Genomic DNA, 112,693 nt, shown 5'->3' with positions numbered 1-112,693 from the left:
TGACCCGAAAGCGATTGTGGATCAGGGCATGGATCAGGTGAACGAAAGCCTGAAAAATGATGGTTTTCTTCTTACAAGTGTTGAAAGTGTTGTGAACTGGGCCCGTGCGGGCAGTCTTTGGCCAATGTCATTTGGTCTTGCGTGCTGTGCGGTAGAGATGATGCAGGCTGGTGCCTCGCGTTATGACCTTGACCGTTATGGCGCACTTTTCCGTCCGAGTCCGCGTCAGTCTGACCTGATGATTGTGGCTGGAACTCTCACAAACAAAATGGCGCCTGCGCTGCGTAAGCTTTACGAGCAAATGCCTGAGCCTCGTTACGTGATTAGCATGGGCTCTTGCGCCAACGGTGGTGGTTACTATCACCATTCTTATGCGGTTGTGCGTGGCTGTGACCGTATTATTCCAGTCGATATTTACGTGCCGGGTTGCCCGCCAACAGCGGAAGCGCTTGTGTATGGTATTCTTCAACTGAAGAAAAAAATTAAAGGCGAGCGTGTGTTTGATTACTCTGAGCGTGATGCGATGAAAGCGCAGTACGCGTACAAACACGGCGATAAGCAGCCTTATACAAAACTAGAAATGCATAAAGGTTAATCCATGACAGAAGCAACACAGTTTGCCCCGCATTTGGAGAAGCACTTGCAGCTTGAGACTTTGCACGAGTTGAAAGCGCATATTGAAGAAGAGCTTGATAATGAAATTTACAACGTTGAGATTTCTCAGCGTGAACTTACGGTTTGCTGTAAGAAGAGTGAAATTCTGAAGGTTCTTAAGTTCCTCCGTGATGATAAAAAATGCCAATTCCGCATGCTACTTGATGTATGTGGTGTGGATTACCCAGAGCGTGAAGCTCGTTTTGACGTTGTGTATCACATGCTTTCAGTTCAGCTGAACCACCGTATCCGTGTGAAGTTGAAATGTGCAGAAGGGGACGCTGTTCTTTCAAGTACAGACCTTTTCCCAAGTGCAGGCTGGTACGAGCGTGAGGCATACGACATGTTTGGTGTGAAGTTTGAGAATCACCCAGACCTGCGCCGTATCCTGACAGATTACGACTTTGACGGTCACCCACTACGTAAAGACTTCCCTGTAGAAGGAAACGTAGAAGTGTACTACGACGAAGAAGAAAAACGTGTGGCTTACAAGCCTGTGGATATGCCGCAAGAGTACCGTCATTTTGACCAGCAGAGCTCTTGGAAAGGTATGACAGGTAACGCCTACCTTGGTGAGGAAGCGACTGTTGATCGTAACACATTTAGCGAAGAAGAATTTAATGAAGAAGAGTCTGAGGAGAAAGCAAGCGCATGAGTGAGCTCAGAAACCAACCTCCAAAGAACCTGCCAAAAGGCAAACACACGCAAGAAGTAAGCGTGGGTGAAGGCTTTACATTTAACTTTGGTCCACAGCACCCTGCGGCGCACGGTGTACTTCGCCTTGTGATGGAGCTTGATGGTGAGGTGATTACACGTAGTGACCCACATATTGGTCTGCTTCACCGTGGAACTGAAAAATTGATTGAAAACCGTACATACATTCAGGCTTTGCCTTACTTTGATCGTTTAGATTACGTATCAATGATGGCGCAAGAGCACGTATGGTGTTTGGCTGTTGAGAAACTGCTCCGTGTAGAAGTGCCAAAGCGGGGGCAATACATTCGTGTACTTTACCTAGAGCTTACACGTCTACTGAACCACCTTCTATGGATTGGCTGTCATGGTCTTGATGTCGGTGCGATGAGTGTCTTCCTTTACGCGTTCCGTGACCGTGAGAGAATTCTAGATTTCTATGAAGAAGTTTCTGGTGCACGTATGCACGCTAACTACTTCCGTCCTGGTGGTGTTGCTAAAGATTTGCCAGAAGGTCTTACAGATAAGATTAAAGAATTTGTAGACGGCATGTGGGCGAACATTGATGAATTCGAAAACCTGCTTTCTGAAAACCGTATTTGGAAACAACGCCTTGTGGACGTAGGTGTGGTCACAGCTGATGAAGCGCAGGCTTGGGGCTTTACGGGCCCAATGCTACGCGGTAGTGGCGTGCCATATGATTTACGTAAAGCGCAGCCTTACGAAGTTTACGATGAACTTGATTTTGATATTCCTGTTGGAAAGAACGGCGACAGTTACGACCGTTACCTCATTCGCGTAGAAGAAATGCGTCAAAGTCTGCACCTGATTGAACAGTGCCTCAGAAAAATGCCTGAAGGCCCTGTAAAAGCGCAGAACTTTAAAGTATCTCCACCAAAGCGTGATGATATGAAGACAAGCATGGAAGCGCTGATTCACCACTTTAAGTACTACACAGAAGGTATCCACGTGCCAGAAGGCGAAGTGTACGTTGCTGTGGAAGCACCAAAAGGTGAAATGGGTGTTTATCTTGTATCAGATGGTGGTTCTAAACCGTATCGTTGTAAGATCCGTGCACCAGGGTTTGCGCACCTGCAAGGCTTTGACTTTATGGCCAAAGGGCACATGCTCGCAGACGCCGTAACAATTATTGGAACACAAGACGTTGTGTTCGGAGAGATTGACCGCTAATGAGATTTATTTTGGGGCTTGGTATTGTTATAGGAACGATGGGCGCAGCACATGCGCTCACGCTCGATTTTGGCGAGTCTTGCCCTGGTCTTACGCCTGAGGAATGCTCTGATGTGATTGCTGAAATTGAAATTGATGGTGTGTACTGCCAAGGCCTATTTATTGCTAAGGGTAAGCCTCTTTATGATCTTTGCCGTACACGTGAAGAGTGGATCATCCAACTTAAAAAGATGGAAGCTAAACACTGTGGAAAAAAAGATCCTTATGATAGGGACCTGTGTGCTTCTTTACGCAAAGATATTATTAGCGAAGCTGTGCGTCGCTTAAACTATTTAACTGATGACAATATGGAAAACTAAGCCTATGGCAAAATCTTCTGCACAAAAAATCGAAGTTCATGAGGGGAAAGACCTCAAATGGACGGCGTCAGCGAAGAAAAAAGTTGAGAAAATTCTCTCAAAATATCCAGCGGAACAAAGCCGCAGTGCAACAATTCCTCTGCTGCACCTTGCTCAAAAAGAGTTTGGGGGCTGGGTAAGTGTTGATGCAATGCAGTTGGTGGCAGATACGTTGAACTTGCCGTACATTCGCGTGTATGAGGTGGCAACATTCTACACAATGTTCAACTTGAAGCCTGTGGGCAAGTACCATGTTCAGGTGTGCACAAACTGCGCTTGCATGATCCGCGGCTCTAGCAAAATTGTTGAAACCGTTAAAGATGTTACAGGCCTTAAAGGGCAGGGTGGCATGAGTGATGATGGTCTATTCACACTCACAGAAGTGGAGTGCCTTGGTGCCTGTGTTGAAGCGCCAATGATGCAAATTAACGATGGTTACCACGTAAAGCTTACGCCTGAGAGTACAAAAGAAATTCTTGAGGAACTGAAGAGCGGTAAGGCTGTAGAAAGCACGACGCCAAGCAAAGGATTGGAGATTTTTGATGGCAAATAAATCAACAAAAACAAACCTAATCCGTGCGGATAAAGTTTTCCAAAACCTAGATGGTGCTGAAGATTGGGGCCTAAAAGGCTACGAAAAGCGTGGCGGTTACGGTAAAGAGTTGAAAAAGATTCTTAAGGCAGACCCTAAAGAGATTATTGAACTTGTGAAAGCTTCTGGCCAGCGTGGCCGTGGTGGTGCAGGTTTCCCAACGGGCCTGAAGTGGAGCTTTATGCCACGTCCAGATGGTAAGCGCCCAAACTACCTTGTGTGTAATGCCGATGAAGGTGAGCCGGGTACATGTAAAGATAGAGACATCCTCCGTTTTGACCCTCACACACTTGTAGAGGGTATGATTGTGGGCTGTCACGCCCTTGGTGCAGAAACAGGTTACATTTACGTACGTGGTGAATATTACGACGAAACCTCTCGTCTACAACAAGCGATTGATGAAGCATATGAAGCTGGCCTTCTTGGTAAAAACATTATGGGTACAGGTGTCAATGTAGATGTTTACACACACCTTGGTGCAGGTGCTTATATTTGTGGCGAAGAAACAGCCCTTCTTGAAAGTTTAGAAGGTAAAAAAGGCCAACCACGCCTTAAGCCGCCATTCCCAGCGCAGTTTGGTCTGTATGGTTGCCCAACGACAATTAACAACGTTGAAACCATTGCACAAATCCCAACAATCCTTAAACGTGGAGTTGATTGGTGGACGCAGTTTGGTCGTCCAAACAACCACGGTACAAAAATTTTCTGTATCTCTGGTGCGGTGAATAAACCTTGCAACATTGAAGCGCCAATGAGTATTCCACTTAAAGACCTCATTGAAGAACACTGTGATGGTGTGATGGGTGGCTGGGATAGCCTCCAAGCAATCATTCCTGGTGGATCTTCAACACCAATGCTGAACCCAGCAGAATCAAATGAAGTACTTATGGACTTTGATGCATTGCGTGAGCTCGGCACAGGTCTTGGTACAGCAGGTGTGATTGTGATGAACAAAGATGTTGATGTGCTTGACGTGATGACGCGCATTAGCGGTTTCTACAAGCACGAAAGCTGTGGCCAATGTACGCCATGCCGTGAAGGTGTGGGTTGGGTTTACCGCATGATGGAGCGTCTGCGTGATGGTGAAGGAACAGTAGAAGAACTCGACCAACTGTTTAACGTAACCAAGCGTATTGAAGGCCGTACAATTTGCGCCTTTGCAGATGGTGCAATGTGGCCAGTACAAGGCACACTTAAACACTTTAGAGAAGAATTTGAAAAACGCATTGAAGCGAATGGCAAAAGAGGGGCTGCGTAATGAGCGATAACCTAATTAACCTCACCATTGATGGCTTTGACGTTGCTGTACCTGCGGGCAGCACAATCATGCAAGCAGCAAAGCAACTTTCAATTGAGATTCCACACTTTTGCTACCATGAGCGCCTGAGTGTTGCAGGGAACTGCCGCATGTGCCTTGTGGAAATTGAAGGTGCACCAAAGCCTGTAGCAAGCTGTGCATGGCCTGTTTCTGAAGGCATGGTGGTGAACACCGCATGTGACACAACAAAGGAAGCCCGTAAAGGGGTGATGGAGCTGATGCTCATTAACCACCCACTGGACTGCCCAATTTGTGACCAAGCTGGTGAATGCGACCTTCAAGATGTTGCCGTATCTTATGGGTCTGACCGTACACGCTTTAGCGAAGATAAACGTAGTACAGATGACCTAGAAATTGGTGCGAAAATTAAAACTGTGATGACACGTTGCATCCACTGTACACGTTGTATCCGTTTTGCGACTGAAATTGCAGGCGTTGAAGAAATGGGCGCCACATTCCGTGGTGAAAACATGCAGGTTGGGACTTACGTTGAGCAAGCTCTACAGAGTGAACTTGCTGGTAACATGATTGACCTTTGTCCTGTTGGCGCACTGACAAGTAAACCTTACGCATTTACAGCGCGCCCTTGGGAGCTGACTCATACAGCTTCAATTGATGTGATGGACGCTGTGGGAACAAACATTCGAATTGATAGCCGTGCTGGTGAAGTGATGCGTATTGTACCGCGTGAAAACGCAGCAGTGAACGAAGAGTGGATGACGGATGCGGCGCGCTTTAGCTATGATGGCCTGTCTCGTAACCGCCTCACAACACCAATGCATAAGGTGAGCGGTAAGTGGAAGAGCATTACATGGCCAAAAGCTTTTGAAGTAATTCAGAAAGCGCATAAAGGTGTAGATGTAGACCGCGTTGCAGGCCTTGCAGGTGATATCCACAGTCTAGAAGACCTTTACGCCTTTAACGACTTTATGAAAGATGTGATTGGGACTGATAACGTAGATGGTCGAATGGATGGTTACGCACTGACACGCGCTGATGGTCTTGGTGCAAGCCTTATGAACTCTGGGATTGAAGGCCTTGAAGATGCAGACGCATTTGTACTCATTGGCACAAACCCACGCCTAGAAGCACCACTTGTGAATACACGCATTCGTAAGCAAGCGATGAAGGGCGCACCGGTTCTTGTGGTTGGCGAAGAGGCTGATCTTACTTACGCAAGCACACACGCAGGAACTGATATTTCAGCTCTTGAAGCGCTATCTAAACCAACAACTAAGCTTGGTAAGCTCCTTAAGGGTAAAGAGAACATCGCTGTTATTATTGGTGCCAAAGGCGTTCTTACGCGCGTAGATGCACGTGCGCAAATGCGTGAGATTCTTTCTTTCTGTGAAAAACTAAATGTAGCGCGTAAAGACTGGAATGGTCTCAACGTTCTGCATCAGCATGCTGGTCGTGCAGGTGTACTTGCGCTAGACGTGACACCTGAAGATAAAGGAATGGACGCTTCAGCAATCTACAAAGCGCTTAAGAAGGGTGATGTAGATGTGCTTTGGCAGTTTGGAGAAGGGGACACACGTGGTGAGTCAGTTTCTGGTGCGAAGTTCAGTATTTACATGGGCACGCACAAAACAGACGCGGCAAAAGATGCTGACCTGATGCTTCCAACAGCTGCTTACACTGAGAAAGATGGCCTGTGGATGAACACAGAAGGCCGTGTGCAAGAAGCTAAAGCTGCTGCACAGCCTCCACTGAACGCAAAAGAAGATTGGAAGATCTTTAGAGCGCTGAGTGATGTGTTTGGTAGTACGCTACCGTTTAACACGCTTGCTGGTCTGCGTGAGTGCATGGCTGAAGATTGGCCTGTACTTGCAGATAGTCACTGGGGTGAGAAGCAAAGCTTTGAGATTTCTTTCAAGCCGGGTAAGTCTGCTGCAAAAGAAACAGCTTACAAAGCGCCAGTTGAGTCTTACTACCTCAGCAATGAAATTCTAAGAGCAAGCCCAGTGATGGCAGAATGTGCTGCTGAGAATGGTGCTGCCAAGTTCAAACCTAACATGAAGAAAGTTTCTTAACATGTTTGATTATTTAGAGCTTTTAACGATTGAAAATGTAAAGTACATCGCTCTTTTGGTGGCGCAAATCCTTGCGATTATGTTGCCTCTATTTGGTGCGGTTGCTTACCTAACCCTTGCTGAGCGTAAGGTGATTGGTTGGATGCAGCTCCGTGTTGGTCCATCGACTGTGGGCCCTTGGGGACTTGGTCAGCCGATTGCTGATGCGGTGAAGCTGATGTTTAAAGAGGTTGTGATGCCTGGTGTTGCCAACAAAGCAACATACCTGATTGCACCGATTATGGTGTTTGTACCAGCACTTATGGCATGGGCTGTGATTCCTTTCGATAAGGGCATTGTGATGAGTGACATCAACCTTGGTGTGATGTACCTGCTAGCTGTGAGCTCTCTTGGTATCTACGGGATTCTCCTTGCTGGTTGGGCCAGTAACTCAAAGTACCCATTCCTTGGCGCAGTCCGCTCTGGTGCGCAAATGGTTTCGTATGAAGTATCTATGGGGCTTGTTGTGCTGAGTGTAATTCTCCTTTCTGGTTCTATGAACCTAACAGAAGTGGTAGAGAACCAGCGTGGCATGTGGCATATGATTCCACTGTTCCCTATGTTTATCGTGTTTATTATTTCTATTTTGGCGGAAACAAACCGTGCGCCGTTTGACCTTCCTGAAGCGGAAGCTGAGCTAGTTGCCGGTTACAACGTTGAGTACGGTGCAATGGGCTTTGCGCTGTTCTTTCTTGGTGAGTACGCCAATATGATTCTTATGAGCGCTATGACAGCTGTGCTGTTTATGGGTGGTTGGTTGCCGCCAATTGATATTGCGCCATTTAATATGATTCCAGGCTTCCTGTGGTTCTTTGCAAAGATTGCCTTCGTGCTGTTTGTGTTCCTCTGGACACGTGCAACGTTCCCACGTTACCGCTATGACCAACTGATGCGTCTGGGTTGGAAAATCTTCCTACCGTTTACGCTGATTTGGCTAGTCGGGCAGGCAAGCTTTATGAAATTTGTGATGGGAGTTTAAGAGTAAGATGATCAAACTTTTGAGACAGTTCCTTCTTCTTGATGTTGCGAAGGGTATGAGCATTACCTTCCGTAATATGTTCAAAAAGAAGCTAACCATTAAGTACCCACAAGAGAAGACACCAATCTCACCGCGTTTTAGAGGGGAGCACGCACTGCGCCGTTACCCAAATGGTGAAGAGCGTTGTATTGCCTGCAAACTGTGTGAAGCGGTTTGCCCAGCGCAAGCGATTACAATTGAAGCAGAGCCACGAGGGGATGGTTCGCGCCGTACGACACGTTACGACATTGACATGGTGAAGTGCATTTACTGTGGCTTATGTGAAGAAGCATGCCCAGTTGATGCGATTGTTGAAGGTCCACACTTTGACCTTGCACACCATGATCGCTCTCAGTTGGTTTACGACAAAAACAAACTATTAGAAAACGGCGATATTTGGGAAGAAAGTATCGCAGAACGCCTAAGAAAGGATGCACCGTACCGATGAGTAATTACAAAAAAGTATCAGAATTCCACGATGTATTTGGCGGTATTCCAGACGATAGACAAGACATGCTTAACCTGCGTAAAAAGCTGATTACAGAGGAATGCGCTGAGGTTATTGAAGCGATTGAGATTCTAGAAAAAACAGGTGTTACAGGCCGTAAAAAAGCTGAAGCTGATGTACTCAAAGAGTGTATTGATCTGCTTTATGTGACTTACGGAACCATTAAAAGCATGGGCTGGGATGCGGACGCAGCTTTTCAGGAAGTGCACCGCTCTAACATGAGCAAAGTGGGTGAAGATGGTAAACCTGTTTACCGTGAAGACGGTAAAATTCTTAAAGGGCCAAACTACAGTCCTGCAAACATGGAAGAGTATGTATCATGATTGCAGACCTTGTCTTTTACATGTGCGCAACGCTTCTGCTGATTGGCGGGCTCGGCGTTGTGACAGCAAGAAACCCGATGGTGGCGATTCTGTTTATGGTGCTATCATTCTTTAATGCGGCAGGTATTTTCCTCCTGCTTGGAGCTGAGTTTATCGCGCTTCTCACCATTATGGTTTATGTGGGTGCGGTTGCAGTGATGTTCCTATTTGTTCTTATGACAATTGATATCGACTTTGAAATGCTTAAAGACGGCAGCAAAAAGCATCTGCCACTTGGTATTGTTGTGATTGGTATTATGCTGGCACAGATTCTATTTGGTGTATTTAGCGGCGTGTTTACAGAGGAAGCTGCTGTAACAGGTATGCCGATGCCAACTGAGGGCGAAAACGTGGTTCACATTGGTAACATTCTGTTTACAGATTACCTGCTGCCATTCCAAGTGTCTGGCTTCGTGCTACTGACTGCGATGATTGGTGCCATTGTACTGACTCACCGCAAGCGCCCAGATTCTAAACGACAAGTTATTTCTAAGCAGGTTGCTCGTACACGTGAAGAAAGTATGGCGATTCTTGATGTGCCAAGCGCGCGTGGTACTGCTGATATGAAACCAGAGGAGGTGAAGTAATGCACGCAGCATTTCATCATGTAGGTCTCACTGAATTCCTAACGCTTTCATCAATCCTATTTATGATTGGTGTTTGCGGTATTGTTCTGAACCGTAAAAACATCATTATTATTTTGATGAGCATTGAGCTGATGCTTCTGAGCATCAACATCAACATGGTGGCCTTTTCAAGCTACCTGAATGATATGGGCGGTCAGGTCTTTACGTTCTTTATTCTCACCATTGCGGCTGCTGAGCTGGCAATTGGTCTTGCAATTGTAACTGTATTCTATAGAAACCGCGGCAACATTGATGTTGATGATGCGGATATGATGAAGGGTTAACCGATGACAGAAACACATATTTTTGCGATTGTTCTTCTGCCGCTCCTTGCTGCTTTTATTGGTGGTGTATTTGGCCGCCAGCTTGGGCATAAAGGTGTGATGACACTGACATGTGCTGCTGTTACGGTGAGTGCCGTTCTGTCTTTCATTACGTTTATTCAAGTGGCTATGCAAGATGCGCCAACGATTGAGGGCACACTTTATACGTGGATTCAAACTGCGAATCTCAGCGTAGACTTTGGTGTGTTTGTGGACAAGCTTACAGCAACAATGCTGCTTGTGGTGACATCTGTGTCTATGTGTGTGCATTACTACTCAATTGGCTACATGAGCCATGATCCACACCGTGCCCGTTTCTTTAGTTACTTGAGCCTGTTTACCTTTGCTATGCTTGTACTCGTGACTGCGCCAAACCTTCTACAAATGTTTGTTGGTTGGGAAGGGGTAGGTCTTGCTTCATACCTGCTGATTGGTTTTTGGTTTAAGAAAGAGAGCGCAAACGCAGCCTCTATGAAGGCCTTTATTGTAAACCGTGTGGCAGATGCTTGCATGCTGATTGGCCTGTTCACGATTGTGGGCGTATTTGGCACAATGAACTACAGTGAAATCTTTGAAGCACTTCCAAGTGTATCAGGGCACACGTTCAGCCTACTTGGCTTTGAATGGCCTGTGATAAATTGGATTGCGCTGCTTCTTTTCCTTGGTGCGATGGGTAAGTCTGCACAGTTTGGGTTCCACACATGGCTCCCAGATGCGATGGAAGGCCCAACACCAGTTTCAGCGCTTATTCACGCGGCAACAATGGTCACAGCTGGTGTGTTCCTTGTGAGTCGTATGTCTCCATTGTTTGAGCTTGCTGATACCGTGCTTCTATTTGTGGCTGCTATTGGTGCGTTTACAGCGCTCTTTGCAGCAACCATTGGCCTTGTGCAAACAGATATTAAACGTGTGATTGCGTACTCAACATGTTCTCAGCTGGGTTATATGTTTTTTGCATGTGGAGTAGGGGCATACCACGCCGCTATGTTCCACCTGACAACGCACGCTTTCTTTAAAGCGTTATTGTTCCTCGGGGCAGGTAGTGTGATTCACGCGATGCACGACGAGCAAGACATGATGCGTATGGGCGCGTTGAAAAAGATGATCCCGATTACGTATGGACTGATGTGGATTGGTTCTCTGGCGCTTGCAGGTATTCCTCCATTTGCTGGGTTCTTCAGTAAGGACCTTGTTCTTGAAGCAGCCTTTATGAGTGGCGGTAGCTTTGGCCAGATCATTTACGCGATTGGTACGTTTGCAGCCTTCCTAACTGCTTTCTACAGCTTCCGTGTGATTTACCTCTCATTCCACGGTGAAGCACATGATAAGAAAGCCCTTAAAGCAGCACACGAGTCTCCGTTTGTGATGCTTGCGCCAATGTACCTGCTTGCAGTGGGTGCCATTGTTGGTGGTTACCTGCTTAAGGATATGACACATCTGCACTGGTGGCATGGTGCTATTGTTGGTTTTGATGTGCACGCACTACACATTCCAAAGGTTGTGAAGTTTACGCCGCTTGTATTTGCTGCCCTTGGTATTCTGTTGGCAACTGTCATCTATCTGAAGAAGAAGGGGGTAACGAAAACTGTTTCTGAGAAGTTTGCTCTTCTTTACCGCTTCTTCATGAAGAAATGGTACATCGATGAGCTGTACAACACACTATTTGTACAGCCGACTAAATGCCTAGCGCAGATCCTTTGGAAACAAGGTGACGTGAACGGTATTGATGCGATGGGCCCGAACGGTGCTGCAGGTATCAGTAAGCTTTCAGCTCAGCTCATGAGCAAACTACAAACAGGTTACGTATATCACTACGCCTTTGTGATTCTTGTGGGCGTGGTGGCACTGGTTACGTTTTGGACACTTTAAGAGAAAGATAATAAAAATATGGACTATCCAATTCTCTCATTCCTTACATTTATGCCGATTATTGGCGCACTGCTTGTGATGCTGGTAAAAGACGGTGATGAGGAAACAGAAAACCGTAATGCACGCATGCTTGCGCTGTGGGTTTCAGGGATTACATTCCTGCTTTCAATCGTGATGCTTGGCGGCTTTGACCCTGATGCGGGTATGCAGTTTGTTGAAGATCATCCTTGGATGACGAACTTTGGCATTCGCTACACAATGGGTGTGGACGGTATTAGTGTCCTCTTTGTACTGCTTACAACGCTTCTTACGCCAATTTGCGTACTTGTAAGCTGGGAAAGCATTACCAAAAACGTACGCGCCTTTATGGCTTGCTTCCTTCTACTTGAAGGTGCTGTAATTGGGGTGTTCTGTGCGATGGACTTCCTCCTGTTTTACGTATTCTGGGAAGCCATGCTGATTCCTATGTTCCTCATTATTGGGGTATGGGGTGGTGAAAACCGTATTTACGCTTCTGTGAAGTTCTTCCTCTACACATTTGTAGGTTCAGTGCTGATGCTGATTGCAATGATGTACCTATACTTTGCAAACGGCAGTAGCTTTGACATTCTAACCATGCAAACACTCAACCTATCTGAGACAGCTCAGTACTGGTTGTTCCTGGCTATGTTTGCAGCCTTTGCGGTGAAGGTGCCAATGTGGCCATTCCATACATGGCTACCAGATGCACACGTACAAGCGCCAACAGCAGGTTCTGTCATTCTAGCGGGTGTGCTTCTTAAAATGGGTGCTTATGGTTTCCTACGCTTTAGCCTTCCGATGTTCCCAGAGGCAGTGGAACTGTTCCGTCCGCTGATGTACGCACTTAGCGCGATTGCGATTGTTTACGCAGCACTTGTGGCCTTTGCACAAACAGATATTAAAAAGATGATTGCTTACTCGTCTGTGTCTCACATGGGCTTTGTCACACTTGGTATTTTTGCGGCAACGCCTGAAAGTATCCAAGGTGCACTCATGCAGATGCTGAACCACGGTGTTGTGAGTGCAGCGCTCTTCATGCTGATTGGTGTGATTTACGACCGCATGCATACACGTGACCTTGAGCGCTTTGGTGGACTGGTCAACAGTATGCCTGTGTACGCTGCCGTATTTATGGTGTTTACAATGGCTTCTGTGGCGCTACCTGGTACAAACAGCTTTGTGGGTGAGTTCCTAATTCTGACAGGTGCATACCCTGTGGCACAAGGGGCTACGGTTATTGCTGCCAGTGGTGTAGTACTGGGTGCTGTGTACATGCTATGGCTATACCGCCGTATGGTATTTGGTGAAATTAAATCTGATGAAGTGAAGAACCAAAAAGATATGACAGAGCGTGAAAAGCTGATGTTTGTTCCGCTTATCCTTCTTGTGTTCTACATGGGCCTTATGCCAAACCGAACGCTCGAAATTCTTGAAGCGCCATCACAGGAGCTTGCTCAGGTGAACACGCTAGAGCCTGTGGCAAGCCTAACGCTTGGCGAGCCAACTTTTATTAAAGAAGAGTATGACTCTCATGATAAAGCGCACGATGCGCATGGAGGACATCACTAATGGATTACCTACTTTCAATTGCTCCAGCACTGCCTGAGTTGATGCTTGCACTTAGCGTGCTTGTGCTTCTTATTGTTGGTGCTTGTATGAAAACGGAAACAGCAGGGGTGGTGATTCCTGTGTTTACACGCTACATCCTTCTTGGTGCTCTCATTGTATTGATGCTTGTGGCAACGAACTCTTACACAGGCGTTGCCTTTATGCGTGGTAACGGTGTACCTATGTTTGAACTCAATACGTTCGGCGTATTTGTTAAGGCATCACTTTTAGTATTTACAGTATTTGCGCTTATTGGCTCTACGCCATACCTTGCGCGTCATAAGCTGCTCAGCTTTGAATATCCTGTTCTGCATATCCTTGCGGTACTGGGTATGATGATTATGCTGAGTGCACGTGACCTTATTGTGCTTTACGTTGGTATGGAAATGATGAGCTTCCCGCTTTACATTCTTGCGGCTTACGCACGTGATAAATCTAAGTCATCTGAAGCAGGCCTTAAGTACTTTGTGCTTGGCTCTCTGGCATCTTGCCTGATGATTTACGGTATGAGCCTTTTCTACGGCCTTGCAGGTGACACATCTTACGTTGCCCTTGCTGGCGTTGTGGATCAGTTCTCAAGTCTTGAGCAACCATCACTGATGCTGTCTCTTGCACTTGTGTTTACGCTGACAGGTCTTGTGTTTAAAATTTCAGCTGTGCCATTCCACATGTGGACTCCTGATGTTTACGAAGGTGCACCTTCAACAGTCACAGCATTTATGGCTGTTCTGCCAAAGGTTGCAGCTATTGCACTTCTTATGTCTCTACTCAACGGCCCACTTGTTGGTGCGTTTGAGCAGTGGCAAATTATGTTTATTGGTCTTGCGATCCTGACTATGGTTGTCGGTAGCCTTGCGGCAACTGTACAAAACAACCTCAAGCGTATGCTGGCGTACTCATCTATTGCAAACGTTGGCTTTATGCTGGTTGGCCTTGCAACAGGAACAACAAATGGTATGGAAGCTGTGCTTGTTTACCTTGTAATCTACGGTGTCATGACATTTGGTATCTTTGCAATCATTAACGGTCTGCATAAGCGCGGCGGTAAAAACGTTGCAACGTTTGATGATATTTCTGGCCTTGGTTACACACATCCTAAACTTGCTATTTGCCTCATGCTGCTTGTGTTCTCACTTGCAGGAGTGCCGCCACTGGCTGGTTTCTTCGCGAAGTTCTTTGTCTTTACAGCAGCTGTACAAGCCGGACTTATTCCGCTTGCTGTTATTGGTGTGCTTGCAAGTGTGATTGCAGCGTACTACTGCCTGCGTGTTGTAAAAGCAATGTACTTTGAAGAAGCAAAGGTAGAAGTGATTGCACCAACATTTGGTGTCACAGCGCTTGTTTACATTCTGACAGCACTTGTGCTGTTCTACTTTGTAGATGTAGATAGCCTGTTAAACCTAGCCAACAATGCGGCGATTGCCCTTGTACTATAAGGTCAGCTCTGAATGACTTGGCTCACCCACTTACAGACAGTCGGTTCTACAAATGATGTAGTGCTAGATGGCCTGAAAGTGGGTGAGTTTTTTCATGGAAGTGTGGTGCTTGCAGATGAACAAACCGCAGGCCGTGGCCGTAGAGGGAAAGCTTGGAAAACATTCTCTGGGGAAGCTGGCATAGCCATGACCGTTCTTCTTACTGAAAATCTGACTGAACATACACCACTGCTAGTCAGTCTTGCTGTACATGATGTGCTCTCATCTGTAGGTGAGGGACTTGGTATCAAATGGCCGAATGATCTGCTTTATAATGGCAGCAAAGTGTGCGGTATTTTGGTTGAGGCAGGTGTGATCTCTGGAAAGCCTTACCAGCTTGTTGGTTGCGGTATGAATCTGCTAGGTACAGAAGATGACTGGCAAAGCCTAGAAAGCCTAACGGGGTTCCGTTTTGATAGGCTGGAGACGGTTGGGCGTATTCGTGAGCGTATCTTGAAGCTTCTCTCTGAGGGGTGGGCAGCCCATAAAGATCGTTATATTCGTGGATGTATTACCATTGGTGAAGCGGTAACATGGCGCCAAGTGGGTCTGGACGATATTCAAGGCATAGCCAAGTCACTCACAGATGACGGCGCTATTATTCTGGAAGATGAGTCAGGTGCTTCCCATACCATTCATAGCGGAGAAATTATTAAACAAGGGAGCGTGTCATGACGCAGCCTATCCTTGTTGTGAATGTGGGTTCAGTCAATACGGTGTTTGGTCTGTTTACTGATGGTGCGTTGAGCCATACGTGGCGTATTGAAACACGCCCTATGCGTAGCGCAGATGAATACCTGATTTGGCTAGAGCGTGTATTAAAGCGAGAAGGGCTAGATGCTGAATCAATCGAGCATACCATTGTCTCTTGCGCGCATGCTGAAATGCTCCGCTCTTTGCAGCATGCTATTGTACGTTTCTTTGGGCATGAGCCACTTGTGATGAAGGCCGGCCTTAAGACGGGCGTGCAAATTCAAACCTCTCGTCATGATGACTTTAATGCAGACCGCGTGGCAAACATGGTCGCCGCTTGCGAGCGCAGCTTTACACCTTGCCTTATTGTAGATCTTGGTGCCGTAACGCGTATTGATGTGCTGGGCGAAAATAAAAAGCACTTTGGAAGTGTGGTGACACTTGGGGTGCAAAAGTCTCTCGATACTTTAACAAGCTTTAGCCATGCATACCCAGATGTAGCCATTGATAAACCTGCAAATGTAGTTGGTAGATATGCTGCTGACGCTGTACAAAGTGGGGCCTATTACGGCACACTCAGTATGCTCGAAGGTTTGACAGATAAGATATTATGTGAGATTAAGGCACATGAAAAGTTAAGTGCAGAGCCCAAAATTATTGCAACGGGCGGTTATGCAAAAGCACTTGGCGCACATACAGATTTGTTTGATGAGGTGATACCGAGCCTCACTCTAGAAGGGCTTTATGCCATTGCTAGGAGAAATATAAAGTGAACCGGATCAACGTTCACAAGAAACAAGTTTCCGCTCAAGAAGCCTGGCGAGAAAAAGGCTTCGCAAATGAAATGAAGAAAGGCCAGATATGGCGAAAAAGACCGGGGGGCTAAGTGCCCTGCCACTTGGTGGCGTTGGTGAAATTGGTATGAACATGATGGTGTACGAGTGTGATGGAAGCATGATTCTCGTAGATGTTGGGGTAAGCTTCCCAGACAGTTACGCACCGGGTACTGATCTTATCCTTCCAGATATTTCTTACGTACGTGAGAACATGGACAAACTTAAAGCAATCTTTATTACACACGCACACGAAGACCACGTAGGTGCACTTCCATACCTATGGGAAGAAATGCCTGTGCCTGTGTACGCAACACCGTTTACATCAAGCGTGATTGCACATAAAAAACGTGACCTTGGACTTGGTGACGAGTTCAAACTGAAAACAGTTGAAGCTGGTGACACAATTGAAGTGGGGCCGTTCACTGTTGAGTATGTTTCAGTGACACACTCTATTCCTGAAGCCAACAGCCTGTTTATTAAAACACCACACGGTAACATTGTTCATACAGGTGACTACCGCTTTGATGACCGTCCTGTGCTTGGTCCTAAGTCAGCTGAAGCACGCTTTAAGGAAATTGGTGAAGAAGGTGTACTGGCGATGTTTGGTGACTCTACAAACATCTTTAGTGACAGAGACCTTAAAACAGAAGGCGACGTGGCAGATAGCCTAGATAGCCTGCTTGGTGGCATGAAGAACCGTGTATTCTTCTGTACGTTTGCAAGTAACCTTGGCCGTGTACTGAAAATGGCTGATATTGCCATGAACCATGGCCGCAAAGTATGCCTAATGGGACGCTCTATGCACCGTATGCTTGAGTGTGGGCGCGAAAGTGGACTTGTAGACCAGAAAACAATGAACGCATTTGTTTCATCTGAAGATGCTGCAGGTATGCCAGATCATAAAGTGCTTGTGATTCTAACAGGTACACAAGGTGAGGGGCGTGCAGCGCTCAACCGTATGTCTGGTGGCCAGACTGTTGGCGGTATGGTGATGAAGCCAAAAGATGTAGTGATTATGTCTTCTAAGATGATTCCTGGTAATGAGCGCCCAATTCTCAACATGATCAACCGCCTCACTAAAATTGGCGCGCGTGTGATCCATGAACACAGTGAGTTTGTCCACTGTAGTGGTCATGGTTCTCAAAAGGATATTGCTAAGATGTACAACCTTGTACGTCCACAAGTGGCAGTGCCTGTGCATGGTGAATACCAGCACCTTAAAGCGCACGCTGACTTTGCGAAGAAGTGTGGTGTGTTTGAGCAATTTATTATTGAGAATGGTCAAAAGATTATTCTTGGCCCTGACCATGCAGCGCTTGACCCAACACCGTACAGAACAGGCCGTAACTACGTAGATGGCATGAACATTCTGGATGATGATGTGTTTGTGATTGCTGAGCGCCGTCGTATGGCACAAGAAGGTATCCTTTCTATCAACATCGTTGTTGATAAAGAGGACGGAAAAATCATCTCTGGCCCGCATCTAAAAAGTAAAGGCCTGATTGATGAGCGTCTGCAAGATGACCTGATAAAGCTTGCTGAAGATGAAGTACTGGATGTACTGACTCAACGTTTAGAGCGCAGTGATATGTGTCATGCCAAGCAAGTGGAAGATGTGATGAGCGCAGCGGTACGCCGCACATTTGTAAAAGAACGCGGCAAAAAGCCAACTGTAATTTCACAAGCTATTATGGTTTAAATTCTACTAGGAGAAGGCTGCAAATAACAGTGATCTGCGCTTCCGTTGCTCAAGTACCTTTAAGTACATTGAGCTACGGTTCTCATTAACAGTTATTTTCGCGCAACCCTAGCGAATTTATACTCATAATAGAGTGATTCACATCTAATTGAGACAAAACAAAAAGGGCAGGAGTAATCCTGCCCTTTTTACGTTTTAGCTCTTATTTTTCTAGAGCTTCAATCAGAGGACGTAAGTGTTTCTCAATACGTTTCCAGCTTTGCTTAGAGCCTGCATGGATTGGTGCACGGGCTTGTACAAAGCTTGCAGTGAGAACTTTCCCTTTGTTTTCATGCGGGTTAAGGCAAGCATCATCCCATGGTAGGCCGGCAGCTTCAACAAGGCTGCGTGTGCATTCTTCTGGAGACTCAACAAGCTTGTCATATGAACTTTCATACATATCAGGCAGCTTAGCAGACATATCAGCCATATAACGAGAGTAAGCTTTATAGTATGTACCAAGAGCTTCCATGTTGTAGCTGTAGTGGTGCTTTTGCGAAAACATTTGTCTAAAGCATGAGAAACACGTAGCCACAGCATCACGTGAGCAATGGATGATTCTTGCTTCAGGGAAAGCACGCTTAATCAGGCCTAGCAGCATAAAGTTGTGCGGCATCTTATCCACCACAAATGGAAGGTCTGTTAATTTTTCAAGGTGCTCAAGGTAGTAAGTACGCAGTGCTTTAATTTTTTCTTCATCTTTAAAGAAATCAATCAGCTTGCTGAGGTCTGCAACCCCACCAAGGTCTTTTTCAACAAACTCAAGAAGGTGAGGGAGTTCACCTGCTGGATATACATCCGGGTGCGCCCCTAGAATTTGCTCTGTTAATGTTGTACCACTACGCGGCATACCCACTAGGAAAACAGGTGTTTGCTTTGCAGGCGTTACATCAATAGGCGTGTTCATAAGTGCGGCATCATAAAGTGGCGCAAGGCTATCCATAACTTGAATATCTTTTTCAACATCATAGCCTTTTTCATCAAACATCATGGCATTGGCACGAGCAAGGTGCACAAATGATTTCTCATCCTCTTTAATGTCCCAGTACATTTTGGAAAGTGCGAAGGAGAGACGAATAGCATCGTCCAGCATAGTGTGAGGGTTCCAAACTATACTTTCATAAAGCTCGGTGTTTTTGTGAGGTTCTGTAAACTTATGCACAGATGAGTACGTATAAAATGGCACAGAGTCGTGTGGCGCCAGTTTAATGGCTTTTTCTGTGTATTCTTTTGCTTTCTCAATATCTCCAATAATGGCTTGGTATGTGCCGTAGTGTGCGTAAGCAAGCGCACCTTCAGGGTATTTTTGAATGGCTTTTTCATACCACTCTTCTGCAAGAGGGAGGTCATCTAATAGCTGGTAGCAGTAACCGATGTTTGCATGGGCAAAGCCGTCGTTATCTGCATCTAGGTCTACCACCTTTTTAAGTGCAGGAATCGTATTTTTGTAATCACGAGATCTAAGAAGAAAGGCACCAAAGGCTTTCCAGCACTTTTCAGGCTCAATATCTAGAGCAATGGCCTTACTGAGAAGAGCTTGTGCACGAGGTTTGTCACCAGTTTTTTCAAAGAGGCGTGCTGACTCCACAAATAGATCAACTTGAGGCACTTCCAAAGCCAGACCCTTCATGAAAATATTTTGTGCGTCTTCATATTTCTTTTGCTCTCTAAGAGCTGCCCCAAGGTATGCAAAGACTTTAGGATTTTTGCTGATAGGAACAAGGCCTTCTAGGCATTCTACAGCACTCTCAAAATCTTCAATATTATAACAAGCGTAGCCTTTGTTCTCTTGTGCGCCTAGGTTCATTGGGTCAAGCAACAGGGCTTTGTCATAGAGATCAATTGCCTCTTTGTGGCGCCCTTCGTTTGAATAGAGGTTTGCAAGGTTATTGAGGATTTGGCTATTGTTTGGCGCAAGCTTAAAGGCCTTCTTCATGCGCGCGGTGCCTTTATCAAAATTTTCATGCTGCGCTTCAAGTAAACCAAGGAGGTGCAGGGCATCTGGGTTCTTCGGCTGAGCTTTAAGAACATCTTTATAAAGAGACATCGCTTGTTGCCAGCGGCCTTGCTGGTGGAGGTGGACGGCTTGTTGAAGTGCTTGCATGTTGTATCCTGCTTACTCTTAAATTCTTTTTTCAAAAATATAGCACATTTGTTATAGCAAAGAGCAATTTAGGATAAATTTTAATGTGCTTTAAGATCGTGGAAGCGGCGTATACTTGCGGGTATATAAGAACCGCGAAAGCTTAAAGCGTATTAAAAGTTGCCTAAAGGGCCTTTGCCTTAGGCTTTTTTGCGTGCAAGTGTCATGCCATCACTAAATGGCAAAATAGAGATATCTACGCGTGAATCTTCATGGAGCTGTTTATTGAAAAGTCTCAGCTTACGGATCATGGTTTTAGATATGTTCGGGTTTACTACTTCACCCCACATGAGCGTGTTATCCAGAATGATAAGCCCACCAGGCTTGCAGAGCTTGTAAGCTTGCTCGTAGTGTGTGCCTGTTTCTTCTTTGTTAGCATCTACAAAAATCAGGTCATAAGCTTCTTCTTCCAGAGTATCTAGAACGTCTGTGGCATCGCCGTGATGTTGGGTGATTTTATGATCCATGTCTGCTTTTTGCCAGAAAGGCAGGGCGGTATCATGCCATTGTGGGTTAATGTCAATCGTATCGATATGGGCGTCTTCATCACTATTGAGCGCAAAGCAGAGGGCGCCGTAGCCCGTATAAGTGCCAACTTCCAAAATACGCTTTGGACCAAGCAGGCCGCACAGAAGTTTAAAGAACTGACCTTGTTCTGGGGTAAGGATCATAGATTTACCACGCAGCTTTTGTGTCGCTTGACGAAGTTCCCAAAGAATATGCGGCTCGTGCACACTATGCGCCACAAGGTATTTGTACACCTCTGGCGTAATAAAGAACTTCAGCTTTTGTTTGATCATTGGTTCGCTCATGGGCGCTTTATAGCTGATTTTACGGCAAAAAGAAAGCCCCCGAGATGGGGGCTTTCCTTAAAGGAGTGTTAAATCCTTTGGTCGATTCGGCTTCCGCCTTCTTGGGTTCCTATGCGTTTGCCTGCTCTGTATAGAGCTTTTGCAAAGAAACTTTTGGGCTCAGGCGATGGCGGGCGGCCCCATGTATCCAACATCTTTTGTGTAATGCCAAAACTTTCGGGCGTTCTGCTGAGTGTTTGAAGGTGGCCTTCAACCTCAGCAACAAGCACGAAGCGGCGACCATAATCTTCAACGCCATTTTGCAGGACTTGGATTTTTTTGGATACATATTCTGCCGCAATACGCTGAAGAGCCGCATAGTTTTTGGGCTCAACTACTTTGATCTTTACTTCAGGCTTGGGCTGAGTGACAGCTTGATGTAGTTGCGGTTCAACAACCTCATGAAGTTTTCCCGTCAAAATTTTATCAAGCTCCTCTGGGAATTTTTTAGCAAGAAGCCTCTGGGTGTTACGGCGCGTTGCGCTGTCAGTTCTTGGGTCGCATGCTTGTTCAAGCAGGGACCGCAGTGTATCGTCATCCATTTGGGATTTCCTTGTGTTACGGGACATTAAGATCAGTTGTGCTTTGCACATGGGGATGATTGAGCAATTTTTCAAGGGGAAAAGTTCTCACGCAAGAGTTTCCAAAAATATCTCAGCCTCTGATAGACAAATATTTTCAATCCGAGTATCTTGTAAGACGTCTAAATAAGAACAAGAGAGAATACTCATGGAACCGACACTTACACAGGCTGCACTTCACACTGATATGAGCCTTCTAGGCCTTTTTGCACAAGCTGGTCTTTTTGTAAAAATCATTATGTTTACACTGATTGGTATGTCTGTAATGACATGGGCAATCCTCATTGGAAAATGGACAATTCTTAAACATTTACATAGCAAAGCGTCTCGTTTTGAAGATGCATTTTGGAATGGTGAAGGCCTTGAAGACCTTTACAAAGATTCTAACCCTGATGATACCGACCACGTAATGGCGAAGCTGTTTGTGATTGGCCTGAAAGAGTGGGAACGCAGCAAGGATAAAGACGGTGACATTACTGGCATTGTACAGGTTGGTGCTATTGAGCGCGTACGCCAGATTCTCTTTGCTAAAATGGGCCGTGAGCTAGATAACCTTGAGCGTGGCCTTGGTTTCCTTGCAACAACAGGTTCAACAGCGCCGTTTATTGGTCTTCTTGGTACTGTTTGGGGGATTATGACAGCCTTCCAAGGTATTGGTGCTTCAGGAAATGCCTCTCTTGCTGTTGTAGCGCCTGGTATTGCGGAAGCTCTACTGGCAACAGCAATTGGTCTATTTGCTGCGATTCCTGCGGTTATGGCTTACAACAAGTTAACTCTTGAACTTGCACGTTACAGTGCACGTCTAGAAAGTTTCCTCACTGAGTTTACAACGCTCCTTGAACGCCAACAGGCTGAAAAAGTTGTGAAGTCTCGTAAAGTGAACAAAAAACGCCGCGCATCTGACGCAGCTTGAAGAGCGAGGGGAGAATAACCTATGGCTGGATCACTGATGCCAAAGGCGCAACGCGGAACAGGTCGCTCTTACCGTCGCCCGCCAATGCAAGAAATTAACGTAACACCATTTGTTGACGTTATGCTTGTGCTTCTGATTATCTTTATGGTGACAGCACCACTGATTACGCAGGGTGTGGATATCTCACTTCCTGAAGTGGTAAGTAAGCCAATTAGCGAAAACAATGAACCTATTCAGGTGGGGATTGCAAAGTCAGGCAAAATCTACATGCAGGACAGCGAAATTACAGTCCGTGAAATTGCTGGCAAGCTTGAAGCGATTAAAGCTACGCGTCCTGAAATTGCGGTGCTTCTACGTGCAGATAAGCAAGTAGACTACGGTAATGTGATGAAAGTGATGTCTGCTCTGCAAAGTGCTGGCATTGTTAACATCAGCCTTCAAACACAGACCCCGTAAGGATTTCTCTTTAAATGAAACGTGCTCAACAATCAGACCAAATGCGCTTCGGCATTGTTTGGTCTATTCTTGTGCATATTATCCTGTTTGGAATTGTGGCGATTCAATGGCCTTCTATGCTGGACTTTAACCAGCAGCAACAAGCTGTGCAGGTGAAAATTGTTTCTGCGAAAAGCAATAAGCCTATTGAACCAAAGCAAGTAAAGAAGGCTGAACCTGTGTTTACGCAGCAATCAGCAGCGCCTGCAAAGCCGCCTAAACCTCAACCGTTGAAAAAGAATGATGCACCTAAAGTTGCTAAGGTTGAGAAAAAGCAAGTAGTGAAGGAAAAGCCAAAGCCACAACCAAAGAAACAGGCCAACCAAGAAAAGCAACAAAAGCGCCCTGAAAAATTGGATAAATCAAAAGATAAAAAGCAGGTTGTGAAGGATGAAAAGGCGAAACCTAAGCCGAAAACAAATGATGATTTCCTAAAAGCACTGAGCTTTATTGAGAACTTGAAAGAAGATTCTAAAGAGGAAGAGACACCTGCTGAACAAGATGGTGATGAGGATTCAAAACTTTTACTTGCTGATATGGAAGAAATTAACCGTATCAAAAAACATATTTCTAACAACTGGTTAAAGCCTTCAGGCATGGTTGACGAACCTGCGATTGCGATTGAAGTGCGTATTAACCGAGACGGCAGCCTGAAGAGTGTTCGCGTAATTAAAAGTAGTGGATTACCATTTTTCGATAACTCTCTTCTACGTGCTGTGAGAAAATCAGAACCGATTCCGTACCCTGCGGATAAATATAAGACCTTTAAAGTAATGGAGATTATTTGGAATGGCTAAAGTTTACAGCTTGATTCTTGCGACTTTCATGACTGTTTTTGTAGCGCTGAGCGCAGAAGCACGTGTGAAGATTTACCTAGATGAGGGAAACACGGCACCGCTTCCAATTGCTCTGATTCCATTTGATGGCCCTGATGCAGCTATGGATGAAATGGGTGACAAAATGCGCAAGGTAATTGCCAACAACCTACAAAACTCAGGTCTATTTGAAGTGATCAAAGAGAAAGCGTACCTGCAGGATAACGCTTCACTTGTACGTGAAGGGCCTAAGTTTGCTGAGTGGAAGCTTATTAAGGCTGAGGGGCTCGTTATGGGTTCTGTGATTGAAGAGAATGATAAAATTACGGTTGAGTTTCGCTTGATGGACGTATTTGGCGAGAAGCAGTTGAGTGGCCGTCGTTATAGTGCTGATAAACAGTTTTGGCGCCACCTTGCACACCGTGTATCAGATGATATCTACAGTACAATGACAGGTGAGAAAGGTTACTTTGCAACGCGCGTGGTGCATATTTCTGAAGAGAAGCGCGGTAACCAAATTCTTAAAAAACTCTGTGTGATGGATCAAGACGGTGCGAATTACCAGTGCCTCACTGATGGCGGCCACCTTGTGCTGACGCCACGTTTTTCACCAGAAGCACAGCAGTTGATTTACATGTCTTATGAGAATGGACGTCCGCGTCTGTACTTCCTAGACCTACCTACAGGTAAACAAACCATTGTGGGTGATTTTGAAGGATTGAACAGTTCGCCTCGTTTTTCACCTGATGGTAAAAACATCGTGATGACCCTTACAAAGGGGCACGCAGGTAACGCTGAAATTTACAGCATGAACCTTCGTAGCAAAAAGCTGAAACGCCTAACAAACCAACGCGGAATTGACACGTCTCCAGACTTTAGCCCTGATGGGAAGCATATTGTCTTTAACAGTGATCGTGGTGGTAAAGCGGCGCTCTACATTATGAAGAAAAACGGTAAGGACGTACGCAGGCTTACATTTGGAGAAGGGCGCTACTACGCACCTGTTTGGTCTCCGCGTGGTGATTTGATTGCTTTTGTTAAAGAATACAAAGGCCGCTTTGGTATTGGTGTGATTGACGTAGAAGGTAAAGAAGAGCGTATGCTGACAGATAGTTTCCTGGATGAGTCACCAACATGGTCACCTAACGGCCGTGTGATTGCCTTTGCGCGTCAAAAAGGTGACAACACAAAGATGTACACAATTGACCTTACTGGATACAACGAGCGCCTCATGCCGACACCGAAGAATGCGAGTGACCCGGCCTGGAGCCCACTACTACACTAAGAGTTTTACTGCGATAAGCAGAACCGGCGAAAGCCAACAAATAAATAGGAGAGAAGAACAATGACATATAATAAGATCCAAGTTCCGACAGATGGCCAGAAGATTACAATGGAAAATGGTACACTCAACGTACCAAACAACCCAATTGTTGCCTTTATTGAAGGTGACGGTATTGGCCCAGATATTTGGAAAGCGTCTCAACATGTTCTTGATAGCGCTGTAGAAAAAGCATACGGCAGTGAACGTAAAATTTCATGGATGGAAGTTTTTGCCGGTGAAAAGGCAAACGAAGTTTACGGTGAAGAGCTATGGCTACCAGAAGAAACTCTTGAAGCGTTTAGAGAGTACCTTGTTGGGATTAAAGGCCCTCTCACAACACCAGTTGGTGGCGGTTTCCGTTCTCTTAACGTGGCGCTTCGTCAAGAGCTAGACCTTTACACGTGCCTGCGTCCAGTACGCTACTTTGAAGGTGTACCAAGCCCAGTGAAACAGCCAGAGCTTACAAACATGGTTGTGTTCCGTGAGAACAGTGAAGATATCTATGCAGGTGTAGAGTTTGAAGCTGAGAGCGAAGGTGCTGGTAAGCTAATTAACTTCCTACAAACTGAAATGGGTGTGAACAAAATCCGTTTCCCTGATACATCTGGTATTGGGATTAAGCCAATTTCTCGTGAAGGGACTGAGCGTATTGTACGTGCAGCCATTGAACACGCAATTGAGCATAACCTACCAAGTGTCACCGTTGTTCATAAAGGGAACATCATGAAGTACACAGAAGGTGCCTTTAAAAATTGGGCATATGAAGTGGCTCGTAAAGAATACAGCGATAAGGTTGTTGTTGCTGAAGATGTAAACTGGAACATTCCAGCAGGTAAGATTGTTATGAAGGACTCTATTGCTGATGCCTTCCTTCAGCAGATTCTAACGCGTCCAGCTGAGTACAGCGTGATTGTAACAATGAACCTAAACGGTGACTACGTATCAGACGCCCTTGCTGCAACAGTGGGTGGTATTGGTATTGCGCCAGGTGCGAACATTAACTACATGTCTGGCCATGCAATCTTTGAAGCAACACACGGTACAGCGCCTAAGTACGCAGGCCAGGATAAGGTAAACCCAAGTAGTGTCATCCTTTCTGGTGAAATGATGCTCCGCCACATGGGCTGGAACGAAGCTGCTGATCTGATTGTTTCTGGTATTGAAGGTGCCATTACAAGCAAGACAGTAACTTACGACTTCGCTCGCATGATGGACGGCGCAACTGAAGTGAAATGTAGCGCCTTTGGTGAAGCGATTGTTGCTAACATGGGCAAAGGTGCTGCGCATCAAGCCGCTTAAACAAGAAGAATCTCATCTGTTAGGTGAGGAGTGGAGCCGCCTGTTTGAAAGACCTTCTTACAGACGGTTCTCTCTTGCGGCTGCTTTTTTAGGGCCGTTCTGGTTTTTATATTACCGTATGCCTATTATTGGCCTGTTGGTTGTTCTTCCAGCTTTTTTAGGCCTCAGCCTTTTTTTTGAGTTTTACCGTTCAGAGATTTTGCAGGTTCTAAATTTAAACCTTCCATTTATTGGAGGCAAGTTGCTAACAGAAGGCTTCTTGCTTGCTGTGAATATCTTTGCTGTGGGTTATGGGGCCCCTTTGGCTTTGCGCTATAAAGTGGCAAAGATTGTCAGACAGGGAAGATCAGAGGGGTATGTGCTAACATCTCGAGCAATGCTTATTTACCCGTTGACGTTCCTCATGCTTTTGCTGGTTACGGCTTGTGTTGGTATCTACCTACAAAATCCTGAATTTTTCTTGGAAAACTTGCGTAAACAAATACTTGGCCTGTAAAGTAGTGCTAGAAAGAAAAGGACTTTGATATGAACCAGTTTTCAACACCATTTCAAAAAGCGCTCGCGCATCCCATTTGGGTTTTAGAGGATAGTGAGAGTGATCAAGAAATTTTGAAGCGTGCTTTTGAAAAGGCAGAGGTTCAAAATGAAGTGACTTTCTTTAAGAGTGTAAAGGCTATGAAAGACACTATTGAAGCCTTTGAGGGTGAATTGCCTGCACTGGCGCTTCTAGATATTCATTTGCCAAATGAAAGTGGGATGGATGCGATGAAAGCGCTCGCGCAACATGACAAGTTCAAGACTGTACCTTCTATTGCTTTTAGCCATACTGGTCACCCTGAAGATGTGGCTGAGATGTATGCGCTTGGTGTAAGTAGCTTTATTAAAAAGTCACTTTCGTTTGAAGAGACGTTGGATATGGTGAAGTCGCTTAAGTCTTATTGGCTGGAGTCTGTTATCTTGCCAGTGGCTGTGTAAACTTACTTATAAAAAAATAGCCCCATCAGGGGCTATTTTTTATGTCAATTTAAAGTGTGTTTGGTAGCCACTCGTGACGTGGGCCAACACGGCAAAGTGTGTAATCCCCAACCATCACTGGAAGTGTGGCACGGCTTACCATGTAAAGGGCACCTTCACGGCATGGGATCGCTTTATATGGGTGCGAGAACATCGCGCTACGCATTACCCAGTGGTAGTCTTGGCCATCTACATTAAAACGGTAAAGCGCTTTTTTAGGAGCGCTTAGCATTGCTTCATCAATATTGTGCTGGAACTGGCGGCTCCAGAAGAGAGGTGGCAAGTTGCGCGCTTGGTCGTAAGCGTATGCATTTGGCACATCCTGGAAAGGCCTGTATGTATGACGAGGAAGGTGTGGCATGCTGCCGCGCTCATGTGGATTTTCTAGGCCCACGTATGGCGGTGTGTATGTTGTGTCTGTAAAGTAAAGTGCTTTATCAGTTGGGAGTACGCGTTGGTTGTTATGTCTGTAACGGTAGTTGTTGTGATGTCCGTAATGGTAGCTGCTTAGATACTTGGCGTCTTTGATATCCTCTTCAAGAAGGGGAGCGCTTTGGTAGTGTCCAGTTCCGTGGCAAGCACTTACTGCCACTGTTGCTGCTAGCATCAAAACAATCTTTTTCATGTGTACTCTCTTTTTCCTCGTTTATCCCTATTATTCTCCCAAAAAAGTATGCAGACAGAAAGAAATAGTGGTACATTGAAACACTCAGAAATAAACGTTCAATAAGCGGTGATTGCAAAATGGCAACAAAACCAAAAATTATCATTGAAGATTCTCCTGTAACAGACGTTGCGCCAAGTGTGGAACAGCTTGAAAAAGAAGGTGTTGACCCTTCTGCTGTTGCTCGTCTCACTTATGCCACAACAGCTGATGCACAGCGCCCTGTACGCAGTGGTGTTGGTCGTATGAAAAAGCCTGAAGGCGGTCTTGATATTCGTTCACCTAAGCCTGAATGGCTGCGTGTGCGTGCACCGCAATCTGAGACATATTTTGACCTGAAAAAGCGTGTGAAAGATAAGAGTCTCTTTACAGTGTGTGAAGAAGCAGCTTGCCCAAACATTGGCGACTGCTGGGCGAGTGGGCACCTAACGATGATGATTCTGGGTGATATTTGTACGCGTGGTTGTGCATTTTGTAACATTAAAACAGGTAAGCCGCGCGCCATTGATACGGAGGAGCCTGCAAAGCTTGCAGATATGGCAAAAGACCTTGAGCTTAAGCATATGGTGCTCACGAGTGTTGACCGTGATGACTTGAAAGACGGTGGAGCCAACCACTGGGCTGAGTGTATTACTGAAATCCGTAAGGCAGCGCCAAACACAACAATTGAAATTCTAACGCCGGACTTCCGCCGTAAGGAAGAGAACATTGACCTTGTAGCGGATGCACTTCCTGATGTGTTTAACCATAATATGGAAACTGTGCCGCGCCTGTACCGTGAAGTGCGTCCTGGTGCGCGTTACTTTGGTTCACTTCGCTTGCTGCAACGTGTGAAGGAAAGGCACCCACGTATGTTCACAAAGAGTGGCCTAATGGTTGGTCTTGGTGAAAGTCGTGATGAAGTTCTGCAAGTGATGGATGATATGCGCAGTGCAGGTATTGATTTTCTAACAATTGGCCAGTACTTGCGCCCAACACCAAACCATTACCCTGTCATGGAATGGGTAACGCCTGAGCAGTTTGCAGACTACGAGCGTCAAGCGAAACTTAAAGGGTTCCTAATGGTTTCATCTACACCGCTGACACGCTCAAGCTACCATGCTGATAAGTACTTCGCCGAGCTTGTTGCTAAGCGTGACGCAGGTGAGCTTTAAAAAAGCTAGCAAAACAGCGCTGTAGGGATTATATTAAAAATATGACAGTTATGGATCACCCAGATATGGACACAATTGAACTTCAGCAAGTGCTTTACGCTCTTGGTGATTTGTCACGTCTTCATATTGTGAAAAATCTGCATCTGAATGGCCCTCTACCATGTAAGGAAGCAAGCTGCCCTAACATGTCTAAATCTACAATTTCTCACCACTTTAAGATTCTGCGTGAAGCAGGGCTTTTGCACTGTGAAAAGGTGGGCGTAACACATATGAACAGTATTCGCTCAGATGAGCTAAATGCAAAGTTTCCAAACCTACTTGAGACTGTGATTGGTCTAATTCCTGATATTCCTAAATAGCGCTTAAAGCGCCTTTTTCCTTATCATGCCTATTTAAGTACGCCCTGTACTCAGCATATTCATAATAATCAAAAACCCATCTTTAATCGCTTATTTATAGGAGCGTTAATTGAGTTCTAGCGGATTTAATGCTTCATACATATGAGTAAGTGCAGCTTCAACGGCTTGCATGCGTACGGCTGTACGGTCGCCTCTAAAGTTGTGGATAAATGCTTTTTGCTCACCGCTATAATGTAGACCAATCCAAACAAGACCAACAGGTTTGGTGGCAGTGCCGCCAGTGGGGCCTGCTACGCCACTTAGGCTCACAGTAATGTCTGCACGGTAAGCTTTTGCAGCACCTTTGGCCATTTGAAGAACCGTTTCATCACTTACAGCGCCTGCTGTTTCTAAAGTGAGTGGGTTGACGTTAAGTAGATCCATCTTTGCTTGGTTACTATAAGTGACAGCGCCACCCATAACCACATCGCTACTTCCAGGAATGTCTGTAAGGAGGCTTGCAACGAGTCCACCCGTGCAACTTTCTGCTGTGGCAATTGTAAGGCCTTTACCGCGTGCGTCGTTGAGTACGCGTTCTGCTAGGATTACTAAGCTCTCATCAAACATTTTTTTTAATTTATCCCATTTTCATTTTTATAATTTGAGGGCATTTCTGTTTCCTTTACCACTCGAAGGTTTAGAAAATAAGCCAGAGGGCAATGATGCTGTAGATAGCAGCAAGGCCATCATCAAACATAACGCCAAATGGGCCATCTAGTTTTTGATCAATTTGGCTGATTGGCGGTGGTTTTAGCATATCAAAAATACGAAACAGAATAAAAGCAGCAAGCCAGTGCACCCAAGATGAGCCAAGGCTGAGGTGAGGCATAAAGCTTGCGACAAGAGCCATACCAAACACTTCATCAATCACGACACTTTTATGGTCATGTTCGCCTGTGTGTTCTTCAACTTTGCGGCAAGCCCACCATCCGATCAAGAAACTGAGAATGGTGAATATGTATAGAATACCGAGCTCTGTGTACTCTGTAATTGCAATAATAAAAGGAAGACTTGCGACTGTGCCCCATGTACCAGCCATTGGCAGGTGGCCCACTTTGCCCCAAGTGGCGATCCAAAATGCTGGATGCGGATAAGGGAAGGGCAAAGCCTTCGCTTTTTGTTTTTCTTTACGGGCGCTAATTTCAAAAAGTTTGTCGAGTGTTGCCTTCATGCAGGAAGTGTTGCTTTTCCCGTTGTGAATGTCAACATCTTGTGCCATTCTCATACGCATGAGCTTACTTCAAACACACATCATTCTTGCAGCTATTGCTTATGGCTTTTACACGTTGAGTGTATTGTCTTCTATTGGTGTGCTTGCTAAGGATCTTCTCCTGCGTAGAAAGAAAGCTCTGTCAGGCTTTTTACCATCTCTGGTGAGGCTTGAGCGCTTCCAGTTTATTACTCTTCTAGCAGGTACGTTTATTCTCTATATTGCGCTACTGATGGGGTGGATGAGTGCGTACTCAATTGCTGATACAAGTGTGGCACTTGAAAAAGCTGCTTTAAGTATGCTGACTGTTGTTCTTGCAACATTTTTACTCTGGGCACATTTTAAGCTGGGTTTGAGAGGTCGCTTTGCAGCGCGCGTCACTCTTGGCGTGTACGCTCTTATTCTGTTGGCGTACTTTGCAAGCCGTAACTGGATCTAAACTCTACTCATACTTGCTGCAAATTCTTATTTCAGTGCTGTACTCAGCTCATGTATGTTTAATACATATCGCTTCCGTGCATCCTTCATTAAAAATTTTCACTGAGTATGAGCGAGTTTAGTGGGACAGGCTATTTATGTGAGCAGTTCTCGCTGCTACAGCAGTCATGATGTTCATGATTGTGTGAAAGAAGATGTTTGAGTCTTTCTAAGCAGGCATCCTTACTTGGGTACTTTTCAACGGCCCACCATGATTTTACTTGTGCGAGTCTAAGTCCGATTTCTGGTCCTGTGAGACCGCTTTCAATCATGTCATGCCCTGTAAGTGGGAACTCTGGAATATGCAGATCATCCATGCCCGCAATAAAATCTTCAATAAAGGTAGATTGTTCGGCTGTGGTTTCCCATGCACCGAAGCGCAGTGCGAGCCACTTTTTAACAATGTCCTTACCAATAAGTGCTGTGAGAATTTCTGATTCACTAATGCGGAAGAAGTCCACCTCTGAGCGCGGGCATGTGCCCACAAGCTTTTTAAAGTTATTAGAGAGGTTAAAGTGCTCGTTCTCTAAAATGGCGTCTGGTAAATCAAAGGTCAGTGCAAAGAAGCGCTCTTCTGCAGGCGCATCTGGGCAAAAAGATAGATACCAGTTCAGGCGGTTATGGCTTTCTATACCAAACGGAAGGTCAAGGGCTTTTGCAAGGCCTGTATCTTCCAGTAGAGTCAGTCCGTCTTCCCATGTGTCTTGCATAAGAAGCTTGAAGACCTCTTCTGTTTTGCGTTCACGAGAGAGTTTATCCATAGAGTCTGCTGCAAAGGTGAGGGCAGCAGTTGTTTCTGCGTCTACTTCTTCTCTGGCAAAACGTGCATAAAAACGGATAAACCTGAGGGCGCGGAGCCAATCTTCTTTCAGGCGCTCTTTCGCATCACCAATAAAACGAACTTTCCCTGCTTCTAAATCTGCTAGGCCGTCTGTGTAATCCCAAATGTTACCTTCAAGGTCAGCGCTGAGCGCATTGAAGGTTAAATCACGGCGCATGGCGTCATCTCTATATGACTCACTGAACTCAACCGTTGCACGGCGACCATCAGTAGACACATCTTTTCTGAGTGTTGTGATCTCTGCTTTAAAGTCAGAATCTGCATGAACAGCTGTTACGGTGCCGTGTTCTAGGCCTGTGGGTACCACGCCAAAGCCTGCCGCTTTAAGTTTGCTGGTTGTTTCTTCTGGCAGGTAAGGGGTGCAGATATCAATATCTGTTGCCACTTCACCAAGGATAGCATCACGCACTGGGCCACCGACCAAGCGGCAATTATTATCTAGAGCTTTAAAGATATCTTGAAGAGGCGCTGTAATCAGGCCTTCTGGAAATTGAAACTGTTTGGCTGGTGTATCACTCATGGGCGCTATGATGCCCTAAGTCTATATCAAAAGCAAACCCCCGCACCAAAATGGTACGGGAGCTTGTAATCGATTTAGTGAACGTGGCGATCAGGACGGCCACCTGCATTCGCAGCACAGCTGTGAGGCAGGCGATCAGCCAGAACCTTGTCGGCCAAGAAGCACACGTTGCCGCGAGCAGCATTCTCGTCGCGGATATATTTGCACAGCATCAGGAAAGTTGCCTCTCCGTCGACTGTGTTGTGGCGCATGATGATTGCGCCCGCAGCTGCTTTGACAGCTTCGGCGTCATCTTCACGAGTGTCTTCCCCTGCAATGTAAGCAGCAACGAAGCGGCGTGCACGCAGAAAGTCGTTCTCGGTTGCGAAGATGGCGGTGTTTTGAAGATCGAAGCACATGTTATTTTCCTCCGTACATGTGTGTAGAAACAAAGATAACCAAGATCGTGCGAATCCCAGAATGGGAGTCGATGAAAAGGTAAACACGATATCAAGAACCGAAGTTCTCTTGGTATGAACTCTTATAGGGGGAATGCTAAGCAGTGCCTGACTTTTCCTGACAGTTTATAAACAAAACCCTCCCCGCATTTCTGCGGGAAGGGAGGTGGTATCGATTAAGGTTTTGATTTAGCTGAACTGTTGAACGCGCGGACGGCATTCAACGGTGTCTTCTGACACCTGCTTTCCAGCTTGGGCAACTTGGGTGTTGCCGTGGGCTTGGCGTTTGCGGGTTTCGTCGTTGATGATCTGTTCCAGCTTTTCTTCGGCGTCGGATTCGGAAATCTTTTCCTGCTTCATGACCCGTTGCAAAACGGTGTCATAGGCAGTTTGTGCCTGTTTGCTCGGCTCCTGGTCAGCGTTCATTGCATTTTGGCAAGCGCGAGCATTCAAAAACTCGTCGTTGTCAGCAAAGGTTTTGTCGTTGAACAGGGGGTACCGCTGTGCACTCATGGTGCAGTCTCCTCAGTATAGTGTGTTGATATTTTAGTGAATACCAAGATGTACGTCCCTTACGGGCGCTTGGAAAACGGAATACGCAGTATCTTGATGCCCGAAATATAGGCAGGTTTATGCTAAACTGCAAGGGGCAAAATAAAGAAAATTTCACAAAAAATTCTCCCCACAATCAGTAGGGAGAATTTCTTATTCGATTTGGGAGGGTTAGTCCCGGTTGGAAGAGTTGTAAGGGACGCCTTCTTTGATGATCTGTCCAACTTGTTGTGCGTTGTTTTTCAGCTCTCCTCTAGCTTCCATATCACGCAGGCGTGTTTCTTCCTCAATGTAGCGGGCCAGTCTTTCTGATGCCTTGTCTTTGCAGAGTTTAGCCTTTTCCATCAGCCGTTTGAGAGCCGCCATATAGCATGAGATGCTTTCAGGCGGCACTGCGCTTTTTTTGTTGGGATCGCAATTGGCGAAAGCGTTCATAGCATTGTGGCATCGTCGTGCCTCTTTAAACTCTTCAGTGCTTGCGAAAACTTCCGGATGGAAAAGTGTGTGCTGATGCATGAGGTATCCTTCTGGATAGAGGGTAGGGAATAGCCATATTTATGGCTATTGGTGAAATTTAGAAAACGGTAAGTACGAGATAACATGGAGCGTGCTCCAGTTACTGTATACGCTTATAGATAGTTCATGAAATAAGTGCAAGTTTTTTTGTTGTCTAAATAAGCATATGACAATGGTTTTGCTCTCTGTTACACTGTGTGCTAATAACAAAAAGAGGGCCGATTTATGTGGGGTAAATCAGTAAAATACGTCGGTGGGGTGACGTGCAGTCTTTTCACTCTCATGCAAATTTCACATGCAGATCCAAAGCTTGGATCGTTTGAAGACTTTTTAACAGAACTGAAGACAGAAGCAGCATCTAAAGGGTTGCCAACAGACGTGCTTGAAACGTCTCTTGAGGGTCTTACAGCGCCACTACCAGACGTGATGAAGCGCCTAGAAACTCAGCCTGAGAGTACGTTTAGTTTTAAAAAATACTTTGGCAGCATGGTGTCTGATCACCGTGTCAAAAAAGGCCAAAAGAATTATATGGCAAACCGTGATGAGCTGATGGAGAAATCAGAAAAGTACGGTATTCCAGCAGAAACGATTGTTGCGATGTGGGGTGTTGAGACAGCCTACGGTAACTACACGGGCGGTTACGATATTGTACCAAGCCTTGCAACACTTGCTTATGCAAGTCATAGAAAGAAGTTCTTTAGAAAAGAGCTTTTTGATGCGTTAAAGATTGTTTCTGAAGGTCACAAACCTGCCTCTGAGATGACAGGAAGCTGGGCAGGTGCTATGGGACAGTGCCAATTTATGCCAAGTAGTTTCCTTATGTATGCGCGTGACGGAAACGGTGATGGCAAAAAAGATATCTGGAGCACGCTTCCAGATGTATTTGCTTCTGCTGCAAACTACCTGAAGAGCCATGGCTGGAAAGAAGATGAGAAGTGGGGCGAACGCGTAACACTGACAAAATATCTGCCTGGCGATCTAGACCTTTCTAAGCGTGGCCTCAGCCAGTGGATGAGTGTTGAAGAGTGGGAAGCTCTTGGCGTTGCACCAAAAGCTGGCACGTTGCCAAAAGGCACAAAGGCGCGTTTGTTTTTACCTGAGGGGCCAAGCGGTCGTGCATGGTTGACGTATCATAACTTTAGCGTAATTATGCGTTGGAATAACTCGAGCTACTTTGCTGTAAGTGCTCTGAGCCTTTCTGATGAGATTGCAAAAGCGGAGAAAAAATCTTAATGCGCGTTCTTCCACTGAGCCTGCTTGCGGCAGTTGTTCTATCTGGCTGTACAAGTTACTACAACACGTATAAGCCAACGAATGATAGCTTGTTTGCGCGTTACGATGGTGCAGCTGGGTATAGCGCGCCGCGTGTAACAGGTAAGCGTAAGGTTGGTAAGCCTTATAAGATTATGGGTAAAACGTATTACCCGATTTCTAGTTCTGAAGGCTTTACAGAGAAGGGGATTGCCAGCTGGTATGGACACCCTTTCCATGGTCGTAAAACAGCGAACGGTGAAAAGTACAGCATGTATGAGATGACAGCTGCACACCCAACGCTGCCTCTACCAACATATGCACGTGTAACAAACCTTAAAAATGGCCGTAGCGTTATTGTTAAAATTAACGACCGTGGCCCATTTAAAAAGAACCGTGTGATTGATATGAGTTACCGCGCTGCACAAGTACTAGACTTTGCAGAGCAGGGGGTAACACCAGTACAGATTGAGGCGCTCCCAACAGATGGAAGCTCTCTAAAGACGCGCCATGTTTCAAGAACAGCACCGCGTGTTACCCATCAGAAACCTGTGCAGCCAGCGACAACTGGTGGATCTTTCACGAGCCGTGTAAGTACAGGTGCGCCTGTGCAGAAATCACCTGAGCTTGTGCGTGACCTTGCGATTGGTTCTACGCGCTACTTTGTACAAACGGGTGCCTTTACAAATGAGGCGAACGCACAAAAGCAGCTTTCTATGCTGAAGGCGGACTTCCCGAGTACTCAAATTTTTGAAAACAGTGTGAATGGGACAACGTACTACCGTGTCCGTATTGGCCCTGTGAACACGGTTGACACAGCGGATGCTCTGCTTAACAATGCAGAAAATGCTGGCTGGGTTGGCGCACGTGTTGTGATCGAATAATAAACTATTTAAAACAAGGATAAATCTATGATGTCTTGGCTAAAGGCAAGTGCTCTTGCAAGTGTTCTCAGCGTAACAACTGCGCTTAGCGCAGAGGCGATTGAGCTGAATGCAAAATCTTACATTATTGGGGATACTGAAACAGGCACCATTGCGCTAGAGAAAGATTCAAATGACCGTATGGGCCCTGCGAGCCTGACAAAGCTGATGACGCTTTACCTGATTTTTGAAGCGCTTGAAAGCGGTACGCTGACGCTTGAAACTGAAATTCCAGTAAGTGAAAAAGCATGGCGTATGGGCGGCTCTAAGATGTTTATTGAAGTTGGTAAGAAGGTCCCTGTGGATGACATGATTAAAGGGATTGCCGTAGTCAGTGGTAATGATGCTTGTATTGCTATGTCTGAGTTTCTTGGTGGCAGTGAAGAAGGTTTTGCTGTGATGATGAACGAGAAGGCAGAAGAGCTTGGTATGATGAACACAAACTTTGTGAACGCATCAGGCTGGCCATCTGACCTGCAGTACACAACTGCAAAAGATATGTTTACGCTGGCAAAGCGCATCCAAAAAGACTTTCCACAGTTTTACCACTACTTCAGTATTCCAAGCTTTGAGTTTAGTGGTATTAAGCAATCTAACCGTAACGGTCTTCTCAACCGCGGTATTGGTGTAGATGGCCTGAAGACTGGGCACATTGAAGAAGCTGGGTTCCACCTCATTTCATCAGCGCGTCAAGGCGATGAACGCCTGATTAGTGTTGTGATGGGGACAGACAGTATGGCTCAACGAGAGAGTGAATCTCAAAAAGGGTTGGTTTATGTCTTCCGTACATTTGATCTGCGTGACATGGTGCGTGCAGGTGACGTAATGCAAAAAGACGTTCCTGTATGGCACAGTGTTGAAGGTGGCCTAAAAGTGGTTGCTAAAGATACGCTCACAACGTACATCGGTGCACGTGATGCGGATGGCCTAAAAGCAAACCTTGAAATTAAAGAAGGTTTGGTTGCGCCAATTAAAGCAGGCGAAACTGTGGGGCAGCTTACATTTGTGCACCCAGCAGATAACCGCATGTTTAGTGTAGATGTTGTGGCGCAGCATGATGTGACACGTAAAGGTTTCTTTGGTCGCCTGTGGGATAGTTTCTTGTCATGGCTTGGTATCATTGACGGACCGAAGTAAATAAATTTATTGGGGTAGGGGATAAAAATAATGATTGATGCTTTGGTACAAAACCTAAAAGCAAATGGCGGTACATTTATTACTTTTGAAGGTGGTGAAGGTAGCGGTAAAACAACGCAAATTAAAGCACTGAGTGAAGCACTAACTGCTGCAGGTGTTGACCATATTCTTACGCGTGAGCCTGGTGGCTGCCCGAGTGCAGAAGAGCTTCGTAACCTTATTCTAACGGGTGATAAAGATCGTTGGACAGATATGGGTGAGCTTCTACTTTACACAGCTGCCCGTGCTGAGCACCTTGAGCGTGTGATTCGCCCAGCGCTTGCAGAAGGTAAGGTTGTTCTATGTGACCGCTTTGCAGATAGCACAATGGTTTACCAAGGTGTAAGCCGTGGTCTCGGTGAGCGTACGGTTGAAATGCTACAAAGCATTGTGATTGGCGATACAACACCAGATGCGACTGTTTACTTTGATATTGATCCAGAGATCGGCCTTGCACGCAGTGGTGGTTGGGATAACGGTGAAAACCGTATTGAGCAAGAAGGCCTTGAGTTCCATACAAAGGTGAGAAACGGCTTTGTGGAGCTTCTTAAAAAGAACCCTGAGCGCTTTATTATGATTGATGCATCTGCATCGATTGAAGGTGTTTATGAATCTCTTGTTTCTCTGCTCTCTGATTACTTCTACTTTGAAGAGGCTAAAGCAGCGTAATGTCTGAGCACGTTCTTCCAAACCTTATTGGCCATGAGGCGGCGCAAAAAACGCTCCGCACGATGATTGAGTCGGGCAAGATGCCTCATGCGATTCTTCTCACTGGTCCTGAAGGTGTTGGAAAACGTTTGTTTGCTGAGCATTTAGCACGTTGTCTTTTGTGTGGCTTTGCCCCGCTTGGGGCGCCAGATTTGCTAGAAGCTGATGATGGGCACCCTCGTTATGCACAGATTGATGCTGGTGCACACCCAGATTTTTTCACACTAGAGCCCGCTGAGGATTCTAAAACCAAAACCATTAAGGTGGATGATACGAGGGCCCTTCTGCAAAACGTGGGCCTGAGTGGTGAAGAAGCTCGTGTGATTATAGTTGATGCGGCAGAGTACATGAATGTAGCTTCTGCAAACGCGATCCTTAAAAACCTAGAAGAACCGGGGACGAAAACGTACTGGGTTCTTATTTCTCATGCGCCATCTAAGCTTCTGCCAACAATTATTTCTCGTTGCCGTACAGTGCGTGTGTCGCCGCTCAGTGATGATGATACGGCGAAGGTACTTGCAAAGGATTATGACGATGCAGCTGTGCAAACGTTGCTTCCACTTGTGCAGGGGGTGCCGGGCGTTGCAAGTATGTTTGCTGGTAAGAGTGAAGATATTAGCGCATTGCTTGATGGTTTCTTTAATAACTGTGCGCCAAACGCTAAAGGAAAATCTGATGCCTATGCGCTGAGCGATAAAATTGGCCAGAAACGTGTGCTGCCACTGGCGATTGATATTCTGCTTGTGAAGCTGGCTACAGAAGTCCGTAGTGCGTCTAAATCTACAGGGGCGTGGGGTGTGTCATCTTATGCGCTCAGCCACCTTTATGACGTGTATTTGTGGCGTAAAAGACGCATGGAAGAAGTGAATATCTCTCCGGCACTCACCTTTGATGCCATGCTAGAAGACTTTATCTCCGCTAAAAGTGGCGTGTTACCTAGAAAACCAATGCGCTAAAGGCTTGCGATTCTGCCATCTCCGTGGCACACTGTGCTTTATATGTTTTTAAGGGACAATAGGGGATAAAAATCCATATGACACAGGCTTCAAAAAAAGCTTATATTACGACGCCTATTTACTACCCAAGCGGTAAGCCGCATCTTGGGAGTGCTTACACGACTTTGGCCGCTGATATCTACGCACGCTTTAAGCGTCTGGACGGCTTTGACGTTAAGTTTTCAACAGGTACAGATGAACACGGCCTTAAGCTGCAACGCGCTGCTGAGAAAGAAGGCCTTACACCTCAGGCATACGTAGATAAGATGTCTGATATGTTCCGCGAAATTGAACCTATTATGAACATCAGTGAGCATACGTTTATTCGTACCACTGAAGATTACCACCAGAAGACAGCGCAAGTGATGTGGCAGAAACTTGAAGAAGCGGGCTACATTTACAAAGATAGCTACGCGGGTTGGTACTGTATCTCTGATGAATCTTACTACACAGAAGAAGAGCTTGTTGATGGCAAGAGCCCAATGAGCGGTCACCCTGTAGAGTGGATGGAAGAAGAGAGTTACTTCTTTAAGCTTTCTGCATTTAGAGAGAAACTTCTTGACCTTTACGAGCGTCGTCCAGAACTTGTTCAGCCGCAAAGCCGCCTGAACGAAGTTGTTGGTTTCCTAAAAGGTGAAGTGCGCGATATCTCAATTTCTCGTACAACATTTGACTGGGGTGTTCCTGTACCCAATGGCCCAGGCCACGTGATGTACGTATGGATTGATGCCCTAACAAACTACCTCAGTGTACTGGGCTGGCCAAATGAAGAGAACATGGGCTACTGGCCTGCGATTCATTTGGTAGGTAAAGATATTCTACGTTTCCACTCAGTGTACTGGCCTGCAATGCTAATGGGCGCAGGACTGACGGAAGAGCAGCTTCCTGTGGTGTACGCGCACGGCTGGTGGACAGTTGATGGCGACAAAATGAGTAAATCTAAGGGCAACGTTGTTGACCCTGAATCACTCACTAAGGAGTACAGCCGCGATATCGTACGTTACTTCCTGATGCGTGAAGTGCCATTTGGTAATGACGGTGACTTTAGTGAAACGCGCCTCATTGAGCGTACGAACAGTGACCTTGCCAACGCGCTTGGTAACCTGTTCCAGCGTGTGCTTTCTATGGTGGCAAAAAACTGCGAAGCGAAAGTGCCAACACTTGGCGAACTTGACGCAGCTGATAAAGAGTTCCTCGATGGCTTTAAGGGCATGGTGAACGATGTGCGCACGCATATTGATAATTTACAGTTCCATAAAGCACTCGATACAATCTGGTCTCGTGTGCATGCAGCAAATGCTTACATGGACGCTAAACAACCTTGGACACATAAGAAGGAAAACCCAGAGCTTATGGCGCATATCCTTCGTGTACTTATGGAAGGCTTTGTGCCAATTGCACATACGCTTGATGCGTTTATGCCTGAGTCTATGGCACGTGTGAAAGAGTTTCTAGGTACAAGCGAGATGACATTCACTGATATTGAAAACGCTGAAGGCTACCTGCTTACAGACGGTGCTGAGCTACCGAAGCCAGAAGGCGTATTCCCAAGAATTCAACCAAAAGAAGAGGCGGCATAATGGCCCAAACACAACCTAAACAACCCAAAATGCTAGGCCCTGTCGCAGCGCTTAGACTTTTCACTGATAACATCAAAGCGTCACGTACGTTTTATGAAAAGCAGCTCGGCCTAGACGTTATCCTTTCTGATAACGAAGTGGTTGTGTATGACCTGTACGGTATTGACCTTGTGATTGAAAACGTTGACCCATCTGATGAGGCTGAAGCGCTGATTGGTTCTTTCTCTGGCATTAGCTGCCATGTAGAAGATTGCCTTGCAACATACAACATGCTGAAGGAAAAGGGTGTTGAGTTTCTTGATACACCTGCTGAAGAGCCTTGGGGGGGTATCCTTGCACACTTCTTTGATCCATCAGGCAACGTACTTAGCCTTGTAGAATACCCAGATGATAGCGCGAACAAGTCATAATGATACTTGTTGATTCTCACTGTCACCTCAACTACGCCCTAGATAAGGGTGAGGATATTGTTGAGCTGATTGCACGCTCAGAGGCAAACCACGTGCATTACATGCAAACGATTGGCACGACACGTGAGGATTTTAAGATCATTCAACCTCTCGCTGAACAATACCAAAATGTGTTCTGTTCTTACGGCATTCACCCGCATAACGCAGGTGAGGGCGGCCTTATTACAGCTGATGAGATCCGTGAGGGATGTGCGAAAGAAAAAGTCATTGGGATTGGTGAAACAGGCCTTGATTACTTTTATGATAACGCACCGCGTAAAGATCAGTGGGAGAGCTTTGTGACGCACCTTGAAGTGGCGCGTGAGCTGAATATGCCTGTGATTATCCACACGCGTGACGCTGAAGAAGACACGATGTCTATTCTTAAAGAAGCGATGGCTGAAGGGCAGCAAAAGATTCTTTTACACTGCTTTTCTAGTAAGCTTCCACTGGCTGAATTTGCTGTGGAGCATGGTCTGTATATGTCAGCCTCAGGTATTATTACCTTTGGTGCCAATGCAGACGAGGTGAGAGACGGCTTTATGCTTTGTCCTATGGATAAGCTTCTTGTGGAAACAGATGCGCCATACCTTGCGCCAAAGCCTTACCGCGGTAAAACAAATGAGCCTGCGTACACGCTTCATACAGCTGAAAAGCTTGCAGGTATGAAGGGTGTATCTCTGGAAGAAATGGCGAAAGCGACAACAGATAACTTCTTTACACTATTTGATAAAGCTGCACCTTACAGAAAGGAATCTTCATGATTGTTAATTTTGAAGAAATGAGTTCTGTAGAGAGCTATCACTGGCTTGTTCAATCGGTTGTACCCCGTCCTGTGGCGTGGGTGCTGACAGATAATGGTGAAAACTCTGACGATGAACACCGTTATAACTTGGCGCCATTTTCTTGGTTTAATGTTGTGAGCCCAAGCCCTGCGGTGGTCATGATTTCTATTGCTCCTAAAAAGGATGGCTCTGATAAAGATACGCTTGCAAACTTGAAGGCCAGAAAGCATGCGACACTACATATCCCATCTAAAGAGATGGCAAGAGCAATGGTGGACAGTGCTGTTGATCTTCCTTTTGGCAAGAGTGAACTTGCCCGTGATGGGGCTGCACAGCTGACAGTAAAAGACGGTTTTGAGCTTCCTGTGCTAGAGGGTTCTAAAATTGCTTTTGATTGCACGCTTCTTGATACACACCAAGTACCGGGCTCAAAAGTAACAGTAGCCTTTTTAAAGTTAGAAAAACTTTTTGCTGATGAGAGCGTGATGGTGACAGATGCAAAAGGCAGAGATAAAATTGATGCAACGGCGCTGCAGCCTGTAACAAGACTTGGTGGGGACGAGGTTTCTTATCTGACTGAAATTGAAAGTCTTCCTCGACCACAAGAATAATAAGATAGGAACATTATGGCGAAAGTTTACTCAGGAAAACATGCTGAAGGTTGTCACAAGTGTGGTGGTTACCCTGGTAGCCCAACTAAAAGTGTTCCCGTTCTGTTCCAATGTTCTACGTGTGGATTCTTTACGTGTTCTAAACATCTTGGTGGTGGAATTATGGGGCGCGCCTGCCCAAACTGTAAGGGTAAAAAACTCCGTAAAGCCATGACAGCTGGTGCTGCTAAAAAAGCCATGGGCGGTGGTATGCCTGGGCAAATTGCTGGTAAAAGTGGTAATCAAAAAGCTGCGCCAGCAGGTATTGCCGGTAGCGGTGGCTTTTCTGCATTAGGCAGCGGCGCAGGTGTTGGGGGAAGAAAGCCTCCACAGCCTAAAAACCAAGAAGATGAAAAAGCTAAGCTTCAAAAGACACAATCTATGGACTTTAAACCCTCTGATAAAGAAGGGGGCTCTTCTGATGGCGGTGACACCAAGAAGGACAAAGATAAAGGTGTTATGGTCTACACTGATTCTGGAGAAATGGATGGCGCTGTGCGCGTGCAACAAGCCCTTGCAGATAGTCTCTCTCAGAATGTGCATTTAGCGGCAAGTAGTAGTGGCCATAACATGGATAGTGCTCTAGGTGTAGGCGTAAGTGTTGAAGCTGATCAGTTTGATATGGCGAGATCTCAGGGTAATAATGCGCCTGCTGGGGCTTCTGCGTCATCTGCTGGCGAAAACATTCGCGTAGAAGTGGATGAATACGGGACTGAGCGTATCTTCTCTATTGATCACCTCGGCAATGAAACCATGATTAGTGAGAAGAAGACTGAAGCTGCAGAAGCTGCAGAAGAGAAGGAAGAGATTGAAGGCGCTATTATGGACGCAGAACGTCTGATTGGTGACCACGAGAAGGGCGGACATAATACGTATAGTACGCTTTCTGATGCTTACTTCCGTATTTCAAGCTTAGATAGCTTTAAGGATTATAAAAAGTCACTTGAAAAGTTCAATAAGCAGGGCATTTCAATTGTTTCTATTGATGCGTCTAATGGACCGCTTATGGAAGAAATTTCAAAAAGTTATATGGATCTAAAAAATACCTATTACGCGATTGGTATTTCGCCTACAAGTATTCGTCCGAATAGTAAGTTTGATGTATCAGAGCTTCTTGAGCCTGTGCTGAGAAATAACCCTAAAGTTGTTGCGATTGGTGAGATTGGCTTAGATCTGCACTTTGCGCCATATACACGTCCTCAGCAGGAGTTGATCTTTATGGAGCAAGTGCAGCTTGCTGTGAAATATAATAAGCCAATCTTCATTACAAGTAAGAAGGCGGATGATATTCTTCCTGAGCTTATGAATACGGTGATGACTCAAACGCCAGTGCGTGCTGCTATTGTTCCTATTATTCGAACGCCTTCAATGATGCAAATGGCTCTTTACCATGGGTTTTATGTGTTGATGCGTCCCGAAATTTCATATCCTGAAGAAGATGTTTATCGTGAACTTATGCGCGAAATTCCTCGAAGTAAGACACTTCTTGCAAGCTCGAGCGAGCATATTGCACCATTTACAAAGAAAGGGCAGTGGAATTCACCAGCCTTCTTGGATGAAATGGTGAAGTTTGCATGTAGTTTCTTGAAGCAACCTGAGCACCAAAAGTCTAAGCTAGAAGACGAATTTACGAAAAATTTACTTTCGTTTTTAAAAGGTTAACAGGGGTTGATGCGCCTTTAAGCATTTTTTCTGAAAAAAAGTGAAAATTTCTCTTGCAGAAAGTGCGAGTTCTTGGCATATTCTCACTCGTTCTACTAAGACGAAACGTGCGGATGTGGCGGAACTGGTAGACGCGCTGGATTTAGGTTCCAGTGCCGAGAGGCGTGGGAGTTCGATTCTCTTCATCCGCACCACTTAGTGGAAGTTCAAAATTTCTCAGGGCCTTAGGGCTCTTTTTTAGTGTAATAAATTAAAATATATCTTCTTGTGATTGTTTAACTTGTTGAAATATATGTCTGAAAAATAAAAGCACTCCCGAAGGAGTGCTTTTTAAATCTAATGGGGCGAGTGATGGGGATTGAACCCACGACCCTCAGAGCCACAATCTGATGCTCTACCACTGAGCTACACCCGCCATAAGAATCGATTACTCTTTTACTTGGTTTTGAGCGCTCTGTCTAGCCAAAATATGTAAAATCTTGCTTAAGCGCTAGGCAGGCTGGTTCAAACGCAAAAAGAACAGCCCCGAAGGGCTGTTCTAAGTTGAATCGATTATTCGTCGTCTTGGTCATCAGTTTGGTCATCGACGATATTTTGATCGCCAACGCCTTGCGCCTTGCGCTTGATTTTACTGGAAGCCATGCCGGCGCCCAAGTAGAAGGCCAAAATGAACTCTGCAACCCAGAACAGGCTTACAGCCGCCAGAGTTTGCAGGCCCGGGAAGGCGAAGTACAGCCCAGCACAGAATAGCGAAGGAATACCCAGCACCATGATTGAGGTGAAGGTACCAAAGCTGCGCGCTGCGGCATTGAACATACCCTTGAGGATCCAACCTGCAATCAGAACCGCGACGCCAAAGAAGAGCATCACCGGAAGTGAAGACTGGCCAGCCAGGATGACTTCCCAGGCATATGCAGCCATGGAAGAATAGTGCATGGCAGTGCTGTCAGAGATCAGGAACAGCGGGTTAAAAACCACGAGAAGTAGAGCGCCGACAGAGAGAACACGCTTGATCAGAATCGACTTGTATTCCATCAGCTCTTTCATCAGCTTATAGGCTTGTCCTGAGATAAGCTTCAGCGGAGCAAGAATAAACCATTTTGCAAAGAAGGTGAAGATGGTCAGTAGGATGCCGCCAGCTTTTTTGGCTTTGTCCATGTTGTTGGCCGCTTCGGGGGTGGGGTTATTGTTTTGGTCTGTCATAGAAACCTCCATGAAGAAGACAGAACGGAAAGAAAGATTCTTTTGAATCTCTGTTTATATAAGATGGGCTGTTGAAATCTTCAAGGGTTTTGAAGGAAAAATATCAATAAAAATGCACTATTGCTGCATAAGCACAAGCCCTGATGGGCTCAGGATAAACAGCTTTTCATCCATACGGTTGCCATCAAGGGTGCGCCAAGCTTCGCTTAAGCGCTCAAAAGCAGCCTTTTTGTTATGGTAATCGTCTTCCATCCAATTACGGTGAACCGTGACCGCAACAAGGCCATCCCCCCAGTTGCTGACCTTGAGATATCTGCTGAGGCCAGTCCTGGCCTGAGAGGTTTGGTTTTCATCTTTAATATAGTTAAAAAACTCTTCAAATGCGGCAGTTGTGGCAACTTGTGTATGTTCTGGAAACTTAACATCTAGAAGATCTTTATGGACCCAGCCTTTCAAGATATCTTCCCCAAAGCCAGAGCGGAATACATCACCGTAGAGCCAGTCACCTGAGCGTTCAAGCACAATAAAGCCCGTGCCCTTTGAAAGCTGGGTGAGGGGACGCTTATTGGTTGCTGGAGAAACACGTAAATTTACGCGCTCCTTTTGAATGAAAGTAAAATCACCGGCCCCAAGTTCAAGTGCATAAGCAGGTGTGTAACTTGCCAGCAATGCAAGTGTGGTGAGGCTCATGATGTTTTTTATTTTCTTCATGGGTCTTAGTGTTGATGAAACATCCCTTAAAATCAATAAAAAAGAGTGTGTGTATTGGGAGGATATTTTTTTCTTGGGAGAGGGGGCAAGTTTGTGTATAAAAGGGATGTGGTTACGCGCCCATAGCTCAGCTGGATAGAGCATCTGCCTTCTAAGCAGAGGGTCGGGAGTTCGAGTCTTCCTGGGCGCGCCACTTTTTCATGATTTATCCCATGTCATTTCTGCATAATTTACGTTAAAGCCAGCTTTAATACATTTATCTTGGTTGTTTTTCAAAACGTTTATGAAAGTTTTTTTATAAACTCGTCTATGTACAGGGTTTTCCTTAGTGGAATGGTTTAAGAAATACTCTGCAATATATTGTGAAGCGAGGCGCCCTTTATTGGTACAGGTTATAGGTAGCCTTTGTTGCATGAGCTCTTCTGCTTTTTTTAGACTGTACCCCCAGTATTTATAGTTTAACTCAGGCTCTTCTGTGTGAAATTTTAGAAAAGATGCATAAGCTGCGTAATCTATCTTTACCTGCTTGCTAGGGTGATGTGCAATAATGTCTGCAACTGGAACTGTTAATGCTTTTCCAAATTCATTTAATGCGCGCCAAGCATTATTATCAGATATTAGTTTTCCTCTGCCGTATATACCTTGCTGTCCTCCCAGATAAAAGAATAAAGAAAGAGACCAGTGTCCGTCTAGTAATGGGCGTTCGAGTTCTCCTAGGGCCGTATCTCTTAAAATTAATAGAAATGTTTGGATTTCATTGTTGGATGATGTGCCATTTTTTACATTCTTACTTATATGTTTAGCCCAAGGCTTTAGAGTTTTAGCCGTTATTTCCATATTGTCTCGGTCATAAGGCTTACAACATGTTCCGTATGATTTCTGAAGTCCTTTGGTAAAGTTATAGGCAGGTGAATTGATCTCTAGTTTGTTTAGCACTTTTTCTGCTTTTTCTTCACTTTTATTGTCAAGCCCTTCAAATGCCCATTGCCAAGTTAGAGAGTAATTTGAAAATTTTCTTAAGCTAAGTGTGTTTAGGAATGAAGCAAACTCTTTATGTGCTAAGTCTTTCTGGGGATGATATTCTGAAAATGTAGCGCTTATATATTCTCGGTCTTTTAGAATCTCAAAGCTGAGAAGAGTTGAGTTGAGAATGTATCTTCCTACACCAAGTACCAAAAATATAGCTAGCAATGCGGCCAGTAAATTAGTTAGAGGATCACGATCATTGCTGACTGGGTGTATTAAAAAATAAATAAATTTTTTCATACAGGACATTACCACTTTTGAGTGTGTCTGAAAAGGCTGGGCTGTTGCTTGTTATGGGTAGTTTGATCATGTCAGTAAATTGTTTGTTCGTTATTTTCGAACTTTATGCTTGCATCCATAAAAAATGTGTGTAGCATATCTATAAACAAAGTTATAAAACGGGATAATAACAACATGAAAAAATTACTTCTTTCTTTAGGTGTGAGCATGGCTGCGGTTTCTGCTCATGCTGTAAACACGCCAGTATCTGACCTTCCAGCAGGGGATTACATTCTGGATAAAACACATACAAGTATTTCATTTAAGGTAAGCCACATGGGGCTTTCTAACTATACGGCGCGTTTTAACGATTTTGATGCAACGCTGACGCTTGATCCATCAGACATTACAAAAAGCGCACTGATGGCCTCTGTAAACCCGCTTTCTATTGAGACAGACTTCCAGCATCACAGTGATGAAAAGGACTTTAACAAAAAGCTTGGTGAAAACGCGGACTGGTTTAATGGTCTTAAATTCCCAGAAGTAACATTTAAAGCAACAAACCTTGTTAAGACATCTGATAACACAGGTACAATGACAGGTGACTTTACAATGCTTGGCATTACAAAGCCAGTGGCGTTTGATGTAACATTTAACGGTGCTTATGCAAGCAAGCCATTTGCAAATGTTCCTGCAATGGGCTTTAGCGCTGTTGCTAACATTAAGCGTAGTGAGTGGGGCTTTGATACATACGTGCCAAACATTGGTGACGATGTACAGATCATCATTGAAACTGAATTCCACAAGAAGTAAAGGGTAGCCACATGGCACAAGTACAGCGCTATCATTCAACGGTTATTATCCTGCACTGGGTGATGGCGTTGTGCTTTATCCTGATGCTGGCGAGTGGGCTGGCCTTTCAGTTTGATCTGATTGCGGATAAATCTCTTAAATTTAAAATGTACCAATGGCATAAGTCACTGGGCGTACTGCTGATGTTTGCTCTTGTTTTAAGGGTTGCAGCAAGGCTGATGTTTAAAGCACCAAAGCTTCCAAATGCAATCCCTAAAAAGGATCAAGTGCTTTCTAAGCTTGGTCACCTTGCCATGTACGGCTTTATGATTGCGATGCCTGTAACAGGTTGGGTAATGGTATCAAGCAGCCCATATGGCCTGCCAACTATTATTTTTGATATGTTTACATGGCCGCATATTCCAGGCCTTGCAGGCGATACAGAAATGAACAGTCTGTCTAAGTTTGGTCATAAATGGTTAGGCTGGGCATTTATTGCACTGATTGTTCTGCACGTTGCTGCCGTAGTGGTGCATTTGAAAAAAGAAAAAGTTAACCTGCTGAAGCGCATGAGCTTTAGAGGGTAGGGGAGTGATGATGAAGCTTACACTATTTACATTTGGGTTACTTTTAAGCAGCGCACAGCTTGTACATGCTGAGCACTACACTGTGGATTATGAAAAGAGTCAGGTTCAGTTTTCTGGTAAGCATGCAGGCAATGATTTTTCTGGCATGTTTAACGAATGGACAGCGGACGTAAACTTTGATTTTGAGAATCCAACAGCGAGCCATATTTCAGCTGTATTTAAGCTAGAATCAGCAGAGACAGGTAATGCCATGTATGACGGTACATTGCCAACTGCTGACTGGTTTAATGTGGCCGAGACGCCTGAGGGGACTTTTAAGAGTACTTCTGTGCAGCATGTGGAAGGTGATGTTTATAAGATTGAAGGTGAACTCACTCTAAGAGATGTAACAAAGCCGATTTCTTTTGATGCAAAGATCTCTAAAGTTGACGAGATGAGCTATAAGTCTCATTCAGAGATGATCTTGAAGCGCTTGGACTTTGGGATGGGGAAAAACTCTGACCCTACACTAGAGTGGGTGGATAATGAAATCGTGATAAAAATGCATGTTTTTGCACAAAAGTAAGTCCAACTCTAACGGGATTATTTCAATAAAATATCAACAAGGGGTTGTTTTATAAGAAACAGCCCCTATATTTTTCTCTGTTGCTGAAAAGCTGCAAAGTAAAATGGCGCGTACCACATATCGTGGACCCGACCTCACATAAGTTAAATGAGAGACCTGCTTATAAAGGCAGGATAAGTGCTTTATTATTAAAGCACAGTTGAGGATTGGGAGAGAGATGGACAGGTATAGAGAGCACAAGATTGCTTATCTTGTTCAGTTACACAGTGTTGAAAAACAGCGCTTTATAAGGTTAAGTCGCGCTTCTGTGTTGATTTTATTTGTCGTGATCATGCTTATAAGCATGGCTGTAGAGTTTGTTGTGATTACAGATTACCTTATGAGCAATGCGTTATGTTTTCCTTTGGAAGAGGAGGGTGGTTACTCACTTGATGAGGTATTTGCAAATGTTTGAATAGCATCCTCATCATACCAGTTGATATCGTCAGGGATATTGGCTTGTTCAAGGATTTGCCTTGGAACATCAGAGAAAGCTGGTGCTGAAATCAGGTCTGCAATGGCAAAAGCACGGCCTTTCATTTCGTACTCAGGCATGAGGTAGATATGGGTACAGCGGTCTTTCACAAAACTTAGGATTTTATTTTGATACTTTTTAAAGCTAGAGCACCCGCCGAGCGCAATACAGTTTTCCATGCGTAAGCCATTTTCTGAGGCGTTGACAGCAATATAGATGCCGCCCCAGTCTGGCATGTTACCGTAACTATATGGAACAACACTGAAAATATAATTTTTCTCTTTACCATGCACTGTAATGATTGGCATAACCTATAACCTTATTTTTTCCCTGTTGTATTATGTATACTTACATTAAACCATAGGTTGCGAAAATCTGACAGGTAAAAGTAAGAAGCAAAATACCTAAAGAACCCTTTATCTGACAAAGGGGCAGGGAGGCTGTTGTAAAAAAGTAGGTTTAAAGTTCTGCTTGCTCAAGAAGACGGTTTTTAATGTCTTCAGCAAGTTTGCGGTCTGCGTCTTTATCAACTGTTTCAGAAGCAATGACTTCAGCCATAAGGAGCTGCCATTCTTCATCATCGCACTGGGTGAAGATGCGTTGATCTAGGTAAATTTCCCAGAATACTGCGATCTCGTTACCAATACGAGGGTCAATGATTGTTTGACGCTGGTAGCCAAGAATGGCTGTGTCATGTAGTGAAATGATCACTTGCTTGCGTGTATGGTATGAAAGCTGACCTGTAAACGCATTGCCAAGAACAGGGCGCAGACGCTCATAAATATCATCTTCTTCAATAATAATGTCATCATCGCAGCGTGCATCAACAGGCATAATGTACCCGTAACGCGTAATCAGCTCAGCTGTTGCTGGTGTAAAGTCAAAATCAATCTCGTCACCATCACGTGTGAGGAGAATGTTAAACTTCTGGGGTTGCACTGCAAGCCCAGTGATGTATTTGTCATCATCGTTGTCAAAGTTTTTAATATAATCAGCCATGGGGAGAACAATACGATGTTTATAAGCCTTTGGCAACCAAAGTTCAGCGTTTATAAAGGTGTAGGCTTAAGTTGTGTGTCATTGATGCATAGTCTTTAAAAAAGTATCTACACGAGGCTATCGAAAACAAGTGTATAGAATGTCGCGATGTTAATCCAAGCGGATATGAGTATCGCGGCCAAGCCCAAAACTATTCCAAAGTATAAATGGGCTTGCGTAAACCTATAATCCTGAGATCCTAATTTCCCTGTAGGAGAAGGCGACGCATATAGAAAATGGTCATCCAATTTTAAATTTTCGTGAACAGCTCTATTCCAATTGAGTAGGCACAGCGCAATAAAAAACACTATATATCCTATGTAAGAGATAGTTGCGTTCCAAACAGTTATAATAGCAATAGCTTTACAGGCTTTTAAAAATGGTGTAGGGGAAGGCAGCATAGGATAAATGACCAAAAACCCAGCCCAAGAAATGGTGATCCAGAATAATACCCTTAAGCCACGTATTGCAGTTTGCCAGCGTATGTGCCTGAAGTACTTTACGCACTCCTTGTTGTCATCAAAGACAGGAGGGCCTTCCAGAACTTTTTCCAAATCTAACTTCAAAATCTTTTCCTAAAATAATTTTTTGCATTTTATCATTGGTCTTTTTAAAAGACAAACAAGCTACAAGTGCGTTTCATGTTGGTGTTTACTAACTTAGTGCTATATGCGCATAATGTATATTATGTAAAATGGCTAATGTGAATATAATATGTGTACGCCCTGTATACGAATGTGTACGCCCTGTATACGAATATACAGAGCGTTTTACATAGGTTTGGGTGTTTTTAAAGAAATCTTAAGAAAACAGATTTAAAGGTTGGTTATCTGCCATCACTTGTACGGTCCCTTCTGGACTAAAGTTAAGTTCAATAACAGAGTAACTGTGGTTATCATGTAAAAGGTGTTGATACTTCTGAATAATAAAATCGATCTCTTTTTGTGAGTTGGCTTTGCTCATTTCTTCAATGAATGGCTCACGCTTCTTCAGCTCTGCGTAATGGCTGCTCAGTGCGTTCAGTGTTTGTAGCTCACGCTCAAGCCCTGGATTCTCATCCATCATTTGCCTCAACTTGTCGCTATATGGGTAATCTAGAGGAATCTGCATCTGCCCTTCTCCATCAAACGTGATCTTTTCTGGAGCCTCAGGGATACCATACTCCTTCATTAACTGCTGAAAACGGCCTGAAACATGCTCAGAAATGGCAAGAATGTTATCTGCTGAAGGCATCATAAGTGGTGGTAGGTCATCAATAGAGAGCGGTCCCTCATGCTTTGGGGCCTCATTTGAGAAGTATTCATCCAAATCTACATCAATATAGCCTTTATTGGTGTTGAGGATTGGGTCTGCTGAAGAGATGCTTGCAGCAGGTTGAATGGCTTCAGAGCTTTGCGTGTTCTTCATGATGTCTGCAAAGCTCACAGAGCTTGCGGCGCTCTCTGCTTTGGTCTTTTGGCTAATGCTGTTATTTCTGAACTCGAGAATGCTGTGTATATCCATAAAAATATCCTTTTCATTGGGCGGATATTTTTATGCAAGCATTGTACCTAGTTGAGCGTGAGTCTTGCTTTAATTGGTAAATGATCTGAACCAAAGCTGTCTTCAAGGACGCTGAGAGAGGTTTGAACGTTATCACCGGTGAGAATATGGTCAATCTGTGTGCGCATATAGCTTGGGGCGTATGCTGGCCATGTCTCAGTATTGAAGAGCTCTGTTGTTGCTTTGAGCTCAGCATTTTTTAGGAAGCTTTTAAACACTGAGGAATATGGCGCAATATTCAGGTCACCAAGCAGTACAGTATGCTCTGCTTTGCCTTTGAGGCTCTTTAAGTGTGGAATAATATCATTTAAAGAGGTATTGCGGGCCTGAATCCAGCTTTCATCAATAGGCGCCTTGGTATGGAGGCTTAATACACCGAGTGGCGCCCTTCCCTCTTTCTGGATGATCGTGCTAAGTACAAACTCATAACCGTTCTCACCAAGAGCAAAGGCTGTGTGCTCTGTTATAGGGTGCTTACTGAAGATGGCGGCGCCTTGGCTCGCGGCAGTTGCCTCAGGGTAGAGCTTATAGTGCGGGTAAAGAGATGTGAGGCTCTCTACGCTTTGCATATGCGCCAGTGAGAACTCTTGGATCTGTATCAAATCAGGAAGATCTGAGGCGCTTACATGCTCTGCAAAGGCACTGAGGTCATTATTTAAGTAGAGAGCATTCCAGTGTAGCACTGTGTAATCCTCAGTCAGGCTCCCCTGCTCTGCTGGGTGCGCGTTATAACTTACATAACCAAAGATGCCGGCATACCCCGCCAGTACAATTGCTGGCCCGTACGCTTTAACGGCTGGCGCAATAAGCGCGCAAGAAAACGCCCCGAGAGCTGCCTGTGGTAGGAAGGAAGATACGTTGTCCAGCATCCAATGCGCCTCAGGTGCAATAATACTAAGAAGAAACACAAAGCACACAAGTGCAGGAATGGTGAATATGTATTTCATTATTCTGTAGTTGAGCTTTTTTTCTCATGGTAGCGAGTGATTGAGTTTTTGTAAGATTTAATAAACTCTACAAAACCAAGAACAGCTCCCCCTAGCAATAGGGGTAACATTGCTATAAGTAGAACTAATAGAAAAATATCTTGCTTTTCTTCAGGGGTGGCATACATAGCAGGTACTATCATTATGCCCATAATAGCGAGTGGCATAGAAAGTTGTGATTTGATTTTTGGGTATTTAGCTAGCCAATTTCCTGCCTCGTCTGAATTAACTCTAGATATTTTAAATGGGTAAGATACTTGATAAAAGCAAAGGAACCCAAGTATGACGAATAGTAAGATTAAACAGTTATGCGCCATATCTTGGTACGGCATAATATGCGGTTCAAGATTGGATAGGTAATGCGTAATTTCTTCAACATATTCTTTGAACATAATTCGTATCCTTTATATTGGTCGCATTAGACTAGCTGATATGTAGAAAATAAAAAACCCGCATTAGCGGGTTTTTCTAGAATAATGGTGGGCGGTGAGAGGCTCGAACTCCCGACCTACTCGGTGTAAACGAGTTGCTCTACCAACTGAGCTAACCGCCCTGTGAGAATGTTTTTACTTCAGTTCTCAGTGGATATCAAGCTTTAATTTTACAAAAATTGCATTTTTTTGAATTTGGGGTTTTGTAGACTCTTGCCCCCTATTCTTTAAGGCTTGATATACCTATATAAAAAAGTAAAACCCTCGCAGGTGCGAGGGCCCTACAAAATGTAAACGACTTAGTTTACAGACTCACGAAGAGTTTTTCCTGGACGGAACTTAGGTAGCTTAGAAGCAGGAATTTGGATTGCTTCGCCAGTACGTGGGTTACGGCCAGTAGTCGCTTTACGGCTAGTCACAGTGAAAGTACCGAAACCAGTTAGGCGTACTTCTGTGCCTGAGCTTAGGCTTGTTGAAATTGTGTCGAAAACAGCGTCAACAGCTTTAGCTGCGTCTGTTTTAGTAATGCTAGCGCTATCAGCAACTGCAGAGATAAGTTCGTTCTTGTTCACGAGTCTACCCTTAATACTTATTTAATTTAAGTTTGCTCTATAAACTTATTATTCTTATTCGAACTGTTTAAAGAGCGCCGATTCCAAATGGGCTGTAACCCTTGGAATGCTTATATTTAACGAGTTTCCACCTATGGTCGTCAAGCGTATTTTTCACTTTTATTTTCATTTTTTTGCTTGATTTATAAGGGGTTATTTGAACTCTGTAGTGTAAGTCATTGAAATATAATGTTGTCCAAATATATGGGAGGAATAAAAACTGCCCAAAAAATATGCATTTTTGTGCATGATAATTCGTCAAAACCCGCAAGTTTGAGCCATTTTTAACAAAAAAGACACACTTTTAAAGCGGCATATAAAAAAATCGCTACCCTTTCAGGTAGCGATTTTTAAGTGTGTACGTGCTTAGTGTACGCTCACGTCTTTCGCTTTTGACTTGGACTTAGTAGAAGACGCAGCTTTTTTAGTCGTCTTCTTCTTAGGTGCCGATGGCATCTTTGTTAGAGCGTGCTTAAGAACATCGTCCATGTATTCCACAGGAACAACCTCAATCCCTTCAAGAACGTTCTTTGGAATGTCCTCTAGGTCTTTCTTGTTTTCCATTGGGATAATGGCCTTTGTAATACCTGCACGGTGAGCGGCTAGAAGTTTCTCTTTCAAGCCACCGATTGGCATCACATGTCCACGAAGTGAAACTTCACCCGTCATTGCTACTTCCTTGCGTACTGGCGTACCCGTTAGGATAGAGACAATAGATGTTACCATTGCGATACCCGCTGATGGACCATCTTTAGGCGTGGCACCATCTGGAACGTGGATGTGGATGTCGTTCTTCTGGTAGAAGTTCTCATCGATACCGAAGTCCCCTGCTCTACGACGCACGTAGCTCATTGCCGCAGAGATAGACTCAGTCATCACATCACCAAGTTTACCAGTTGTTGTTACTTTACCCTTACCATCTAGAACAACCGCTTCAATTGGTAGAGTGTCACCACCTACAGCCGTCCATGCAAGACCAGTTACAACACCCACTTGGTTTGATTTCTCAACCATACCGAAGCTGAACTTCTTAATACCAAGGTATTTTTCAAGGTTCTTAGGTGTGATCTTAATAGATGCAACTTTCTTAGCAGTCTTAGACTTCTTAGCCTTGCTTTCAGCAGTCAAGATATCCTTAACAGCTTTACGGCATAGGCCCTGCATTGTGCGCTCTAGGTTACGTACACCGGCTTCGCGTGTGTAGTAACGAATAACGTCACGTACAGCGTCTTCGCTAATTGTAACTTCGTCCTTCTTAATACCGTTGTCCTTCATTGCACGTGGGATAAGGTGGCGTGTTGCAATGGCTACCTTCTCATCTTCTGTGTAACCAGACAGCTGGATCACTTCCATACGGTCACGTAGAGCTGGTGGAATATCGAGTGAGTTTGCTGTTGTTAGGAACAGAACATCACTGAGATCGTAATCAAGCTCTAGGTAGTGGTCGTTAAACGTTGTGTTTTGAGCTGGGTCAAGTACTTCAAGTAGTGCCGAAGATGGGTCACCACGGAAGTCGTTACCAAGCTTATCGATCTCATCGAATAGGAACAGTGGGTTGTTTGTACCCGACTTGCGGATCCCTTGGATGATCTTACCTGGAAGTGCACCAATGTATGTACGACGGTGACCACGGATTTCCGCTTCATCACGTACACCACCAAGTGCCATACGGTAGTACTCACGGCCTGTTGCCTTTGCAATAGACTTTGCAAGAGATGTTTTACCAACCCCTGGAGGGCCGACAAGACAAAGGATAGGACCTTTAAGTTTCTTCACACGTTGCTGTACCGCTAGGTGCTCAACAATGCGCTCTTTAACTTTTTCAAGACCGTAGTGATCGTCGTCAAGGATTTCAGTGGCCTTCACAAGATCTTTCTTCAGCTTAGACTTTTTCGTCCATGGCAGGTTAAGAAGGATATCAAGGTAGTTACGGCTTACTGTCGCTTCAGCAGACATCGGAGACATCATACGTAGCTTCTTAAGCTCTTGCTCTGCTTTTTCTTTCGCTTCTTTACTTAGACCAACTTCATGGATCTTCTTCTCGAATTCTTCCATTTCGCTGGCATCTTCTTCACCAAGCTCTTTCTGAATCGCTTTCATTTGCTCATTCAGGTAGTACTCACGCTGAGTCTTCTCCATTTGGCGCTTCACACGGTTACGGATGCGCTTCTCGACTTGGAGAACACCAATCTCGTTTTCCATAAGCTGGTAAAGTTTCTCAAGACGGTCATCAACAAGATCCATCTCAAGAAGTTCCTGCTTCTCAGAAATCTTAAGGTTAAGGTGAGAGGCAATTGTATCTGCAAGGCGCGTTGGTTCATCAATCGCTGCAAGGCTGACAAGAACCTCAGGTGGAATCTTTTTGTTGAGCTTAACGTACTCTTCAAACTCAGTCACAACGGCACGTACAAGGGCTTCAAGCTCTTGTGGTGCACCTTCGCGCTCTTTGAATTCTTCAGCACGAGCCACAAACATGTCGCCAGTGTCTTCAACATCTTTAAAGCGAACACGTACGCCCCCTTCTACAAGAACCTTAACTGTGCCATCTGGCAGTTTAAGCATTTGCAGAACGTTACCAAGGCAACCAATACGGTAAAAATCTTCAATCGCCGGATCGTCTTCTGATTCGTCTTTTTGTGCCACAAGCAGGATTTGCTTATCACTGTTCATTACTTCTTCAAGGGCCTTAACACTCTTATCGCGACCCACAAACAATGGAACAATCATGTTTGGGAAAACGACAATATTGCGTAGTGGCAAAATTGGAAGAACTGTTTTTCCGTCTAGACTTTTTTCACTCATATAAGTCATGCCTTTCTTGGCTTATTATTATACTTTTTTGTCGTATATCTTTAGTTTATCAAATCTGAACTAAAGAACGAAGGGTTTTTCAGAAAGTATGAAAGCTTACGCGCTTACATCACTTTTCTTAGAGCCTTTGCTGTAAATGCGTAGTGGCTCAGTTTTCTTCACGGCAACATCTTTGTTGATCACTACTTCTTCTAGGTCTTCATCGTTTGGAAGATCAAACATAGTATCAAGCAGAATGCCTTCGAGGATGGCACGTAGACCCCTCGCCCCTGTTTTACGCTCAATCGCTTGAGCGGCAACAGCTTTGAGTGCGCCATCTGTAAAGCTTAGGTTTACATTTTCCATCGCAAAGAGTTCTTGGTACTGCTTCACAAGAGCGTTCTTTGGCTCTGTAAGAATCGTTACAAGAGCATCCTCGTCCAAGTCTTCTAGGCTGGCAAGAACGGGTACACGACCAACAAACTCAGGGATAAGACCAAATCTTACAAGATCCTCTGGCTCAGCCATTTGGAATAGCTCACCAACGCCCTTTTCGTCTTTTTCTTTAACTTCAGCTTTGAAACCGATACCTGTTTTACGCATACGGCCAGAGATTACTTTATCTAGGCCTGCAAATGCACCACCTACGATAAATAGGATGTTGCTGGTATCAACTTGTAGGAATTCTTGTTGTGGGTGCTTACGACCACCTTGAGGTGGAACTGCAGCCACTGTACCTTCAATAAGTTTTAGAAGGGCTTGTTGTACACCTTCACCACTTACATCACGTGTAATAGATGGGTTATCTGATTTACGAGAGATTTTATCAATCTCATCCACGTAAACGATACCACGCTGAGCGCGTTCTACGTTGTAGTCCGCAGCTTGAAGAAGCTTAAGAACAATGTTCTCTACGTCTTCACCTACGTAACCCGCTTCAGTAAGAGTTGTTGCATCCGCCACTGTAAATGGTACGTCTAGGATGCGTGCAAGCGTACTTGCAAGAAGTGTTTTACCACAACCTGTTGGACCGAGCAGAAGGATGTTCGATTTTTGAATCTCAACTTCGCTTTCACCGCCAGCGTGCTCAAGACGCTTGTAGTGGTTGTGCACAGCCACAGAAAGAATACGCTTTGCCTTTTGCTGGCCAATAACGTAATTTTCTAGCACTTCATAAATTTCAGTTGGTGTTGGAACGCCTGTTGTTTCACCACGAGAAATAGGCGATTGTTCCTCTTCACGAATAATGTCCATGCATAGGCGAACACACTCGTCACAAATAAAGACAGTAGGACCCGCAATAAGTTTGCGCACCTCATGCTGGCTTTTACCGCAAAATGAGCAGTATAGAGTTCCGTTCGTTTCTTTTTCTTTTGTCATAAATTTTCAACCTTTTCCTATGCTTTCGCAAAAAGTGTTCCATGTTTGCAAGGCGTTCTATTCACTTATGGAAGTCCACACCTATGTTTTAAGTGTCACAGGTTGAAGAGGCTCTGTCAAGGCATAGAAGCCACAGATTTCTTGGTCTGTGGCTTCTATAGAACAGTTTTGTATGCTGTTAGAGAGGGGTTAAAACCCTAGGGATTGTAAAGCTTCTTCTAAGGTGTTGAAAACACGGTCAGAATCTTCATAATCACTATGTTTTGAGGTGTCATCTGATTTAACATAGACAAAATCTACGCCAGCGGCCTCAGCTGAAAGTTTATCGCGTTTGGTATCACCAATAGCAACAACGTCCTTTGGCTTCAAATTAAACTGACGTAGGATGCCTGTAATCATGCCAGGTTTTGGCTTGGCACAGTCGCACGTATCAGGCAGGTGGTGTGGACAGTAGGCGAAATACTCAATTTGTGTCCCCTCAGGAAGAAGGCTGTTAAGCTGTCCGTTCACAGCGTCAAGCCCCTCCTCAGTCATCAGCCCTTTGCCAACGCATTTTTGTTGGGTATAAACAAAACGACGAATGCCACTATCCGCTAGCTTTTGCATGCTTTCTGCAACAGTTGGCATAAGAATGATATCTTCTGGTGAAAGTGCGTAACCGCCCTGCTCTTTGGGAGCTGTGTGGTTCAGCGTGCCATCACGGTCAAAAATCACAGCTTTGTACATTGAGGGTTTCTCCGTTATGCTAATACTTGAAATGAGAGTAACTCGTTTCTATCTTTCATATAAGTAAAAAGTTTTGGGAGTACAAGCTTTGCCGAAGAAGATTCTTGCGATTGGACACGCTTACATTGATGTCACCTTTGTGACAGATTATATGCCAACAGGTGATGAAAAATATGTTGGACAGGACTATGCGTTTTGCATGGGTGGAAATGCCATGAACGCTGGCCTCACATCTGCAAAGCTTGGTGTACGTACTGACCTACTGATGCCAGTAGCAGATGACGACCTTGGCCAATATACGCAATTCCATTTAGGGAAGCTCAATAACGTCACTCTCATTAAGCGCCGTGTGCAGCGTAGCTCTTTGTCTCTCCTTCTTCCAAATGGAGATCGTCGTGCTATTGTGCGTGTGCGTGATGGTGAGTATGGTCCAGTACCTCCTGTAGATATGAAAAAGTATTTTGCGCTCCATGTAGATGGTCATCAACCGGCAGCGGCCCAGCAGTATGCAAGAGAAGCCAAAGCAGCTGGCGCCCTTACCTCATTGGATGGTGGATCGTTTCGTCCAACAACCAATGCGCTGCTTCCTTTTATTGATGTGGCTGTGGTATCAGAGCGCTTTTGTGAGCAGCTAGAGCTCACGCCAGCCAAAACACTGAGTTACCTTGCAGAGAAAGGTGTGAAAGTTTCTGCTGTTACGCTTGGTTCTAAAGGGATTATTTGGAAAGAAGATGGCGGGAAAACGAAGAAGCTTCCAGCCATTAAACTGCCAAAAGAGGCTGTGGTGGATAGCTCTGGTGCGGGTGATGTGTTCCATGGAGCTTACATGACAAGCTATGTGGAGCGCCCTGACGCCACTTGGGAAGAGCACTTCACATTTGCACGTGCGGCCTCTGCGCTTGCGGTGCAGGTTCTGGGGACAGAGGTCTCTATCCCGGAACGTAAGGCTGTAGATGAGATGGTGAAGAAAAATCCAGCCGAATAAGTTTATATAGCACGAAAAAATGCCCCCAATCGGGGGCATCTTCAATTTCGATTAATTATTCCAACGGATGAGGTGATCATAAAAATCATCACCTTCAGGCATGTCATGAAAGAGGTCCGGCTCCATCTCAATACCAAGCACTTTGCTCAGGTGCTGAGGGTTTTGACGAACATCATAGAGAGGCAGAATGATCTTCAGATCTTCACGCTCAATCCAGAACGGTTTGCCGTTATGTGCTTGGGCGAGCTTGTAGAAAGTGTCGCTGTCAGGCACAGGCAAAATGGAGGTCGGATCGTTCGGATCTTCCACACCAGTGATCACATCGTGACGATCAAGTGCACCGTAAAGCGGACATTGCGGGTGAATGTTGGCCACCTGCACACCTTTGTTGCCACGGTACGTCTGAAGCTCCATACCAAATGGGTCAAACGACGCTTGGTTGGAGAATGGCATCAGTTCAATCGGCACCTTACAGAAAACCGTTTGAGTGGCGCCAGAACGCCAGATATCAATATCAACATGCAGGCCTGCTGCACGCTGGAAGCCGTAGACACAATCTTGAGGGTTTTCCACCTCAATCACCTTGTGAACCTTGGAGCTCACATTTCCAGCAGCATCTTGCACATCACGTTTGATCTTGATGCGTTGAATCACGTCTGTCCGTTGCAGAACCTGCCCAACACCGGGGTCATCGTCAGCAATTGCTGCAATGAATGCACCGTATGGGGTTTTCAGGCCCAGCTTCTTTTTCACCAGTTCACCCAGTTGCAGGAACATCATGGACGTAATGCCATCACGTACAACTTTTTTGTGAACGACCATACGCTTAATCCAGAAACGGATCTCGCCTACGCGAAGAGCGTGGTTCAGGCCGCGGTTACCACCGCCAGCGCCAAACAGGCCAGATGAGTTCATGCCGATCCATTCGCCAGTTTCTTCAAGAGCCAGAAGACCGCCGGAGTTACCCGGGTTAATCTGAGCATCAATCACGAAAGTTGGCAAGATAGACAGAGGGTTATAAGCTTTGGTTTTGCTGATAACGCCGCTGTGCAGGCTGAAACGATAGTCAGCCATCAGGGGGGCACCAACAGTCAGGATGCGTGCACCCTGCGATACCTGTGAGCTTTTACCCACTTTAACAGGGGCAAGGTCATGCGCGTTGGCAAAGCCATTGGTGCTGTCCCATTCGAAATCGCGGATTTTCATCAAAGCGACATCTGCACGGTTATCCACAACCAGAGCATCAGCAATGGCACGTTCGCCATTATAGAGCTCAACGGGCATCGCTCGGATACCACCAGGGATACAGTGTGCACAGGTGACGATGAGGACATCGTCATTTTTAAGCACCATATCAGGGCCTTTGGCACGTGGAATTGTTGCACCCTCTTTGAGGCCAAGGCCTGCAAGAGACACAAGAATACCACTGCCCTGCCCGCTTCCACCAGGTCCCTCAATAACAAGGGCAACAGTTTGGCGCACCAAAGGGTTCAGGACATTGTTTGTCATGGGAGAACTCCGTAGTCAGAAACAGAAAAGTAGATAGAATGTGTATGCAGACTATATGGAGTCGTTTTAAAAATCCACAAAAAAGATGCTTTTTTAGGCATTTTGCATTTTAAGATATAAAAAAGCAAAAAATGGGCTTGCCAGACTTCGCGTCTATGGGTATATTCCCGTTGTCCTCGTGACACGTGGCCAGGTAGCTCAGCTGGTAGAGCAAAGGATTGAAGCTCCTTGTGTCGGCGGTTCGAACCCGTCCCTGGCCACCATTTAAAAAAGCACCCAACTGGGTGCTTTTTTAGTTGTTAGAACAGGTGTACCTGCTATGGTTGTAGTAATTGGTTAGGAGAATTTTTATGTCAAAAGTAGCAATTATGAAAGAGATAAACTCTGCGGTGGAGGATGTTCCTGTACATCTTGATACCCCTAAGCTTTCTTTTGAAGTAGACGACAGGTTTAATCGTAAAGATTTGGCAGAAAAGCTTACAGAAGCAATTTGTAAATTCTCTCCATTCTATGACGATTCTTATGTACTAAGTTTGAATGCTCCCTTTGGTTCTGGAAAATCAACTTTTATTGAAATGTGGCAAAATATGCTCCAAGAGGAGCAAGGCATGGAATGCATTTACTTAAATGCATGGGAGCATGATTTTGATGATGAACCTATTGTACCTATTTTAAGTACCCTTTTGGCGGCAATGCCAAATAAAGGGATAGACTTACGCTCTGCATTTTTTGGCGCCATGGCCTCTACTACAAATGATTTAATTGCACATAAGCTTGGCGTTGATGTTAAGAAGGTTATCAAGGAAGCAGGAGAAGCTGGCGATATCAATTCTGTTGGTGCTGAAATTTATAAAGGCTATCACTTTAAAAAAGAAGCTTTTAAAAAATTAAGGGAGAGCCTTACTGATTTTGTGGAATCTTTAGATAAAAGGCCTTTGGTTATTTTTGTAGATGAGCTAGACCGCGCACGTCCTGATTACAGCATTCGCTTTCTTGAGACAATTAAGCATATGTTTCCCGTGCAAGGCATTTGTTTTGTCCTATCTGTAGATAAAGGGCAACTAGAGAAATCTGTAGCTCAAGTGTATGGAGATATTGATTTTAAAAATTATTACCTAAGGTTTGCCACTAATGAGGTGAGCTTACCAGAACTTGCTCAAGTTGACTTAAAGCCTTTCTTAAGAGATTTGAGGCAGGAATATATTGATGAAAAACGCCAGTCTGGAATTAAATATCCTTTTAAAGAAAATGATGAGCATCAGATAAATGAGTTTATTGCAGATATTGCTAAGGGGCTGGAGCTTAAGCCTAGAGAAATTCAAAAATTATACAGACGATTTTCTCAGTTTATGGCCATCTCAGAAAATGAAGATAAGCTTGCTTTAGTCAATTGGGTTCAGGCAGCCGTATTGCTTGTTGCGTTATCTATTGTTAATCCGTCAATGTATCATCAGGTAGGTAAAAACTTGGTTCAGCCTGAGGACTTTACTAACTTTATTAAAGGCAAGCCATTCTTTGATTATTCTGGAGAAAGAAATGATGAGTGGGTTCTAAGGATTGGTTTGGCTTTTTCTATGACAAATAATGAAGAGAGAAACTTGCGCATTGCAAACCTTGCTATGCCGTTGTTCGGATATGAGGATCCTAATGGTAAAGAGGGTGAAGATCAATTAAGGGCGGAGGTTCTTAGGTATTTGTCAGAGCATGTGGACCGATGGAGGTTTAGGCCAAATTCAACATCTGCTTTTTCAACTATTTATACAAGGTTAGAAAGCTGGTCGCCGTTTCTTTAGTTAATTAGCGGCAAGGCGTTCATCTAAGAACTGGCGAAGTGTTGGTTTGTTCTCTTCTTGGGTGGCTTGCTCATCTTCCCAGTCGATGAGGACAAGAATCTCATTTTCACGGATCATTGGTGTGTCGCGACGAATCAGCTCTTCTACGTAATCAGCGTCAAGTGTTGCTGTGCGCAAGCGATTCACTTTAAGGCGCCAGTCATCGCGCTCTGTCTCTAAAAAGTAGATATCTTTTTCAAGAGAAGAGATTTCACCAGAGAGTTTGTACCATGTATTAATGTTACGTTCGCCCGTAAGGAGCTGTAAATATGTGTAGAATAGCAAGAAAAACAAAAGCGTAGGCCATGCCATACGTTTTGCTCTTTGCTGGGTGGAATCTACAAACTTCATAAACACTATTGTGCCATGAAGCTTGTAGAAACGCTAGAGTCACTATGACGTTTTTATCAAAGACTTCCCTGCAAATGTGGCATTTGTGCCAAGATCTTCCTCAATACGGAGGAGTTGGTTGTACTTGGCCATGCGGTCACTACGTGAGGCACTCCCTGTTTTGATCTGGCCGCAACCTGTGGCAACAGCAAGGTCTGCAATGGTGGCATCTTCAGTTTCACCACTGCGGTGGCTCATAACCACGCCGTAACCTGCCTCTTCAGCCATAGCTACAGCTTTAAGCGTTTCAGTCAGTGTACCGATTTGGTTAACTTTGATAAGGATGGCGTTTGCCACCTTCTTCTCAATGCCTTCAGCAAGGATTTTAGGGTTTGTGACAAAGAGGTCGTCTCCAACGAGCTGTACTTTGCTGCCAAGGCGTTTTGTAAGCTTTGCCCAGCCTTCCCAGTCAGATTCATCAAGGCCGTCTTCAATAGAAATGATTGGGTAGCGTGCGCAAAGATCTTCGTACACGTCAATCATCTCATCGCTTGAAAGAGTTTTGCCTTCAGCTTTGAGTGTATAGCCTTCTTCACCAAAGAACTCACTTGCCGCCACGTCTAGGGCAATAGCAATATCTTCGCCAGGTGTGTAACCAGCAGCTTCAATCGCGCGGATCAGCCAGTCTAGAGCTTCGGCGTTAGAGCCAAGGTTTGGCGCAAAGCCCCCCTCGTCTCCAACGTTTGTTGAAAGGTCATGTGCGCTCAGAAGTTTTTTGAGCTGGTGGAAAACTTCAGTTCCCATACGCAAGCCACGCTTAAATGTTGTGGCGTTAAGTGGCACAACCATGAATTCTTGGAAATCAATTGAGTTATCTGCGTGTGAACCACCGTTAATCAGGTTCATCAGTGGTGTTGGCAGGACAGACGCTTCTTCATTCAGGCTTTCCCAGAGTGGAATACCCATGTGGTCAGCGCGTGCATGCGCTACAGCGAGAGACACGCCAAGCAGTGCGTTTGCACCAAGGTTGGATTTGTTCTCAGTACCGTCTAGCTTAAGAAGGATTTCATCAATCTCTTCTTGGTTCATTACAGACTTACCAATCAGTGCACGTGCAATAACTTTGTTCACAGCGTGAACGGCTTCACGTACGCCTTTACCAAGGTAGCGAGATGTATCGCCATCACGTTTTTCAATCGCTTCACGAGACCCAGTTGATGCACCAGATGGCACAGCGGCTGTACCAAAAGCGCCATTTGCGAGTTCTACATCAACTTCAACTGTTGGATTTCCGCGAGAATCTAAAATCTCACGGCCATGAATGTTTAGAATAATACTCATGTGTTTTGCTCCTTATGCAGCACTTGGGATGTTCTGGTAGCCCATGCCCTTAGTGATGTCATCAAGTTGTTTAAGTGTTGCAAGCAGGCCTTCAAGCTTATCCATTGGTACCATGTTCGGGCCATCTGAGAAGGCTTCTGCTGGATTTGGATGGCTCTCAATAAAGAGACCTGCAACACCCACAGCCACAGCTGCGCGGGCTAGAGGTTCTACAAACTCACGCTTACCGCCTGAGCTCTTACCGTTACCACCTGGCATTTGTACACTGTGTGTTGCGTCAAAGATCACTGGATAGCCCGTATCAGCCATAATGCGCAGGCCGCGGAAATCTGTTACCAGCGTGTTGTAGCCAAAGCTTGTACCACGCTCTGTGAGGAGCACTTTATCGTTACCGCTTTCAGCCACTTTTTCAGCTACGTTGCCCATGTCTGTTGGCGCTAGGAACTGGCCTTTTTTCACGTTAACCACTTTGCCTGTTTGAGCTGCGGCAACAAGTACGTCTGTTTGGCGGCATAGGAAAGCTGGAATCTGAATCACATCAACCACCTCACCTACGGCAGGCATTTGGTGTGCGTCGTGTGCGTCAGTCAGTACTGGTACTTTAAATGTGTCACGCACTTCCCCAAGGATTTTTAGACCTTCATCAAGACCTACACCGCGCTTGCCAGAAACGCTTGTGCGGTTGGCTTTATCAAAAGATGATTTGTAAATAAACGGAATGCCAAGGCGTTGCGTCATTTCAGTTAGCTTTTCAGCTGTCTGCATCGCAAGGTCGCGGCTTTCAATGGCACATGGACCACAAATAAGTGCAAATGGAAGGTTTGCCGCAATGTTAATCTGGCTTACCCCGTTATCTCCACCAAGAGTTACTGTTTTCTGTGTTGTCATGTGTTCATTCCCCTTTTATGACTTAAGCGCGTTTTATCCGCTTCATATATGCCGAGCAGTTTAAGGTCTTTTGAGTAAAAAGCCAACTCTTCGAAGGCTCTGGCAACATGTGCCTCTTCTGTATGCCCTAAAATTTCAGCGTAAAAATGTGTGTTGTTGAAGTTTTTGCCCATGTAGCTCTCTAGGCGCACCATGTTGACGCCGTTTGTAGCAAAGCCCCCAAGGGTTTTGTAAAGCGCTGCTGGGATGTGTTTCACTTCAAACAAGAATGATGTGACGTACTTTTTGTCTTCATCATACCTAGGTGTGTTCTTCTCTTTCGTGAAGATCACAAAACGTGTTGTGTTGCCTTTGATATCCTCAATGTTTTCCTCAAGGATCTTTAGGCCATATAGTTTAGCTGCAGCTTTAGAGGCTACAGCTGCGCGACTTTTATCACCAGAAAGCGCAATGTCTCTTGCGGCGAGAGCAGTATCTGTACGCTCACGCATACCAAGGCCCCATTTACGCAGGTTAATTTCAGACTGCATAAGCGCTTGGATATGGGATTCAGCTGTTTTAATGCTGTCCATATCTGCGCCTTCTACCGCAAGCAGGCAGTGTTCAACCGGCTGGAAGTGTTCTTTGATCATTGTGAGATCAGTGTTTGGTAGAATGCGGTGAATATCTGTCACGCGGCCAGCGGTTCCGTTTTCAATTGGAATCATCGCATGTGTGGCCGTGCCCTCTTCTACGGCGCTAAAGGCGTCCATAAAGCTGGCGCAGGCGATTACGTCTACGTCTTCGCCAAAAACATTCATACAAGCAAGGTGAGAGTAACTCCCCTCTACCCCTTGGAAAGCAATACGCTTCTCCACGTTACCACTCCTTAATCTGTTTCATGAAGTAAGATGATAGTTTAAAGCTCACCATGAGAGCGAGCGCGATAATTCCGTAAATTGAGGCATTGTAGATCGCGCTTTCAACGATTTCCAGTTGCGGAACCGTCACAGCGCAGGCTTTGTGGAGCTCCATGCAATGCGGGAAGGATTTCTCTAAAAAGAGAGCAATGCCGTTTACCAGTAGAAACGGAACCATAAACACGAGAAGCCAAGCGATACACAATCGCTTGAGATTGAATGACTCTTTGGCTTCTCGAAATTTCATAGGTTAAACAATGGCGAACAGGCCTGGTTCCTCTGGAGGTGCCTTGCCGTTAATTTGACGCACAAGTGCTGCTTTAATAAATGAAGCAAACAGTGGGTGCGGCTTTTGCGGACGAGATTTGAACTCTGGGTGGAACTGAGCTGCTAGGAACCATGGGTGGTCTTTCAGCTCAACAATTTCTGTCAGGTTACCGTCTGGAGACATACCACTAAAGATAAGGCCTTTTTTCTCAAGCTTCTCTTTGTAGTTAATGTTGAACTCATAACGGTGGCGGTGACGCTCAGAGATCTTTTTGCTGTTGTAAATGCGGTGTGCAAGCGTGCCTACTTCAAGTGTACATGGGTAAGCCCCAAGGCGCATAGTGCCACCAAGGTCTGTTTTCTTTGTACGTTGTGCTTTACCAGCTTTTGTTTCCCATTCTGTCATGAGGCCAATCACTGGGTTCTTCAGGACTTCGCCCTCTTCTAGGAACTCAGTAGAGCCAACATCTTTTAGGCCAAGTACGTTACGGGCATACTCTACAACAGCCATTTGCATGCCGAGGCAAATACCAAAGTATGGCACATGGTTTTTACGGGCAAACTCAATGGCTCTGATTTTACCTTCTGTTCCGCGGTTACCAAAACCACCAGGTACAAGGATTGCATCAGATTTAGCAAAGGCTTGTTTCAACTCTTTATCGCTGAGATCTTCAAGGCCTTCACTATCTACAAAGTTGATTTCTACACCGACATTATTGGCAATACCACCATGGACAAGAGCCTCATTGAGAGACTTGTACGCATCTTCAAGGCTCACGTATTTACCAACTACAGCAATACTAACTGTGTTGTTCGGGTTAGAGTAAAGGTTTGCGAAACGCTCCCAATCATCCAGTTTAGGTCTTGGAGAACGCATGCGGAAGTAATCAAGGATGGCATCATCAAGGCCTGCATCATGCAGCGCAATCGGCACGCGGTAGATACTGTCGCTATCTGGGCAGCCAATCACGTGGTTCTTTGGAATACCAGCAAACAAAGCGATCTTCTCAAGCTCGTTTTGTGGAATCTCACGCTCAGCACGACACACAAGAACATCTGCTTGGATACCAAGTTTTAGAAGCTCTTTCACACTGTGTTGTGTTGGCTTTGTTTTCAGTTCCCCTGCTGCCTTAAGGAAAGGCACAAGAGTCAGGTGCATAAACAGGCAGCGTTCACGGCCTGCTTCATAGGCGTACTGACGAATCGCTTCATAAAATGCAGGTGATTCAATATCACCGACTGTTCCCCCAATCTCAACAATGGCAAAGTCTGCTTTACCTTCATTGGTACGAATGGCGTCTTTAATCTCATTTGTAATGTGAGGCACAACCTGAATGGTTGCCCCTAGGTAATCCCCGCGGCGCTCTTTCTCAAGAACTTTTGTATAAATACGGCCCGTTGTGTAGTTACTTGTACGGTCGGTATCTACAGCGTTAAAGCGCTCATAGTGACCAAGGTCAAGGTCGGTTTCTGCACCGTCTTCCGTCACAAAGACTTCCCCGTGTTGAAGCGGGCTCATTGTGCCTGGGTCTACGTTGATGTAAGGGTCTAGTTTCTGCATCACGACTGTGAAGCCACGTGCACGGAGGACTGCGGCTAGAGATGCGGCTGTTAAGCCTTTCCCTAAAGAGGAAACCACGCCACCAGTAGTAAAAATATAATGCGTATCCATGGAATTTCATATTAGGGGATTTTTTAGAGGATGTCTCCCCCTTTTTTGATTTTTATATAAAGAAAGACCCCACGTATAGCAGGGTCTTTCAAGTCGCTTTGCTAGAAGGCTTTGCCCTCTTCTCTTTAATGCGAGAGACAATATGAAGAATGCACATCCCGCAACGATCTTTATTGGCAGCTCTGTCTTCACTAAAGTCTCGCCAAATCAGTCGTGCAAGCCGCTCGGCTTTCAGGTTGCGATGAGCATATTTCTCATAGAGTTTCTCAAAATCATCGTCTGTACGGACTGTACAGCTACAGATAATCATAGGAGTCTCCATTAGAACGGGATACAGGTTAAGGTATGTCTATTGTATACGTATGGGGCTTTGGGTTCAAGTCAGATTTATGAGCTGAGTAGGAAGTCGTGGTAGTTCTTGCCAACAAAGCGCTGGTGCAGAGACTTAACATCACCTTCTGGACGGCTCAGGTAGTAACCCTGTGCATAGTCAATACCAAGCTCGTTCAGCTTGTTAAGAATCTTCTCATCTTCCACAAACTCGGCAACTGTCTTAATGCCCATGCCCTTCGCAAGGTCAGAGATACTACGAACAAACAGTTGGTCATTCTTAGAGGTTGTGATTGAGCGGATAAATGAACCATCAATCTTAAGAACGTCAATCTTAAGTTGCTTAATGTAAGCGAATGAACTGAAACCTGTACCGAAGTCATCCAGTGCAAAGCGGAAGCCCATATCGTGAAGCTCGTTCATGAACTCACGGATTTGGCCAATATCACGGTAAGCGGCAGGGTCGTGGAGAGCGGCTGTTTCAGTTACCTCAAAGATGAAGTTACCTGGGTTTAGGTCTTCATGGTTTTTTAGGTTGTCTTTGAGGGTTTCAATCATTTGCTGGTCACCAATGCTACGGCCAGACAGGTTGATTGATACGTCGTACTCAAAGCCTTGCTTCTTCATTTCAAGCTGTTGCTCAAAGCAGCGGTTTACCACGGCAAGGTCAAGCTCTTGAATAAGGCCAAAGTGTTCAGCGGCGTCAATAAAGATACCTGGTGCACCAAGATCACCGTTCTCATCACGCAGACGAATCAGAGCTTCAAAGAGAGGACGTTGCGTTTTGTGGCTTGGCACAAGTGGTTGGTAGTGCATTTCAAAGTCACCGTCTTGCAGTGCTTTACGTAGACGCTCTACCCACTTCAGCTGTTCACGAATTGAATCACGACCATCATCAGCTCCACCGTGGTCATCAATGTAAGCACGGTTACGGCCCATATCTTTTGCACGGTACATGGCAAGGTCGGCACTCATAATCAGGCTCGCTGTGTCGCGGTCTTCCTGAGGGTATGTCACCACACCAATACTCATTGTGGCTTGCAGCTTAATGCCTTTGAAATCAATACGCAGTGCATTGATGTCTTCAATAATCTTATCAACCTTCTCACGGGCGCGGTCTGTATCAATGTTATGCATGATCACACCGAACTCATCACCACCAAGACGGGCAACTACGTCCGTTGTACGTACGTTACGCTCAAGAACATCAGCCACAGACTTAAGAAGGGCATCCCCTGCTTCGTGACCGTGTGTATCGTTTACTTCCTTGAAACGGTCAAGGTCAATAAACAGAAGCACACCAGATGTTTTATGGCGCTTAGCAAGGCCAAGTGTACGGTCGAGCTCTTCCATAAAACGAGTACGGTTAAGAAGGTTTGTCAGGCTATCTGTTGTCGCAAGGCGGAACATGTTTTGACGGTCTAGCTTTGACGCTGTCGTGTTACTTGCTGCACCACGGTAACCTGTAAAGTTCCCTCGCTCATCAAAAATTGGAACACCGCTCATACGTAGACAAACTTGGTCGCCAGACTTAGAACGTGTCCAGAATTCGATATCACGGTATGGCTGATGGCGCTCAATACGGCTTTCAATCAGGGCACGTGTTGTATCGTTGTTGGCGTTAAAGAGGCGGTCAAATGTGAATGAGCCAATCATCTCGTTAGATGTGTAGCCTAGTGTTTCCTTCACACCTGGAGAAACGTAGTTAAACAGGCCGTCAGCATCAATTTCCCATAGCCAGTCAGATGAAGATTCAGCAAAGTCTCTAAAGCGCTGCTCACTACGTGCAAGTTGGTCTGCATACTGTTTACGTGCTGTAACGTCACGGCAGTGCATCACAAGCACAGGTTCGTCATCTTCTTCTAGAGTAAGCTCTTTAATCACTGTTTCAACATGCAGGAATGAACCATCATGTTTCTTCAGTCTAAATGTAATATCTTTTTTGCGTGGAGACTCTGTTTTATCTGCAAGGTGAGATTCAACAAGGTCATGGTCAGACTCATGTACAAAGTCAAAGATGCTCTTCCCTTTAAGCTCAAGAGACTGGTAACCAAGCAAACGTGTGTACGCAAGGTTCACGTAGTCAAAGTTATGGTCTTGGCTCAGAAGCGCGATAAGATCGTAAGCGTTATCACTAATTGTTTTAAAGCGAGCTGTGAGGTCTTCAAGTTCTTTTGTACGTAGAACCACTTCCCTGCTCACTTTGCTTTGCATGCGCAGTTGACCCCACAGGATACCGCACAGTGCCAGTGTAATGATAAAGCCAATTAGGCCAACCATGCCGGCTGTAAAGAAGTTCATGCCTGAGAGTGCATCTGGCTTAAACTGCCAGTTTAGAGTTACTTTCTGGTCATCAAACTCAAAAGATTCGCTGTTTGCATGGAAAATTTTTGGAATTTCAGCAAGTGTAAGGATATTAGACTTCCATAGCGTGTCGCCTGTCTCGTTTGTTAGTGTGGCTTTAAGGTCTGTTGAGCCAATAACGCCAGATTTTACATGCTGTTCACGAATAAACTCTTTAAGGTCTAGCTGACCAATAAGAACTTGAGAGACCTCATTGTCACGAATGACTGGCTTGTAGAATGTCATCACAGATGAATCTGGTGCTTTGTAGAAGTTAAGCGTGCCGTTTTTATCGCCCATCATACCTTGAGAAACAATAGGCCTTGCGTATGAAGATAGGTCAGCACCATCTGACTTATAAAGAAGGACACTGTTGACGTTACCGTCAGCACCTCTAATACCTGCATAAACACCAATACGTTTTAGCGTTGGGTTATTGCTCAGAAGCTCTTTAGCTGAAGAATTAATTGAATCTTGTTTCGGGTAGTCCCCGTTGTAAAGCATAAGGAAGTGAGAAATCTCATTGCTGAGTGTCAGGAGGTCATATTTGATGTTTTGTGTTGTCACTTCAGAAAAGTCTTCAACTTCAACAACCCACTCTTTTTGTGCGTGTTCCATAGTGTAGAACGATGTCCAAAGGGTTAAAAGCATGCCGATAACAGCACAAGCGCCAATGATGGCGTACCATAACTGCTTTGAATTTAAAGCCCTTTTCACCTGAAGTTGCACCTCTAATGCGTATATTTTTCTTATTGTTACGCTATATTCTGTCACACAGCTCTTATGAACGGTAACAAAAATTGCTATAGATGTTTATACAAAAAACAGGCCAATTTTCTGACATGTGTCAGGACTTTCTTCTCTTCCTATTGAAAAAGCTAATGAAAATACCCATAATATAAGTGGAGAGAAAATGATGGATATAAATAATACTGCACAACTTGGAAGTCTTGTGCGTGCTGCCAGTGCAACACGTGCGGATACGCCTGTGCAGGCATCTGGCGCCACAACAGCCGCTGCAACCGTTCTACAAACCAATCAAACTGTTGTTCCGAATAAAAAAACAGACAGCTCTGGTAGCACTCACAAAAAATATCAGGCAGAAAGCCAACACCCCTCTTCTGGTAGAGGGAGTGCTGTTGATGTTTACGTCTAAAGTTTTAGTGCTTCACAAATATAATCAGGTGTGATGTTTGATTCTTGAATGAGTTTGTCGGTGTTTAGCCCTGTATAAACACCACTTTCAACAAGCAGTGTTTTAAAACCAAGGTTATTGCCGCCAAGGATGTCTGTATGGAGTGTATCACCTACCATCAAAATATTTTCTGGAGCAATGTCTGGGAACTTTTCTACTGCCATGAGGAAGATGTCTGGCCAAGGTTTACCGAGGAGCTTGAGTTGTTCATGGAATTCTCTTTGCTCTGATGTCAGGCTTTGTGCAATGCCGCCTGGAGTCACAAAGTATGTGTCATGATCGATATAAACGCCCACATCAGGGTTGCCCACCCACAAGTTTTGAGAGGCTTCGCTGAGTTTGCTTTGAACATTTTCTCTGAGTGTATTTGAAATTGGGTTGGTGCAGAGAAGTGTTAGATGTGTCGCTTCATCAATGTTGCCACCATTTGATAGGTTAACAACCTTGCCGTCCCAAGCTTCGTGTGCGCTGTGCTCTTGTGGCAGATTGACAGCGCCCCAGAGCGGTGCGCTTTTTTGCTCCTGAGAAATTTTATGCATGAGGGTATCAAAGCTATTTACCATTTCATTTGCGCTAAAATTATAGCCCCAGCCGTTGTAGTGGCTCACGCGGGTATGGCTATGGAAGCGCGCATCATTACTGACTAGATGCACAGGAACCCCCTGCTCTCTCATCCATGCAAATGCTTCAACTGCTGATGGAATGACACTTTCATTATTGTTGAGGACACCGTATGAATCGAGAAGGACCAGTTGAATGTCATGATCTTTAAAAATTTCTTCAAGGCCTGAAACACGTTTACCTTTACCTTCAAAAGCTTTGTCTCCAAAAGCACTTTCATACTTTCTGTTACCACGCCAATAGGTGTCAAAATTTACAATCTCTTTAGTAAACGGCATAAAAATACTCCCCTTTAAGGAGAGTATCTTACTAAATTTAAACGTGGGATGCTACGAGTTATCTTTCAGGTGCGTCCTGCTCTATTTGTTCAGCTTCTACCTCATCAAGATAAGCGCCTTCTTTACGGGCTTGCTCAGATTCACGGAGCGCATCTTTTTTCATCTCATCGCGTGCATAAGCAGACCATGCATCGTTAAGACTTTTATCTGGGTTGTCTGCTGTATGGCCTGGAACGGTTTCTACATGAGCACCACCCATGTACTTTGTGCCTTTGCCTTTCGGGCGTTTTGGTTGTTCTGGCTGAGTTTCAGGAGCAGCTTCTTCTTGCGTGTAATCTTCCCATGCTTCATTCATCATGGCGCCTTCACTGCTGCTTAGAATTTGGCCAGCAGGTTGCTGTCGTTCATGTTTTTCAACAGCGTCTTTGATCTTGGCAACTTTTTCATCTAGCTCTTCCTGCTTTGCAGGATCTAGTGGGGCTTGCTCTAATGTTTCCTCAGCTTCTAATTCTGGTTCTGTAACTTCTTTTGCTGCTTCTTTCTGAGCTCTTAACTCAGCAAGCTGGGCTTTATTACCTGCAAGGTCTACCATAATGTGGGCACGTCTCATTTGGCCATCTACATAGCTTTGGAACATGCGGCCCAAGAATCCTTTACGTTTAGGCTGTTCAGTTTCTGGCTTAGCCTCTGGTTGAGAGTCCTTCTCTGCAAGGTCAAAATCTTGTGTTTGTTCGCCTGGCTCCTGGAGGTGGAGCCTGCTAGGTACATCTGCAAGGCTTACATTGCCAGCTTGTTTTGGCGATACTGTACGTGTTGTTGAGAACTCTACTTCAGGCTCTGCTGTTAGATTAATATTTCTTGGAACCTCAGAAAGGTCAGCTGGCTCTGCATTTTCAGGTGAAACGGTTCTGCTTGTTTTAAACTCTGGTTGGACACTTTCTTGAGATGCCTGCCTTGAAAGTATTGGGGCAGCACTTTGAATGCGTTCTACACCTGATTTAAAAACGGATTGTGTCGAAGCGACAGCTTTTGAGCCGAGCTCCTTAGCTTTGGCCGACATATCTGAAAAGCGTGTAAGGAAGGATGGTTGGCTTTGCCTGCTTTGCAGGCTATGTACTGCACTGTTTTTGAGATCATCTAAAGATGGAGCCTCTGCAGTATGCGATACAGTGTCTTGAACTTGAGGCTTTACAGGCTTGGCTTTCCCTTCTACAAGGTTGCCTGCTTTATCAAACCTTTTGGTTGTGTTAGAGCTTTTAAATGTCTGTTTATCGCCTATGCCGAGGTCTTTAAGAAACTTCTTGAAATCTGGCACTCTAAAATCCTCCCTGCTCTCTTATGAGCACTCCTCTCCTATTTATGGGGAGCGATATTAAGAAATTCAAGTGTTTTAGTAATTTTCCTGAGATAAAATGCCGCCAGATTGAATGAGTATCATTTGCTCTCTCAGTCCTTGCATATAGTCAGCCCAAAATTCTTCTGAAGTAAATGTTGGAAAAGCCTGTGGGAAGGTTGGATCATTCCATCTGTTCGCAAGCCAGCCTGCATGGTGCATCATACGGAGAGCGCGCAAAATATCAATCAGGCCAAGTTGTTCACGTGGAAACTCTCTAATTTGTTCATAGCCTTCCAAAATCAAGTTCAGTTGGAAACGCTGTTCTTCTGGTGAACCAGACAGGCACATCCAGACATCTTGCACTTCAGGTCCGCTCATGCAGTCATCAAGGTCAACAAGGAAGAACTGGCCATCATCAAGTACGTTTCCTAGGTGGAGGTCACCGTGAAGGCGCATATTAAAGTGCCTATCGCCCCATACGTTTTTACAGAGTTCTTGGACCTGAGCAGATGTGCTGAGGATGTTGTCTTTCATATACTCTGGCATGAGTTCACTGCCAGCGAGCAGGTTTTTAATTGCGCTTTCACCAATGGTCTGTGGGCTCAGGTTAATGCGATGTTCAAAGTTATCCCATGCACCAACACTGTGGACGCGAGCAATCAGGCGACCTATTTGCCTGAAGTCTTCGTCTGTTTGTAGGCTCACTGCCCTGCCCCCACGTTTAGGGAACAGCGTAAAGAGGTAGCCTTCATATTCAAAGAGTGTTTTGCCATCTATTACTAATGGGGCAACAACGTCAATTTCAGCACTGGCCATGCCGAGTGTAAAGTTATGTTCTTCTTGAAGTTGCTCTTTGTTCCAGCGGTTTGGACGGTAGAATTTGGCAATGATGTGCTCGTTTTTACCTTCGAGGCCGAGGTCATACACACGGTTCTCATATGAGTTTAGGGCAAACATTTGGCCTGAGGTTTCATATTTTGTCGTGTCTACAGCATTCAAAATACAGTCTGGTGACAGATCCGCATAAGGTGTGTGTTCATTGCGTGCATTTTCCATGGCGGGCATAATACCTGTTCTTGAACAACAAAACCACCCCGAAGGGTGGTTTCATTTTAAAGCTTACTTTTCAGCAGGCTTCTTTCGTTTTTTCCTGAGAGACCTTAGGTCTGTGGGGTTCTTTTTGGCTTGGCGCTTGGCTACAAGTTCTTGGATGAACATGGAGGCATAACCAAAGCCCAAGATACCAAACACAGTTAAGATAAGTGGCCATGCTGAACCAAAGTAAAAGCACAGCCAAATCATGCCGCCCCAAAAGGTTGCGGTAAAGAGTAGTCCGAGAAACAAGGGCGTTTTCCGTTAGTTGTGGCCTTTAAAGGCATTTAGGTTGAGGTCCAGCTGTGGGCCAACCCAAAGCGCTTCTTTGGTGTGAGCACTGAGTGCATCAACGTCTTCACCCATAGCGTGAATCAGTATAGATAGGCCGTTGCCATGGTTCATGCAGAACATAACAGCGGCAGCAAATTTTTCGCGGCGTTGGCCTGCGGTCATGTTTTTACCGATGTCTACTTCTACCATTGGGTAAGGGTGCGGTCCAATTGGCTTGTTTACAGGTTTGTTGTATTCGCCGCCAAACAGCTCAATGAGCTGCTTGGAGAGTGTCATGGCCCTCTTCTCTTCTTCCTCATTTTTAAAATAAATGTGAAAGTGGAAGTAGTCATACGGGTCTAAATTAAAGAGCATTGTGTGCCTCCTTTGGCGTGTAAACAGGAAAAATCAGATAACGTATTCTTTTCCTATAACAAAGTTTACCATACAGAACAACAAAAGAACCTCAGATGAGGCTCTTTTGCTTGATCGATTTTAGGCTGCCAAAGCACCCAGAGCAGACGGTACGCACTTTACGTGCATGGTTGCCTGATCTGTAATGGGGCCATGGAAGGTGGCGGTCCGGTCACGCACTTGAATGCGATGACCAAAGCCCTCTTCCTTAGCGGCGTTAAGAACAGCGCTTTTGTCATCATAAATGGCAACATGTTGCGGCATAGCTTTGAAGCTATCCCAAATGTGCAGGCGCAGATCACGCAGAACACTGATTGCGTATTTTTTGCGACCAGCAATCAAAGCGCCGTCGGCGGCCTCGATGCCATCAAATGCATCCCAAATGCGCATTTTGTTCAAAACAAACTTGGCATGGAACATGGGGGATGCGGTAAAGATCATCCGAGGACGGTCATGGCGCTGCAAGGCACGTGTCAAATCAGCATTGGGCTGATACATGTGGCCACAGCTTTCATGAAAGCGGGTATATGCCGCGCGGACAAACTCATCTTGTGGAACACCAAACTCATGTTCAATAAACAAGGCTGTGGTGCCATACTTGCGGTAGCCTGCTTGGTTGATGGCAATGGCCTCTTCACGGGGGTTATCCGGAAAGTATTGAGCCATTTCATCAACAAGAGCCTGCTCTAACGCTTCTTCCGCTGCACTTGATGTAAGCGTGGAGTCGAGGTCCATCACGTCAATGGCAACGGGGCAAGACTTGCGTGCAAAGATGCGCGGCTTGTGCTTGGGCTGATATTGCCCATTAAGGGGCGTAAACATAGGAGAACTCCTAGAGAATAAAAAGAAAATTCAGATTTGGTTTGTTGTATACCTAGCATGTTGCCTAAAGTTTGGGCAAGTAAGAAATGATTTTTGGAAAAACAATAAAAAAGAGGCGGTTACCCGCCTCTTTCTTTTAATCGATTTTGCCTTGGCAGTGGAGTGTCTGCTTTGTGCCATCAGTGTGATACACGGTAACTCTCCCATGGGTCCATTCAGAACCTCCGGTATTATATTTCAATGGCTCCATAACTGCGCCGACTTGATAGACGGGCTGGCTTGGTGCCTTAACCAGGCGCAGAGCGATCAGAATTCTCATGAAAAAACCTGTCTGCTTAACAGGGTTATGGAAGTGTCCTTGCATTGGTATGCTCCTGTAGATAAAAAAGGTAAGAGATGGTTTGCTCAAAATTGAGAGTGGGTATGCACCCTTTTCTTTTCAAGGGCAAAAATAAAGACGGCTCCGAAGAGCCGCCTTTTTAAGGTTATATGGGAGTGATGGACTACATCATGCCGCCCATTCCACCCATGCCGCCCATAGCACCCATGTCTGGCATGCCGCCTGCAGCTTTTTCTTCTGGCATATCTGTAACCATAACCTCTGTTGTTACCATAAGGCCTGATACAGATGCAGCGTCTTGTAGAGCTGTACGTACAACTTTAGTTGGGTCGATGATACCTGCATCAAGCATGTCAACGTACTCACCAGTTGCAGCATTGTAGCCCCAAGTTGTTTTGTTGTTTTCGAGAACTTTACCAACAACAACAGCACCGTCTACACCAGCGTTTGTTGCGATTTGGCGCATCGGCTCTTGAATCGCGCGGCGGATGATTGCGACACCTGCTTTTTGGTCAGCGTTTGCTGTGTTTAGCGTATCTAGAACCTTTGCAGCGCGTAGTAGTGCAACACCACCGCCTGCAACAACGCCCTCTTCTACAGCTGCGCGTGTTGCAGCAAGTGCGTCGTCAATACGGTCTTTCTTCTCTTTCACTTCAACTTCAGTTGCACCACCAACATTGATGACTGCAACACCGCCAGCAAGTTTAGCGAGACGCTCTTGAAGTTTCTCTTTGTCGTAGTCGCTAGATGTTTCAGCCATTTGAGCACGGATTTGCTCACAACGTGCTTCAACAAGGGCTTTATCACCAGCGCCATCAACAATAGTTGTGTGGTCTTTTGTGATTGTTACTGATTTAGCCGTACCAAGCATGTCTGGTGTGATTTCGCTCTTCTCGAAGTCCATACCCATATCGTCGCTAAATACGACTGCGCCTGTAAGTGTTGCGATGTCTTCAAGCATTGCTTTACGACGGTCACCAAAGCCTGGTGCTTTAACAGCGGCAACTTTAAGGCCACCACGTAGTTTGTTCACAACCAACGCTGCAAGTGCTTCGCCTTCAATGTCTTCAGCAATCAGTAGAAGCTCTTTACCACCTTGAGCGACTGGCTCAAGGACTGGAAGAATCTGCTGTAGGTTTGTAATCTTCTTATCTGTAACAAAAATTACTGGAGCAGACATTTCAGTCGTCATCTTCTCCATGTTTGTGCAGAAGTAAGGAGAGAGGTAACCACGGTCAAACTGCATACCTTTAACGCTATCTAGAGTCGTTTCTAGGCCTTTTGCTTCTTCAACTGTAATCACACCTTCTTTACCAACAACTTCCATTGCTTCGGCAATAATTTCACCAATAGCGCTGTCACCGTTTGCAGAGATTGTTGCAACCTGAGCAATTTCACCTTTACCTGCAACATCCTTTTTCATGTTACCAAGTTCAGCAACCATAGCCTCAACAGACATATCGATACCGCGCTTAAGGTCCATAGGGTTCATGCCAGCAGCAACGCTCTTTGTGCCTTCTTTAAAGATGGCTTGCGCAAGGACTGTTGCTGTTGTTGTACCGTCACCAGCATGGTCTACAGCTTTAGATGCCACTTCACGTACCATCTGTGCACCCATGTTCTCAAACTTATCTTTAAGCGAGATTTCTTTTGCTACTGATACACCATCTTTTGTTACACGAGGTGCACCAAATGATTTATCTAGCAGCACATTACGACCTTTAGGTCCAAGTGTTACTTTAACTGCATCAGCAAGTGTATTGACACCTGCTAGCATTTTTTTACGAGCATCTTCGTTAAAACGAATATCTTTAGCCATTGTATTTCTCCTACTCTTTTAAGAGTTTTTTTATAAAACTAGTTATATAAAATTCGTTAGATAGGTGCGAAAATCATTTGTTATTGATGCACACAGGCGAAGTGTATTGATTTATACATGAGCCGAGTGCAGCAAATAATAAGTGATTTGCAGCCCTTTCTAATAGAATTTATGCGTAAACAGCGATGACGTCTTCTTCACGCATCACAAGTAGATCTTCACCATCTACTTTTACTTCGTCAGCGCCCCATTTTTTATAAAGGACCGTATCACCAACTTTAAGTTCCATTGCACGTGTTGTTCCGTCAGCTGTAATCGCACCGTTACCCACTGCAACAACTTCACCTTTTGTTGGCTTTTCTTTTGCGCTATCTGGAATAATGATTCCACCAGCAGTTTTTACATCTTCAGTAAGTGCCTTTACGACAATGCGGTCGTATAGTGGACGTAGTTTAGTTGACATGTATCATGCCCTTTCTTTTCATCATTGAACTCCATGGAGTGTTAGCACTCCAGTTTTGTGAGTGCTAATTTAACATATTTGTTGAGCGTTGCAAGGGGGTGTATCAATTTTTATGAAATATTTTTGTGCATAAAGAGACATTCAAAGCTTTCCTCTTTACCACAGATGTCTCCACGCCACACCTCGCATTTATCTTCTATAAAGCCAAGGGTTTTATAAAGGCCAATGGCAGCTGTTTGTGATGTTGTGACATGTAGAATACAATTTGTGAAGCCAAGCTGTTTGGCACGTAGTAGGAGGTATTTGGTCATTTGTTTACCAATGCCCACACCTTGCAAGCTATGTAGAAGGTGGAGTTTACAGAGCTCTACAGCCCCTTCTTTTTCATCTGGCTTAAGGCCACCAAAGCCAACAATCTTGCCGCGGTGCTCTGTAACGGCAAAGTCTCCGCCAGCATCAATCATCTTTTGGCCAAGCTCTACAATATCACCGTGGTAGCTGAGGTTTTGAATGAAGCCTTTTTCATTCCGTTTAATGGAATCAATATAAAGGCTGCGAATTTGCTCGTGATCTTTAGATATCATTGGGCGGATGGTTAGCGCATATGAACCGACAAGATCCGGTGCGTGTTCTAGTAAGCCACGTGACTTAATGTGTTCCATCTCTTGAGGTAAGTTCCCTGTTGCTAAAGTAGGCCTATATTGGTATATACCCATGTATACATCAATCTGTATTTTTCGTTTTTCTCGTCTAAAGGAGTAACTCTTATGACGTCTGATGTTTTGCTTTTGGCGCAAAACTTAATCCACTACAGCACCACAACTGTTGTAGATGGTAATAGGGAGGGTCTTTTAACAGTTGAAGACTGCCTTTTTGAGCTTGCTCGGTACGCTGAGCGTTCTGGCGCGACATGGTCAATGAAGCGTTTTGAGGGCGGCCATGAAAAGTGGCCCTACCCTGTAAGCAACCTTGTGGTGACTTGGCGTAAAGGTAACGCAGATCAACACTTGTGCTATTTGGGCCATGTGGATACTGTGCCCGCAGGTAACGCGGCTCTATGGGATAACTCCCCCACCTCGGCGCAGGTGAAGGATGGTTTTCTGTATGGCCGTGGTGCCACAGATATGAAAGGCTCTGTTGCGGCTTTCTTTTCAGCTATGGCTGAGGTGATGCAGCAGCAGGATGATGTTCATGTTACTGCTGTGATTACCGGTGATGAAGAATGGGCCGCTGTGAACGGAACCGCAAAGGTTCTTGAGCAGATGAAAGAGGAAGGTGTTCATGTGGACTCTTTTCTTGTGGGTGAGCCCTCCTCGCCTGATTCGCTTGGGACGCATATCAAATCTGGCCGCCGCGGCAGCCTGGTTGGTAAGCTGACTTGTGACGGTGTGCAAGGCCATGCGGCTTATGCAGGTTCGTTCAAAAACCCCAATACGGCTCTTATTGAAGCTGCTGACCTGCTTGGTCAGTATGACTGGGGCTTTCGTGATAAAGGACAAACCCAAACACAATTCCAGATTATCGCTATGAAGTCTGGAGACTTTGGTGCTTCTGCTGTTGTGCCGGCTCGGGCAGAAATGCTCTGGAATATTCGCTTTACCAGTGAGTGGTCGCCTGAAGAGCTTGTAGAAGATATGAGGCGTTTAGTTTGGGGTATGACAAACCTTGAACGCAAGTTAGAGCGTGTTACGGTTGAAGCCAACCTGCACAGCGTCTCTTTGCCCTACGCCACACCTCATGAAGGCAAGCTGTTTGATGCGGTTAAATCTGCGCTTTATAGTCGTGAATGGGGATACCCGCAGGTGGATATGAATGGTGGCACAACAGATGGGCGTTTTGTGCAACGCTTTTACCCTGATGCAGAGGTGCTGGAATATGGCCCTCCTGAACGTGGTGGATTAAAGCCAGATGGCAGTGCCCCTGAGAGGTATTTGCAAGAAGGTGGCATGCACCAAGTAAATGAGCGTATCAGCCTGAAAGATCTTGAAGGTTTGGCACAGAGCTATGCAAAAATTGTGAGCCTGTATCACAAGCGTTAATCGATTGAAAAGAAAAGGTTCCCTCTGGGGAGCCTTTTCGCTTTACAGGGCTTTGTATGCTGTGTATACGTTTTATGAATACCTTATCTTTTCTTTATCTTTTTATAAGGACCTGTCGCTATGACAATTCAAATGATGCCTCGTCCAGTTAACTGGACTGGTCAGGACGGCCTGGAGCCGCTTATTGCACCAGGTGGATGTTTTCCTCCTGAAGAACCTCGCTTGCAAACTGCTTGCACTTTGATTGTGAGAGTGGATGACGGTATTGGTATCTATGATTTTACCTTTAACGTTGAGGGTGACCAGCATATGGATGCTACACAAAATGCTCTGCTTTTGAAAAAGAAGCTGATGCAGGAAGGCATTGATGTGGTCACAGAGTGGGAAGAAAACGGTGAAAAAGGCCGGACTTTGAACACCTTCCTGCCCAATACATTCACCAAAATCACAATTACCCATGTGGATGAAACCGTGCAAAGCACCAAAGCTGAGTGCACGCGGGTTCGTACCTCTTACTAAGGAGACTATTATGAAAAAGATACTTTTGAATTCTACTGCTTTGGCTGCTTTGTGGCCATGCTGGTGTTTCGAAGACCCTTGTACATGTTACTAAAAAATCGAATGAAAAGGCTCCCGTTTGGGAGCCTTTTTCTTTAGATAAGTGAGCCTTCAGTGCTTGGTGCGTTTCTGCCAAAGTGGCCGTAGCCGTTTTGGGTAATGACACGTCCGCGCGGTGTACGCTGAATAAAGCCAAGCTGAATCAGGTATGGTTCTAGAACATCTTCAATTGTGTCTTTGCTTTCCCCAATCGCAGCGGCAATGGTTTCGAGGCCAACAGGGCCACCTGAGAATTTATCCATAATGCTTGTCAAGTAGCGCTTATCGTTCTTATCTAGGCCTTTGGCGTCTACCTCTAGGGCAGCCAGAGCCATGTCTGCAATTTCACGGTCAATGTGGCCGTTGCCTTTTACAAGGGCGAAATCATGTACACGGCGGAGGAGTCTGTGTGCAATACGTGGTGTACCACGGCTACGGCGCGCAATTTCAAGAGCGCCATCATCTGCAATATCTACGTCTAGCTTGCGGCAGGCACGACGGAGAATCTCAACCAGTTCTTCTGGGCTGTAGAATTCCATACGGAACTGCACGCCAAAGCGATCACGCAGTGGATTTGTAAGTAGTCCAGCACGTGTTGTGGCACCTACCAGTGTAAATGGAGGCAGCTCAACCTTAACTGTGCGGGCTGCTGGCCCCTCACCGATAATAATATCAAGCTTGCCATCTTCCATAGCTGGGTACAGAATCTCTTCTACATGTGCGTTGAGCCTGTGGATTTCATCAATAAAGAGAACATCGTTTGGTTCAAGTGATGTAAGGATGGCTGCAAGGTCACCAGATTTTTCAATCACTGGGCCAGATGTACTGCGCAGGCCAACACCCATCTCCTTAGAAACAATCTGTGCCAGAGAGGTTTTCCCTAGCCCTGGAGGGCCGTAAAGAAGCACGTGATCTAGCGCTTTAGAGCGCGCCTTTGCCGCCTTTACAAAAATACTCAGGTTATCCCGTACAGCTTGTTGGCCGACAAAGGCATCTAGGTTTTCTGGACGCAAGGCCGTATCTGGGCGATCGCCCTCAATTTGTTCCTGCTCTACAATGCGTTCTGCATGTTCCGTCATGTTAGACCTTTAGCTCCTGTAGAGCCCCTTTAAATACGTTATCAAAGTTTGCGCCTTCGCCCTGCTCTTTAAGAGCCATAGCAACAGCGTCTTTTGCGTGGGCTTGTTTGTAGCCAAGGTTAACAAGGGCACTGAGGACATCGCCTGCAAGGCCTGTTGCTGGCATGCTTACCACTGTACCGCCAGTAGCGCCAGTTGCTGAAGCTGAAACAGGAAGGCTACCAACTTTGTTTTTCAGCTCAAGCACAATACGCTCAGCAAGCTTTTTACCCACACCGCTTGCGCGTGTCAGCATTGTTGGGTCTTGCATAGAAATAGCGCCAGTCACTTCATCTGGTGAAAGGGCGCTAAGAATGGCAAGTCCCATCTTAGGGCCTACACCGCTGACTGATGTCAGCACTTCAAAGAGTTTTCGCTCGGTTGTGTCTGTAAAGCCAAACAGTGTCATTTGGTCTTCACGGACGTGCATGTATGTAGAAACAGTTGTGGCTTCACCTTCTGCGTGGCCCCCTAGCATACGTGCATGTGTCAGCACCTTGTAGCCTACGCCGTTTACGTCCATCACAAGATAGTCGTCACCGACTTCTGCAATGATACCTTTTAGAAAATGAATCATGAATGTGTCCCCTGCCCGTTTTTCTTATTTAAGACGAAAACAGTTTACGGCAAAGCGTGTGAAAAAGCGAGAGCTTATGCTGATTTTAGGAGGATTTGATTTTGCAATGTATGCGCGTGTGTAATGGCGATTGCGAGGGCATCAGCCGTATCAAGTGTTTTAAACTGAGCCGTTGGCAGGAGCATTTTTACCATGTGTTGCACTTGCTCTTTACTTGCTTTACCTGTGCCAACAACAGATTGTTTCACTTTGCTGGGTGTGTACTCATCTACGCTGATGCCGTGTTTGGCAGGCGTGAGCATAGCAACACCCCTTGCCTGACCAAGAATAAGACTGGTACGGGCGTTAGAGTTCACGAATACTTCCTCAATGCCAACGCTATCAGGCTTATGCACAGTCATAATCTCATCAAGGGCTTCATGCAGCTTAAGGAGACGCTCAGACATTGGCAGTTTAGATGGCACCTTAACCGTACCCCCTGCAAGGTATGAAAGAGATGAACCTTGAGCGCGAATCACGCCCCAGCCCATGTTGTTTAGACCTGGGTCAATACCGAGAATTTTCATGAGCGCTTAAAAACCTTTTTGTAAATGAGTTTTGTGCTGTAAAACATGAGAACAAGCGCGTAGATGATAATCACGATACCCCAAAGGGCAAAACTTGTGAGGCCAATAATGTTGGCTGTTTCATTGCTGAGGTGGCTGCAATGCTTAAACCCATCAATCATATTGCTGGTGCAATCTGCCAGAAACGGCACAAAGTACAAAATAATAGAAAGCGTATAGAGGTAAAAGCTGTAGCTGCTGATTTTAATAAACCTTGCATGCTTGCTGAAATACGCCACGCGCCACATCACTACGGCAGGTAGGTAAAACGTTGCAAGAAGGAGTAGAATATCTTTAAGCATGGAGTGATTATGGAGGAATGCATGGTTGAGAGCAAAGAAATATTATTTATACTTTTTAAGTGCGTGTTGATATACAGGGGCATGGCATACTTTTATTGCTTCATTAAGCGTATTTAAAGCTTTCTTATATGATAATAAATTATTTTCATCCTCAGTGTATTTTCGGCGCTTATCTTGGGAGACGCTAATGATTTCCATGATTGGCTCTAAATATGTAACAATATCTTTTTCTTGTAGAAGTTCAGCCTCTCTTTTAACTAAATTAAACTCCATAATAAATTCATCTGTTGGTGAATTTTGTTGGCTTCTTCTTATGTCGGGGTAAAAAGATGCTATTGCTTGTCGCTCTTTTTCACAGGCTGTCATTAGCCTTATATAGTTTTGCCTTAGAGCTTTTCTATTTGATTCTCTGGATTGATAATGAGATACCCTCCAAGTTAGTCCTGCAAATGCAACGAGAGAGCATCCAACAAAAACATTGGTCCAAAGATTGGCCCACTCGTGTCCTGATGTTTGCGCTGTTTTGAAAATAAACACAATAAAACAGATGATTAAAAAAGATACGAATGAGAATGATGCAGCCCTAACAAGCATGTGCGTGATCTCCCACCCTTTTCTCATATTTTTCAGGAATCAGGTCCATGATTGGGAATTTAACCAACTCGCCGTCTTTTTCCATAATGACGGTGGCGTCGCGGTCGTAGTCGCTGATCATCTCCCTACAGATGCCACATGGAGAAACGACGCGGATATCTTCATAAGCAATGTCTGGGCTTTTCATGCGGACAGTCACGATTGTATCGATCCCTTCTTCGCCTTCTGTGAGGGCTGTGCCAAGGGCTACGGCTTCTGCGCAAGTAGAGAGTCTGCGAACATAGAGGCCAACATGAACACCTGCATAAACATTACCAGACTTCATGCGCACGATACTTGTGAGTTGATGTGAACGGGTTTTACACCTTTTAAACATAAGATCTTTGGCTTGCCCAATCAGATCATGATCGGCGTCTGTAAGCTTTTGCACGTTGTACAGCATATGTTTATCCCTTATTTGGCTGTTGGGATGATGGATTGTATGCAAGTGAATGGGGTATGGCAACAAAAAAATGCTCCCCCAAAAAGGGGGAGCAAGGTAGACCTTATGCCAAATGTGATATCTGACTTACTCCTCAAGGTCGGAGGAACTATCCACGGCGCCGTTATTTCACGGTCCGGGGACTCGATGGGGGCACATCGCCCCCGAGGTCGAAAGTGTAGTCTTCCGCCTCTCGCATATAGCGACTGGCTGCAATGAATCCTTTTTAGGGGTAGAGCCTGGCGCTTTCAAAACGGCATACATCTGCCGGAGTTTTAAGTATGGGAATGATTTTTTGAGTTTCAAGTACTGCTATAAAAAATGTAAAAAAGCCTCCAGACGGAGGCTTTTTTAAGTGTGTAATGACTTAGCCCGCCAAACTTTCTGCTACGGCGTCGTCAAGTTCCATGTTTACGATTACGTTTTGTACGTCATCGTCTTCTTCTAGAACTTCAACAAGCTTAATCACTTTCCTAGCTGTTTCAGCATCTGCAACTGGTTGCGTTTGCTTTGGTACAAACGTCAGGTCAGCTTCTGCTGGGTCACCGTACTTCTCAATAAGGGCGTTACGCACTTCACCGAAGTCAGGTACTTCTGTGTAAACTGTGTAAACTTCATCAGATGGTTCAAAGTCAGCAGCACCTGCTTCAATAGCTGCTTCCATAACGTCGTCCTCTGTACCGATAGACACTGGGTACTGAAGCATGCCGCGCTCTTCAAACATCCAAGCAACGCTACCATCTGTACCGAGGTTACCGTTGTTCTTGTTGAAAGCTGTGCGTACGTTTGTAAATGTACGTGTGCCGTTATCAGTTAGTGTCTTTACAATAATAGCCACACCTGCTGGGCCGTAGCCCTCGTACACCTTCTCTACGTAATCATCACCAGCAATCTCACCTGTACCACGCTTAATAGCGCGCTCAATTGTATCTTTGGTCATGTTGTTCTTACGTGCTGTCTCAACAGCAAGGCGTAGTGACGGGTTAGAGTTAACATCGCCACCGCCACTGCGTGCCGCTGTCATCACGTCACGGATAAGACGTGTAAAAATTTTACCGCGCTTGGCATCTACACGGGCTTTTTGGTGTTTGATGTTTGCCCATTTACTATGTCCAGCCATGTTTTTATCTTTCTCTCTTCGTTTGCAGCTTTATAAATTGTTCTGTGCTGCTTTATATCAATTTATAGGTATACCCTGTCAATATAGGGGTAAGTTATAGCTCAGGAATCGCTTCTTGTAAAATGCCGCCAACACGGACCATCTCAATACGCTTACATAGGCCATCCTCACCAATCTCTGCATATGTTGCACAGAGTGTTGGCTCACCTTCGCTTGATGCTTGGAATGGGAACTTACCTTTGCGCTCAAATCTTGGCATGATGCTTTCAAATGAAAGACCGAGGCATGAGTTATATGTACCGCACATACCAGTATCTGTATGGAAGCCTGTACCTTTAGCCATAATGTGTGTATCTGCTGTAGGGGTATGCGTATGGCTCCCGACTACAACACTTGCTTTACCGTCCCATAGGTAACCAAGGCCACGCTTCTCAGATGTTGTCTCTGCGTGTACGTCAACAAGCATGATGTCGTAATCATCGCCTAGAAGGGTTTCTCTCTGAAGTTTGCGTGTTGCTTGGAATGGGCAATCTAGGTATGGCTCCATAAAGAGACGACCAAGTACGTTCACTACCGCAATACGTTTACCATTATCTGCTGTAAAGACACGGTAACCTCTACCAACTGTCCCTGGAGGGTAGTTCATAGGGCGAAGAACGCGCTTATCGTGCTCTAGAAGATCAAACACTTCCTTTTGGTCCCATGTATGGTTACCAAGAGTAGCGACATCTACACCGTAACTAAAAATATCACGTGCTTTATCTTTATTGAGGCCAAAGCCTCCTGTTGCGTTTTCACTATTGGCAACGACAAAGTCTAGCTTAAGTTTCTCTTTAAGCATTGGAAGGTGATCTTTAACGGCTTTACGTCCTGGGCTACCAAAGATGTCTCCAAGGAATAAAAGGCGTGTTACGTTTTCATTAGTCATGTGTACATGCAATCGTTTGTTTTTCTGTGACGATATAATCTAGGGGCACATCATGAGGTTCAGCCGGGAAAAGGTCAAGCTTTAAGGCATCATAGCAGACCCCAATGGTTATAAACTCTTTCCCCTCTTCTCTATAGTGTGCAAGGGTACGGTCATAATACCCTCCGCCATAGCCCATACGGTACCCTCTTTCATCAAAACCTAGGAGAGGAACAATAAAGATATCAGGGAAGGTTTCTTCACCTGTGGCACAAGGGGTTCCAAAGATGTCTTCATCCATCATTTCATCAAGGGTCCATGTATTAAACTTAAGAGGTTTCTCACTCCCCATAACACGGGGCAAGGCAAAGGTTTTATCTTGTAGAGATATTTCAGCTACCATAGGGCTTAAGTCAGGTTCTGTCCGTATAGCGAAATACATGCCTATGGTCTCTCCCTTAAGAGGGGTAAGAACCTCTAGGACACGTTTAATCATATCGTCGGCAGCGTAAGCTCTATCTGATGGGGAGAGTCTATCCCTTTTACTTTCTAGCTGTTTACGGAGGAATGTTTTACTGATCGCAGTCATCTGGTTTGCTTTTTATTTTTACTACTGGTATACAGACTTTGAATTCTATCTCTTTTTTCTCTTTTTGTCTTGGAGGAATCCTAATATGAAATTTGAAGATTTACAGAAGTCCTCAGCGCGCTTTTACTCCCTTGAAACCTTCCTGTCTGAACGTGACCCGTTTGAGTCGTATCGGGATGATGAGGGTGAAAAGGTTTTCCGGACTTGTGTCCCTTGGGATCATGCTCCAGCGGTACCCACCGTTTTGCCTGATTTGAGCTTTGTTTATGACTATGAAGTTAAATTCAGACAGCGCAATGGTGAGCAGACGCTTGTGGCGAAGGGCTGGTTTGGCATCAGTGCTGAGAACATGGGCCTGCAAGAAGCGCTGTATATCCCCGCTTACTATGGTGACGAGATTCATCATTTTAACCGTGGAAGTACGATGATTTTGCCGGCAGGCTCTACTGTGCTTGGGGTCGAGCTGATCAAAGATGTCTTTTATGACATTGATGAAGACAACCGCTTCCGCAATATGAAGCCCAGTATGCTTGCTTCTGGTGATCTTGCAGAACGTGAGCTGCGTGGTGCATTCTCTGGTTATAAGAGCTGCTTGAAGTTGATGGTGCGCTTCCGCACTCGCGATGGTGATCGGCGGGTGGTTATCCTGAATCAGCCTGAGCAAGGTGACTTCATGATGCCGACGCGTCCCTATGATTATTGGGACAAGAAGCGCCAGTCTGAGCAGTCTGAATATGTTGATACCGCAATTGGTTGCATTTCATCGGATGTGTTTACACGTCTGAATGACCCGCAACTGTTCGATTAATCGAAAAAGAAAAGCCCCGCATATCGCGGGGCTTTTTCTGTGGAATAAGTATTATGCGCTGACTTGAGACAGGATGCCTTCAATACGTTCTGCAAGGCGTGAGTGGTAACGCTCAAGTGTTTCGCCTTCGCCGTCTTTTTGTTGGCGCAGTGAAAGGTGTTCGTCTGCCATAAGCAGGCCTGCAAGTACAATCATTTGGTCACGGTCAATGCCGCTGCCAGCCATTTCTTTAATTTGATCAATGTAGCTGTTAAAGATATCAGCCACTTTATCAAGGCGTGCTTCTTGGCCTGGTTCAACAGACATTCTGTACTGGCGAGCTGCTACGTTAACTGATTTAAATCCGCTCATTATTGTTTCTCCAGTACTGTTTCAATTGTTGTGATGGCTTTATCAAGCTTAAGGCGTAGCGTGTTATGCTTATCCTTTAGAATCGCGTTTTCACGACGCAAGTCTTCAAGCTCAGACTTGTTCAGGTCGTGGATTTCGGCAGATTCAACAGCGTTTTTACCAACCATCCCTCCGCCTGAACGGACATGAGATTCAAGGGCTTGCAGTGCGCTTTCTAAGCGTTCTGCAGATGACATTTTGTTTTCTTTTAAAGCGTCAGCCATGGGTTGATAGAGCCTTTTTTACAATATGTTGGAATACGTTCTTAATCTAAAAATGTTATCAGAGCCACACACCCTTGGCAAAACATTTTGATTAACTTGCATATATTTAAGGCAAGGTTTGCTCCCTGCCCCTAAACGGGGTATTCTTACAGGCAAAATAACAAAGTAAGTTTTTTGCTATGACTGCTGAAAATATCCATATGCAACACCTTGATTATAAACAAATGGCGAATGCTATCCGCTTTTTAAGTGCGGATGCCATTCAGAGAGCCAATAGCGGACACCCAGGTGCGCCACTTGGTATGGCAGATGTAGCAACTGTTCTATTTGCAGAGTACATGCGTTTTACACCAAAGGACCCTATGTGGCCGGGCCGTGACCGCTTTGTACTATCTAACGGTCATGCGTCTATGCTTCTTTATAGTGTGCTTCATCTTACGGGGTACGGCCTCACAATGGACGATATTAAAGAGTTTAGACAAAAAGATTCTAAAACACCGGGGCACCCAGAGTTTGGCCATACAGCAGGTGTAGAGACAACAACGGGCCCTCTTGGGCAAGGCCTTGCAAATGCTGTGGGTATGGCGATTGGCCAAGAGAAAATGGCGAAGCAGTTTGGTGCTGACCTTTATAGTAACAAAACATATGTCATGGTTGGTGATGGTTGCCTGATGGAAGGGATTAGCCACGAAGCGCTAGAAATGGCAGGTCACCTGAAGTTGAAGAACCTTATTGTTCTATTTGATGATAACGGTATTACCATTGATGGCTCGACTGATATGTCAACGTCAACGGATATGAAAGGCCGTATTGAATCTTACGGGTTTGATTACTTTGAGTGTGACGGACACGATGTGGATATGATCCGCCGTGTACTGGATGGGGCACAGGATTGTCATAAGCCAGTATTTATCGCATTTAAAACAACGATTGGCCAAGGCGCGCCTTCTAAGGCGGGAAGCCACAAGACACATGGTGAGCCTCTTGGTGATGAAGAGATTGCTGAAATGCGTAAGAGCCTTGGTTGGGGCCATGGTCCATTTGAAGTTCCGGCTGAAGTTTATGAAATGTGGAATTCGGCGGCAATGCGTAACCAAGTGACGTACGAACGTTGGGTTGCTAAGTTTAAGGATAGCCCGAAAAATAAGAAGCTCACAAAGCAGCTTCAAAAAGAATACCGCCGTATTGCGATTGAAGCGATGGAGGAAGTGAAAGAGCTTTCTGCATCAGATAAGCCAAAAGTTGCAACACGTAAAGCGAGCGGAACGTGCATTAGCGCCCTTGCCGCTTGTTTGCCTGATCTTATTAGTGGAAGTGCTGACCTAAGCCCTTCTAACAACACAAAAGATGCCAGCATGTACGAAATTACTGCTGATGACTTTGGTGGAAACTACATTCACTATGGGATTCGTGAACATGCCATGGGCTCAGTGATGAATGGCCTTGCTCTGTATGGGGGAATTCTACCTATTGGCGGAACGTTCCTCTGCTTTGCAGATTATATGCGCCCAGCAATGCGCCTTGCGGCTCTTATGAACCAGCAAGTCATTTATGTGATGACACATGACTCTATTGGCCTTGGTGAAGATGGCCCAACGCACCAGCCTGTTGAGCATATGGCAATGCTTCGTGCAACACCGAACCTGATGACATTTAGGCCTGCTGACCAAGTGGAAACAGCAGAGTGTTACGCAACAGCGCTTGCACGCCAAGGTGGTCCAAGTGTGATGTGCCTGAGCCGTCAGGGTGTTCCTGCGGTACGTACAGTACACTTGCCTGAAAACAAGTCGGCGCATGGCGCTTACATTCTTTCAGCTGAATCACCTGAGCTTGATCTGCACGGCGCGATTATCGCGACGGGTACAGAAGTACACCTTGCACTTGAAGCGCAAAGTGAACTGATGACACAGGGCTATAATGTGCGTGTGATCAGTATGCCTTGCATGGAGCTATTTGACGCTGAAAGCAATGAATATAAAGAATCGGTTCTACCAAGCACGCTCACTGCGCGTGTAGGTGTAGAAGCTGGTAGTAAGTTTGGATGGGGAAGTATTGTAGGCATGACGGGTAAAATGCTCAGCGTAGATGATTTTGGTATGAGCGCCCCTGCCCCTGAAATTTATGAAGCAAAAGGCATTACGGTGAAAGCTATCGTAGATGCCATGCTGACACAGATGCCTGCTTAAGATTATAAAAAGAGAGAAAGAGAAACTATGACACTCAAAATTGCTATTAATGGCTTTGGACGAATCGGTCGCAACGTACTTCGCGCCCTATATGAAAGCGGTGTAGAAGATATTAAAATTGTTGCTATTAACGATTTGTCGCCAACAGAAGATATGGCACACCTTCTCGAGTTTGATAGTGTACACGGCCGTTTTGGTCAAAACGTAGAAGTTGATGGCGACGCCATTAAAATTGGTGAAGACCGTATTATCTGCACAAGCCTGCGTGATCCTAAAGAGCTTCCTTGGAAAGCCCTTAAGGTGGATATCGTATTTGAATGTACAGGTCTGTTCACAAGTCACGAAAAAGCAAGTATGCACCTAGAAGCTGGTGCGAAGAAAGTTCTGATTAGTGCGCCTGCTGGCGACGCTGACGTGACTGTTGTTTACGGCGTAAACCATGACATGATTAGTGCGGACCACAAGATCATCTCTAACGCGTCTTGCACAACAAACTGTCTTGCGCCAATGGCGAAAGTTCTACACCAGACTGTTGGTATTGAGAGTGGTCTAATGACAACGGTTCACGCTTACACAAATGACCAGAACATTTTGGATGCCTCTCACAAAGATATGCGTCGTGCCCGTGCTGCTGCACTAAGCATGATTCCAACAAGCACAGGTGCGGCTAAAGCTGTTGGTTTGGTTCTGCCAGAGCTACAGGGTAAGCTTGATGGTTTTGCGATTCGCGTACCAACGCCAAATGTATCTGTTGTTGACCTAACATTTGTACCAAGCAACCCAACAACGGTTGATGATATTAACAACGCAATGTCGGCTGCAGCCTCTAGCGCGCTTGAAGGTGTGCTTGATGTAAACGAGAAGCCACTTGTGTCTATCGACTTTAACCACAGCAGCGCCTCTAGCACATTTGATGCAACGCAAACGCGTGTGATGGAAGACGGTAAGTTAGTTAAAGTTCTGAGCTGGTACGATAACGAATGGGGCTTTAGTAACCGCATGATTGATGTATGCCGTTACATGCTCGAAAACAAGCTGGTATAACACACGCCTTAAGGAAGGGTATTATCTCATGAACTTTCATACGCTGAAGGATCTTAACGTTAAAGATAAAACAGTATTTGTACGTGTTGACTTTAACGTGCCGATGAAAGACGGCAAAATTATGGATGATACCCGCCTGAAGGCTCATCTCCCTACCCTTGTAGCGCTCAGAGAAGCTGGTGCAAAAGTTGTCATGGGGTGCCACCTTGGTCGCCCTGATGGTGCAGATAAGAGATTTACGCTTGAGCCTATCTCTGAGTATCTATCAGAGCTACTTGGTAGCCCTGTAAAGTTTGTAGGTGAAGTGATTGGCGATAAGGTTGACGCTGCAAAAGCTGGACTTGAGCCAAGTGAATTTCTGCTGCTTGAGAACCTGCGTTACCACAAGGAAGAAAAAGCGGGTGATGCTGAGTTTGCCAAAGAGCTTGCTAAGGGTATTGATATTTACCTGAACGATGCTTTTGCGAACAGTCATCGTACGCACGCCTCTATGGCTGGTATTGTACCAAACGTAAAAGAAAACGGTATTGGCCTGTTGATGCAAAAAGAGCTTGAGACGCTTGGCGGTATCTTAAGTGAGCCGAAAGAGCCTTTTACTGTAATTATCGGCGGTAGCAAGATTTCAACTAAGATTGGTGTGCTGCAAGCGCTCATCAAAAAAGCGAATACGCTTATTATTGGTGGAGCTATGGCGAACACCTTCTTTGCTGCTAAGGGTATGCAGGTTGGCAACTCACTATATGAGGAAGACTACCTAGACCAAGCGCGAGACATTCTTGCTGAAGCTGGCATTATTGGGTGCCGTCTGCTTCTGCCAACAGATGTAACGGTTGCGACAAAGCTTGAAGAGTGTGCGCCGTCTCATCATGTGAAAGCAGGTGATGTTCAGCCGCATGAAATGATTTTGGATGTCGGTCCTGAAACAGTGATCAACTGGGCGAAGGTTATGGAAATGTCAGGCTCTATCCTTTGGAATGGCCCAGTCGGTGCCTTTGAAACATACCCGTTTGATGAAGCCAGCAAAGCGCTTGCTGAGAGTGTTGCGCATAGTAAAGGCTTTAGTGTGATTGGTGGCGGTGATACGCTTGCTTGCGTGGCGCTAACAGGCCGTGAGAAGCAAATGGGTTACCTTTCTACTGGTGGCGGTGCTCTGCTTGAGTTTATTGAGAACGATTGCACGCTTCCTGCTCTAAGCGCACTTACGAGTAAGACTTTGAAGCTTAAAATTGGAGCTTAGTTCAATTTAAGCTTCATCTTTCTGCGCCTTTTTTCTTTTGCTCAGCTTTTGCGGTGCGCATGTACTTGCTTGTACACTTACGCTTCCACAGTCTTTACAAAAGAAAAAATCCATCATAAAGCTATTGCTTAATCTTGAACTTAATATGTATTGGGAAACTCTTTTCGCTATTTCAGCGTAATGTTCAGTTTATCTTTTGTTTCTGCTGATTGCAGAATAATGCGGCTGCGAAGCATTTTGCTGACTGGCATGCCAGCAGCCTTTAGCTCGTTCTCAGCGCTTAGGAATCTTTGGTTAGCTACATCTGTAATAGTCTCATTACCCATAGGTGTTACAAAGGCAATCATTTGAAGGCGACGCTTCTCGCTACCTGATGCAGCAAGAGGTTTCAGTTTACCACCTACATCTACACCTTTATTAAAAGTAATTGTCACACCTTTAAGCTTAAGTGGTGTTTTAGAAGCTTTTGGCTTACTTGGTTTTGCTTCAGCTGTTTTAACTGGCGCAGCAGCGGTCGGCTTTTTACCAGCTTTTTTGCTGGCTTCAAGTGCTGTCATCTCTTGCATCAGCTTTGTTGGACCTTTGCGCATCATGCGATCTTTTTCCATCTGAGCTTTAGCTGTGTCTTCAACCATCATACCAATCTCAGACTTTGGCTTTTTACCCATAATGTCGTCCATTGTCATGCCTGCTTTTTGCAAGCCTACTTCTGGTGTTTGCGGTGTTGTTTCAAGTTCAGAGCCATCGTTGTATAGAATATCAACGAAGTCTTCGTACTTCCCTTTATGAACAACGATAGATTGGCTTTCTACACCTGGTGGAAGGTCTTCTACTTCAATGAGGTTTACCAACCCTTCTGGGACTTCAAACTCAACTGTGAAGTAACGAATGTCCTTTTCAGCAAGGCCGTTCGGGTCTGTATTGGCCTTAGGAAGGTAGCTCACCACTTTCAGGTGATCGTAAACAGGCTCTGTTTGTACAAGAGAGGCAGGGTCACCTGTGAGAGAAACCTTACGAGGAAGGTTGCGTAGCATTTCTTCTACAATTTGTGTGTAGTACTGCGTTGTCTCTGGATCAGCGACACTGTTGAGTGAAAAATTGACGGTAAGGTTCGGGACGCTTGCAACTTCAGTCTCTGATGCTGCTTCATATCCAACCGTGTTAGTAGGTTGAGATTGTGCTTGAACATTATATGCTAAGCATATGAAAGGTAGGGATAGGATCCCTAGTACTGTAACAGGCGTCTTTATTTTGAACCAAGTCATATTAAACAAGTGAACGTTCTATTGTTTTTATCTTGTGTGGGTATAATGCCATAGAACCCTTTTTAAAACATCTTTTTTATGATCTTTTTGTACGAGAGTTCTCACCCCTGCTCTACCGCGTGCATTACTATAAATATATGAGACGTATATTTTGGGTTGCAATGATTTCTGGCTGGATGTTCCATTCGGCTGCTTTTGCGCAACTTGCGCTCTCTGATAACATTCTTTACTTCGAAAAGGATGATAAATACCAAACGTTATACGTTCGAAACTTGTCTCATTACAAAACGTTTAACGTTAAGTCTCTGGCACTTGAAGTTGTGTCTCCTGGTGACTCTAAAAAGGAACTTAAGGAGGTTACAAATCTCTTTACCGCTCCATCACAATTTGTCATCGAACCGCGTTCTGAAGTTCAGGTCAAAATGTTCTATCAACGTGATGAAGCTATGCCAACGCAAGGTGTTTATAGACTTCGTTTTATGCCACATATGGATGCGCACACCCCTAAAGAAGGCGAGCCTTATATTTCAGTGATTACAGGTGCTGGTGCACTTGTTTTTGTTGAGCCGGACGAGAAGAAACCTAAGCTTTCATGGGAACGTGAAGGGAATGTGATTACCATTTTAAATGAAGGTAATGTAAACGTTGAGGTGCTCCGCAGGGATATTTGCCACTCGAAGAAAGAGGACTTGTGCCACTTTATTTCTGGTAAGAGGCTTTACCCGAACGGCTCATACCAATTTGTTCTGCCGGAAGAATTCCAAACAGAAGAGATTGAAATTCATCTGATGACCAACCTTAAGAAGCAGCGAGTGAAAGTACCTGTAGAAGCTTGGGGGCTGGATTCATGATGATGAAACACTCCCTTCTCGCTTGCACGCTTTCAAGCATTTTGCTCTTAAGTGCACATGCGTTTGCACAAGAAGAAGGTGATGGCATTGAAGCTTACGAGGAAGCGCCGCCGCCTTCTCTACAAAAGGTAGAAACACCTGAAGTAGAAGCTGTGACTCAGCAAGATTTGAAGAAAGCTCTTCTTATGGATATCCCACCTCAAGAGCTTTTATTTGACTTTAAAGTTGGTGACAAGCTGCTTGGGTCTATACCTGTTAAATTTACGGACAGCTGGGTTGAAATTACTGAAATTGATGCTGTGATTGACCAGTTGAACATGGTTAAAAATCCTGAACTCTTTAGAGGGCTCGTAAAAGGACGCATTGAAAAAGGCGCGCCAAGAGAGCAAGACGGGCTTGGTACAATTTCTGTAGATCCAAACCGTTTCCTTGTGAATATGGAGATTGCGAAAGAGTCACTCATTAAGCAAGAGCTTGATGTGGCGACACGTGAGTTCCAGCCTTATGATAAGTGGGTTCTTGCCAACTCTTTAAGAGGAACAGGTAACTGGGATTTTCAGTCAGATACTAATGACCGTTTCGCTTTAGATCACATTACAACATTTGGTAAAGGACGTTGGTTCTTTGAAACACGTGGTTTCTTGCCTAAGAGTGAAGATTACCAGCTTTCAGATGCAACGTTTAATTACCACTTTGACCATTCTACGCTTAAGTTTGGTTTACTTGAAACTGTCGGACAAGATTTTGCATTTAGCCGTAACTTCTTTGGTTTTGGTTTATCGTCAGAGCTGAGGTCTTATGAAGACTTAAGATCTCTACGCGGTAGCCGTGTTGAGCTTTACATTCCTGCCCGTTCTCAGGTTGATATTTATCGCGGTAGCCGTATCCTTTATAGCCGTATTCTTGATTTTGGTTTGCAGGAGATTGATACATCTCGTTTCCCATCAGGAAGTTATGAAATTCGTGCAGTTATTACAGAGACAGATGGTACGGTAACAGAAGAAACTTTGAACTTTAGTAAGTTCCTAGAGATTTCACCTCGTGGTAAGCCTGAGTATAATATTCAAGTGGGTATTTCACGCGGAGCCAACTTTGAAATTGGTACCTCACCTATTGTACAGGCTGAAGTGAAATGGCGCCTATTTGATAATACGCAAGCTGAACTTGATTTCTACGGTGGTAAAGGCTTGGGTATTTTTGAGCCTAAGTTTACATATTTCTTAAATGACCATAACCGTTTTGAAACAACACTTGCTTACTCATCTGCTGGAGATGCAGCCCTCGACCTAGATATGTACGGACAAGGTATCTTTGAGGGTGATACATGGAGTGTAAACTATAGTAATGCCTTTAAAGGGTTTGACTATGACACAACCAATTTAACATCTGATGATTTTGAACTGTTCCTCTCGGGCCAAAAAGAACGTTTGAACCTGAGCTATGGTAGCCGCTTTGCTGATAACAAGGCTAAAATTACGCTTACAGGTAGCTATAGCGATAACGGTGAAGTGCAAACTTATACGTATGGCCCTCGTCTACGATTTGACCTGATTAAAGATCGTAAACATACACTCTACTCTGATAGCAGACTGACTATGGGCAACGGCACTTCTCGCTTCTTCACGTCTCTTACATATCGTAGAACGCACCGTCCTTGGCGCGTAGAAACAAGCCTTGGCCGTGGTCGTTACAGAGACCATACATACTGGAGCCAAAGAAACACGTTGAGTTATGATAAAACTGCTGGAAACGGTCGTGGGACATATGTACAGATTACAAATGACAACAGACAAGAGAGTGGCGCGGTTGAGTCTCGTAATGACCTACTTGTAAGACACCAAACTGATAAAACAGCGATCCGTGCATTTGCGCGCCACGCTGCTGGCGGTAACATTGATAACTCTGATAGTCGCGCGGTTGGCTTAGAGCTCACAACCTCAACAATCTGGACAGAAGGTGGAGATAAATCTCGCCTGCCAAAGATTTCAACACGTGGTATGGCGATTGTAAAACTTGATGGTGACCCTTCTATTGATGCAGAGTTTGATATTCTTGTAAATGGAACAGCGCGTGCTAAAGGTAGAATTGGTGAATCTGTACCTGTGAACCTTGCCCCTCATGAAACATATAGCATTACTGTGGCAGCTACTAAAGGCGCAGACCTTATTAAGGTTGAGGATAAAAAAGAAGTGATTGGTGTTCTTCCTGGAAATATTGCACAGTTAAGATGGCGTATTGATAAATCTGTTCTGCTTATTGGCCGCCTGCTTGATATTGATGGCCGTCCGCTTGCGTGGAAAACCATAAAAGGGTTAGACACACTCAGTACAACGGACGCGTTTGGTAACTTCCAAATTGAATTGAGTGCAAGGAACCAACCTTTTGTAAATGTGAAAGGCAAAGGGACATGTACACTTGCTGTGCCAGAGCTTACGTTTGGTGAATTTTATGTAAATATTGGAGATATGGTCTGTGTTTAAAATGAAGCCTTTTGTAAAAGTTGCTGCCCTTGCCTTTCTTTCGAGTGGTTCTGCAACAGCTGCAACAGATGGCACACTTGGAACAACGTCTACGTTTTCTTATAACGTGACAATCACCATTCCAGAACGTGTGCGCATTAGTGGCCTTCAAGATATGGCCTTTGGAACAATGGGAAGTTCAGATTTAACTCTGAATGATGATGTTTGTATCTATTCTAATACCAGTGGCGGAAACTACGATATTACTGCAACGGGTAGCGGTGCTGGTAATGCGTTTACAATTGCTTCTGGCCCTAATACTGTTCCTTATCGTGTTTTCTGGAATGATGTCATCGGAACAGCAGGCCAGGTAGAGCTGAGTGCTGGTACGACGCTTGTGGCGCAAACTGGTGCTGATCGCTCATCAACGACCTGTGGTGGGGCCAATAATGCCAATATTGAAATCTTAATTGAAAGAGCCAGCACCATTGGGCAACCAAACGGAAGCTATGCAGGCGTTGTGACGCTCGTTGTTGAGCCAAATTAACCCTCTCTTCTCATAGATACCTCTTTGTTATTGCGAGGCCTTTAAAAACAGGCTACTCTCTTGCGCGTTAAAGAATGACAATAAAAAGCGTAAGAATAAGATGCCCAACCCTCTAAAGCAGATTTCAAACTATTTTACAGCCACTGATGATACAGCCGTAATGACAGGGAAAGTTCCTAACATTGTGCGTGCGATGATTGCCTTCTTTGTGTTGGTAAGCCCAAATATGTACAACTACTTTGTGCCAGAGGTTGCCGGTGATGTCCGCTGGTATGCCGTCTGCCTTACAACGCTTGTTGGCTTTATGCTTTTGTCTCTACATATGTTCTCTAAGGGTGTGAGTACCATTACAATTTATAGAGGCCCTGTGCCGCTTTACCTTGCAGGTTTTCTTGCTCTGATGGTAGCAGCGTCGCTTCTCTGGACAGCATCATTCTACCGTACACTCTTTTATGGTCTAAACTTCATTGGTTATGTTGGCTTCTTCTACCTTGTGTATTTGCTACGTAGCAAGCAATGGTACATGACACTAGTATCTATGTTGGCGATCAGTGTTATCTTTAACAGTATCCTTGGTATTTGCCAGTTTATGATGATTACTGATACAACGATTCGTCATCATATTCCGTTTTGGCCAAAGCCATTTATTGATTACTTCCAGTACTCAGCGCCACCTGCCGGTACATTCGCAAACAAGAACCTTGCTGCGTCATTCCTTGTTGTTGCCCTGCCGCTTATGTTCTGGTTCTTTACAGTTGCAAGAACACGCACAGAGCAAGTTTTAAGCTCTCTTGCACTTGGTCTTGGTACGCTGTTCTTCCTTTACACACGTAGCCGTGGTAGCTGGCTTGCTTTCTCTGCTGCTCTTGTATGTTTTGCTGTATGGGGTATCATCCATAGAAAAGCTATTTGGCCTGTTATTAAAGGTGCGTTTACATTTGAGAAGAAGCTTATCCTTGCGACGGTTGTTCTGTTCGTTCTGCTTGGTTCTCAGGTTCAGTCAAACCTAAAAGGCTACCACTCTGTTGGTGAGTCTATTACTGATCAAGTGACATCGATTACATCACTTCAACCAGGTGAACTTGGCACACGTAAAGCTTATAACCTCAATGGTATTGAGATGGTGAAAGACCGCCCTCTTCTTGGTACTGGGTACTCTGGTTTCTTTGCTTACTACCCGATGTACCATAACGCCAAGATGGAAACACCTCCACATGGCTATAAAAAAGAAGCGCGTCCACAGCGTATGCACAACGATATTGCGCAAATGTTTGTAGAGCTTGGTATTCCTGCTGGTCTTGCATGGCTCACTCTATTTATTTTCCCGCTCTTTGCAGCATGGAAAATTATGCGTAGCGCAGCGAGTAACAATGAAAAGTTCTTCACATCGGTTCTGCTGCTTTCAATTGGTGGTATGACACTCAACTCAGCTGGAGACTTCCCGCTACAAATGCCAACAGGCGCTATGGTGCTTTGGCTACTTTGGGCAATAATGCTTGGCATGTACGTGATGAATTGTGTGTCTGAGCGTAAAGTTCTGTTGAGTGTGAAACTTCACAAGGTTGTCTTTGTTGCTACTGCTATTGTATTTGCTCTTGCAACATGTGTTTACGCTGACCAGATGTATAAGCGTAACCAAGGGGCTTGGCACCTGAAGCGTTCAATGGCGCTGCTTAAATTCCAACGTATTGATGAACGTACGCTTGATGAAATTCAGCGTGCTTATGAAATATTCCCATATAACCCTCGTACAATTGAGCATCTTGCTTTGATTCAAACGGCTTACCATATGCGTAAAATAAAGGACGTAACTCCACCATACGATGTGATGCTTGATATGCTTGATAAACAGGCTATGGAAGACCCTTACGGCGCAGGACACCTGATTAACCGTGCGGCTGTTTACCTTAACCGTGCACAGCTTCTTGCAAGGCTTGGAGATAAAGACCGTTCAAATAAGTATATCGACCTTGCTGAAAAAGACTTTCTTGTGCTTTTAGATGTTCTGCCAATGCACCAAGATACCTATTCAACAGGTGGTCTCGTGTATCTACTTAAGGATAAGCTGAATAAAGCCAATGCTCTCTATCAGAAAGCACTTGAGATTAAGCCAACGGATAGAATCTCTAAAGATGGTTTGAATGGTGTGCGTTTGCGTGCTCTACAAACTGGAAGATACATTGAAGGTCTAAAAGGTGCAGAGCTAACAATTCCAGCAGAAATGCTGAAGCGCTAAGCTGCGCCCTGAGAGAGGGCAAAGGATTCAATTGAGCGATCTTTGTTCTCTTTGATTGTCACTTTACGACCAATATATGCAAGGGCCGCCTTCTCTGTAAGGCGGTCTTTGAGTATGCGGCTTACTTCAGGAGATGCTTCCACATTGTAAGAGCCGATATCAACAGGCTGGCGCCACATTTCAAGAAGCACTTCACCTGCCACATAAGTGGGATGGTTGAGCTTCCAGTAGAGTGGTGCATCTACTTTTTCGCGGTTCATTTCCAAAAGGCCAAAGGGTGACATGTTAAGGATGTTCACGCGGCGGTCATCAATTTCTGTAAAGGCTTCGCTTAGAGCGGTTTTAATCTGCTCACGATCACTCTTAGAGCGCATGGTCACAAAGTCCACCACAATAGAGCCACCAATATCAAGCAAACGGCACAGGCGTGCAATTTCACGCGCGGCTTGGAGATTGGTTTCCATTTGTACATCTTTACCGCCGCCAGCTTTACCTGTATCTACATCTACAGATGTGAGCGCTTTGGTATGCTCAACGGTCACGCGGCCACCGTTAGAGAGTGGAAAGACGCCTTCACGGATGTAACTCAGGTAATGCTCAAGACGCTCAAACATTTGATCGTCTTCTTTCAGGAGTCGAACCTTATCGTTTGTCACAAAATCATTCACCATCGCAAGGCTACGTTCATCTGGTACCCAAACTTGTACAGGTGTGTCACCAGAGTCGTGCAAAGCACGCTGCAGTGCGTTATGAGGCGTTTTAAGAACAAGGGGGGCTTCCAGTTCCCCTTCTGGCATCTCATGCATCACTTTGGCTGAGAGCTTAGCGCCTTTTTCATCCATACGAGAGCGAACAATGCGCACCATAATGACTTGGCCTTCATGCGCGCCCTCACCTTTATTCTCCATCGTTTTAAGAGGGAGGTAACCTTCCACCTCTTCACCAATGTCGACAAAGGCGACTTTCATGCTTTTATGAATGGTTTTAATACGGCCAAGAAGAACCGTCCCCTCTAGGTATGGCAGATCAGGATCATCAAAATGTAAGGACTTTAGATGCCCTTCAGGTGCAAACAAGGCAACCCTTGTGTGCCAAGGGCAGCTTTCAAATACTATGTTACAGGTCGTATCCAATAGTCTTCAGTGCATTAATTGTTTCTACAAGTGGGAGTCCCACAACGCCGCTAATTGAACCGTTGGCAGATTTTACAAGCGCACCACCATGTGTGCCTTGAATTTTATAAGCGCCGGCAACGCCTCTCCAATTATCCTCATTTGCAACGTAAGCCTCAATATCCTTATGGCGTAGAGGCTTAAATTGAACAACTGTCACTGTGTGTTTAACAGTGGCATTGCCCTCTTTATCCAGTACGCATACACCGCTCATCACTTTGTGACGACGGCCTGCAAAGGCTTTAATCATTTCATAAGCTTCTTCGCGTGTTTCAGGCTTACCATAAATACGACGGCCACGGGCAACTGTGGTATCACCAGCAAGAATAACTTTACCTTTATGGCGGCTTGCCACTTCCCTTGCCTTTTCTTCTGCAAGGCGTCTTACGTATGGTAGTGGAAGCTCACCTTTATGTGGTGTTTCATCAATGTCAGCAGGATCAATTTCAAAAGCGATCCCAAAATCTTTAAGGTACTGCTGGCGGCGCGGTGAGCCTGATGCCAGAACAAGCGGTTCTACGCGAGAGTTAGATTCGGCCATTTTTGATCCCATCCTTTATTAACATAGTGAATCTTTGGAAGCTCAGGGTTGGTTTCAAGCATTACAGGTGTGGCGTGGAGCTTGTGTGAGGCTGTGCACTCGAGCCAGTCTGCAAAGGGAGACATAAGCTCAATCTCACCATCATCTGTAAGGCGTGCAGCAATGGCGCAGCTTTTGTAAACCCAGCGGCTCATGCCTTCTGCAACACTTGTTGCCGGCTCAAAGCCGTGCTTTTTATGCATGCGAGCTTGGTTTTTGCATTCCCAAGGGATATTGGGTGTGATGGACGTAAGGTGTGCGTCCCATGCTTTTTCATGCTCTTTGGTGATGTTATCAGGATCATAATAAATCACATCCACATCGTTCATAGGTGTTGGCTCTGACTTACCTTCAAGGTGATCCCAAATTAGGTTTCTGATAGACCCTGCGCTGAGCCAAGCGTCTGTCATGTCAGACTGCTGAACGGTTTTAAGGAGTTTCATTGTATGATTAGACCCTCTGATTAGAGCCAGTACATCACTCTGTGTGAGCATGGTTACCCTTCCATTTTGAACTGCTTAGCAAGCTTAAGACCTTGTGATGCATAGTTTGAGCTAAGGTCGATACCATAGAGAATGTCTGGTGTTTCTGCAAGGGGTTCGTATACCATACGGCAAATTTTCTGTCCGTGTTCCAAAACAAACGGCACATCATGAGAGCGAACTTCTAGCACGGCGCGTACTCCAACAGAGCTCCCCTCTTTGGTCATACCAAAACCAGGGTCAAAGAAACCTGCATAGTGAACACGCAGTTCACCCGCTGTTGTTTCATACGGCATCATCTCACAGCTTGTGTGACCTGGTACGCTAACCTTTTCGCGAGAAACCATGATGTAAAAGTCTTCAGGGTTTAAAACCAAACCGCCATCATGTGGCTTTGTAATCGGCTCCCAGAAATCATTGAGGTTGTAGTGACCAATTTTACGTAGGTCGAGCACCGGTGCGTGCTTGCGGGCACGGTAAGCCACAATGTCGCTACCGTCAATGCCTTCAAGGTCAACAGACATCCAAATACCGCCCTGCTCTAGAACAGGCATTTCAGGTGTGCCCTGCTCGTTAAAAATAAGCGGTGTTTCATTATGTAGGTTGGCCATGTCCTGCTCTGAAAGCGGTGTGAAGCCAGTACGTAGGCGCAGTTGGTTTAGGCGGTCACCTGTACGCGCAACAATGCTAAATGTTAGTGGAGTCACCTCTACGTAAAGTGGCCCTGTGTAGCCTTTAGGGATACGGTCAAACGTTGTGCCGTTATCTGTAATCAGACGCGTTAGGATATCAAGGCGACCTGTCGAGCTCTTCGGGCTAATTACGCCTTCTAGAAACTCTGGTAGGTCAACAGACTCAAGTAGTGGAATAATGTAAACAGCGCCTTTTTCAAGAACGCCGCCTTCTTCAAGACTCACTTCATGCATCCCAAGGCTTGAAACACGGTCCATAACGCTTTTGCTTTTACCAGGAAGGAAGCCAGCACGCACACGGTAAGCGGTTTTACCAAGGCGAAGGTCTAGGCTAGCAGGTTGAATTTGCTCCTCAGCAAGTGGGCCTTCAGTTTTAAGAATGCCTGTTTCAAAAGCTTCAGTAATTTGTTTAGAAGTCCAAACCCCAGACGTGTTGGTTTGTAGCTTGAGTGCGTCCGCCATGCGTGAATCCTTGCTCGCTAATTTTTATGTTGTCTCTATTCTGCCTAAAGGGATTGTATATCTCAAGTATGGATTTATTTAATCTCTTTTATAATTCGCTAGAACGACATGAAAATAGCTGCTGATGAGAACCGACACAGAGTATACTTAAAGTATATGAGTAGTGGAAGCGCAAGAAGCAGTTATTTGCAGTGCGTTATAGTAGAGTTATAATGAGATTTAAGGTTTCTTACGTGGTCTCGGCGCCGGGCCTTTTTTCTCTGCCTTTTTACGGGCAGCTTCACGAGCGGCTTTGATTTTTGCCATAACGTCATCACCCAGCTCTGGTACTTTTTGCTCTACAGGGGTGGCTTCTGCGGCATCAATTTTAACTGCACGTCTTTGTTTGCGATCTTTTTTGATACGAACCCATTCAGCAACTTGTGCAGCACGCGCCTCTTCCCATGTGTCATCGCCGGCCTTTGGAAAGGCTTCTGCTGCGCCATTCATTTCAATGCAGTCCACAGGGCAAGGTTCAATGCAAAGTCTGCAACCTGTGCATTCATCTGTAATAATGCTATGCATGCGCTTAGAACGGCCAACAATGGCATCTGTGGGGCAAGCTTGAATACAGAGCGTGCAGCCAATGCAGCGTTTAGGGTCAATCCAAGCAATCAGCGGAGATTCTTTTTCTTTCGCTGGAGGAAGAACCTCTTTATCAAGTGTGACAGCAAGGTTTTTAATAACACGCTCCCCGCCTGGGCGGCAGAGGTTAATCTCCGCATCACCAGAAAAGATCGCTTCCGCATATGGGCGGCAGCCTTTATAGCCGCACTCTTCACATTGAGTGCCCGCTACATGATCTTCAATCTGTTGAATGGTTACAAACATATAAGTAACTGGCGTCCCATTTAAATTGATACACAGTGGATTCATTATTAAATGGAAACATAGCAGAGTTATTTAAAAACAACCACCCTTCGGGCAGTAAGAAAATTCATAAGAACTTTATTTTATCATTAGTTAAATAGGGTCCACTATTCGCCCTCTTCAAAAATAAACTTTTTATGATTTTCTTATCTGCTGTGGACCAACATAAATGGAAATCCAGTTACTGAAATTGTGATTAGTTTTCTCCGTGATGCAACTGTTTTTGTATGTACATCGCGTGGTCGGCTTTATCCATGATGTCTCGTGTGCTCTTCGCATCGCCATCAAAAATGTATGCCCCTGCGCTTAATCTCACCTGAACAGGTTGCCCATCAATAATGCACGGAGACTTCTGCATTTCAGCCATAAGCTCCTCAGCTTTGGCTTCAGCTTGGTGCACTGAAACCAGTTCCAGTAGAATCACTGCGAACTCATCACCACCCAGTCTTGCGACTGTATCACTTGGCCTTGTGTGGCGCTTAAGGAAGTTTGCCACGTGTTGGAGAACAGCATCTCCAGAGTTATGCCCCAAGTTATCGTTAATGGCTTTAAAGTCATCCACATCTACAATAATAAGCCCATGCGTACGGTTATGACGCTTAGCCACGGCAAGTGCACGGCTAAGATCTTTTTCAAACATACGGCGATTAGAAAGACCTGTAAGCACGTCCGTACTTGCGGCCTTTTGCAGAGTTTCAATCTGAAGCTTTTGTTCGTGGACAGTTTCACGGAGTTGCTGATAGGTCGCCAGAAGGCGATCTACAGTAGAGGTATCGATGACAGACCCATCTTTGAGTGCAAGAAGTTCTTGTACTGTGAGCTGAGTTTTAGGATTAGAACTGTCTTCCATTGTAACCCTCAGTAACTCCTATCTAAATTTAATTAACGTGTTAGATTAAGTTATGGGGATGGAAAAAACGTTTGTAAAGGGGTATGCCCCTATTTTTTATAAAAAAAGTGTTACAATACAAACGTTTTAAAGGCGAGAGTCTTTTTCTTCGGCTTTTTTGTCATACATATCGCTATCTGCAATGTGTAGAACATCCGTGGATGTGCTCTTAGCGTTAAAGTGGCATACGCCAACACTTACGCTGGTGTAAACGTCTCTGCCAGAGTAGCGCGTTGGTGTATCTGCAATCACACTTGCAATCTGTGCTGCTTTCTCATCTGCCTGCTCTGGAGTAACTTCTTGAAGAATAATGGCAAACTCGTCACCACCAAGGCGGGCAACCACATCACTCTCACGTGTGTATTGCTCAAGGATGCGTGCGATGTCTTTCAAAATTGCATCCCCTGCGAGGTGGCCAAGGCCATCGTTAATGCTCTTAAAGCTATTCACGTCAATCATAAGCACTGCACCGCCGCGCTTATAACGTCTAAAATATGAGAGAGATTGTTCTAAGCTTCTTTCAAATGAACGGCGATTGGCAAGACCTGTCAGGCCATCTTCCATGGCTTGACGCTTTAAATGTTCAATCGTTACTGACTGAGCCGCGATCTTTTCACGCAGATAACGGATCTCTGATTGTAGTTTATCTTTCAGAGACTTATTGCTCAGTTTTGATGGCATTATTGTGTCATCTCTATAGGCTGTAGACATCGTTTCACTCCTATTTACGCCGTTACTGCCTAAATAATAAGCATCAAGCGTGCCAAAACGTCCTAGAGTTGTAGGTATAAAGCACAAAAAAGCGCCCGAAGGCGCTTTTAAGATATCGATTGTTTAGAGTGACTTGGCCACTTTAGAAACCTCTTGATAGAGGGCTTTGACCTCATCTTCAAGAGACTCAGCCATACACATGAAGCCAAAGATCTTTTGACCGACTTCCGTGTAGCGCACTTCATCGCCGTGAAGATCAAGAAACTTGAGGCCTGCTTCAAGCGCAATGGCATGTGCTGCGGCAATATCCCAAGGGTTTCCGCCTTTTTTGATGCCCATTGTCACATCTCCGCCCCCCATAACTAGGCTAGAGATACGGTAAGCTACGCTACCGCATGGAACCAGAGTAACTGGTTTTGGTAGCTCCAAGCCTTTTTGGGCACGTCCATGGCTTACAATAAGGCGTAGTGGATCAGATGGTTCATCCTTATGGGTAAACGGTTGTTCATCCAAAAAGACGCCTTCGCCCTTAAGAGAGCTCAGCAGTGTGCCGCCCTTCCCGTCTAGCGGGTTATAGATGACGCCCATAACAGGCTCACCAGTTGAGACATCAACCAACCCCACAGAGATACAGAACTCACGCAGAGCGCCTTCAGCATCGCCGTACAGGATTGCAGCGGTTTTCACCATGTTGCTGGTGCCGTCAATCGGATCAACAACCCAAGCGTATGGTTTTTCGAGCCAGCTTGGATCTTCTTCAGTTTCTTCACTCAGCCAGCCGTATGTTGGCTGAAACTTCAGCAGTTCTTCTTTCAGAAAAGCATCAATCATGTGGTCAATCTCGGTTACGAGATCGCCAGGACCCTTTTCAGAAATTTTGAAATCTTTTGCCAGAGTCTCTTCCGCCATTTTACCGGCTTGAAGGGCGATAGCTTCAACGGTTTTGAGACCTTGTCTGTCTAGCATAGTGTTTCCTCTTCTTTCTGTTAGCGTAAAAACGAATATAGATTTACGAATGTGTATGCACATTAACATATTTCACATAAAAGAAACACCCCTATTTTCAGGGGTGTTTCATGGGTCGATACTCATTCAGGGAAGTCCCCTCTCCTGAGTTTTGCCTTTTCATTCTGACGCGGTTTGCCTTTTTGGTCTTTCGGCTTGTGTGCGCCTGCACCACCATGGCCTTGTTTATGGCCTTTGCGTGCTTTGGGAAGATCGGATTCATCAACCTTGATGGTAAAGCCTTTATCCCGTTTGGACTTCTGAGGCTTATTGGTTGGGGTGCTGCCCTTACGTTTTTTAGCCATAACGGCCTCCTTAGAAACGGTGAACAATGTTGTGTACAACATTTGTAATAGAGAAATGTTAGGCTTTCAAGTAAGAACGTAAAACTTTAGCAACTTCTGCGTTTGGATTTGGTGTTGTTAGACTTTCACGAATGGTAGTGAGGGCTTGTGGCTGAACAGAGTTTTTGCCAAGTGCTTCTCTTGCTGAAGTCATTAGGTTGTCTTCAGTAAACTCTTCTTGCAGGAGTTCAGGAATCACCTTTTTACCGAGGACCCAGTTGGTTGGAGAGATGAACGGCACTTTAATAATACGGCGTGCAATATAAGCTGTGAGCTTACCCGTTGTGTAAGCGACCACCATGGGTGTGCCGAGTACGGCAAGTTCTAGGTTGGCTGTACCACTTGCAGCAAAAGCAAGCCTTGCACTGGCCATAGCAGCGTAGCGCTCATCACCAATAATGCAGTCTTCACGCCCCAGGGCTGGTGCCATTTCCTGAGCGAGAGTAAAGTCATCCTCTGTGGCCAGAGCACATTTAACATCTTTTACAGCGCCCTCTTCTTTGAGCTGCATCGCCACTTTATGGAAGCTTGGAAGCAAAGATGTAATTTCACGTGCGCGGCTACCCGGCATAAGAAGCAGTGTATCTTGCTTGCTCTTGACTTGATGCGGTGCAAGACGTGCCACGACTGGGTGACCAACAAAGCTGCACTTGAGTGTGCTTGGGGTATAGAAATCTGGCTCAAATGGAAAGAGCGCCAGAACATGGTCTAGGTACTTTGCCATTTTGAAAACGCGCTTTCTGCGCCATGCCCAGATACTTGGACTCACGTAATGGACGCAAGGAATCCCAGTTTCCTTCTTCACCTTTTTGGCCACGCGGTGGCAGAAGTCTGGTGAGTCAATCGTAAGAAGCAGGTCTGGTTGTTCAGTCTTAGCAAGCTCAACCATCTGTTTAATACGTTTTAAGATATTAGGAATATGAGGCAGCACCTCAGCAATCCCCATAATAGAGAGCTCTTTCATCGGGAACGCGCTTGTAAGGCCTTGCTTCTGCATTTCTGTGCCACCGACACCAATAAACTCGACGGGTGCATCTAGAGAAGCCTTTAGCGCCTCCATAGCGCCTGCTGCAAGGATATCTCCTGAGGCTTCACCAGCAATGACCATTACTTTATATGTTTTTGTCATGGTCTGCGTCTCCATGCGTAAATGATAAGGCCCGCCTCATCTGCACGTTTAATGCAGTCTTCACGGTCAAGGATGAATGTTTTTTCAGCTTCTACCGCAAGGCCTTTGTAGCCACCTTTAATAAGGGCTTCAATAGTATCAATCCCTACAGATGGGACATCTGCCTTCATGCTTTGGCCAAGCTTTGTACCTTTTACAAGGAAGTCTCCTTTGGTGCTGGCAATAAGGGCAGCAGTTCCTTCTACGCCCTCTTCTGCAATCAGCTTTCCTTCACCAACAATCGCAGCTTGCCCAAGGTCAGCCTTAGAGCGCTGATCAATCGCTTCAATACCAAGCTCAATGGCTTGCTTATCTTTATTGCTTGGCTCTGCTTTTGTGTGTGTGCCTGATGGAATAAATAGGTCATCCACAACTTCTTGTACGGGCACCACGTGGATAGCGTGAGATTCAAGAAAGTTTGTTAGGAGCCTTAGAAGAGCATCGTCATGGCGCAGATTAAAGCGTGCCTTAACCAGTAAGCTGAGCGCTGTAACATCAGGTTTGAGGCTTTTCAGCTCAGGCTTAGTGAGACTGCCTGCCATAATCACGCGCGTAATGTTATTTGCTTTAAGGTGCTTTAAAATGCTGCCGATCTTACCGAGTGGAAAGCTTACATCTACGTTAAGACCTTCTGGCTGAGGCTGTGCGTTGAAGGTAATCACATCTACATTCAGGCCACGTTTTTTAAGGCCGAGGTGGACCATACGCGGAAGATTGCCACCGCCGGCTAGAATCGCATAGCGAGGCGCAGTGTCCATGAGTTAGACAGCCTTCTGTTCTGTTGGTTTCCAGTTCAGGAAGCCAATCTCACTCTTTTGCATGAAGCTTAGGATGTCTTTTTCAGAAGCGGTTTCAGCTTTAGCTGAAGCGAGGCGCTCAGAGAATGTGCCCTCATCGCTTTGGAAAATGTCTTTATAGAAGTTTTTAATGCCGCGAATATCTTCTTTAGAGAAGTCACGACGGCGCAGACCAACAAGGTTAAGGCCTTGAATGGTTGCACGATTACCAATGGTGAGCACACATGGTGGAACGTCTTTATCAATACCGCTCATGCCACCAATCATCACATGGTCACCAATACGGACAAACTGGCGAACAGCACTGAGGCCACCAAGAATGACATGGCTGCCGATTTCTACGTGCCCTGCAACTGTAGCGCCATTAGCAAATACGTTATCGCTGCCAATCTGAGCGTCATGGCCAATGTGGCTATGTACCATAAACAGGTTACCGTTACCAATGCGTGTGACTGCACCGCCGCCCTCTGTACCTGGGCTCATGGTTACGTATTCACGGATATCATTGTTGTTACCAATAATCAGCTGTGTTTTCTCACCATGGAACTTCAAATCCTGTGGACGCTGCCCTAGAGAAACAAACGGGTAAATGATGTTATCTTCACCAATCGTTGTATCACCCTCAATCACCACATGGCTTTTGAGTGTTGTCCCCTTACCGATTTTTACATCAGGACCAATAATAGAGTACGGGCCAACGGTTACGTCGTCCGCAATCTGGGCTTTAGGGTCTACAACAGCTGTTGGGTGAATAGACA

General features: G+C 45.2%; 119 protein-coding genes and 5 tRNA genes. 58 read left to right on the top strand and 66 right to left on the bottom strand.

The window, feature by feature from the left end; translation table 11 throughout:
- Positions 1–28: 28 nt before the first annotated feature.
- The 18 genes from VX730_02265 to VX730_02180 all read left to right on the top strand — a co-directional run bounded on the left by VX730_02265 (position 29) and on the right by VX730_02180 (position 17,956).
- The gene (locus tag VX730_02265) at positions 29–595 is read left to right on the top strand and encodes an NADH-quinone oxidoreductase subunit B family protein (GenBank protein MEC9291204.1); all 567 of its coding nucleotides are present in this window, start codon (positions 29–31) and stop codon (positions 593–595) included.
- Positions 596–598: 3 nt separating this feature from the next.
- Entirely contained in the window at positions 599–1,309 is a 711-nt protein-coding gene (locus tag VX730_02260) for an NADH-quinone oxidoreductase subunit C (protein MEC9291203.1), read from the top strand.
- Positions 1,306–2,538, top strand: coding sequence for an NADH-quinone oxidoreductase subunit D (locus tag VX730_02255; GenBank protein ID MEC9291202.1), 1,233 nt, complete (start codon positions 1,306–1,308; stop codon positions 2,536–2,538). The genes VX730_02260 and VX730_02255 overlap by 4 nt, the downstream gene beginning before the upstream one ends.
- Complete coding sequence (locus tag VX730_02250) at positions 2,538–2,897, top strand: hypothetical protein (protein MEC9291201.1); 360 nt, start codon at positions 2,538–2,540, stop codon at positions 2,895–2,897. The genes VX730_02255 and VX730_02250 overlap by 1 nt, the downstream gene beginning before the upstream one ends.
- Before the next feature lie 4 nt (positions 2,898–2,901).
- On the top strand, positions 2,902–3,489 hold the full coding sequence (locus tag VX730_02245; protein MEC9291200.1) for an NAD(P)H-dependent oxidoreductase subunit E: 588 nt from the start codon (positions 2,902–2,904) through the stop codon (positions 3,487–3,489).
- Positions 3,479–4,786 carry an NADH-quinone oxidoreductase subunit NuoF gene (gene nuoF / locus VX730_02240; GenBank protein ID MEC9291199.1) on the top strand — a complete coding sequence of 436 codons (1,308 nt, stop codon included), beginning with the start codon at positions 3,479–3,481 and terminating at the stop codon, positions 4,784–4,786. The genes VX730_02245 and nuoF overlap by 11 nt, the downstream gene beginning before the upstream one ends.
- Positions 4,786–6,879, top strand: a complete 2,094-nt coding sequence (nuoG, locus tag VX730_02235) for an NADH-quinone oxidoreductase subunit NuoG (protein MEC9291198.1) — start codon at positions 4,786–4,788, stop codon at positions 6,877–6,879. The genes nuoF and nuoG overlap by 1 nt, the downstream gene beginning before the upstream one ends.
- A 1-nt stretch (position 6,880) precedes the next feature.
- Complete coding sequence (gene nuoH, locus VX730_02230; GenBank protein ID MEC9291197.1) at positions 6,881–7,897, top strand: NADH-quinone oxidoreductase subunit NuoH; 1,017 nt, start codon at positions 6,881–6,883, stop codon at positions 7,895–7,897.
- Positions 7,898–7,904: 7 nt separating this feature from the next.
- A complete protein-coding gene (nuoI, locus tag VX730_02225) occupies positions 7,905–8,384 on the top strand; it encodes an NADH-quinone oxidoreductase subunit NuoI (GenBank protein ID MEC9291196.1) in 480 nt (159 codons plus the stop codon).
- On the top strand, positions 8,381–8,767 hold the full coding sequence (locus VX730_02220) for a nucleoside triphosphate pyrophosphohydrolase family protein (GenBank protein MEC9291195.1): 387 nt from the start codon (positions 8,381–8,383) through the stop codon (positions 8,765–8,767). The genes nuoI and VX730_02220 overlap by 4 nt, the downstream gene beginning before the upstream one ends.
- Positions 8,764–9,393 (top strand): NADH-quinone oxidoreductase subunit J, encoded by a 630-nt coding sequence (locus VX730_02215; protein ID MEC9291194.1) that lies wholly within the window; start codon positions 8,764–8,766, stop codon positions 9,391–9,393. The genes VX730_02220 and VX730_02215 overlap by 4 nt, the downstream gene beginning before the upstream one ends.
- A complete protein-coding gene (nuoK, locus tag VX730_02210) occupies positions 9,393–9,716 on the top strand; it encodes an NADH-quinone oxidoreductase subunit NuoK (GenBank protein MEC9291193.1) in 324 nt (107 codons plus the stop codon). The genes VX730_02215 and nuoK overlap by 1 nt, the downstream gene beginning before the upstream one ends.
- A 3-nt stretch (positions 9,717–9,719) precedes the next feature.
- Entirely contained in the window at positions 9,720–11,624 is a 1,905-nt protein-coding gene (gene nuoL, locus VX730_02205; GenBank protein MEC9291192.1) for an NADH-quinone oxidoreductase subunit L, read from the top strand.
- Positions 11,625–11,642: 18 nt separating this feature from the next.
- The gene (locus VX730_02200; GenBank protein ID MEC9291191.1) at positions 11,643–13,214 is read left to right on the top strand and encodes an NADH-quinone oxidoreductase subunit M; all 1,572 of its coding nucleotides are present in this window, start codon (positions 11,643–11,645) and stop codon (positions 13,212–13,214) included.
- On the top strand, positions 13,214–14,689 hold the full coding sequence (locus VX730_02195; protein MEC9291190.1) for an NADH-quinone oxidoreductase subunit N: 1,476 nt from the start codon (positions 13,214–13,216) through the stop codon (positions 14,687–14,689). The genes VX730_02200 and VX730_02195 overlap by 1 nt, the downstream gene beginning before the upstream one ends.
- A 12-nt stretch (positions 14,690–14,701) precedes the next feature.
- Positions 14,702–15,403 (top strand): biotin--[acetyl-CoA-carboxylase] ligase, encoded by a 702-nt coding sequence (locus tag VX730_02190; protein MEC9291189.1) that lies wholly within the window; start codon positions 14,702–14,704, stop codon positions 15,401–15,403.
- Complete coding sequence (locus VX730_02185) at positions 15,400–16,194, top strand: type III pantothenate kinase (GenBank protein MEC9291188.1); 795 nt, start codon at positions 15,400–15,402, stop codon at positions 16,192–16,194. Before VX730_02190 ends, VX730_02185 begins: the two co-directional genes overlap by 4 nt.
- Positions 16,195–16,282: 88 nt before the next feature.
- Positions 16,283–17,956: a ribonuclease J gene (locus VX730_02180; GenBank protein ID MEC9291187.1), complete on the top strand. Its 1,674-nt coding sequence runs from the start codon at positions 16,283–16,285 to the stop codon at positions 17,954–17,956.
- 202 nt (positions 17,957–18,158) lie between these two features.
- On the opposite strand, the gene VX730_02175 is transcribed toward VX730_02180, so the two are convergent.
- The 3 genes from VX730_02175 to VX730_02165 form a co-directional block, all read right to left on the bottom strand.
- Positions 18,159–20,099 carry a sulfotransferase gene (locus tag VX730_02175; GenBank protein MEC9291186.1) on the bottom strand — a complete coding sequence of 647 codons (1,941 nt, stop codon included), beginning with the start codon at positions 20,097–20,099 and terminating at the stop codon, positions 18,159–18,161.
- A 179-nt stretch (positions 20,100–20,278) separates the two neighbouring features.
- The gene (locus tag VX730_02170; protein MEC9291185.1) at positions 20,279–20,950 is read right to left on the bottom strand and encodes a class I SAM-dependent methyltransferase; all 672 of its coding nucleotides are present in this window, start codon (positions 20,948–20,950) and stop codon (positions 20,279–20,281) included.
- A 68-nt stretch (positions 20,951–21,018) separates the two neighbouring features.
- Positions 21,019–21,531, bottom strand: coding sequence for a hypothetical protein (locus VX730_02165; protein ID MEC9291184.1), 513 nt, complete (start codon positions 21,529–21,531; stop codon positions 21,019–21,021).
- Between the two features lie 187 nt (positions 21,532–21,718).
- On the opposite strand from VX730_02165, the gene tolQ reads away from it, so the two are divergent.
- Genes tolQ through VX730_02130 form a run of 7 tightly spaced genes read left to right on the top strand, consistent with a single transcriptional unit; the run spans position 21,719 to position 27,391 of the window.
- Positions 21,719–22,483, top strand: coding sequence for a protein TolQ (tolQ, locus tag VX730_02160; protein ID MEC9291183.1), 765 nt, complete (start codon positions 21,719–21,721; stop codon positions 22,481–22,483).
- Between the two features lie 21 nt (positions 22,484–22,504).
- On the top strand, positions 22,505–22,939 hold the full coding sequence (tolR, locus tag VX730_02155; GenBank protein ID MEC9291182.1) for a protein TolR: 435 nt from the start codon (positions 22,505–22,507) through the stop codon (positions 22,937–22,939).
- A 14-nt stretch (positions 22,940–22,953) separates the two neighbouring features.
- Complete coding sequence (locus tag VX730_02150) at positions 22,954–23,775, top strand: TonB family protein (protein ID MEC9291181.1); 822 nt, start codon at positions 22,954–22,956, stop codon at positions 23,773–23,775.
- Positions 23,768–25,078, top strand: coding sequence for a Tol-Pal system beta propeller repeat protein TolB (gene tolB, locus VX730_02145; GenBank protein MEC9291180.1), 1,311 nt, complete (start codon positions 23,768–23,770; stop codon positions 25,076–25,078). Before VX730_02150 ends, tolB begins: the two co-directional genes overlap by 8 nt.
- Before the next feature lie 60 nt (positions 25,079–25,138).
- Entirely contained in the window at positions 25,139–26,416 is a 1,278-nt protein-coding gene (icd, locus tag VX730_02140) for an NADP-dependent isocitrate dehydrogenase (protein MEC9291179.1), read from the top strand.
- Entirely contained in the window at positions 26,376–26,912 is a 537-nt protein-coding gene (locus tag VX730_02135; GenBank protein MEC9291178.1) for a hypothetical protein, read from the top strand. Before icd ends, VX730_02135 begins: the two co-directional genes overlap by 41 nt.
- Before the next feature lie 29 nt (positions 26,913–26,941).
- Positions 26,942–27,391 (top strand): response regulator, encoded by a 450-nt coding sequence (locus VX730_02130; GenBank protein MEC9291177.1) that lies wholly within the window; start codon positions 26,942–26,944, stop codon positions 27,389–27,391.
- Positions 27,392–27,440: 49 nt separating this feature from the next.
- On the opposite strand, the gene VX730_02125 is transcribed toward VX730_02130, so the two are convergent.
- Positions 27,441–28,055, bottom strand: a complete 615-nt coding sequence (locus tag VX730_02125) for a hypothetical protein (GenBank protein ID MEC9291176.1) — start codon at positions 28,053–28,055, stop codon at positions 27,441–27,443.
- A 284-nt stretch (positions 28,056–28,339) separates the two neighbouring features.
- Here VX730_02125 and lipA point away from each other — a divergent pair, with 284 nt between their 5' ends.
- Together lipA and VX730_02115 are read left to right on the top strand one after the other, a co-directional pair.
- Positions 28,340–29,248: a lipoyl synthase gene (lipA, locus tag VX730_02120; GenBank protein ID MEC9291175.1), complete on the top strand. Its 909-nt coding sequence runs from the start codon at positions 28,340–28,342 to the stop codon at positions 29,246–29,248.
- A 41-nt stretch (positions 29,249–29,289) separates the two neighbouring features.
- On the top strand, positions 29,290–29,607 hold the full coding sequence (locus tag VX730_02115) for a helix-turn-helix transcriptional regulator (protein ID MEC9291174.1): 318 nt from the start codon (positions 29,290–29,292) through the stop codon (positions 29,605–29,607).
- A 105-nt stretch (positions 29,608–29,712) separates the two neighbouring features.
- Here VX730_02115 and VX730_02110 read toward each other — a convergent pair whose 3' ends face one another.
- Together VX730_02110 and VX730_02105 are read right to left on the bottom strand one after the other, a co-directional pair.
- A complete protein-coding gene (locus VX730_02110; protein ID MEC9291173.1) occupies positions 29,713–30,213 on the bottom strand; it encodes a CinA family protein in 501 nt (166 codons plus the stop codon).
- Between the two features lie 70 nt (positions 30,214–30,283).
- Positions 30,284–30,817 carry a phosphatidylglycerophosphatase A gene (locus VX730_02105; protein MEC9291172.1) on the bottom strand — a complete coding sequence of 178 codons (534 nt, stop codon included), beginning with the start codon at positions 30,815–30,817 and terminating at the stop codon, positions 30,284–30,286.
- Between the two features lie 58 nt (positions 30,818–30,875).
- On the opposite strand from VX730_02105, the gene ccsA reads away from it, so the two are divergent.
- Positions 30,876–31,295: a cytochrome c biogenesis protein CcsA gene (gene ccsA / locus VX730_02100; GenBank protein MEC9291171.1), complete on the top strand. Its 420-nt coding sequence runs from the start codon at positions 30,876–30,878 to the stop codon at positions 31,293–31,295.
- 130 nt (positions 31,296–31,425) lie between these two features.
- Here ccsA and VX730_02095 read toward each other — a convergent pair whose 3' ends face one another.
- From VX730_02095 to VX730_02080, 4 genes are all read right to left on the bottom strand, one after another.
- Positions 31,426–32,694, bottom strand: a complete 1,269-nt coding sequence (locus tag VX730_02095) for a hypothetical protein (GenBank protein ID MEC9291170.1) — start codon at positions 32,692–32,694, stop codon at positions 31,426–31,428.
- A gap of 74 nt (positions 32,695–32,768) precedes the next feature.
- Positions 32,769–33,092, bottom strand: coding sequence for a hypothetical protein (locus VX730_02090; protein MEC9291169.1), 324 nt, complete (start codon positions 33,090–33,092; stop codon positions 32,769–32,771).
- Positions 33,093–33,320: 228 nt separating this feature from the next.
- The gene (locus VX730_02085) at positions 33,321–33,644 is read right to left on the bottom strand and encodes a hypothetical protein (protein MEC9291168.1); all 324 of its coding nucleotides are present in this window, start codon (positions 33,642–33,644) and stop codon (positions 33,321–33,323) included.
- Between the two features lie 210 nt (positions 33,645–33,854).
- Positions 33,855–34,199, bottom strand: a complete 345-nt coding sequence (locus VX730_02080) for a hypothetical protein (protein ID MEC9291167.1) — start codon at positions 34,197–34,199, stop codon at positions 33,855–33,857.
- Between the two features lie 282 nt (positions 34,200–34,481).
- Between VX730_02080 and VX730_02075 the strand changes: the two genes are divergently transcribed.
- The 11 genes from VX730_02075 (at position 34,482) to VX730_02025 (ending at position 44,572) form a co-directional block, all read left to right on the top strand.
- Positions 34,482–35,432 (top strand): lytic murein transglycosylase, encoded by a 951-nt coding sequence (locus tag VX730_02075; GenBank protein MEC9291166.1) that lies wholly within the window; start codon positions 34,482–34,484, stop codon positions 35,430–35,432.
- Positions 35,432–36,334 carry a septal ring lytic transglycosylase RlpA family protein gene (locus VX730_02070; GenBank protein MEC9291165.1) on the top strand — a complete coding sequence of 301 codons (903 nt, stop codon included), beginning with the start codon at positions 35,432–35,434 and terminating at the stop codon, positions 36,332–36,334. The genes VX730_02075 and VX730_02070 overlap by 1 nt, the downstream gene beginning before the upstream one ends.
- Before the next feature lie 27 nt (positions 36,335–36,361).
- Entirely contained in the window at positions 36,362–37,510 is a 1,149-nt protein-coding gene (locus VX730_02065; protein MEC9291164.1) for a D-alanyl-D-alanine carboxypeptidase family protein, read from the top strand.
- 30 nt (positions 37,511–37,540) lie between these two features.
- A complete protein-coding gene (tmk, locus tag VX730_02060) occupies positions 37,541–38,218 on the top strand; it encodes a dTMP kinase (GenBank protein MEC9291163.1) in 678 nt (225 codons plus the stop codon).
- Positions 38,218–39,213, top strand: coding sequence for a DNA polymerase III subunit (locus VX730_02055; protein MEC9291162.1), 996 nt, complete (start codon positions 38,218–38,220; stop codon positions 39,211–39,213). The genes tmk and VX730_02055 overlap by 1 nt, the downstream gene beginning before the upstream one ends.
- A gap of 77 nt (positions 39,214–39,290) precedes the next feature.
- Complete coding sequence (metG, locus tag VX730_02050; protein MEC9291161.1) at positions 39,291–40,832, top strand: methionine--tRNA ligase; 1,542 nt, start codon at positions 39,291–39,293, stop codon at positions 40,830–40,832.
- Positions 40,832–41,242, top strand: a complete 411-nt coding sequence (locus tag VX730_02045; GenBank protein MEC9291160.1) for a VOC family protein — start codon at positions 40,832–40,834, stop codon at positions 41,240–41,242. The genes metG and VX730_02045 overlap by 1 nt, the downstream gene beginning before the upstream one ends.
- On the top strand, positions 41,242–42,045 hold the full coding sequence (locus VX730_02040) for a TatD family hydrolase (GenBank protein ID MEC9291159.1): 804 nt from the start codon (positions 41,242–41,244) through the stop codon (positions 42,043–42,045). Before VX730_02045 ends, VX730_02040 begins: the two co-directional genes overlap by 1 nt.
- A complete protein-coding gene (locus tag VX730_02035; protein ID MEC9291158.1) occupies positions 42,042–42,677 on the top strand; it encodes a flavin reductase family protein in 636 nt (211 codons plus the stop codon). Before VX730_02040 ends, VX730_02035 begins: the two co-directional genes overlap by 4 nt.
- A gap of 15 nt (positions 42,678–42,692) precedes the next feature.
- Positions 42,693–44,378 carry a TatD family hydrolase gene (locus tag VX730_02030; GenBank protein MEC9291157.1) on the top strand — a complete coding sequence of 562 codons (1,686 nt, stop codon included), beginning with the start codon at positions 42,693–42,695 and terminating at the stop codon, positions 44,376–44,378.
- A gap of 109 nt (positions 44,379–44,487) precedes the next feature.
- Positions 44,488–44,572 (top strand) — tRNA-Leu (locus VX730_02025).
- 146 nt (positions 44,573–44,718) lie between these two features.
- On the opposite strand, the gene VX730_02020 is transcribed toward VX730_02025, so the two are convergent.
- From VX730_02020 to VX730_02010, 3 genes are all read right to left on the bottom strand, one after another.
- Positions 44,719–44,793: transfer RNA gene (locus VX730_02020), tRNA-His, on the bottom strand.
- A 137-nt stretch (positions 44,794–44,930) separates the two neighbouring features.
- Complete coding sequence (locus tag VX730_02015) at positions 44,931–45,581, bottom strand: hypothetical protein (protein ID MEC9291156.1); 651 nt, start codon at positions 45,579–45,581, stop codon at positions 44,931–44,933.
- 117 nt (positions 45,582–45,698) lie between these two features.
- On the bottom strand, positions 45,699–46,292 hold the full coding sequence (locus tag VX730_02010) for an SH3 domain-containing protein (protein ID MEC9291155.1): 594 nt from the start codon (positions 46,290–46,292) through the stop codon (positions 45,699–45,701).
- 116 nt (positions 46,293–46,408) lie between these two features.
- Between VX730_02010 and VX730_02005 the strand changes: the two genes are divergently transcribed.
- Positions 46,409–46,485, top strand: a tRNA-Arg gene (locus VX730_02005).
- A gap of 5 nt (positions 46,486–46,490) precedes the next feature.
- Here the strand turns inward: VX730_02005 and VX730_02000 are convergent.
- Positions 46,491–47,558 carry a hypothetical protein gene (locus VX730_02000; protein MEC9291154.1) on the bottom strand — a complete coding sequence of 356 codons (1,068 nt, stop codon included), beginning with the start codon at positions 47,556–47,558 and terminating at the stop codon, positions 46,491–46,493.
- A 174-nt stretch (positions 47,559–47,732) separates the two neighbouring features.
- Between VX730_02000 and VX730_01995 the strand changes: the two genes are divergently transcribed.
- The 4 genes from VX730_01995 to VX730_01980 all read left to right on the top strand — a co-directional run bounded on the left by VX730_01995 (position 47,733) and on the right by VX730_01980 (position 49,935).
- Entirely contained in the window at positions 47,733–48,350 is a 618-nt protein-coding gene (locus VX730_01995; GenBank protein MEC9291153.1) for a YceI family protein, read from the top strand.
- A gap of 11 nt (positions 48,351–48,361) precedes the next feature.
- A complete protein-coding gene (locus VX730_01990) occupies positions 48,362–48,916 on the top strand; it encodes a cytochrome b (protein ID MEC9291152.1) in 555 nt (184 codons plus the stop codon).
- A 7-nt stretch (positions 48,917–48,923) separates the two neighbouring features.
- Entirely contained in the window at positions 48,924–49,481 is a 558-nt protein-coding gene (locus VX730_01985) for a YceI family protein (protein ID MEC9291151.1), read from the top strand.
- 217 nt (positions 49,482–49,698) lie between these two features.
- On the top strand, positions 49,699–49,935 hold the full coding sequence (locus VX730_01980; GenBank protein MEC9291150.1) for a hypothetical protein: 237 nt from the start codon (positions 49,699–49,701) through the stop codon (positions 49,933–49,935).
- On the opposite strand, the gene VX730_01975 is transcribed toward VX730_01980, so the two are convergent.
- The 10 genes from VX730_01975 to VX730_01930 form a co-directional block, all read right to left on the bottom strand.
- Positions 49,902–50,303, bottom strand: a complete 402-nt coding sequence (locus VX730_01975) for a hypothetical protein (protein MEC9291149.1) — start codon at positions 50,301–50,303, stop codon at positions 49,902–49,904. The genes VX730_01980 and VX730_01975 overlap by 34 nt on opposite strands.
- A gap of 151 nt (positions 50,304–50,454) precedes the next feature.
- Positions 50,455–50,994, bottom strand: coding sequence for a hypothetical protein (locus VX730_01970; protein ID MEC9291148.1), 540 nt, complete (start codon positions 50,992–50,994; stop codon positions 50,455–50,457).
- Positions 50,995–51,834: 840 nt separating this feature from the next.
- On the bottom strand, positions 51,835–52,536 hold the full coding sequence (locus VX730_01965; GenBank protein MEC9291147.1) for a hypothetical protein: 702 nt from the start codon (positions 52,534–52,536) through the stop codon (positions 51,835–51,837).
- A gap of 47 nt (positions 52,537–52,583) precedes the next feature.
- Positions 52,584–53,522, bottom strand: a complete 939-nt coding sequence (locus tag VX730_01960; protein ID MEC9291146.1) for an endonuclease/exonuclease/phosphatase family protein — start codon at positions 53,520–53,522, stop codon at positions 52,584–52,586.
- Positions 53,522–53,953 (bottom strand): hypothetical protein, encoded by a 432-nt coding sequence (locus tag VX730_01955; GenBank protein ID MEC9291145.1) that lies wholly within the window; start codon positions 53,951–53,953, stop codon positions 53,522–53,524. Before VX730_01955 ends, VX730_01960 begins: the two co-directional genes overlap by 1 nt.
- 85 nt (positions 53,954–54,038) lie before the next feature.
- A tRNA-Val gene (locus tag VX730_01950) sits at positions 54,039–54,114 on the bottom strand.
- A 177-nt stretch (positions 54,115–54,291) separates the two neighbouring features.
- Positions 54,292–54,564 carry an HU family DNA-binding protein gene (locus tag VX730_01945; protein MEC9291144.1) on the bottom strand — a complete coding sequence of 91 codons (273 nt, stop codon included), beginning with the start codon at positions 54,562–54,564 and terminating at the stop codon, positions 54,292–54,294.
- 405 nt (positions 54,565–54,969) lie between these two features.
- The gene (gene lon, locus VX730_01940; protein ID MEC9291143.1) at positions 54,970–57,405 is read right to left on the bottom strand and encodes an endopeptidase La; all 2,436 of its coding nucleotides are present in this window, start codon (positions 57,403–57,405) and stop codon (positions 54,970–54,972) included.
- Between the two features lie 105 nt (positions 57,406–57,510).
- Positions 57,511–58,773: an ATP-dependent Clp protease ATP-binding subunit ClpX gene (gene clpX, locus VX730_01935; protein MEC9291142.1), complete on the bottom strand. Its 1,263-nt coding sequence runs from the start codon at positions 58,771–58,773 to the stop codon at positions 57,511–57,513.
- A gap of 189 nt (positions 58,774–58,962) precedes the next feature.
- The gene (locus VX730_01930; protein ID MEC9291141.1) at positions 58,963–59,499 is read right to left on the bottom strand and encodes an HAD-IIIA family hydrolase; all 537 of its coding nucleotides are present in this window, start codon (positions 59,497–59,499) and stop codon (positions 58,963–58,965) included.
- An 88-nt stretch (positions 59,500–59,587) separates the two neighbouring features.
- On the opposite strand from VX730_01930, the gene VX730_01925 reads away from it, so the two are divergent.
- Entirely contained in the window at positions 59,588–60,484 is an 897-nt protein-coding gene (locus VX730_01925) for a PfkB family carbohydrate kinase (GenBank protein ID MEC9291140.1), read from the top strand.
- 51 nt (positions 60,485–60,535) lie between these two features.
- Here VX730_01925 and VX730_01920 read toward each other — a convergent pair whose 3' ends face one another.
- Entirely contained in the window at positions 60,536–61,993 is a 1,458-nt protein-coding gene (locus tag VX730_01920) for a trypsin-like peptidase domain-containing protein (protein ID MEC9291139.1), read from the bottom strand.
- A gap of 187 nt (positions 61,994–62,180) precedes the next feature.
- On the opposite strand from VX730_01920, the gene VX730_01915 reads away from it, so the two are divergent.
- Together VX730_01915 and VX730_01910 are read left to right on the top strand one after the other, a co-directional pair.
- Positions 62,181–62,256, top strand: a tRNA-Phe gene (locus VX730_01915).
- A gap of 87 nt (positions 62,257–62,343) precedes the next feature.
- Entirely contained in the window at positions 62,344–63,786 is a 1,443-nt protein-coding gene (locus tag VX730_01910; protein MEC9291138.1) for a P-loop NTPase fold protein, read from the top strand.
- Here VX730_01910 and VX730_01905 read toward each other — a convergent pair whose 3' ends face one another.
- The 8 genes from VX730_01905 to VX730_01870 form a co-directional block, all read right to left on the bottom strand.
- Positions 63,787–64,176 carry a septum formation initiator family protein gene (locus tag VX730_01905; protein MEC9291137.1) on the bottom strand — a complete coding sequence of 130 codons (390 nt, stop codon included), beginning with the start codon at positions 64,174–64,176 and terminating at the stop codon, positions 63,787–63,789.
- Positions 64,177–64,218: 42 nt separating this feature from the next.
- Positions 64,219–65,496: a phosphopyruvate hydratase gene (gene eno, locus VX730_01900; GenBank protein ID MEC9291136.1), complete on the bottom strand. Its 1,278-nt coding sequence runs from the start codon at positions 65,494–65,496 to the stop codon at positions 64,219–64,221.
- A gap of 12 nt (positions 65,497–65,508) precedes the next feature.
- Entirely contained in the window at positions 65,509–66,384 is an 876-nt protein-coding gene (kdsA, locus tag VX730_01895; protein ID MEC9291135.1) for a 3-deoxy-8-phosphooctulonate synthase, read from the bottom strand.
- Positions 66,381–67,241: a prephenate dehydratase gene (locus VX730_01890; GenBank protein ID MEC9291134.1), complete on the bottom strand. Its 861-nt coding sequence runs from the start codon at positions 67,239–67,241 to the stop codon at positions 66,381–66,383. The genes kdsA and VX730_01890 overlap by 4 nt, the downstream gene beginning before the upstream one ends.
- A gap of 1 nt (position 67,242) precedes the next feature.
- Positions 67,243–67,530, bottom strand: coding sequence for a hypothetical protein (locus VX730_01885; GenBank protein MEC9291133.1), 288 nt, complete (start codon positions 67,528–67,530; stop codon positions 67,243–67,245).
- Positions 67,531–67,533: 3 nt separating this feature from the next.
- Positions 67,534–69,222, bottom strand: a complete 1,689-nt coding sequence (locus tag VX730_01880) for a CTP synthase (GenBank protein MEC9291132.1) — start codon at positions 69,220–69,222, stop codon at positions 67,534–67,536.
- A gap of 88 nt (positions 69,223–69,310) precedes the next feature.
- A complete protein-coding gene (locus VX730_01875) occupies positions 69,311–69,532 on the bottom strand; it encodes a hypothetical protein (GenBank protein ID MEC9291131.1) in 222 nt (73 codons plus the stop codon).
- A 77-nt stretch (positions 69,533–69,609) separates the two neighbouring features.
- Complete coding sequence (locus VX730_01870; GenBank protein MEC9291130.1) at positions 69,610–72,546, bottom strand: EAL domain-containing protein; 2,937 nt, start codon at positions 72,544–72,546, stop codon at positions 69,610–69,612.
- 265 nt (positions 72,547–72,811) lie between these two features.
- Between VX730_01870 and VX730_01865 the strand changes: the two genes are divergently transcribed.
- Complete coding sequence (locus VX730_01865) at positions 72,812–73,051, top strand: hypothetical protein (GenBank protein MEC9291129.1); 240 nt, start codon at positions 72,812–72,814, stop codon at positions 73,049–73,051.
- On the opposite strand, the gene VX730_01860 is transcribed toward VX730_01865, so the two are convergent.
- From VX730_01860 to VX730_01820, 9 genes are all read right to left on the bottom strand, one after another.
- Entirely contained in the window at positions 73,048–73,989 is a 942-nt protein-coding gene (locus VX730_01860; GenBank protein ID MEC9291128.1) for an HAD hydrolase-like protein, read from the bottom strand. The genes VX730_01865 and VX730_01860 overlap by 4 nt on opposite strands.
- A gap of 58 nt (positions 73,990–74,047) precedes the next feature.
- Positions 74,048–75,304 carry a hypothetical protein gene (locus tag VX730_01855; protein ID MEC9291127.1) on the bottom strand — a complete coding sequence of 419 codons (1,257 nt, stop codon included), beginning with the start codon at positions 75,302–75,304 and terminating at the stop codon, positions 74,048–74,050.
- 75 nt (positions 75,305–75,379) lie between these two features.
- Complete coding sequence (locus tag VX730_01850) at positions 75,380–76,390, bottom strand: serine/threonine protein kinase (GenBank protein ID MEC9291126.1); 1,011 nt, start codon at positions 76,388–76,390, stop codon at positions 75,380–75,382.
- A gap of 54 nt (positions 76,391–76,444) precedes the next feature.
- On the bottom strand, positions 76,445–76,669 hold the full coding sequence (locus VX730_01845) for a hypothetical protein (protein MEC9291125.1): 225 nt from the start codon (positions 76,667–76,669) through the stop codon (positions 76,445–76,447).
- Positions 76,670–76,681: 12 nt separating this feature from the next.
- Positions 76,682–77,065, bottom strand: coding sequence for a DOPA 4,5-dioxygenase family protein (locus tag VX730_01840; protein MEC9291124.1), 384 nt, complete (start codon positions 77,063–77,065; stop codon positions 76,682–76,684).
- A 120-nt stretch (positions 77,066–77,185) separates the two neighbouring features.
- Positions 77,186–77,926 carry a hypothetical protein gene (locus VX730_01835; GenBank protein MEC9291123.1) on the bottom strand — a complete coding sequence of 247 codons (741 nt, stop codon included), beginning with the start codon at positions 77,924–77,926 and terminating at the stop codon, positions 77,186–77,188.
- A gap of 503 nt (positions 77,927–78,429) precedes the next feature.
- The gene (gene groL, locus VX730_01830) at positions 78,430–80,085 is read right to left on the bottom strand and encodes a chaperonin GroEL (GenBank protein ID MEC9291122.1); all 1,656 of its coding nucleotides are present in this window, start codon (positions 80,083–80,085) and stop codon (positions 78,430–78,432) included.
- Positions 80,086–80,254: 169 nt separating this feature from the next.
- Positions 80,255–80,548: a co-chaperone GroES gene (locus VX730_01825; GenBank protein ID MEC9291121.1), complete on the bottom strand. Its 294-nt coding sequence runs from the start codon at positions 80,546–80,548 to the stop codon at positions 80,255–80,257.
- 110 nt (positions 80,549–80,658) lie between these two features.
- The gene (locus VX730_01820) at positions 80,659–81,264 is read right to left on the bottom strand and encodes a GNAT family N-acetyltransferase (GenBank protein ID MEC9291120.1); all 606 of its coding nucleotides are present in this window, start codon (positions 81,262–81,264) and stop codon (positions 80,659–80,661) included.
- A 51-nt stretch (positions 81,265–81,315) separates the two neighbouring features.
- Between VX730_01820 and VX730_01815 the strand changes: the two genes are divergently transcribed.
- Both VX730_01815 and VX730_01810 read left to right on the top strand, forming a co-directional pair.
- On the top strand, positions 81,316–82,587 hold the full coding sequence (locus tag VX730_01815) for a M20/M25/M40 family metallo-hydrolase (protein ID MEC9291119.1): 1,272 nt from the start codon (positions 81,316–81,318) through the stop codon (positions 82,585–82,587).
- Positions 82,588–82,707: 120 nt separating this feature from the next.
- Positions 82,708–83,106: a hypothetical protein gene (locus tag VX730_01810; protein ID MEC9291118.1), complete on the top strand. Its 399-nt coding sequence runs from the start codon at positions 82,708–82,710 to the stop codon at positions 83,104–83,106.
- 134 nt (positions 83,107–83,240) lie between these two features.
- Here the strand turns inward: VX730_01810 and ruvB are convergent, their stop codons facing one another.
- The 9 genes from ruvB to VX730_01765 form a co-directional block, all read right to left on the bottom strand.
- Positions 83,241–84,263, bottom strand: coding sequence for a Holliday junction branch migration DNA helicase RuvB (ruvB, locus tag VX730_01805; GenBank protein MEC9291117.1), 1,023 nt, complete (start codon positions 84,261–84,263; stop codon positions 83,241–83,243).
- Between the two features lies 1 nt (position 84,264).
- Positions 84,265–84,879: a Holliday junction branch migration protein RuvA gene (gene ruvA / locus VX730_01800; protein ID MEC9291116.1), complete on the bottom strand. Its 615-nt coding sequence runs from the start codon at positions 84,877–84,879 to the stop codon at positions 84,265–84,267.
- Between the two features lie 74 nt (positions 84,880–84,953).
- Positions 84,954–85,445 carry a crossover junction endodeoxyribonuclease RuvC gene (gene ruvC / locus VX730_01795; GenBank protein MEC9291115.1) on the bottom strand — a complete coding sequence of 164 codons (492 nt, stop codon included), beginning with the start codon at positions 85,443–85,445 and terminating at the stop codon, positions 84,954–84,956.
- Positions 85,442–85,786 (bottom strand): hypothetical protein, encoded by a 345-nt coding sequence (locus VX730_01790; GenBank protein MEC9291114.1) that lies wholly within the window; start codon positions 85,784–85,786, stop codon positions 85,442–85,444. Before VX730_01790 ends, ruvC begins: the two co-directional genes overlap by 4 nt.
- 42 nt (positions 85,787–85,828) lie before the next feature.
- Positions 85,829–86,380, bottom strand: a complete 552-nt coding sequence (locus tag VX730_01785; GenBank protein MEC9291113.1) for a hypothetical protein — start codon at positions 86,378–86,380, stop codon at positions 85,829–85,831.
- Positions 86,370–86,822, bottom strand: a complete 453-nt coding sequence (locus tag VX730_01780; protein MEC9291112.1) for a cytidine deaminase — start codon at positions 86,820–86,822, stop codon at positions 86,370–86,372. Before VX730_01780 ends, VX730_01785 begins: the two co-directional genes overlap by 11 nt.
- Positions 86,823–87,228: 406 nt before the next feature.
- The gene (locus VX730_01775) at positions 87,229–87,981 is read right to left on the bottom strand and encodes a YebC/PmpR family DNA-binding transcriptional regulator (GenBank protein MEC9291111.1); all 753 of its coding nucleotides are present in this window, start codon (positions 87,979–87,981) and stop codon (positions 87,229–87,231) included.
- A gap of 94 nt (positions 87,982–88,075) precedes the next feature.
- Entirely contained in the window at positions 88,076–88,909 is an 834-nt protein-coding gene (locus VX730_01770) for a TIGR00282 family metallophosphoesterase (protein MEC9291110.1), read from the bottom strand.
- Positions 88,902–89,477, bottom strand: a complete 576-nt coding sequence (locus VX730_01765) for a 5-formyltetrahydrofolate cyclo-ligase (GenBank protein MEC9291109.1) — start codon at positions 89,475–89,477, stop codon at positions 88,902–88,904. Before VX730_01765 ends, VX730_01770 begins: the two co-directional genes overlap by 8 nt.
- Before the next feature lie 85 nt (positions 89,478–89,562).
- On the opposite strand from VX730_01765, the gene VX730_01760 reads away from it, so the two are divergent.
- Positions 89,563–90,285, top strand: a complete 723-nt coding sequence (locus tag VX730_01760; protein ID MEC9291108.1) for a hypothetical protein — start codon at positions 89,563–89,565, stop codon at positions 90,283–90,285.
- A gap of 51 nt (positions 90,286–90,336) precedes the next feature.
- Here the strand turns inward: VX730_01760 and VX730_01755 are convergent, their stop codons facing one another.
- Together VX730_01755 and VX730_01750 are read right to left on the bottom strand one after the other, a co-directional pair.
- Positions 90,337–90,636: a cell division protein ZapA gene (locus tag VX730_01755; GenBank protein MEC9291107.1), complete on the bottom strand. Its 300-nt coding sequence runs from the start codon at positions 90,634–90,636 to the stop codon at positions 90,337–90,339.
- Positions 90,636–90,899 carry a hypothetical protein gene (locus VX730_01750; GenBank protein ID MEC9291106.1) on the bottom strand — a complete coding sequence of 88 codons (264 nt, stop codon included), beginning with the start codon at positions 90,897–90,899 and terminating at the stop codon, positions 90,636–90,638. The genes VX730_01755 and VX730_01750 overlap by 1 nt, the downstream gene beginning before the upstream one ends.
- A 179-nt stretch (positions 90,900–91,078) precedes the next feature.
- Between VX730_01750 and tkt the strand changes: the two genes are divergently transcribed.
- From tkt to VX730_01735, 3 genes are read left to right on the top strand one after another with little or no spacing between them, the layout of a single operon-like run.
- Positions 91,079–93,085: a transketolase gene (tkt, locus tag VX730_01745; GenBank protein ID MEC9291105.1), complete on the top strand. Its 2,007-nt coding sequence runs from the start codon at positions 91,079–91,081 to the stop codon at positions 93,083–93,085.
- A 27-nt stretch (positions 93,086–93,112) separates the two neighbouring features.
- Positions 93,113–94,129 carry a type I glyceraldehyde-3-phosphate dehydrogenase gene (gene gap / locus VX730_01740; protein ID MEC9291104.1) on the top strand — a complete coding sequence of 339 codons (1,017 nt, stop codon included), beginning with the start codon at positions 93,113–93,115 and terminating at the stop codon, positions 94,127–94,129.
- A gap of 28 nt (positions 94,130–94,157) precedes the next feature.
- A complete protein-coding gene (locus VX730_01735) occupies positions 94,158–95,366 on the top strand; it encodes a phosphoglycerate kinase (GenBank protein MEC9291103.1) in 1,209 nt (402 codons plus the stop codon).
- Positions 95,367–95,533: 167 nt separating this feature from the next.
- Here VX730_01735 and VX730_01730 read toward each other — a convergent pair whose 3' ends face one another.
- Positions 95,534–96,640, bottom strand: a complete 1,107-nt coding sequence (locus VX730_01730; GenBank protein MEC9291102.1) for a hypothetical protein — start codon at positions 96,638–96,640, stop codon at positions 95,534–95,536.
- 128 nt (positions 96,641–96,768) lie between these two features.
- Between VX730_01730 and VX730_01725 the strand changes: the two genes are divergently transcribed.
- From VX730_01725 to VX730_01710, 4 genes are all read left to right on the top strand, one after another.
- Entirely contained in the window at positions 96,769–97,482 is a 714-nt protein-coding gene (locus VX730_01725; GenBank protein MEC9291101.1) for a hypothetical protein, read from the top strand.
- Positions 97,479–99,962, top strand: a complete 2,484-nt coding sequence (locus tag VX730_01720) for a TcfC E-set like domain-containing protein (protein ID MEC9291100.1) — start codon at positions 97,479–97,481, stop codon at positions 99,960–99,962. The genes VX730_01725 and VX730_01720 overlap by 4 nt, the downstream gene beginning before the upstream one ends.
- Position 99,963: 1 nt before the next feature.
- A complete protein-coding gene (locus tag VX730_01715) occupies positions 99,964–100,488 on the top strand; it encodes a hypothetical protein (protein ID MEC9291099.1) in 525 nt (174 codons plus the stop codon).
- 100 nt (positions 100,489–100,588) lie between these two features.
- Positions 100,589–102,724 carry an O-antigen ligase family protein gene (locus VX730_01710; protein ID MEC9291098.1) on the top strand — a complete coding sequence of 712 codons (2,136 nt, stop codon included), beginning with the start codon at positions 100,589–100,591 and terminating at the stop codon, positions 102,722–102,724.
- Here VX730_01710 and VX730_01705 read toward each other — a convergent pair.
- The 12 genes from VX730_01705 to lpxA form a co-directional block, all read right to left on the bottom strand.
- Positions 102,721–103,800 (bottom strand): ribonuclease E/G, encoded by a 1,080-nt coding sequence (locus VX730_01705; GenBank protein MEC9291097.1) that lies wholly within the window; start codon positions 103,798–103,800, stop codon positions 102,721–102,723. The genes VX730_01710 and VX730_01705 overlap by 4 nt on opposite strands.
- Before the next feature lie 40 nt (positions 103,801–103,840).
- Positions 103,841–104,437, bottom strand: coding sequence for a nucleoside triphosphate pyrophosphatase (locus VX730_01700; protein ID MEC9291096.1), 597 nt, complete (start codon positions 104,435–104,437; stop codon positions 103,841–103,843).
- Positions 104,413–104,919 carry a nucleotidyltransferase family protein gene (locus VX730_01695; GenBank protein MEC9291095.1) on the bottom strand — a complete coding sequence of 169 codons (507 nt, stop codon included), beginning with the start codon at positions 104,917–104,919 and terminating at the stop codon, positions 104,413–104,415. Before VX730_01695 ends, VX730_01700 begins: the two co-directional genes overlap by 25 nt.
- A gap of 53 nt (positions 104,920–104,972) precedes the next feature.
- Positions 104,973–106,112 carry a 2'-deoxycytidine 5'-triphosphate deaminase gene (locus VX730_01690; protein MEC9291094.1) on the bottom strand — a complete coding sequence of 380 codons (1,140 nt, stop codon included), beginning with the start codon at positions 106,110–106,112 and terminating at the stop codon, positions 104,973–104,975.
- Positions 106,113–106,331: 219 nt separating this feature from the next.
- Positions 106,332–106,982, bottom strand: coding sequence for an RnfABCDGE type electron transport complex subunit B (locus VX730_01685; GenBank protein MEC9291093.1), 651 nt, complete (start codon positions 106,980–106,982; stop codon positions 106,332–106,334).
- Between the two features lie 235 nt (positions 106,983–107,217).
- On the bottom strand, positions 107,218–107,871 hold the full coding sequence (locus VX730_01680) for a GGDEF domain-containing protein (GenBank protein ID MEC9291092.1): 654 nt from the start codon (positions 107,869–107,871) through the stop codon (positions 107,218–107,220).
- A gap of 126 nt (positions 107,872–107,997) precedes the next feature.
- Complete coding sequence (locus VX730_01675) at positions 107,998–108,621, bottom strand: GGDEF domain-containing protein (GenBank protein MEC9291091.1); 624 nt, start codon at positions 108,619–108,621, stop codon at positions 107,998–108,000.
- Positions 108,622–108,744: 123 nt separating this feature from the next.
- Positions 108,745–109,587: an inositol monophosphatase family protein gene (locus VX730_01670; GenBank protein MEC9291090.1), complete on the bottom strand. Its 843-nt coding sequence runs from the start codon at positions 109,585–109,587 to the stop codon at positions 108,745–108,747.
- Positions 109,588–109,709: 122 nt separating this feature from the next.
- Positions 109,710–109,931, bottom strand: coding sequence for a hypothetical protein (locus VX730_01665; protein ID MEC9291089.1), 222 nt, complete (start codon positions 109,929–109,931; stop codon positions 109,710–109,712).
- A gap of 58 nt (positions 109,932–109,989) precedes the next feature.
- Positions 109,990–111,099 carry a lipid-A-disaccharide synthase gene (gene lpxB / locus VX730_01660; GenBank protein ID MEC9291088.1) on the bottom strand — a complete coding sequence of 370 codons (1,110 nt, stop codon included), beginning with the start codon at positions 111,097–111,099 and terminating at the stop codon, positions 109,990–109,992.
- Positions 111,096–111,896 (bottom strand): UDP-2,3-diacylglucosamine diphosphatase LpxI, encoded by an 801-nt coding sequence (lpxI, locus tag VX730_01655; protein ID MEC9291087.1) that lies wholly within the window; start codon positions 111,894–111,896, stop codon positions 111,096–111,098. The genes lpxB and lpxI overlap by 4 nt, the downstream gene beginning before the upstream one ends.
- Positions 111,897–111,899: 3 nt before the next feature.
- The coding region (gene lpxA / locus VX730_01650) for an acyl-ACP--UDP-N-acetylglucosamine O-acyltransferase (protein MEC9291086.1) at positions 111,900–112,693 on the bottom strand (794 nt) is incomplete at its 5' end.

This window comes from Pseudomonadota bacterium (assembly GCA_036141575.1).
In the GTDB taxonomy this organism is placed as follows: Bacteria; Pseudomonadota; Alphaproteobacteria; order UBA2136; family JAPKEQ01; genus JAPKEQ01.
The sequence above is the reverse complement of the archived record's forward strand: the minus strand, read 5'-3'. Positions and strand labels throughout refer to the sequence as shown.

Excerpts from the sequence above, each read along its gene's own strand:
- VX730_02265 (MEC9291204.1), top strand. The coding sequence starts at position 29 with ATGGATCAGGTGAACGAAAGCCTGAAAAATGATGGTTTTCTTCTTACA.
- VX730_02260 (MEC9291203.1), top strand. The coding sequence starts at position 599 with ATGACAGAAGCAACACAGTTTGCCCCGCATTTGGAGAAGCACTTGCAG.
- VX730_02255 (MEC9291202.1), top strand. The coding sequence starts at position 1,306 with ATGAGTGAGCTCAGAAACCAACCTCCAAAGAACCTGCCAAAAGGCAAA.
- VX730_02250 (MEC9291201.1), top strand. The coding sequence starts at position 2,538 with ATGAGATTTATTTTGGGGCTTGGTATTGTTATAGGAACGATGGGCGCA.
- VX730_02245 (MEC9291200.1), top strand. The coding sequence starts at position 2,902 with ATGGCAAAATCTTCTGCACAAAAAATCGAAGTTCATGAGGGGAAAGAC.
- nuoF (MEC9291199.1), top strand. The coding sequence starts at position 3,479 with ATGGCAAATAAATCAACAAAAACAAACCTAATCCGTGCGGATAAAGTT.
- nuoG (MEC9291198.1), top strand. The coding sequence starts at position 4,786 with ATGAGCGATAACCTAATTAACCTCACCATTGATGGCTTTGACGTTGCT.
- nuoH (MEC9291197.1), top strand. The coding sequence starts at position 6,881 with ATGTTTGATTATTTAGAGCTTTTAACGATTGAAAATGTAAAGTACATC.
- nuoI (MEC9291196.1), top strand. The coding sequence starts at position 7,905 with ATGATCAAACTTTTGAGACAGTTCCTTCTTCTTGATGTTGCGAAGGGT.
- VX730_02220 (MEC9291195.1), top strand. The coding sequence starts at position 8,381 with ATGAGTAATTACAAAAAAGTATCAGAATTCCACGATGTATTTGGCGGT.
- VX730_02215 (MEC9291194.1), top strand. The coding sequence starts at position 8,764 with ATGATTGCAGACCTTGTCTTTTACATGTGCGCAACGCTTCTGCTGATT.
- nuoK (MEC9291193.1), top strand. The coding sequence starts at position 9,393 with ATGCACGCAGCATTTCATCATGTAGGTCTCACTGAATTCCTAACGCTT.
- nuoL (MEC9291192.1), top strand. The coding sequence starts at position 9,720 with ATGACAGAAACACATATTTTTGCGATTGTTCTTCTGCCGCTCCTTGCT.
- VX730_02200 (MEC9291191.1), top strand. The coding sequence starts at position 11,643 with ATGGACTATCCAATTCTCTCATTCCTTACATTTATGCCGATTATTGGC.
- VX730_02195 (MEC9291190.1), top strand. The coding sequence starts at position 13,214 with ATGGATTACCTACTTTCAATTGCTCCAGCACTGCCTGAGTTGATGCTT.
- VX730_02190 (MEC9291189.1), top strand. The coding sequence starts at position 14,702 with ATGACTTGGCTCACCCACTTACAGACAGTCGGTTCTACAAATGATGTA.
- VX730_02185 (MEC9291188.1), top strand. The coding sequence starts at position 15,400 with ATGACGCAGCCTATCCTTGTTGTGAATGTGGGTTCAGTCAATACGGTG.
- VX730_02180 (MEC9291187.1), top strand. The coding sequence starts at position 16,283 with ATGGCGAAAAAGACCGGGGGGCTAAGTGCCCTGCCACTTGGTGGCGTT.
- VX730_02175 (MEC9291186.1), bottom strand. The coding sequence starts at position 20,099 with ATGCAAGCACTTCAACAAGCCGTCCACCTCCACCAGCAAGGCCGCTGG.
- VX730_02170 (MEC9291185.1), bottom strand. The coding sequence starts at position 20,950 with ATGAGCGAACCAATGATCAAACAAAAGCTGAAGTTCTTTATTACGCCA.
- VX730_02165 (MEC9291184.1), bottom strand. The coding sequence starts at position 21,531 with ATGGATGACGATACACTGCGGTCCCTGCTTGAACAAGCATGCGACCCA.
- tolQ (MEC9291183.1), top strand. The coding sequence starts at position 21,719 with ATGGAACCGACACTTACACAGGCTGCACTTCACACTGATATGAGCCTT.
- tolR (MEC9291182.1), top strand. The coding sequence starts at position 22,505 with ATGGCTGGATCACTGATGCCAAAGGCGCAACGCGGAACAGGTCGCTCT.
- VX730_02150 (MEC9291181.1), top strand. The coding sequence starts at position 22,954 with ATGAAACGTGCTCAACAATCAGACCAAATGCGCTTCGGCATTGTTTGG.
- tolB (MEC9291180.1), top strand. The coding sequence starts at position 23,768 with ATGGCTAAAGTTTACAGCTTGATTCTTGCGACTTTCATGACTGTTTTT.
- icd (MEC9291179.1), top strand. The coding sequence starts at position 25,139 with ATGACATATAATAAGATCCAAGTTCCGACAGATGGCCAGAAGATTACA.
- VX730_02130 (MEC9291177.1), top strand. The coding sequence starts at position 26,942 with ATGAACCAGTTTTCAACACCATTTCAAAAAGCGCTCGCGCATCCCATT.
- VX730_02125 (MEC9291176.1), bottom strand. The coding sequence starts at position 28,055 with ATGAAAAAGATTGTTTTGATGCTAGCAGCAACAGTGGCAGTAAGTGCT.
- lipA (MEC9291175.1), top strand. The coding sequence starts at position 28,340 with ATGAAAAAGCCTGAAGGCGGTCTTGATATTCGTTCACCTAAGCCTGAA.
- VX730_02115 (MEC9291174.1), top strand. The coding sequence starts at position 29,290 with ATGACAGTTATGGATCACCCAGATATGGACACAATTGAACTTCAGCAA.
- VX730_02110 (MEC9291173.1), bottom strand. The coding sequence starts at position 30,213 with ATGTTTGATGAGAGCTTAGTAATCCTAGCAGAACGCGTACTCAACGAC.
- VX730_02105 (MEC9291172.1), bottom strand. The coding sequence starts at position 30,817 with ATGAAGGCAACACTCGACAAACTTTTTGAAATTAGCGCCCGTAAAGAA.
- ccsA (MEC9291171.1), top strand. The coding sequence starts at position 30,876 with ATGAGCTTACTTCAAACACACATCATTCTTGCAGCTATTGCTTATGGC.
- VX730_02095 (MEC9291170.1), bottom strand. The coding sequence starts at position 32,694 with ATGAGTGATACACCAGCCAAACAGTTTCAATTTCCAGAAGGCCTGATT.
- VX730_02090 (MEC9291169.1), bottom strand. The coding sequence starts at position 33,092 with ATGTGCTTCGATCTTCAAAACACCGCCATCTTCGCAACCGAGAACGAC.
- VX730_02085 (MEC9291168.1), bottom strand. The coding sequence starts at position 33,644 with ATGAGTGCACAGCGGTACCCCCTGTTCAACGACAAAACCTTTGCTGAC.
- VX730_02080 (MEC9291167.1), bottom strand. The coding sequence starts at position 34,199 with ATGCATCAGCACACACTTTTCCATCCGGAAGTTTTCGCAAGCACTGAA.
- VX730_02075 (MEC9291166.1), top strand. The coding sequence starts at position 34,482 with ATGCAAATTTCACATGCAGATCCAAAGCTTGGATCGTTTGAAGACTTT.
- VX730_02070 (MEC9291165.1), top strand. The coding sequence starts at position 35,432 with ATGCGCGTTCTTCCACTGAGCCTGCTTGCGGCAGTTGTTCTATCTGGC.
- VX730_02065 (MEC9291164.1), top strand. The coding sequence starts at position 36,362 with ATGATGTCTTGGCTAAAGGCAAGTGCTCTTGCAAGTGTTCTCAGCGTA.
- tmk (MEC9291163.1), top strand. The coding sequence starts at position 37,541 with ATGATTGATGCTTTGGTACAAAACCTAAAAGCAAATGGCGGTACATTT.
- VX730_02055 (MEC9291162.1), top strand. The coding sequence starts at position 38,218 with ATGTCTGAGCACGTTCTTCCAAACCTTATTGGCCATGAGGCGGCGCAA.
- metG (MEC9291161.1), top strand. The coding sequence starts at position 39,291 with ATGACACAGGCTTCAAAAAAAGCTTATATTACGACGCCTATTTACTAC.
- VX730_02045 (MEC9291160.1), top strand. The coding sequence starts at position 40,832 with ATGGCCCAAACACAACCTAAACAACCCAAAATGCTAGGCCCTGTCGCA.
- VX730_02040 (MEC9291159.1), top strand. The coding sequence starts at position 41,242 with ATGATACTTGTTGATTCTCACTGTCACCTCAACTACGCCCTAGATAAG.
- VX730_02035 (MEC9291158.1), top strand. The coding sequence starts at position 42,042 with ATGATTGTTAATTTTGAAGAAATGAGTTCTGTAGAGAGCTATCACTGG.
- VX730_02030 (MEC9291157.1), top strand. The coding sequence starts at position 42,693 with ATGGCGAAAGTTTACTCAGGAAAACATGCTGAAGGTTGTCACAAGTGT.
- VX730_02015 (MEC9291156.1), bottom strand. The coding sequence starts at position 45,581 with ATGACAGACCAAAACAATAACCCCACCCCCGAAGCGGCCAACAACATG.
- VX730_02010 (MEC9291155.1), bottom strand. The coding sequence starts at position 46,292 with ATGAAGAAAATAAAAAACATCATGAGCCTCACCACACTTGCATTGCTG.
- VX730_02000 (MEC9291154.1), bottom strand. The coding sequence starts at position 47,558 with ATGAAAAAATTTATTTATTTTTTAATACACCCAGTCAGCAATGATCGT.
- VX730_01995 (MEC9291153.1), top strand. The coding sequence starts at position 47,733 with ATGAAAAAATTACTTCTTTCTTTAGGTGTGAGCATGGCTGCGGTTTCT.
- VX730_01990 (MEC9291152.1), top strand. The coding sequence starts at position 48,362 with ATGGCACAAGTACAGCGCTATCATTCAACGGTTATTATCCTGCACTGG.
- VX730_01985 (MEC9291151.1), top strand. The coding sequence starts at position 48,924 with ATGATGAAGCTTACACTATTTACATTTGGGTTACTTTTAAGCAGCGCA.
- VX730_01980 (MEC9291150.1), top strand. The coding sequence starts at position 49,699 with ATGGACAGGTATAGAGAGCACAAGATTGCTTATCTTGTTCAGTTACAC.
- VX730_01975 (MEC9291149.1), bottom strand. The coding sequence starts at position 50,303 with ATGCCAATCATTACAGTGCATGGTAAAGAGAAAAATTATATTTTCAGT.
- VX730_01970 (MEC9291148.1), bottom strand. The coding sequence starts at position 50,994 with ATGGCTGATTATATTAAAAACTTTGACAACGATGATGACAAATACATC.
- VX730_01965 (MEC9291147.1), bottom strand. The coding sequence starts at position 52,536 with ATGGATATACACAGCATTCTCGAGTTCAGAAATAACAGCATTAGCCAA.
- VX730_01960 (MEC9291146.1), bottom strand. The coding sequence starts at position 53,522 with ATGAAATACATATTCACCATTCCTGCACTTGTGTGCTTTGTGTTTCTT.
- VX730_01955 (MEC9291145.1), bottom strand. The coding sequence starts at position 53,953 with ATGTTCAAAGAATATGTTGAAGAAATTACGCATTACCTATCCAATCTT.
- lon (MEC9291143.1), bottom strand. The coding sequence starts at position 57,405 with ATGAGTGAAAAAAGTCTAGACGGAAAAACAGTTCTTCCAATTTTGCCA.
- clpX (MEC9291142.1), bottom strand. The coding sequence starts at position 58,773 with ATGACAAAAGAAAAAGAAACGAACGGAACTCTATACTGCTCATTTTGC.
- VX730_01930 (MEC9291141.1), bottom strand. The coding sequence starts at position 59,499 with ATGTACAAAGCTGTGATTTTTGACCGTGATGGCACGCTGAACCACACA.
- VX730_01920 (MEC9291139.1), bottom strand. The coding sequence starts at position 61,993 with ATGACAAACAATGTCCTGAACCCTTTGGTGCGCCAAACTGTTGCCCTT.
- VX730_01910 (MEC9291138.1), top strand. The coding sequence starts at position 62,344 with ATGTCAAAAGTAGCAATTATGAAAGAGATAAACTCTGCGGTGGAGGAT.
- VX730_01905 (MEC9291137.1), bottom strand. The coding sequence starts at position 64,176 with ATGAAGTTTGTAGATTCCACCCAGCAAAGAGCAAAACGTATGGCATGG.
- eno (MEC9291136.1), bottom strand. The coding sequence starts at position 65,496 with ATGAGTATTATTCTAAACATTCATGGCCGTGAGATTTTAGATTCTCGC.
- kdsA (MEC9291135.1), bottom strand. The coding sequence starts at position 66,384 with ATGACAACACAGAAAACAGTAACTCTTGGTGGAGATAACGGGGTAAGC.
- VX730_01885 (MEC9291133.1), bottom strand. The coding sequence starts at position 67,530 with ATGAAATTTCGAGAAGCCAAAGAGTCATTCAATCTCAAGCGATTGTGT.
- VX730_01880 (MEC9291132.1), bottom strand. The coding sequence starts at position 69,222 with ATGGATACGCATTATATTTTTACTACTGGTGGCGTGGTTTCCTCTTTA.
- VX730_01875 (MEC9291131.1), bottom strand. The coding sequence starts at position 69,532 with ATGATTATCTGTAGCTGTACAGTCCGTACAGACGATGATTTTGAGAAA.
- VX730_01870 (MEC9291130.1), bottom strand. The coding sequence starts at position 72,546 with ATGCTTTTAACCCTTTGGACATCGTTCTACACTATGGAACACGCACAA.
- VX730_01865 (MEC9291129.1), top strand. The coding sequence starts at position 72,812 with ATGGATATAAATAATACTGCACAACTTGGAAGTCTTGTGCGTGCTGCC.
- VX730_01860 (MEC9291128.1), bottom strand. The coding sequence starts at position 73,989 with ATGCCGTTTACTAAAGAGATTGTAAATTTTGACACCTATTGGCGTGGT.
- VX730_01850 (MEC9291126.1), bottom strand. The coding sequence starts at position 76,390 with ATGCCCGCCATGGAAAATGCACGCAATGAACACACACCTTATGCGGAT.
- VX730_01840 (MEC9291124.1), bottom strand. The coding sequence starts at position 77,065 with ATGCTCTTTAATTTAGACCCGTATGACTACTTCCACTTTCACATTTAT.
- VX730_01835 (MEC9291123.1), bottom strand. The coding sequence starts at position 77,926 with ATGTTTACGCCCCTTAATGGGCAATATCAGCCCAAGCACAAGCCGCGC.
- groL (MEC9291122.1), bottom strand. The coding sequence starts at position 80,085 with ATGGCTAAAGATATTCGTTTTAACGAAGATGCTCGTAAAAAAATGCTA.
- VX730_01825 (MEC9291121.1), bottom strand. The coding sequence starts at position 80,548 with ATGTCAACTAAACTACGTCCACTATACGACCGCATTGTCGTAAAGGCA.
- VX730_01820 (MEC9291120.1), bottom strand. The coding sequence starts at position 81,264 with ATGGGTATATACCAATATAGGCCTACTTTAGCAACAGGGAACTTACCT.
- VX730_01815 (MEC9291119.1), top strand. The coding sequence starts at position 81,316 with ATGACGTCTGATGTTTTGCTTTTGGCGCAAAACTTAATCCACTACAGC.
- VX730_01810 (MEC9291118.1), top strand. The coding sequence starts at position 82,708 with ATGACAATTCAAATGATGCCTCGTCCAGTTAACTGGACTGGTCAGGAC.
- ruvB (MEC9291117.1), bottom strand. The coding sequence starts at position 84,263 with ATGACGGAACATGCAGAACGCATTGTAGAGCAGGAACAAATTGAGGGC.
- ruvA (MEC9291116.1), bottom strand. The coding sequence starts at position 84,879 with ATGATTCATTTTCTAAAAGGTATCATTGCAGAAGTCGGTGACGACTAT.
- ruvC (MEC9291115.1), bottom strand. The coding sequence starts at position 85,445 with ATGAAAATTCTCGGTATTGACCCAGGTCTAAACAACATGGGCTGGGGC.
- VX730_01790 (MEC9291114.1), bottom strand. The coding sequence starts at position 85,786 with ATGCTTAAAGATATTCTACTCCTTCTTGCAACGTTTTACCTACCTGCC.
- VX730_01785 (MEC9291113.1), bottom strand. The coding sequence starts at position 86,380 with ATGCTTGTTAGGGCTGCATCATTCTCATTCGTATCTTTTTTAATCATC.
- VX730_01780 (MEC9291112.1), bottom strand. The coding sequence starts at position 86,822 with ATGCTGTACAACGTGCAAAAGCTTACAGACGCCGATCATGATCTGATT.
- VX730_01775 (MEC9291111.1), bottom strand. The coding sequence starts at position 87,981 with ATGGCTGGACATAGTAAATGGGCAAACATCAAACACCAAAAAGCCCGT.
- VX730_01770 (MEC9291110.1), bottom strand. The coding sequence starts at position 88,909 with ATGACTAATGAAAACGTAACACGCCTTTTATTCCTTGGAGACATCTTT.
- VX730_01765 (MEC9291109.1), bottom strand. The coding sequence starts at position 89,477 with ATGACTGCGATCAGTAAAACATTCCTCCGTAAACAGCTAGAAAGTAAA.
- VX730_01760 (MEC9291108.1), top strand. The coding sequence starts at position 89,563 with ATGAAATTTGAAGATTTACAGAAGTCCTCAGCGCGCTTTTACTCCCTT.
- VX730_01755 (MEC9291107.1), bottom strand. The coding sequence starts at position 90,636 with ATGAGCGGATTTAAATCAGTTAACGTAGCAGCTCGCCAGTACAGAATG.
- VX730_01750 (MEC9291106.1), bottom strand. The coding sequence starts at position 90,899 with ATGGCTGACGCTTTAAAAGAAAACAAAATGTCATCTGCAGAACGCTTA.
- tkt (MEC9291105.1), top strand. The coding sequence starts at position 91,079 with ATGACTGCTGAAAATATCCATATGCAACACCTTGATTATAAACAAATG.
- gap (MEC9291104.1), top strand. The coding sequence starts at position 93,113 with ATGACACTCAAAATTGCTATTAATGGCTTTGGACGAATCGGTCGCAAC.
- VX730_01735 (MEC9291103.1), top strand. The coding sequence starts at position 94,158 with ATGAACTTTCATACGCTGAAGGATCTTAACGTTAAAGATAAAACAGTA.
- VX730_01725 (MEC9291101.1), top strand. The coding sequence starts at position 96,769 with ATGAGACGTATATTTTGGGTTGCAATGATTTCTGGCTGGATGTTCCAT.
- VX730_01720 (MEC9291100.1), top strand. The coding sequence starts at position 97,479 with ATGATGATGAAACACTCCCTTCTCGCTTGCACGCTTTCAAGCATTTTG.
- VX730_01715 (MEC9291099.1), top strand. The coding sequence starts at position 99,964 with ATGAAGCCTTTTGTAAAAGTTGCTGCCCTTGCCTTTCTTTCGAGTGGT.
- VX730_01710 (MEC9291098.1), top strand. The coding sequence starts at position 100,589 with ATGCCCAACCCTCTAAAGCAGATTTCAAACTATTTTACAGCCACTGAT.
- VX730_01700 (MEC9291096.1), bottom strand. The coding sequence starts at position 104,437 with ATGGCCGAATCTAACTCTCGCGTAGAACCGCTTGTTCTGGCATCAGGC.
- VX730_01695 (MEC9291095.1), bottom strand. The coding sequence starts at position 104,919 with ATGAAACTCCTTAAAACCGTTCAGCAGTCTGACATGACAGACGCTTGG.
- VX730_01690 (MEC9291094.1), bottom strand. The coding sequence starts at position 106,112 with ATGGCGGACGCACTCAAGCTACAAACCAACACGTCTGGGGTTTGGACT.
- VX730_01685 (MEC9291093.1), bottom strand. The coding sequence starts at position 106,982 with ATGTTTGTAACCATTCAACAGATTGAAGATCATGTAGCGGGCACTCAA.
- VX730_01680 (MEC9291092.1), bottom strand. The coding sequence starts at position 107,871 with ATGGAAGACAGTTCTAATCCTAAAACTCAGCTCACAGTACAAGAACTT.
- VX730_01675 (MEC9291091.1), bottom strand. The coding sequence starts at position 108,621 with ATGTCTACAGCCTATAGAGATGACACAATAATGCCATCAAAACTGAGC.
- VX730_01670 (MEC9291090.1), bottom strand. The coding sequence starts at position 109,587 with ATGCTAGACAGACAAGGTCTCAAAACCGTTGAAGCTATCGCCCTTCAA.
- VX730_01665 (MEC9291089.1), bottom strand. The coding sequence starts at position 109,931 with ATGGCTAAAAAACGTAAGGGCAGCACCCCAACCAATAAGCCTCAGAAG.
- lpxB (MEC9291088.1), bottom strand. The coding sequence starts at position 111,099 with ATGACAAAAACATATAAAGTAATGGTCATTGCTGGTGAAGCCTCAGGA.
- lpxI (MEC9291087.1), bottom strand. The coding sequence starts at position 111,896 with ATGGACACTGCGCCTCGCTATGCGATTCTAGCCGGCGGTGGCAATCTT.